The organism is Kitasatospora sp. NEAU-69 (assembly GCF_057158765.1).
Genome location: NZ_JBWXUE010000013.1, coordinates 1 through 115343 on the forward strand (window position 1 = coordinate 1; position 115343 = coordinate 115343).

The 115343-nt window shown below is 72.0% G+C and carries 108 protein-coding genes and 1 riboswitch (1 of these 109 running past the window's edge); of the genes, 72 read left to right on the top strand and 36 right to left on the bottom strand.

From position 1 onward, the window contains the following. Window positions 1-247 precede the first annotated feature (247 nt). From AC060L_RS16685 to thiO, 3 genes are all read right to left on the bottom strand, one after another. Window positions 248-1057: a thiazole synthase gene (locus AC060L_RS16685; protein ID WP_483799537.1), complete on the bottom strand. Its 810-nt coding sequence runs from the start codon at window positions 1055-1057 to the stop codon at window positions 248-250. Window positions 1058-1064: 7 nt separating this feature from the next. Continuing rightward, complete coding sequence (gene thiS / locus AC060L_RS16690) at window positions 1065-1274, bottom strand: sulfur carrier protein ThiS (protein WP_483799538.1); 210 nt, start codon at window positions 1272-1274, stop codon at window positions 1065-1067. Beyond that, window positions 1271-2494, bottom strand: a complete 1224-nt coding sequence (gene thiO / locus AC060L_RS16695; RefSeq protein ID WP_483799539.1) for a glycine oxidase ThiO — start codon at window positions 2492-2494, stop codon at window positions 1271-1273. Before thiO ends, thiS begins: the two co-directional genes overlap by 4 nt. Then, window positions 2489-2601: riboswitch (TPP riboswitch) on the bottom strand. (Overlaps the previous gene by 6 nt.) Before the next feature lie 132 nt (window positions 2602-2733). Between thiO and AC060L_RS16700 the strand changes: the two genes are divergently transcribed. The 3 genes from AC060L_RS16700 (at window position 2734) to thiE (ending at window position 5011) form a co-directional block, all read left to right on the top strand. Further along, the gene (locus tag AC060L_RS16700) at window positions 2734-3876 is read left to right on the top strand and encodes an NAD(P)/FAD-dependent oxidoreductase (protein ID WP_483799736.1); all 1143 of its coding nucleotides are present in this window, start codon (window positions 2734-2736) and stop codon (window positions 3874-3876) included. Between the two features lie 113 nt (window positions 3877-3989). Continuing rightward, window positions 3990-4355: an Rv2175c family DNA-binding protein gene (locus AC060L_RS16705; protein ID WP_483799540.1), complete on the top strand. Its 366-nt coding sequence runs from the start codon at window positions 3990-3992 to the stop codon at window positions 4353-4355. Then, the gene (gene thiE / locus AC060L_RS16710) at window positions 4352-5011 is read left to right on the top strand and encodes a thiamine phosphate synthase (RefSeq protein ID WP_483799541.1); all 660 of its coding nucleotides are present in this window, start codon (window positions 4352-4354) and stop codon (window positions 5009-5011) included. The genes AC060L_RS16705 and thiE overlap by 4 nt, the downstream gene beginning before the upstream one ends. A 7-nt stretch (window positions 5012-5018) precedes the next feature. On the opposite strand, the gene AC060L_RS16715 is transcribed toward thiE, so the two are convergent. After that, window positions 5019-6125, bottom strand: a complete 1107-nt coding sequence (locus AC060L_RS16715) for a polyprenyl synthetase family protein (RefSeq protein WP_483799542.1) — start codon at window positions 6123-6125, stop codon at window positions 5019-5021. A gap of 210 nt (window positions 6126-6335) precedes the next feature. On the opposite strand from AC060L_RS16715, the gene metF reads away from it, so the two are divergent. Both metF and AC060L_RS16725 read left to right on the top strand, forming a co-directional pair. Further along, window positions 6336-7250: a methylenetetrahydrofolate reductase [NAD(P)H] gene (gene metF / locus AC060L_RS16720; protein WP_483799543.1), complete on the top strand. Its 915-nt coding sequence runs from the start codon at window positions 6336-6338 to the stop codon at window positions 7248-7250. A 128-nt stretch (window positions 7251-7378) separates the two neighbouring features. Continuing rightward, entirely contained in the window at window positions 7379-8221 is an 843-nt protein-coding gene (locus AC060L_RS16725; RefSeq protein ID WP_483799544.1) for a hypothetical protein, read from the top strand. A gap of 32 nt (window positions 8222-8253) precedes the next feature. Here the strand turns inward: AC060L_RS16725 and AC060L_RS16730 are convergent, their stop codons facing one another. Beyond that, complete coding sequence (locus tag AC060L_RS16730) at window positions 8254-9648, bottom strand: phytoene desaturase family protein (RefSeq protein ID WP_483799545.1); 1395 nt, start codon at window positions 9646-9648, stop codon at window positions 8254-8256. Window positions 9649-9685: 37 nt separating this feature from the next. Further along, on the bottom strand, window positions 9686-10438 hold the full coding sequence (locus AC060L_RS16735; protein WP_483799546.1) for an alpha/beta fold hydrolase: 753 nt from the start codon (window positions 10436-10438) through the stop codon (window positions 9686-9688). Window positions 10439-10542: 104 nt separating this feature from the next. Here AC060L_RS16735 and AC060L_RS16740 point away from each other — a divergent pair, with 104 nt between their 5' ends. From AC060L_RS16740 to AC060L_RS16755, 4 genes are all read left to right on the top strand, one after another. Next, a complete protein-coding gene (locus AC060L_RS16740) occupies window positions 10543-11079 on the top strand; it encodes a PadR family transcriptional regulator (protein WP_483799547.1) in 537 nt (178 codons plus the stop codon). Window positions 11080-11198: 119 nt separating this feature from the next. Beyond that, on the top strand, window positions 11199-11669 hold the full coding sequence (locus tag AC060L_RS16745) for an SAV_6107 family HEPN domain-containing protein (protein ID WP_483799548.1): 471 nt from the start codon (window positions 11199-11201) through the stop codon (window positions 11667-11669). 326 nt (window positions 11670-11995) lie between these two features. Next, window positions 11996-12748: a methyltransferase domain-containing protein gene (locus AC060L_RS16750; protein WP_483799549.1), complete on the top strand. Its 753-nt coding sequence runs from the start codon at window positions 11996-11998 to the stop codon at window positions 12746-12748. 264 nt (window positions 12749-13012) lie between these two features. Then, window positions 13013-13399 (top strand): DUF3040 domain-containing protein, encoded by a 387-nt coding sequence (locus AC060L_RS16755; RefSeq protein ID WP_483799550.1) that lies wholly within the window; start codon window positions 13013-13015, stop codon window positions 13397-13399. 163 nt (window positions 13400-13562) lie between these two features. On the opposite strand, the gene AC060L_RS16760 is transcribed toward AC060L_RS16755, so the two are convergent. From AC060L_RS16760 to AC060L_RS16775, 4 genes are all read right to left on the bottom strand, one after another. Continuing rightward, entirely contained in the window at window positions 13563-16016 is a 2454-nt protein-coding gene (locus tag AC060L_RS16760; protein ID WP_483799551.1) for a transglutaminase TgpA family protein, read from the bottom strand. Further along, window positions 16013-17404, bottom strand: coding sequence for a DUF58 domain-containing protein (locus AC060L_RS16765; protein WP_483799552.1), 1392 nt, complete (start codon window positions 17402-17404; stop codon window positions 16013-16015). Before AC060L_RS16765 ends, AC060L_RS16760 begins: the two co-directional genes overlap by 4 nt. A 1-nt stretch (window position 17405) precedes the next feature. Further along, a complete protein-coding gene (locus tag AC060L_RS16770; RefSeq protein ID WP_483799737.1) occupies window positions 17406-18395 on the bottom strand; it encodes an AAA family ATPase in 990 nt (329 codons plus the stop codon). A 292-nt stretch (window positions 18396-18687) separates the two neighbouring features. Further along, window positions 18688-19230 (bottom strand): beta-class carbonic anhydrase, encoded by a 543-nt coding sequence (locus tag AC060L_RS16775; protein ID WP_483799553.1) that lies wholly within the window; start codon window positions 19228-19230, stop codon window positions 18688-18690. Window positions 19231-19602: 372 nt separating this feature from the next. On the opposite strand from AC060L_RS16775, the gene rsmH reads away from it, so the two are divergent. The 15 genes from rsmH to AC060L_RS16850 all read left to right on the top strand — a co-directional run bounded on the left by rsmH (window position 19603) and on the right by AC060L_RS16850 (window position 37423). Beyond that, window positions 19603-20571: a 16S rRNA (cytosine(1402)-N(4))-methyltransferase RsmH gene (gene rsmH / locus AC060L_RS16780; protein WP_483799554.1), complete on the top strand. Its 969-nt coding sequence runs from the start codon at window positions 19603-19605 to the stop codon at window positions 20569-20571. Between the two features lie 25 nt (window positions 20572-20596). Next, on the top strand, window positions 20597-21235 hold the full coding sequence (gene ftsL / locus AC060L_RS16785; RefSeq protein ID WP_483799555.1) for a cell division protein FtsL: 639 nt from the start codon (window positions 20597-20599) through the stop codon (window positions 21233-21235). After that, window positions 21232-23397, top strand: coding sequence for a peptidoglycan D,D-transpeptidase FtsI family protein (locus AC060L_RS16790; protein ID WP_483799556.1), 2166 nt, complete (start codon window positions 21232-21234; stop codon window positions 23395-23397). Before ftsL ends, AC060L_RS16790 begins: the two co-directional genes overlap by 4 nt. Window positions 23398-23502: 105 nt before the next feature. Further along, window positions 23503-25062, top strand: coding sequence for a UDP-N-acetylmuramoyl-L-alanyl-D-glutamate--2,6-diaminopimelate ligase (locus AC060L_RS16795; protein ID WP_483799557.1), 1560 nt, complete (start codon window positions 23503-23505; stop codon window positions 25060-25062). Beyond that, window positions 25059-26477, top strand: a complete 1419-nt coding sequence (locus AC060L_RS16800) for a UDP-N-acetylmuramoyl-tripeptide--D-alanyl-D-alanine ligase (RefSeq protein WP_483799558.1) — start codon at window positions 25059-25061, stop codon at window positions 26475-26477. The genes AC060L_RS16795 and AC060L_RS16800 overlap by 4 nt, the downstream gene beginning before the upstream one ends. After that, window positions 26474-27535 (top strand): phospho-N-acetylmuramoyl-pentapeptide-transferase, encoded by a 1062-nt coding sequence (mraY, locus tag AC060L_RS16805; RefSeq protein ID WP_483799559.1) that lies wholly within the window; start codon window positions 26474-26476, stop codon window positions 27533-27535. Before AC060L_RS16800 ends, mraY begins: the two co-directional genes overlap by 4 nt. An 11-nt stretch (window positions 27536-27546) precedes the next feature. Further along, the gene (gene murD, locus AC060L_RS16810; protein ID WP_483799738.1) at window positions 27547-29025 is read left to right on the top strand and encodes a UDP-N-acetylmuramoyl-L-alanine--D-glutamate ligase; all 1479 of its coding nucleotides are present in this window, start codon (window positions 27547-27549) and stop codon (window positions 29023-29025) included. 175 nt (window positions 29026-29200) lie between these two features. Beyond that, window positions 29201-30565, top strand: a complete 1365-nt coding sequence (gene ftsW, locus AC060L_RS16815) for a putative lipid II flippase FtsW (RefSeq protein ID WP_483799560.1) — start codon at window positions 29201-29203, stop codon at window positions 30563-30565. A 6-nt stretch (window positions 30566-30571) separates the two neighbouring features. After that, window positions 30572-31678, top strand: coding sequence for an undecaprenyldiphospho-muramoylpentapeptide beta-N-acetylglucosaminyltransferase (murG, locus tag AC060L_RS16820; protein ID WP_483799561.1), 1107 nt, complete (start codon window positions 30572-30574; stop codon window positions 31676-31678). After that, a complete protein-coding gene (locus tag AC060L_RS16825) occupies window positions 31671-32444 on the top strand; it encodes a cell division protein FtsQ/DivIB (protein WP_483799562.1) in 774 nt (257 codons plus the stop codon). The genes murG and AC060L_RS16825 overlap by 8 nt, the downstream gene beginning before the upstream one ends. Window positions 32445-32819: 375 nt before the next feature. Further along, the gene (gene ftsZ / locus AC060L_RS16830) at window positions 32820-34010 is read left to right on the top strand and encodes a cell division protein FtsZ (protein WP_483799563.1); all 1191 of its coding nucleotides are present in this window, start codon (window positions 32820-32822) and stop codon (window positions 34008-34010) included. A gap of 126 nt (window positions 34011-34136) precedes the next feature. Then, entirely contained in the window at window positions 34137-34886 is a 750-nt protein-coding gene (locus AC060L_RS16835) for a YggS family pyridoxal phosphate-dependent enzyme (protein ID WP_483799564.1), read from the top strand. Window positions 34887-35084: 198 nt separating this feature from the next. After that, window positions 35085-35687 (top strand): cell division protein SepF, encoded by a 603-nt coding sequence (locus tag AC060L_RS16840; RefSeq protein WP_483799565.1) that lies wholly within the window; start codon window positions 35085-35087, stop codon window positions 35685-35687. Between the two features lie 85 nt (window positions 35688-35772). Continuing rightward, on the top strand, window positions 35773-36063 hold the full coding sequence (locus AC060L_RS16845; RefSeq protein ID WP_483799566.1) for a YggT family protein: 291 nt from the start codon (window positions 35773-35775) through the stop codon (window positions 36061-36063). A 49-nt stretch (window positions 36064-36112) separates the two neighbouring features. Then, entirely contained in the window at window positions 36113-37423 is a 1311-nt protein-coding gene (locus AC060L_RS16850; protein WP_483799567.1) for a DivIVA domain-containing protein, read from the top strand. Between the two features lie 290 nt (window positions 37424-37713). Here the strand turns inward: AC060L_RS16850 and ileS are convergent, their stop codons facing one another. Then, window positions 37714-40842, bottom strand: coding sequence for an isoleucine--tRNA ligase (ileS, locus tag AC060L_RS16855; protein WP_483799568.1), 3129 nt, complete (start codon window positions 40840-40842; stop codon window positions 37714-37716). 595 nt (window positions 40843-41437) lie between these two features. On the opposite strand from ileS, the gene AC060L_RS16860 reads away from it, so the two are divergent. The 5 genes from AC060L_RS16860 (at window position 41438) to AC060L_RS16880 (ending at window position 44786) form a co-directional block, all read left to right on the top strand. Further along, on the top strand, window positions 41438-41947 hold the full coding sequence (locus tag AC060L_RS16860) for a TraR/DksA family transcriptional regulator (protein ID WP_483799569.1): 510 nt from the start codon (window positions 41438-41440) through the stop codon (window positions 41945-41947). A 112-nt stretch (window positions 41948-42059) separates the two neighbouring features. Next, on the top strand, window positions 42060-42704 hold the full coding sequence (gene lspA, locus AC060L_RS16865) for a signal peptidase II (RefSeq protein ID WP_483799739.1): 645 nt from the start codon (window positions 42060-42062) through the stop codon (window positions 42702-42704). Window positions 42705-42739: 35 nt separating this feature from the next. Beyond that, window positions 42740-43681 (top strand): RluA family pseudouridine synthase, encoded by a 942-nt coding sequence (locus tag AC060L_RS16870; protein WP_483799570.1) that lies wholly within the window; start codon window positions 42740-42742, stop codon window positions 43679-43681. Window positions 43682-43692: 11 nt separating this feature from the next. After that, complete coding sequence (locus tag AC060L_RS16875) at window positions 43693-44190, top strand: GNAT family N-acetyltransferase (protein ID WP_483799571.1); 498 nt, start codon at window positions 43693-43695, stop codon at window positions 44188-44190. A 92-nt stretch (window positions 44191-44282) separates the two neighbouring features. Then, entirely contained in the window at window positions 44283-44786 is a 504-nt protein-coding gene (locus tag AC060L_RS16880) for an LURP-one-related/scramblase family protein (RefSeq protein WP_483799572.1), read from the top strand. 5 nt (window positions 44787-44791) lie between these two features. Here AC060L_RS16880 and AC060L_RS16885 read toward each other — a convergent pair whose 3' ends face one another. Then, window positions 44792-45781, bottom strand: coding sequence for a mechanosensitive ion channel family protein (locus AC060L_RS16885; RefSeq protein ID WP_483799573.1), 990 nt, complete (start codon window positions 45779-45781; stop codon window positions 44792-44794). Window positions 45782-45882: 101 nt separating this feature from the next. Between AC060L_RS16885 and AC060L_RS16890 the strand changes: the two genes are divergently transcribed. From AC060L_RS16890 to AC060L_RS16900, 3 genes are all read left to right on the top strand, one after another. Continuing rightward, the gene (locus AC060L_RS16890; RefSeq protein WP_483799574.1) at window positions 45883-48651 is read left to right on the top strand and encodes an alpha/beta fold hydrolase; all 2769 of its coding nucleotides are present in this window, start codon (window positions 45883-45885) and stop codon (window positions 48649-48651) included. After that, on the top strand, window positions 48648-49526 hold the full coding sequence (locus AC060L_RS16895; RefSeq protein WP_483799575.1) for an ABC transporter permease: 879 nt from the start codon (window positions 48648-48650) through the stop codon (window positions 49524-49526). The genes AC060L_RS16890 and AC060L_RS16895 overlap by 4 nt, the downstream gene beginning before the upstream one ends. Window positions 49527-49594: 68 nt before the next feature. After that, complete coding sequence (locus tag AC060L_RS16900; RefSeq protein WP_483799576.1) at window positions 49595-50176, top strand: dienelactone hydrolase family protein; 582 nt, start codon at window positions 49595-49597, stop codon at window positions 50174-50176. A gap of 7 nt (window positions 50177-50183) precedes the next feature. Here AC060L_RS16900 and AC060L_RS16905 read toward each other — a convergent pair whose 3' ends face one another. From AC060L_RS16905 to AC060L_RS16920, 4 genes are all read right to left on the bottom strand, one after another. After that, window positions 50184-50819 (bottom strand): hypothetical protein, encoded by a 636-nt coding sequence (locus AC060L_RS16905; protein ID WP_483799577.1) that lies wholly within the window; start codon window positions 50817-50819, stop codon window positions 50184-50186. A gap of 193 nt (window positions 50820-51012) precedes the next feature. Continuing rightward, the gene (gene dnaE, locus AC060L_RS16910; protein WP_483799578.1) at window positions 51013-54561 is read right to left on the bottom strand and encodes a DNA polymerase III subunit alpha; all 3549 of its coding nucleotides are present in this window, start codon (window positions 54559-54561) and stop codon (window positions 51013-51015) included. A gap of 200 nt (window positions 54562-54761) precedes the next feature. Beyond that, a complete protein-coding gene (locus tag AC060L_RS16915) occupies window positions 54762-55514 on the bottom strand; it encodes an RDD family protein (RefSeq protein ID WP_483799579.1) in 753 nt (250 codons plus the stop codon). A 141-nt stretch (window positions 55515-55655) separates the two neighbouring features. After that, window positions 55656-56570 (bottom strand): LysR family transcriptional regulator, encoded by a 915-nt coding sequence (locus AC060L_RS16920; protein WP_483799580.1) that lies wholly within the window; start codon window positions 56568-56570, stop codon window positions 55656-55658. Window positions 56571-56640: 70 nt separating this feature from the next. Between AC060L_RS16920 and AC060L_RS16925 the strand changes: the two genes are divergently transcribed. The 6 genes from AC060L_RS16925 to AC060L_RS16950 all read left to right on the top strand — a co-directional run bounded on the left by AC060L_RS16925 (window position 56641) and on the right by AC060L_RS16950 (window position 63132). Then, entirely contained in the window at window positions 56641-57549 is a 909-nt protein-coding gene (locus tag AC060L_RS16925; protein ID WP_483799581.1) for a dihydrodipicolinate synthase family protein, read from the top strand. 92 nt (window positions 57550-57641) lie between these two features. Then, entirely contained in the window at window positions 57642-58679 is a 1038-nt protein-coding gene (locus AC060L_RS16930; protein WP_483799582.1) for an aspartate-semialdehyde dehydrogenase, read from the top strand. 489 nt (window positions 58680-59168) lie between these two features. Further along, the gene (locus AC060L_RS16935; protein ID WP_483799583.1) at window positions 59169-60410 is read left to right on the top strand and encodes an NYN domain-containing protein; all 1242 of its coding nucleotides are present in this window, start codon (window positions 59169-59171) and stop codon (window positions 60408-60410) included. Between the two features lie 99 nt (window positions 60411-60509). Next, on the top strand, window positions 60510-61463 hold the full coding sequence (locus tag AC060L_RS16940; protein WP_483799584.1) for an ABC transporter ATP-binding protein: 954 nt from the start codon (window positions 60510-60512) through the stop codon (window positions 61461-61463). Window positions 61464-61555: 92 nt separating this feature from the next. Beyond that, window positions 61556-62308 carry an ABC transporter permease gene (locus AC060L_RS16945; protein WP_483799740.1) on the top strand — a complete coding sequence of 251 codons (753 nt, stop codon included), beginning with the start codon at window positions 61556-61558 and terminating at the stop codon, window positions 62306-62308. Window positions 62309-62343: 35 nt separating this feature from the next. After that, the gene (locus AC060L_RS16950) at window positions 62344-63132 is read left to right on the top strand and encodes a hypothetical protein (protein WP_483799585.1); all 789 of its coding nucleotides are present in this window, start codon (window positions 62344-62346) and stop codon (window positions 63130-63132) included. Window positions 63133-63156: 24 nt separating this feature from the next. On the opposite strand, the gene ybaK is transcribed toward AC060L_RS16950, so the two are convergent. Together ybaK and AC060L_RS16960 are read right to left on the bottom strand one after the other, a co-directional pair. Continuing rightward, entirely contained in the window at window positions 63157-63654 is a 498-nt protein-coding gene (gene ybaK / locus AC060L_RS16955) for a Cys-tRNA(Pro) deacylase (protein ID WP_483799586.1), read from the bottom strand. A 47-nt stretch (window positions 63655-63701) separates the two neighbouring features. Further along, window positions 63702-64430: an LON peptidase substrate-binding domain-containing protein gene (locus AC060L_RS16960; protein WP_483799587.1), complete on the bottom strand. Its 729-nt coding sequence runs from the start codon at window positions 64428-64430 to the stop codon at window positions 63702-63704. 425 nt (window positions 64431-64855) lie between these two features. Between AC060L_RS16960 and AC060L_RS16965 the strand changes: the two genes are divergently transcribed. Next, window positions 64856-65857, top strand: coding sequence for an RICIN domain-containing protein (locus tag AC060L_RS16965; protein ID WP_483799588.1), 1002 nt, complete (start codon window positions 64856-64858; stop codon window positions 65855-65857). A 67-nt stretch (window positions 65858-65924) separates the two neighbouring features. Here the strand turns inward: AC060L_RS16965 and AC060L_RS16970 are convergent, their stop codons facing one another. Further along, window positions 65925-69590, bottom strand: coding sequence for an NEW3 domain-containing protein (locus AC060L_RS16970; protein WP_483799589.1), 3666 nt, complete (start codon window positions 69588-69590; stop codon window positions 65925-65927). Between the two features lie 234 nt (window positions 69591-69824). Between AC060L_RS16970 and AC060L_RS16975 the strand changes: the two genes are divergently transcribed. Beyond that, window positions 69825-71288, top strand: coding sequence for an MFS transporter (locus AC060L_RS16975; protein ID WP_483799590.1), 1464 nt, complete (start codon window positions 69825-69827; stop codon window positions 71286-71288). A gap of 47 nt (window positions 71289-71335) precedes the next feature. Here the strand turns inward: AC060L_RS16975 and AC060L_RS16980 are convergent, their stop codons facing one another. Then, a complete protein-coding gene (locus AC060L_RS16980) occupies window positions 71336-72775 on the bottom strand; it encodes an MFS transporter (protein WP_483799591.1) in 1440 nt (479 codons plus the stop codon). A gap of 247 nt (window positions 72776-73022) precedes the next feature. Here AC060L_RS16980 and AC060L_RS16985 point away from each other — a divergent pair, with 247 nt between their 5' ends. The 3 genes from AC060L_RS16985 (at window position 73023) to AC060L_RS16995 (ending at window position 75804) form a co-directional block, all read left to right on the top strand. Further along, window positions 73023-73949, top strand: a complete 927-nt coding sequence (locus tag AC060L_RS16985) for a helix-turn-helix domain-containing protein (RefSeq protein WP_483799592.1) — start codon at window positions 73023-73025, stop codon at window positions 73947-73949. A 112-nt stretch (window positions 73950-74061) separates the two neighbouring features. Beyond that, window positions 74062-75102: a helix-turn-helix domain-containing protein gene (locus AC060L_RS16990; protein WP_483799593.1), complete on the top strand. Its 1041-nt coding sequence runs from the start codon at window positions 74062-74064 to the stop codon at window positions 75100-75102. 111 nt (window positions 75103-75213) lie between these two features. Continuing rightward, window positions 75214-75804: an RICIN domain-containing protein gene (locus AC060L_RS16995; protein ID WP_483799594.1), complete on the top strand. Its 591-nt coding sequence runs from the start codon at window positions 75214-75216 to the stop codon at window positions 75802-75804. A 133-nt stretch (window positions 75805-75937) separates the two neighbouring features. Here AC060L_RS16995 and AC060L_RS17000 read toward each other — a convergent pair whose 3' ends face one another. Then, window positions 75938-76636 (bottom strand): nuclear transport factor 2 family protein, encoded by a 699-nt coding sequence (locus tag AC060L_RS17000; protein ID WP_483799595.1) that lies wholly within the window; start codon window positions 76634-76636, stop codon window positions 75938-75940. 172 nt (window positions 76637-76808) lie between these two features. Here AC060L_RS17000 and AC060L_RS17005 point away from each other — a divergent pair, with 172 nt between their 5' ends. Then, window positions 76809-77441, top strand: a complete 633-nt coding sequence (locus tag AC060L_RS17005) for a TetR/AcrR family transcriptional regulator (RefSeq protein ID WP_483799596.1) — start codon at window positions 76809-76811, stop codon at window positions 77439-77441. A gap of 331 nt (window positions 77442-77772) precedes the next feature. Here the strand turns inward: AC060L_RS17005 and tgmC are convergent, their stop codons facing one another. The 13 genes from tgmC to AC060L_RS17070 all read right to left on the bottom strand — a co-directional run bounded on the left by tgmC (window position 77773) and on the right by AC060L_RS17070 (window position 87252). After that, on the bottom strand, window positions 77773-78945 hold the full coding sequence (tgmC, locus tag AC060L_RS17010; protein WP_483799597.1) for an ATP-grasp peptide maturase system methyltransferase: 1173 nt from the start codon (window positions 78943-78945) through the stop codon (window positions 77773-77775). Further along, window positions 78942-79121 (bottom strand): hypothetical protein, encoded by a 180-nt coding sequence (locus tag AC060L_RS17015; protein WP_483799598.1) that lies wholly within the window; start codon window positions 79119-79121, stop codon window positions 78942-78944. Before AC060L_RS17015 ends, tgmC begins: the two co-directional genes overlap by 4 nt. A 94-nt stretch (window positions 79122-79215) precedes the next feature. Next, a complete protein-coding gene (locus tag AC060L_RS17020; RefSeq protein WP_483799599.1) occupies window positions 79216-79401 on the bottom strand; it encodes a hypothetical protein in 186 nt (61 codons plus the stop codon). Beyond that, window positions 79401-79943, bottom strand: coding sequence for an HAD domain-containing protein (locus AC060L_RS17025; protein ID WP_483799600.1), 543 nt, complete (start codon window positions 79941-79943; stop codon window positions 79401-79403). Before AC060L_RS17025 ends, AC060L_RS17020 begins: the two co-directional genes overlap by 1 nt. 20 nt (window positions 79944-79963) lie before the next feature. After that, a complete protein-coding gene (locus AC060L_RS17030) occupies window positions 79964-80557 on the bottom strand; it encodes a class I SAM-dependent methyltransferase (RefSeq protein ID WP_483799601.1) in 594 nt (197 codons plus the stop codon). A 77-nt stretch (window positions 80558-80634) separates the two neighbouring features. Next, window positions 80635-81549 carry a phosphotransferase family protein gene (locus AC060L_RS17035; RefSeq protein WP_483799602.1) on the bottom strand — a complete coding sequence of 305 codons (915 nt, stop codon included), beginning with the start codon at window positions 81547-81549 and terminating at the stop codon, window positions 80635-80637. A gap of 98 nt (window positions 81550-81647) precedes the next feature. Then, on the bottom strand, window positions 81648-82397 hold the full coding sequence (locus AC060L_RS17040) for a hypothetical protein (RefSeq protein WP_483799603.1): 750 nt from the start codon (window positions 82395-82397) through the stop codon (window positions 81648-81650). Window positions 82398-82602: 205 nt separating this feature from the next. Further along, on the bottom strand, window positions 82603-84045 hold the full coding sequence (locus tag AC060L_RS17045; RefSeq protein ID WP_483799604.1) for a protein kinase domain-containing protein: 1443 nt from the start codon (window positions 84043-84045) through the stop codon (window positions 82603-82605). Window positions 84046-84173: 128 nt separating this feature from the next. Further along, the gene (locus AC060L_RS17050) at window positions 84174-84794 is read right to left on the bottom strand and encodes an HAD-IA family hydrolase (protein WP_483799605.1); all 621 of its coding nucleotides are present in this window, start codon (window positions 84792-84794) and stop codon (window positions 84174-84176) included. Next, window positions 84791-86329 (bottom strand): helix-turn-helix domain-containing protein, encoded by a 1539-nt coding sequence (locus AC060L_RS17055; protein ID WP_483799606.1) that lies wholly within the window; start codon window positions 86327-86329, stop codon window positions 84791-84793. The genes AC060L_RS17050 and AC060L_RS17055 overlap by 4 nt, the downstream gene beginning before the upstream one ends. A 188-nt stretch (window positions 86330-86517) precedes the next feature. Continuing rightward, entirely contained in the window at window positions 86518-86721 is a 204-nt protein-coding gene (locus tag AC060L_RS17060; RefSeq protein ID WP_483799607.1) for a hypothetical protein, read from the bottom strand. Next, window positions 86718-87041, bottom strand: a complete 324-nt coding sequence (locus tag AC060L_RS17065) for a hypothetical protein (RefSeq protein WP_483799608.1) — start codon at window positions 87039-87041, stop codon at window positions 86718-86720. The genes AC060L_RS17060 and AC060L_RS17065 overlap by 4 nt, the downstream gene beginning before the upstream one ends. Then, a complete protein-coding gene (locus AC060L_RS17070; protein WP_483799609.1) occupies window positions 87022-87252 on the bottom strand; it encodes a hypothetical protein in 231 nt (76 codons plus the stop codon). The genes AC060L_RS17065 and AC060L_RS17070 overlap by 20 nt, the downstream gene beginning before the upstream one ends. A gap of 291 nt (window positions 87253-87543) precedes the next feature. Here AC060L_RS17070 and AC060L_RS17075 point away from each other — a divergent pair, with 291 nt between their 5' ends. Genes AC060L_RS17075 through AC060L_RS17085 form a run of 3 tightly spaced genes read left to right on the top strand, consistent with a single transcriptional unit; the run spans window position 87544 to window position 89212 of the window. Further along, window positions 87544-88398: a helix-turn-helix domain-containing protein gene (locus AC060L_RS17075; RefSeq protein ID WP_483799610.1), complete on the top strand. Its 855-nt coding sequence runs from the start codon at window positions 87544-87546 to the stop codon at window positions 88396-88398. Window positions 88399-88427: 29 nt separating this feature from the next. Next, the gene (locus tag AC060L_RS17080) at window positions 88428-88607 is read left to right on the top strand and encodes a DUF397 domain-containing protein (RefSeq protein ID WP_483799741.1); all 180 of its coding nucleotides are present in this window, start codon (window positions 88428-88430) and stop codon (window positions 88605-88607) included. Next, window positions 88559-89212, top strand: coding sequence for a CYTH domain-containing protein (locus AC060L_RS17085; RefSeq protein ID WP_483799611.1), 654 nt, complete (start codon window positions 88559-88561; stop codon window positions 89210-89212). Before AC060L_RS17080 ends, AC060L_RS17085 begins: the two co-directional genes overlap by 49 nt. Here the strand turns inward: AC060L_RS17085 and AC060L_RS17090 are convergent. Further along, a complete protein-coding gene (locus AC060L_RS17090; protein WP_483799612.1) occupies window positions 89130-90929 on the bottom strand; it encodes an oxidoreductase in 1800 nt (599 codons plus the stop codon). The genes AC060L_RS17085 and AC060L_RS17090 overlap by 83 nt on opposite strands. Window positions 90930-91074: 145 nt before the next feature. Between AC060L_RS17090 and hisD the strand changes: the two genes are divergently transcribed. Genes hisD through hisF form a run of 8 tightly spaced genes read left to right on the top strand, consistent with a single transcriptional unit; the run spans window position 91075 to window position 96840 of the window. Next, window positions 91075-92382: a histidinol dehydrogenase gene (gene hisD, locus AC060L_RS17095; protein ID WP_483799613.1), complete on the top strand. Its 1308-nt coding sequence runs from the start codon at window positions 91075-91077 to the stop codon at window positions 92380-92382. Next, entirely contained in the window at window positions 92379-93476 is a 1098-nt protein-coding gene (locus tag AC060L_RS17100; RefSeq protein WP_483799614.1) for a histidinol-phosphate transaminase, read from the top strand. Before hisD ends, AC060L_RS17100 begins: the two co-directional genes overlap by 4 nt. Before the next feature lie 7 nt (window positions 93477-93483). Beyond that, window positions 93484-94077: an imidazoleglycerol-phosphate dehydratase HisB gene (gene hisB / locus AC060L_RS17105; RefSeq protein WP_483799615.1), complete on the top strand. Its 594-nt coding sequence runs from the start codon at window positions 93484-93486 to the stop codon at window positions 94075-94077. Continuing rightward, window positions 94074-94223, top strand: a complete 150-nt coding sequence (locus tag AC060L_RS17110; protein ID WP_483799616.1) for a hypothetical protein — start codon at window positions 94074-94076, stop codon at window positions 94221-94223. The genes hisB and AC060L_RS17110 overlap by 4 nt, the downstream gene beginning before the upstream one ends. Before the next feature lie 16 nt (window positions 94224-94239). Further along, window positions 94240-94875 carry an imidazole glycerol phosphate synthase subunit HisH gene (gene hisH, locus AC060L_RS17115; protein WP_483799617.1) on the top strand — a complete coding sequence of 212 codons (636 nt, stop codon included), beginning with the start codon at window positions 94240-94242 and terminating at the stop codon, window positions 94873-94875. Between the two features lie 29 nt (window positions 94876-94904). Further along, on the top strand, window positions 94905-95630 hold the full coding sequence (gene priA / locus AC060L_RS17120) for a bifunctional 1-(5-phosphoribosyl)-5-((5-phosphoribosylamino)methylideneamino)imidazole-4-carboxamide isomerase/phosphoribosylanthranilate isomerase PriA (protein ID WP_483799618.1): 726 nt from the start codon (window positions 94905-94907) through the stop codon (window positions 95628-95630). Between the two features lie 14 nt (window positions 95631-95644). Then, the gene (locus tag AC060L_RS17125; RefSeq protein ID WP_483799619.1) at window positions 95645-96073 is read left to right on the top strand and encodes a RidA family protein; all 429 of its coding nucleotides are present in this window, start codon (window positions 95645-95647) and stop codon (window positions 96071-96073) included. After that, window positions 96070-96840, top strand: a complete 771-nt coding sequence (hisF, locus tag AC060L_RS17130; protein WP_483799620.1) for an imidazole glycerol phosphate synthase subunit HisF — start codon at window positions 96070-96072, stop codon at window positions 96838-96840. Before AC060L_RS17125 ends, hisF begins: the two co-directional genes overlap by 4 nt. Before the next feature lie 31 nt (window positions 96841-96871). Here the strand turns inward: hisF and AC060L_RS17135 are convergent, their stop codons facing one another. Further along, window positions 96872-97435, bottom strand: coding sequence for a hypothetical protein (locus AC060L_RS17135; RefSeq protein ID WP_483799621.1), 564 nt, complete (start codon window positions 97433-97435; stop codon window positions 96872-96874). A gap of 59 nt (window positions 97436-97494) precedes the next feature. Between AC060L_RS17135 and hisI the strand changes: the two genes are divergently transcribed. The 17 genes from hisI to AC060L_RS17220 form a co-directional block, all read left to right on the top strand. Next, the gene (gene hisI / locus AC060L_RS17140) at window positions 97495-97887 is read left to right on the top strand and encodes a phosphoribosyl-AMP cyclohydrolase (RefSeq protein ID WP_483799622.1); all 393 of its coding nucleotides are present in this window, start codon (window positions 97495-97497) and stop codon (window positions 97885-97887) included. 85 nt (window positions 97888-97972) lie between these two features. Then, complete coding sequence (locus AC060L_RS17145; protein WP_483799623.1) at window positions 97973-99487, top strand: anthranilate synthase component I; 1515 nt, start codon at window positions 97973-97975, stop codon at window positions 99485-99487. A 38-nt stretch (window positions 99488-99525) separates the two neighbouring features. After that, the gene (locus tag AC060L_RS17150) at window positions 99526-100083 is read left to right on the top strand and encodes a Uma2 family endonuclease (protein ID WP_483799624.1); all 558 of its coding nucleotides are present in this window, start codon (window positions 99526-99528) and stop codon (window positions 100081-100083) included. A gap of 34 nt (window positions 100084-100117) precedes the next feature. Beyond that, window positions 100118-100756, top strand: coding sequence for a TIGR02234 family membrane protein (locus AC060L_RS17155; protein WP_483799625.1), 639 nt, complete (start codon window positions 100118-100120; stop codon window positions 100754-100756). Between the two features lie 235 nt (window positions 100757-100991). After that, entirely contained in the window at window positions 100992-101270 is a 279-nt protein-coding gene (locus AC060L_RS17160) for an HGxxPAAW family protein (RefSeq protein WP_483799626.1), read from the top strand. A 193-nt stretch (window positions 101271-101463) separates the two neighbouring features. Further along, a complete protein-coding gene (locus AC060L_RS17165) occupies window positions 101464-101904 on the top strand; it encodes a DUF2752 domain-containing protein (protein WP_483799627.1) in 441 nt (146 codons plus the stop codon). Between the two features lie 398 nt (window positions 101905-102302). Then, window positions 102303-103109, top strand: coding sequence for an indole-3-glycerol phosphate synthase TrpC (gene trpC / locus AC060L_RS17170; RefSeq protein ID WP_483799628.1), 807 nt, complete (start codon window positions 102303-102305; stop codon window positions 103107-103109). A gap of 7 nt (window positions 103110-103116) precedes the next feature. Then, window positions 103117-103266, top strand: coding sequence for a tryptophan biosynthesis modulator TrpM (gene trpM, locus AC060L_RS17175; RefSeq protein WP_483799629.1), 150 nt, complete (start codon window positions 103117-103119; stop codon window positions 103264-103266). A 39-nt stretch (window positions 103267-103305) separates the two neighbouring features. Continuing rightward, window positions 103306-104559 carry a tryptophan synthase subunit beta gene (trpB, locus tag AC060L_RS17180; protein WP_483799630.1) on the top strand — a complete coding sequence of 418 codons (1254 nt, stop codon included), beginning with the start codon at window positions 103306-103308 and terminating at the stop codon, window positions 104557-104559. Further along, entirely contained in the window at window positions 104556-105365 is an 810-nt protein-coding gene (gene trpA, locus AC060L_RS17185) for a tryptophan synthase subunit alpha (RefSeq protein ID WP_483799631.1), read from the top strand. The genes trpB and trpA overlap by 4 nt, the downstream gene beginning before the upstream one ends. A 218-nt stretch (window positions 105366-105583) precedes the next feature. Further along, window positions 105584-105784, top strand: coding sequence for a hypothetical protein (locus AC060L_RS17190; RefSeq protein ID WP_483799632.1), 201 nt, complete (start codon window positions 105584-105586; stop codon window positions 105782-105784). A gap of 120 nt (window positions 105785-105904) precedes the next feature. Continuing rightward, the gene (locus AC060L_RS17195) at window positions 105905-106396 is read left to right on the top strand and encodes a MauE/DoxX family redox-associated membrane protein (RefSeq protein WP_483799633.1); all 492 of its coding nucleotides are present in this window, start codon (window positions 105905-105907) and stop codon (window positions 106394-106396) included. A 108-nt stretch (window positions 106397-106504) separates the two neighbouring features. Continuing rightward, window positions 106505-107401 (top strand): DsbA family protein, encoded by an 897-nt coding sequence (locus AC060L_RS17200; RefSeq protein ID WP_483799634.1) that lies wholly within the window; start codon window positions 106505-106507, stop codon window positions 107399-107401. 114 nt (window positions 107402-107515) lie between these two features. Continuing rightward, window positions 107516-108535 (top strand): prolipoprotein diacylglyceryl transferase, encoded by a 1020-nt coding sequence (lgt, locus tag AC060L_RS17205; protein ID WP_483799635.1) that lies wholly within the window; start codon window positions 107516-107518, stop codon window positions 108533-108535. A gap of 237 nt (window positions 108536-108772) precedes the next feature. Further along, the gene (locus tag AC060L_RS17210) at window positions 108773-109474 is read left to right on the top strand and encodes a VIT1/CCC1 transporter family protein (RefSeq protein WP_483799742.1); all 702 of its coding nucleotides are present in this window, start codon (window positions 108773-108775) and stop codon (window positions 109472-109474) included. Between the two features lie 468 nt (window positions 109475-109942). Next, window positions 109943-114541 (top strand): glutamate synthase large subunit, encoded by a 4599-nt coding sequence (gene gltB, locus AC060L_RS17215; RefSeq protein ID WP_483799743.1) that lies wholly within the window; start codon window positions 109943-109945, stop codon window positions 114539-114541. Beyond that, window positions 114534-115343, top strand: the 5' portion of a protein-coding gene (locus AC060L_RS17220; RefSeq protein WP_483799636.1) for a glutamate synthase subunit beta. The gene runs 651 nt beyond the window's last position; 810 of the gene's 1461 nt are visible here — the first part of the coding sequence; the start codon lies at window positions 114534-114536; its stop codon lies off the right edge, out of view. The genes gltB and AC060L_RS17220 overlap by 8 nt, the downstream gene beginning before the upstream one ends.

The window sequence follows — 115343 nt, forward strand, 5'->3', positions numbered from 1 at the left end:
CGAACCCCCTTCTGCTCGGCGACGCCATGCACGCACTCTCGCCGCGCCGGGCACAGGCCCAAGTACGTCCAGTACGAGGGCCTGCGCCCGGCACGCCGAGAGCCCGCACCTGACGCCGCCAAGCCGCCCTTCGGGCGACGAAGGGGGTTCGACGACAGGCCCGGCGGGCAGAGCACGGTTGGGTGACGCCGCCGTCATCGTTCAGCACGGACCGTACGGCCGGGCACGCGCCCGGCCGTACGGTCCGTCAGAACGCCGGCCGCTCCCGGTGGTCCGGGTGCGGGTCCAGCTCGGCGCGCCCGGCCATCGCCGAGGAGGCCTCGGCGTGGAAGCGGCGCGGGATCCGGCCCGCCCGGTAGGCGAGCCGGCCGGCCTCGGTGGCCCTGCGCATCGCGTCCGCCATCAGCACCGGCTCCTGCGCCCGGGTGACCGCGGAGGCGAGCATGACGGCGGAGCAGCCCAGCTCCATCGCGAGAGCGACGTCGGAGGCGGTGCCCGCGCCGGCGTCCAGGATCACCGGCACGCCCGCGCTCTCCACGATCAGCTGGAAGTTGTGCGGGTTGCGGATGCCCAGGCCCGAGCCGATCGGCGAGCCGAGCGGCATGATCGCCGCGCAGCCGACGTCCTCCAGCTTGCGGGCCAGCACCGGGTCGTCGTTCGTGTAGGGGAGCACGGTGAAGCCGTCGTCCACCAGCGTCTCGGCGGCGTCCAGCAGCTCGATCGGGTCGGGCAGCAGGGTCCGCTCGTCGGCGATCACCTCCAGCTTCACCCAGCTGGTGCCGAGCGCCTCGCGGGCGAGCCGGGCGGTCAGCACCGCCTCGCCGGCGGTGAAGCAGCCGGCCGTGTTCGGCAGCACCCGAATGCCGTTGCGGGCCAGCACGTCGAGCACCGAGCCCTGGGTGTCGGCCTTCACCCGGCGCATCGCGACCGTGGTCAGCTCCGTCCCGGAGACCCGCAGGGCCTGCTCCAGCACCTCCAGGCTCGGCGCGCCGCCGGTGCCCATGATCAGGCGGGAGGTGAAGGTGGTGTCGGCGATGGTGAAAAGGTCGTCAGCCATCGTGGCGTCAGCCTCCCTGCACGGCGGTGAGGATCTCGACCCGGTCGCCGGCGGTCAGCCGGGTCCGCGGCCAGGAGCCGCGCGGCACCACGGCCTCGTTGAGCGCGGCCGCGACGCCGGTGTTCGCGTTGCTCAGCTCGGCGACCAGCTCGGCGAGGGTGGCGGTGTCCGGCACCTGGCGCGGCTCGCCGTTGACGGTCAGGGGGATCGGGCTCATGACTGGCTCCTGGCGGCCGCGGCCGTGGCGGTGTGATTGGCGGTATCGGCGGTATCGGCGGTATCGGCGGTGAAGCGGGCGGGGGAGAACGGGGTCGCGAGCTCCGGGACGCTCCCGGTGGCCAGGTACTCGGCGACCAGGTCGCCGGTGACCGGGGTGAGCAGCACGCCGTTGCGGTAGTGCCCGGTCGCGGCGACCAGGCCGGGCAGCGCGGTCGGGCCGAGCAGCGGGGCGTTGTCCGGCGAGCCGGGGCGCAGGCCCGCGCCGGTCTCGACCAGCGGCAGCTCGGTGATCCCGGGGACCAACTCGTGTGCGTCGCGCAGCAGTTCGTAGACGCCGCCGGCGGTGACGGTGGTGTCGTACCCCTGCTCCTCGCTGGTCGCGCCGATCACCAGCTCGCCGTCGGCGCGCGGCACCATGTAGAGGTGCTGCCCGCGGACCACGGCCCGGACGTTGCGCGAGAGGAACGGCGCGTACGCGGACGGGATCCGCAGCCGCAGGATCTGGCCCTTGACCGGGCGGATCGCCGGCAGCACGCCGGGCGGCAGGCCGGGCAGCCGGTGGCTGTGGCAGCCGGCCGCGAGCACGACCTGCCCGGCCGTGACCCGCTCGCCGGTGGACAGCCGGGCACCGACCGCGCGGTCCTGCTCGACGAGCAGTTCGGCCGCCTCGGCGCGGTGCAGCCGCACGCCCGCCCGCTCGCAGGCGAGGACCAGCGCTGCGGCCAGCCGGCGGCCGTCCACCTGGTGGTCGTCGGCGACGTGCAGGCCGGCCCGGATGCCCGGGGCCAGCATCGGCTCCAGCCGACGCGCCTCGCGGCCGGTCAGCCACTGCGAGTCCAGCCCGAGCCGCTGGTGGAAGGCGTGCAGTTCGCTCAGCTCGGCCTTGTCGTCGGCGTCGAGCGCGACGGCCAGCGTGCCGGTCGCGCGGTAGCCGGTGGGTGCGCCGGTGGCCTGCTCCAGCTCGGCGGCGAACGCGGCGTAGCGGGCGTTCGAGGCCATGCCCAGGCGCAGCAGGGGCTCCTCGCCGTACTGCAGCTCGGTGACCGGGGCCAGCATGCCGGCCGCGACCTGGGCCGCGCCGCCGCCGGGCACCGGATCGGCCACGGCGACCGAGAGCCCGCGCTGCGCGGCGCGCCAGGCCACCGCGAGGCCGATGATGCCGCCGCCGATCACCAGCACGTCGGTCGGCTGTGGTTCGGGGTGGGATGCGCGTGACAAGAGAACGGTTCTCCCTTCGCCGGAATGACCCGGATCAGGTTCGGACGGTCGCAGGCCGCCGCAGCCCGCCTCTCAGCCCGGTGCACCGGGCTCCCGTGAGGATGCCCCCACCATAACGCCGGGTGACGGTGGCGCTGAAGGTCGGTCTGAGCCATGGACACCCCCAGGGAGGCAACCCCTAGGCTGGCCCGGTGACTGAGGTGAATCGGGCGGGGCGAGTGGTCGTGGTGGGCGCCGGTATGGCGGGGGCGCAGTGCGCGGTGGCGTTGCGGGACGGGGGGTGGCAGGGCGAGCTCTGCCTGGTCGGCGCCGAGCCGCACCTGCCGTACGACCGGCCGCCGCTCTCCAAGGACGTGCTGCTCGGCAAGGCGGACCGGACGGCGTTCGAGCTGGACTGGGCGCGGCTCGACGTCAAGCTGCTGCCCGGCCGCCGGGCCACCGGCCTGGAGCCCGGCCTGCTGCACACCGACGCCGGTGAGCTGGCGTACGACCAGCTGGTGATCGCCACCGGCGCGGGCGCGATCCGGCTGCCGGGCGCCGCCGACGAGAGGGTGCTGCGCACCGTCGACGATTCGCTCGCACTGCGTTCGGTGCTGACCCCCGGGACCAGGCTGGTGCTGGTCGGCGCCGGGTGGATCGGGGCCGAGACCGCGACCGCCGCGCGCCGGCTGGGCTGCGAGGTGACGGTGCTGGAGGCCGCGTCCGCGCCGCTCGCGGGAGCACTGCCGGCCGAGCTGACCGACCCGATGCGGCGCTGGTACGCCGAGGCCGGCGTCGAGCTGCGGCTCGGCGCCCGGGTGGCCGCGGTGGAGCCGGGCGCGGTGCTGCTCGCCGACGGTGAGCGGGTGCCCGCCGACCAGGTGGTGGTCGGTGTCGGGGCCCGCCCGGACACCGGCTGGCTGGCCGGCTCCGGCATCGAGCTGGACGCGGCCGGTGCCGTGGTCGCCGACCGGCTGCTGCGCACCTCGCTGCCCGGGGTCTGGGCGGCCGGCGACTGCGTCAGCTACCCGTCGAGCCGGTTCGGCGAGCGGGTCAACGTCCAGCACTGGGACCACGCGCTGCACTCGGGGCGGGCGGTGGCCGCAGCGCTGCTCGGCGGGCAGGAGCCGTACGACCCGGTGCCGTACTTCTGGTCCGAGCAGTTCGGGCGGATGGTGCAGTACGCCGGCCGGCACGCGCCCGGCGATCAGCTGCTCCTGCGCGGCTCGACCGAGGAGTCGGCCTGGACCGCGCTCTGGCTGCGCGAAGGCGCACTGGTCGCTCTGCTGACCGTGGACGTGCCGCGCGACATGGCGCAGGCCCGCCGGCTGATCGACCGCGCCGCGGTGCTCGACCCGGTGCGCGCCGCGGACCCCGCCGTACCGCTGAAGTCGGCCGTCTGACGGCTGTCGCGACGCCTCGCCGGCGGTCGTCCGACGCCTGTTCGAGGGCCGGCGGGCGACCGATCGGCGGGCCTTTGGTGCGCGGCGGCCCCGCGAGGTGGCAGGCTGGTGTCGTGAGCGAGACGGAATCGAAGATCGAAAACCTGGTCCAGGACTGGGTGTACCTGCCCGACATCTCCGAGCGCTGGAGGGTCCCGGTCACCGTGGTCCGCCAGATGGTGAAGGACCGCGAGTTGATCGCGGTGCGCCGCGGGCCCAACAAGTCGCTGCAGGTCCCGGCGGCCTTCATCGAGGACGACGGCCTGGTGAAGCACCTGCCCGGCACCCTGAACCTGCTGCGCGACGGCCACTTCACGGACGAGGAGGCCCTGGAGTGGCTCTTCACCGAGGACCCGTCGCTGCCGGGCAGCCCGATCCAGGCGCTGCGGGAGAACCGCGGCACCGAGGTGAAGCGGCGCGCCCAGGCCGAGCTGCTGTGACGTCCGTCGCGGACGGCGCCCGCCGGCAGCTCGACGACGCCCGGCTCTACCTGTGCACCGACGCCCGGCGCGAGCAGGGCGACCTGCCCGAGTTCCTGGACGCGGTGCTGGCGGGCGGTGTGGACATCGTCCAGCTGAGGGACAAGGGGCTGGAGGCCAAGCAGGAGCTGGAGTACCTGGAGGTCTTCGCCGACGCCGCCCGCCGGCACGGCAAGCTCTTCGCCGTGAACGACCGGGCCGACGTCGCGCACGCCGCCCGTCCCCAGGTGCTGCACCTGGGCCAGGACGACCTTCCGGTCCCGGCGGCCCGGGCGATCCTCGGCGCGGACGTGCTGATCGGCCGCTCCTGCCACGCCGAGGCCGAGGTGGCCGCGGCGGTCGCCGAGCCGGGCGTGGACTACTTCTGCACTGGGCCGGTCTGGCCGACCCCGACCAAGCCCGGCCGGCACGCGCCGGGCCTGGGCCTGGTGGAGTACGCGGCGAAGCAGCCGACCGACCGCCCGTGGTTCGCGATCGGCGGCATCGACCTCGGCAACCTGGACCAGGTGCTGGCGGCCGGTGCCCGGCGGGTCGTGGTGGTCCGGGCGATCACGGCGGCCGAGGACCCGGGCGCGGCGGCCGCGGAGCTGGCCCGTCGCGTGCGCGAGTCCCTCTGAACAGCTGTCAGTAACGACGGACCGTGGCGGCCCGGGCAAGCGCGAGCAGCGTTTCCCGGGCCGCTTCGTCCGCGAGCGGCGCGGCCTCCAGCGCGGCCAGCGAGCGGGCCATCAGCTCGTCGATCCGCTGCTCGACCAGCTCGGCCGCACCGCTGCGGGCGACCAGCGCGCTCAGCTCGGCGATCTCCTCCGGGGTGAGCCCCGGTGCGCCGAGCCGCTCGTCCAGCCGGCGCGCCTCGGCGGCCGGCAGCGCCCGCAGCGCGAGCGCGACCAGCAGCGTGCGCTTGCCCTCGCGCAGGTCGTCGCCGGCCGGCTTTCCGGTGACCGCCGGGTCGCCGAAGACGCCGAGCAGGTCGTCGCGGAGCTGGAACGCCTCGCCGAGCGGCAGCCCGAACTCGCCGTACGCCTCGACCAGCTTGTCGTCGGCGCCGGCCAGCCGGGCGCCGACCTGGAGCGGGCGCTCGATCGTGTACTTCGCCGACTTGTAGTGCAGCACGGTCTGCGCGCGCTCCAGCGCCAGCTCGTCGGTGGAGTCGCCGGCCACCGGCTCCAGCACGTCCAGGTACTGGCCGGCCATCACCTCGGTGCGCATCAGGTCGAAGACCGGCTTCGCGGCCAGCACCGCAGCGGGCGCAAGACCGCAGCGGACGAAGAGCTCGTCGCACCAGATCAGCAGCATGTCGCCGAGCAGCACCGCCGCCGCCGCGCCGTACTGCTCGCGGTCGCCGCGCCAGCCGCTGTCGCGGTGCAGCGCCTCGAACCGGCGGTGGATCGAGGGCAGGCCGCGGCGGGTGTCGCTGCGGTCCATCAGGTCGTCGTGCACCAGCGCGCTGGCCTGCAGCAGCTCGAGTGCGGCGGCCGCGTGGACCACGCCGGTGCTGTCCGCCGCGCCGCCCGCGCCGCGCCAGCCCCAGTAGCAGAACGCCGGGCGCAGCCGCTTGCCGCCGTCCAGCAGGAAGTCCCGCAGCGCGTCGGCGGCCGGCACCAGCCCGGGGGAGATGGCGCCCAGCCGCTGCTGCTGCTCCGCCATGAACTCGGCGAGCGCGGCGTCGACGCGTGCGCGGACCGCCTCGACGTCGAGGGGAAGCACGGGCGCGGGGCTGGACGAGGTCACGTGGCTCTCCGGGATGGTTGGTGTTGTGATCAGATTATCTGGGTAGCTGAGCGACGGTCGGTTGTGCTGCTCCCGGGCGTACGCCGACGGCCGCCCGGCCGTGCGACCGCTGGACGGCGGCCGGCGCGATTGAGCCAGCTAGCGGACATTTTGTCTCAATAGCTGGACTTCGTTTGTCCGGCCCGCTGCCCTGACGGCTAACCTGCCAGCATGGCACTCGGGACCCCCTCCACCAGAACCGACCGCGCGCTCACGGTCCGCGAACTCCTGGCGGCCGGGAAGCGCTCCTACTCCTTCGAGTTCATGCCGCCCCGCAGCGAGACCGCCGAGCAGAAGCTCTGGGACGCGATCCGCCGGCTGGAGCCGCTGAACCCGAACTTCGTCTGCATGACGTACGGCGCCGGTGGCTCGACCCGCGGCCGCACCGTCAACCTGGTCGGCCGGATCGCGGCCGAGACCACCCTGACCCCGGTCGCCCACCTCACCGCCGTGGACCACTCGGTGGCCGAGCTGCGCAACATCATCGGCCAGTACGCGGACCAGGGCGTGCGCAACGTGCTGGCGGTGCGCGGCGACCCGCCCGGCGACCCGAGCGGCGAGTGGGTGCGCCACCCGCAGGGCGTCACGTACGCGTACGAGCTGGTCGAGCTGATCAAGGGGATCGGCGACTTCTGCGTGGGCGTCGCCGCCTCGCCGAACATGCACCCGCGGTCGACGAACTGGGACGACGACATCCGGCACTTCGTCGGCAAGGTCCGGGCCGGCGCCGACTACGCGATCACCCAGATGTTCTTCGAGGTCGAGGACTACCTGCGGCTGCGCGACCGGGTGGTGGCGGCCGGCTGCGACGTCCCGATCATCCCGGAGATCATGCCGGTCACCGTCGCCAAGCAGCTGGAGCGCTTCCCGCAGCTCTGCGGGGCGCCGTTCCCGCCCGCGCTGGAGGCCCGGCTGCGCGCCGTCGTCGACGACCCGGCGGCGCTGCGCGAGGTCGGCATGGAGCACGCCACCGCGATGTCCGAGCAACTCCTCGCGGAGGGCGCCCCGGGGCTGCACTTCATCACGCTGAACGGCTCGACGGCGACGCTGCAGATCTACCAGAACCTCGGACTGCACCGGGGCTGACACAGCCCGTGCACAGCGCCTGTCGCACCTCTTGTCACACCTTGTACGCGGATGTGGGGCACCGGCCGGACAACCGGTACAGTCGCCGCACAAGCGCGCCGCGCGCCGGGCTGTGGAAGAGGTCGCAGATGGGCATCGGGATGCTGCTGTTGTATGCGGCGCTCGCCGTGGTCGCGCTCTGGCTGCTCGCGGAGCTGCTGCTGCAGAGCCGTGCGCCGCTGCACTGGCGCGGTGTCGCGCTCGGCGGCTTCGTGCTGGTGGTGGCCGGGATGGCGATCCGCTCGGTGCCGGTGATCGGCGTGGGCGCGGCGGCCTTCGCGGCCGGCCAGGTGCTGGTGACGCTCTCGGTCAAGCGCGGATTCAGCGACGGCTGGTCGCTGCGCGCGGCCGACGGTTCGCTGCCCGGGCCGCTGGCCAAGGTGCCGCTGCTCGCCGCGATCACCGGCGGCGCGGCGGTCGCGGTGGCGGCCGGGGCCGGGCCGACGGTGGGCGAGGTCGGGCCGGTCGAGGAGGCCGACGAGGAGCAGCTGCCGACGCCGGTCGAGGCGGAGCTCGCCGAGGGCGACTACGGGATCTACGAGACCGTGGGCTACCAGGAACAGCAGCAGGCCCAGCACCAGCAGGCCCAGCAGCTGCCGCACGGCGTCCCGATGGAGCAGCAGCCCGCCGGCTACCCCTACGCCGACCAGTGGCAGCCGCAGGAGCCGGGCCACATGCCGGTGCCGCCGCAGCCCGACTACGGCTACCAGCAGGCGTACCAGGACGGCTACCAGGAGTACCAGCAGCAGCAGTACGTGCCCTACGCCGATCCGCAGCTGGTGCAGCAGCAGTACCAGCAGCAGGCGTACGACCCGGCCATGTACCAGCCGGACTACGGCTACGGCGTGGTGCCGCAGCAGCAGGGCTACGAGCAGTACCAGCAGCAGTACCAGCCGCAGCCGCAGCCGGAGGCCTGGCAGCACGGGATCTGAGCCGGGGCCGAAGGATCCCGGTCGGTCCAGACCTAGGCCGGACCGATCAGCCCCGCCGTCACACAGGCCGACATCCCGGCCCGGGCCAGCCCGCCGCCCGGGTGGGCGGCGCCGCCGGTGAGGTAGTGGCCGGGGGTGCCGGTCGCGTTGGGCGGCTGGAGGAACGCGCCGCCGGCGCCGGCCAGCGCCGGGCGCGGCACCGCGCCGCCGGCCGCGCCGGTCTCCCGCTCGGTGTCCGCGGGCGTCCGCACGACCCGCCAGAGCAGCCGCTCGCGCAGGCCCAGCCCGGCCGCGTCCACGTGGGCCAGCAGCTGGTCGGCGAACCGGTCGGCGACGCCGGGCACCGTCCAGTCGAACCGGGCCTGCGAGGGCACGGTCACGGTCAGCGTGACCGTCTCGTGCGCGTCGTCCGGGCGCAGTGACGGATCGTCCGGGCGGAGCACCTGGACGGTCGGGCGGGCGCAGAGACCGGCGCTCCGCCCGAACAGCGCGTCCAGCTCGGCGGCCCGGTCGGCGGCGTGCACCACGGTCCGGTGCGCGGTGCCGGGCGGCGGGGTGCCGCGCAGCGCGAGCAGCACGCTGACCCGCCCCGGCACGTTCGGGTCGCCAGGCGCGGGGCGCAGCACCACGTCGGCGTCGGCCGGGTCCTCGCCGACCCGGGTGTCGAACCGGAACTCCACCCCGCGCTGCTCGCAGCGCCGGTACACCGCCTCCGCCAGCGCCCGCATCCCGCCGCGCACGTACCAGACGCCGAAGCTCTGCTCCATGTACGGGATCACGGTCGCCCCGGCCGGCGCGGTGCGCGGGTCGAAGCCGAAGCGCAGCGCGTACTCGGTGAGCAGTGCGGTCAGTGCGGGGTGGCCGCCGAGCTCGCGTTCGGCGACCTGGTCGAGGGTCGGGGCGCCGCCACCGCCGAGCAGCCGGGCCAGGCCGCGGCGCGGCGGCGCGGGGTACGGGTCGGTGCCGAGCGGGGTCGGGTCGGCGGGCAGCGGCTCCTCGAGCAGCGGGCGGCGGGTAGCCTCCCAGACGGTGCGGCCGCGGTTCATCACCGCGCCCCAGCGCTCGCCGGCGCCCGCGCCGAAGGTGGTGTCGAGCGCCTGGGCGACGCCGCCGCGGGAGGCGTTGGGCAGCGTGAGCGCCGAGCCGTCGGCGAACAGGTGCCTGCTCTCCGGCTCGACCGGGGCGAGCTCGACGAGCTGCTCCAGCGGCTCCCGGCCGCTCTTCAGCGCGAGGTCCCGGTAGACGGCGGGCAGCGTGAGCAGCGTCGGGCCGGTGTCGAACGCGAAGCCGTCGCGGTCGTACCGGCCGAGCATCCCGCCGTACGTCCCTGCCGCCTCGCAGACCGTCACCCGGTGGCCGATGGTGGCCAGCCGCGCCGCGGCGGCCAGTCCGCTGATGCCTGCTCCGATGATGACGATCCGTGCCATAGCGGCTGATCCTAGACCGGCCGGGACCCGCCCGGTCTCAGTCGGCCAGCGCCGCCGCGAGGGCCGCCGCGAAGCCGTCGGGGTTGTCCAGCATCAGGTTGTGCCCGCTGTCCGGCACCGGGAGCAGCCGCACGCCCGGGCCCGGCAGCTGCGTCCCGTCCTCGTCGGCCGGGTACACGAACGCCCGCGGCAGGTCGAGCGCCAGCAGCTGTTCGCGCATGGTCGGCGAGCTGCCGCGGGCCAGCCCGACGGCGCTGCGGTGCAGCGCCACCCGGCCGGCCAGCCGCATGGTGGACCACCAGTGCGGGCCGACCCGGTCGCGCACCGCGCGCCAGCCGCCGGCCAGGAAGTCCGCTTCGCTCCAGGTCGCGATCCCGCTGCTGGTGGCGCCGGCGCCGGGCGGGGCCGGGTCCAGGTTGGCGTCGGCCAGCACCAGCTTGCCGACCAGCTCCGGGTGCCGGGCCGCGAGCAGGATCGCGACCGCGCCGCCCATGCTGTGCCCGATCACCTCCGCCTGCGCCACCCCGGCCGCGCGCAGGGCCGCGGCCACCGCGTCGGCGTGGGCCTCCAGCGTGTACGGAAAGTCCGCGGGCCGGTCGCTCAGCCCGAAGCCGAGCAGGTCCAGCAGCAGCGAGCGGCGGCCGGCGAGCAGCGGGTGGACGGCGGTGGCGGCGAAGTACGCGGGCGAACTCGCGCCGAGGCCGTGCAGGTAGACACGGGCCGGGGCGGCGCCGGGCAGCTCGACCCAGCGGATCAGATCGCCCTGTTCGGTGACGGGGGCTGCGCGCATGACTGACTGCTCCTCAGTTCGTCGGATCGGCTGGGATCGATACATCGTCATCGATACATCGTCGCCAAGATACCTCGTGATCGAGGTATGGCACAGTGGCCCCCATGCTGAAGCTCGCGATCCTCGGATTCCTGCACGAACGCCCGATGCACGGCTACGAGCTGCGGCGCCACCTGGCCGCGCTGACCGGGCACATCCGCCCGATCAGCGACGGCACGCTCTACCCCGCGATCAAGCGGCTGGAGAGCGCCGGTCTGCTGCGCCGGGAGACCGAGCCCGGCAGCGCCGCCGCGCCCCGGCACACGCTGCACCTCACCGCCCGTGGCCGCTCCGAGCTGCTGGCCGCGCTGCGCGAGCCCGACGAGCTGGACATCAGCGATGAGAACCGCTGGTTCACGCTGCTCGCGTTCCTGAGCCGGCTGGCCGACCCGGCCGCGCAGCGGGCGGTGCTGGCCCGCCGGCTGGCGTTCCTGCAGACCCCGGCGAGCTTCTTCTACGACGGGGACCGGCCGATCGCCGCCGAGGAGCTGGACGACCCGTTCCGCCGCGGTGTGCTGCTGGTCGCCCGGGCCACCACCCGGGCCGAGCTGGCCTGGCTGCACGAGACCATCGACGCCCTCGGCGCCTCCACCCAGCCTTGAGCCCCGCCCGCTCCAGCGCGCCTTGAGCCGAACGGGGGACGGACTGTCAGTGCCGCGCGCAAGCATGGAGGCACGCGGACCAGCCGGCCCGCGCAGTCCGCCTCGGCCCGGGGGAGACCATGACCGTTACCGACCTCCCGAACCTCCCGAACCAGATCCCGCTGCGCTCCGTCGACGTCCACCCGGTCCTGCTGAAGGCCGGAGCCCCGCCCGCCGCCCGTGACCTGCTGGCCCAAGCCGCCCGCACGCTGGCCGAGGCCCGCACCGCCGAGGACCCGCTGGTGCGGTACGCGACCGCGCACCTGGCCGCACTGCGCTGCACCGCCGCCGTCCTCGCCGTGCGCGGCCGCCCGGAGCGCGATCCGCGCAAGCGGCGGGCGATCCGCAGCGCCTGGGAGGTGCTGCCCGAGATCGCCCCCGAGTTCGCCGAGTGGGCCCAGTACTTCGCGGCCGGCGCCCGAAAACGCGCGGCCGCCGAGGCGGGCCTGCACGGCGCGGCCTCGGCGCGGGACGCCGACGACCTGATCCGCAACACCGCGCTCTTCCTGCGGCTGGTCCAGCGCGTGCTGGGGATCGACGGTGACGACTGATCCCAGTCGATCCGTGCTGACCCACGCCGATCCATGCCGATCGGTGCTGATCCGCAGCTGATCGACAACGCACCCCTAGGGCCTGTCGTCGAACCCCCTTCGTCGCCCGGAGGGCGGCTTGGCGGCGTCAGGTGCGTGCTCTCGGCGTGCCGGGCGCAGGCCCTCGTACTGGACGTACTTGGGCCTGTGCCCGGCGCGGCGAGAGTGCGTGCATGGCGTTGCCGAGCAGAAGGGGGTTCGACGACAGGCCTTGGTGGAGGGCGGTGGCGCCGAGCCGAGGCAATAGGGTGGTGGCATCTGGTCCGCCGCCCGCCCGAGGAGCCCCCTTGTACCCGACGCGTCCCCGCAGCGCCCTGCGTACCGCCGTGGTCTGGGAGGTGGTCCGCAGCGCGCTGGAGCGCCGGGCCGCCGAGCTGGACCAGCCGGTGCTGGACGTGCTGGACACCGGTGGCGGCACCGGCAACTTCGCCGTCCCGGTGGCCCGGCTCGGCCACCGGGTGACCGTGGTCGACCCCAGCCCCGACGCGCTCTTCGCACTGGAGCGCCGGGCCGCCGAGGCCGGTGTCACCGACCTGGTCCGCGCCGTCCAGGGCGACACCCAGACGCTGCCCGCGCTGGTCGCGCCCGCCTCGGTGGACGCGGTGCTCTGCCACGGCGTGCTGGAGATGGTGGACGATCCGGCCGAGGCGCTGAGCAACCTCACCGGCACGCTGCACAAGGGCGGCCTGGTCAGCCTGCTGGCCGCGAACCGCAACGGCGCCGTGCTGGCCCGTGCGCTGGCCGGCCACTTCGACGAGGCCCGCGCCGTGCTCGCCGCGCCGGACGGCCGCTGGGGCACCGGCGACCCGATGCCGCGCCGGTTCACCGCCGAGGAGCTGGACGGGCTGGCGGCCGGTGCCGGCCTGCGGGTGGAGTCGGTGCACGGCGTGCGGGTCTTCGCCGACCTGGTGCCCGGTGTCCTGGTGGACACCGAGCCGGGTGCGATGGAGGCGCTGCTCAGGCTCGAGGAGGTGGCCGCCCGGCAGCCCGCGTTCCACGCCGTGGCCACCCAGTTGCACCTGCTCGGTGCACTGGTCTGAGCCGCTCGCGCTCCGTTCGTGAGCCGTTTGTGAGCCCACTGTGAGAAACCGGGCACTCGGCGGCGGTCGGGCGCGTTGACACCGTGCGGGGTGGCCGTCGATGTGGCGGACACGACGGATCGTCGCCCATCCCGGAACCTGCCGATGGACCGTATGATCTGGGTAAAGCCAGAACGCATGACGGCCAGACGCATGGGGCATATGGACCACGACAAGGCCAGGTGGCAGACCGGTCGCCCAGCGACCGACGAGTAGGAGGACTCCGTGCCGCTCTCGGAGCACGAGCAGCGACTGCTCGACCAGATGGAGCGAGCGCTGTACGCCGAAGATCCCAAGTTCGCGTCGGCGCTTGAGGGAACCGGGCTGCGCACCTACACGCGCCGGCGGGTCTACCTGGCCGCGCTCGGCTTCGTGGTCGGGGTGGGCGTGCTGATGGGAGGCATGGTCGTGCCCTCGATCCCGTTGGGCGTCGTGGGCTTCCTGGTCATGCTGGTCTGCGCGGTGATCGCGGTCGCCGGCTGGCGACGGCACCCGGACGCGGGCCCCGCGACAGGTCTGCGGACGGCTCCGCCGGTCCGCAGGGCCGGCGTGATGGACCGGATGGAACAGCGCTGGCAGCGCCGCCGGGACGAGCACGACGGCCGCCTGTAAGGCTCACAGTCGCAGATGGGCGGGTGATCCCCTCGGGGACCACCCGCCCATCCGTCGTTTTCCGCCCGGCCCGACCGCCTGGCCCGAGCTCCCCGCCCGACCGCCTGGTCCGACCGCTCCGCCCGACCGGGGAGCCCGGCCGGGCGGAGCGCTGTCCGTGCGGTTACGGCTCCTGCCGCTCCTGCCCGCCCCGGCGCGGCCGCCGTGCGAGCCGTCCGCCCGCGCGGCGCACCGGCCCGGTCAGCCGTGCACCGGCCCGGCCGAACGCCGCCCGGGTGCCCAGCCGCACCGCGAGCAGCCGGTCCGCCGCCCGCCAGACCAGCCGTGCGGCCGAGGGCGGCAGCAGCAGCGCCCGCACCCGCCGCCGCCGGCCGGCCGAGGCCCGCAGGCCGTCGCGCACCGTCCGCACGTCGCTGCCCAGCGGCGCCGCGACTCCGGGGTCGCGGGCGTACAGCACCCGCTCGGTGGCCAGCGCCACCCGCCCGACCGCGGCCCGGGCCGGCTCGTCCAGCTCGCCGGCCTCGCTGATCCGCCGCACGGTGTACCGCGGGCTGCGCGCCTCGTCCGGCGGGATGCCGAGGTCCCAGGCGGTGTCGATCAGCTCGGCCCAGGCGGCCAGCACCTGCCCCTCGGTCAGTCCGCCACCGGGCCCGCCGGCCCGCCGCCGCCCCTCGCCGAGCCGGCGCCGGCGCAGCCGGGACCGCCAGACCATCGGCGCCAGCAGCAGGGCCAGCACCAGCCCGGCCCCCGCCAGCAGCGCCAGCACCTGCGGGGTGAGCCACGGGTCGGCCTTCTTGACCGCCACGGTCGCGGTCGGCTTCTCCGCCGGGCACTCGCCCAGCTTGCGCAGCTGCACCGGGCAGCCGCTCTGCGGCTTGGGCGCCGCGCTGCCCGGGTCGGACGGCGCGGCCGAACTCTCCGCCGCGCTGGGCGAGGCGGTCGGCGCGGTAGCGGCACCGGAGTAGTCCGGCGCGACGCCGCGGCTCGGGGTCGGCTCGAACCGCAGCCAGCCGGCGCCGTCGAAGTACAGCTCGGGCCACGCGTGGTAGTCCTTGGTGCCGACCTCGTAGTCGCCGTTGCCCAGCGACTGGCCGGGGGCGAAGCCGACCGCCACCCGGGCCGGGATGCCGAGCGAGCGGGCCATCGCCGCCATGGTGGCGGCGAAGTGCACGCAGAAGCCCCGCTTGTCCTGGAGGAACTTCAGGATCGCGGTCGAGCCGCCGGTGCCCGGGTCCACCGAGGCGTCGTAGGTGAAGCCGCCGGAGACCGCGAACCAGTCCTGCAGCGCGACCGCCTTGTCGTACTCGCTGCCCTTGCCCTCGGTGATGGTGACCGCGGTGTCGTGCACCGCCGCCGGCAGGTCGGCCGGCAGCTTGAGGTAGCGGTCGGTGATCGCGGCGGGTGCGGGGGCCGCCGACCGCAGCTGGTCAGCGGTCGGCTTGGTGATCAGCGAGCTGACCGAGTACTGCAGCCCGGTGGCCTTCTGGCCGTGGTCGCCGATGATCGAGCGGACGTCCGGCTCGTAGCGCCAGCTGCCCGGCACGGTGGCCCGCTGCAGCGCGTACGGCGCCGGCAGCCACTCGGTGCTCAGCGAGCTGGAGACGTTGATCTGGGTCTCCATCGTGTGCTGGGCGATGTTCTCCGACAGGCCGTCGGGGTAGGGCAGCGAGGAGGGCACCGCCTCGACGTTCTGCACGCCGGGCTTCCAGGACGTGCCGTCGAAGTCGTCCAGCGCGGTGATCCGCAGGTACGCCGTGCGCAGGTCCGGGTCGTCGCCGTGGTAGCGGATCAGCTCCTGGTTGTTCGGGCGGCGCAGGCCGTCGGCCAGCGAGACGACCGGGTTGAGCGCGTTGATGCTGCCGCCCTTCCCGTCGCCGCTGCCCGAGCCGAACCGCCCGTTGACCAGGTCGAGGTTCCAGTTCGGCGCCACGGCCGGCAGCAGCATCGCGATCGCCAGGGCGATCAGGCCGATCCGGTGGCCGCCGGCGGAGAGCGTGCCGCTGCGGTTGTCCGGGGCGGCGCCCCGGAACACCCGTCCCCAGCGGGAGAGCCGGTCGCGGCCCTCGGCGAAGAGCAGCCCGAGGAAGCCTGCGGAGGTCAGCAGGAACCAGAGCCAGTCCGGTCCGCTGTCGGCGGCCAGCCCGGTGCCGACGGAGTAGAGCGCCAGCAGCGGCAGGCCGGCGAGCGCGGCCCGCCGGTAGCTGACCGCCAGCGTGTCCACCACGACGGCGACCGCGGCGACCGAGGCGATCAGCAGCAGCCGCAGGCCGGGGGTGGCGGGCGCCGGGATCGCGTAGGCGCGGATGTCGTTGCCGGCGCTGACCAGCAGGTCGTTCGCCGCGCTCATCGCGTTCGGTCCGGGCAGCACGCCGAGCGTGAAACTGGAGCCGACCGCGTCGAAGAGCAGCAGGTAGCAGACCACCACCAGCTCGCCGAGCGCGATCAGCGGCCGGGCCACCGAGAGCCGGCGCAGCCCGGCGCCGACCAGTGCCACCACGGCGACCAGCAGCCCCGCCCCGAGCAGCCAGCCGGCCGGCCGGAGCAGCGGGCTCAGCGCGAACATGGCGAGCCCGGTGGCCAGCGCCGCGTACACCGTCAGTCTCGCGCGCGTCGTCATGCGCCCGCCCCGTTCCTGGTCGATCGACGGCCGGTCGATCCGCCGTCGGCGGCGGACTGGGCCGGTGGCTGGGCCTGGGCCTGGGACTGCGCCTGGACCTCGGCCTGGCGGTCCGCCAGCCGCCACAGTTCGGGCAGCGAATCGCCGGCCCGTGCGGTCAGCACGGTCCAGCCGGCCTCGCGCAGCAACCGCACCGAGCGCTCCACCGCCGGCTCGGAGCCGTCGGGGAACGACTTGCGCAGGCCGGCCCAGCTCGCGGTGTCCAGCACGATCGCGACCGCGGCCCCGGTCCGCCGGCGCAGCCGGCCGAGCGCGGCCACCTGCTCGTCGTCGAGCGTGCCGAGCAGCGCCACCACCAGGCCCTCACCGCCGAGCCGCAGCACCTCGTCGGCGCGGTTCAGCCCGCCTCCGGAGGAGTGCTGGACGACCGCGAGCGAATCCAGCAGCAGGCCGATCGACTCGCTCACCGAGACGCCGCCGGCCGAGCTGGTCGCCGGCGTCTGGGCGCCGGTGTCGGTGAGCAGCCTGGTCTGGTAGCCGCGCTCCAGCAGGTGGACGCCGATCGAGGCCGCCGAGCCGACCGCCCATTCGAACGAGGAAGCCGGGCCGCTGCCGCGGTGCCCGATCTCCCGGGTGTCCAGCAGCACCGTGGCGCGGGCGCGCTGCGGCTGCTCCTCGCGGCGGACCATCAGTTCGCCGTACTTCGCGGTGGACTTCCAGTGCACCCGGCGCAGGTCGTCGCCGTGCCGGTACTCGCGCGGCACGGTGTCGTCGTCGCCGGCCAGCGCGACCGCGCGCGAGGTGCTCTCGCCGTAGCCGCTCCACTCGCCGGCCAGCTTCACCGCCGGCAGCGCCTGCACCTGCGGGACCACCGTGAGCATGTCCGCGGAGCTGAACGAGCGGGTCAGCTCGCACATCCCGAACGGGTCGGTGAGCCGCAGTTGCAGCGGCCCGAGCGGATAGCGCCCGCGCAGGTCGGAGCGGACCCGGTAGGAGACCTCGCGGTAGCCCTGCGGCTCGACCCGGTCCAGCACGAACCGCGGCCGCGGCCCGAGCACGTACGGGACCTTGTCCTCCAGCATCAGCAGTCCGCTCGGCACCCGGGAGATGTTGTCCACCCGCAGGTGGACCCGGGCCTCCTGGCCCGCCTGCGCGCGGTGCGGGGCGAGCCGGCGGCCGCTGGCCACCCGGTAGCGGGTGCGCAACAGCAGCAGCGCGGCGACCAGCGGCAGCACCGCCAGCAGCGCGCCGACCCGCAACAGGGCGCCCTGGCCCAGCGCGTAGGAACAGAGCACCGCGGTCACGCCGGCGGCGAGGAAGGAGCGGCCCCGAGTGGTCAGGCCGCGCAGTCCGGTACGGATCCCGGACTGCTCACCGCTTGACGACACGTCAGGCCCTCCGGCCGGGGCCGGTGCCGTGCGGGCCCTGCGGGCGGGGGAGCGGCAGCCGGGCGACCAGCTCCTGGACGATCTGCTCGGCGCCGCGGCGGCTCAGCTGGGCCTCCGCGGTCGGCAGCAGCCGGTGCGCGAGCACGGGGACGGCGAGCGCCTGGACGTCGTCCGGCAGCACGTAGTCGCGGCCGGCCAGCGCGGCCGCGGCGCGGGCCGCCCGGACCAGGTGCAGGGTGGCCCGGGGCGAGGCGCCGAGCCGCAGCTCGGGCGAGGTCCGGGTGGCGGCGACCAGGTCCACGGCGTAGCGGCGGACGCTGTCGGCCATGTGCACGCTGCGCACCACGTCGATCAGCTTGAGGATGTCGTGCGCGTGCGCGACCGGCTGGAGGTCGCTCAGCGGGTCCGCGCCGCCGTGCACGTCGAGCATCGCCAGCTCGGCCTCGGGGCTCGGGTAGCCGATCGAGATCCGGGCCATGAAGCGGTCGCGCTGGGCCTCCGGGAGGGGGTAGGTGCCCTCCATCTCGATCGGGTTCTGGGTCGCCACCACCATGAACGGCGAGGGCAGCTCGTACGTGGTGCCGTCGATCGTCACCTGGCGCTCGGCCATCGACTCCAGCAGCGCCGACTGGGTCTTCGGCGAGGCCCGGTTGATCTCGTCGCCGACCACGATCTGCGCGAAGATCGCGCCGGGCCGGAACTCGAAGTCCATCCGCTGCTGGTCGAAGACGTTGGTACCGGTCACGTCCGAGGGCAGCAGGTCGGGGGTGAACTGGATCCGGCGCACCGTGCAGTCCACCGACTTGGCCAGCGCCTTGGCGAGCATGGTCTTGCCCACGCCGGGGACGTCCTCCAGCAGCAGGTGACCCTCGGCCAGCATCACGGTCAGCGCGAGGCGCACCGCCTCCGGCTTGCCCTCGATCACGCTCTCGACCGAGGCCCGCACCCGCTCGACCACCGCGCTCAGCTCGGGCAGACCCGCCGGTCCCATCGGGACCGTCCCCGGCCGCGGATCCGGCCCGCGCCCATCGAGACCGGTCTGCTCGTTGTAGGTCGTCACGCGTCCGCTCCTCGCCCCTGCTCCATTGGTCTGCGGCGCATTCTTCCCTGAGCGGTGGCCAGAAGTCACCCGACGGGGTGACACGGGGGGCGCCTGAGCAGTGCGGGACCGTCCGTGTCAGTACGGACGGTCCCGGAATCGGTGCCCGCGGGGGAACGGGCGGACTGCCCGATCGGGCAGCCAGTGGCCGGAAGGCTGGGCGGACGGCCGGTCGGACGGCCGGTCAGACGATCTCGCGGAGCAGGCCGGTGTGCACGTCGAAGACGAAGCCGCGCACGTCGTCGGTGTGCAGCAGGAACGGCGAGGTGCGCACCCGCTGCATGGACTGCCGGACGTCGCCGTCCAGGTCCACGAAGGACTCGACCGCCCACTGCGGCCGCTGGCCGACCTCCAGCTCCAGCTCGCGGCGGAAGTCCTCGGTGAGCCCGAGCAGGCCGCAGCCGGTGTGGTGGATCAGCGCGATCGAGCGGGTGCCGAGTGCCCGCTGGCTGATGGTGAGCGAGCGGATCGTGTCGTCGGTCACCACGCCGCCGGCGTTGCGGATCACGTGGGCGTCGCCCAGCTCCAGCCCGAGCGCGGCGAACAGGTCGAGCCGCGCGTCCATGCACGCCACCACGGTGACCTTCTGCACCGGACGGGCGTCCATGCCGCCGTCCAGGAAGCCCACGGCGTACTCGCGGTTGGCGGCTACGAAGCGATCGATGATCGTCTCAGTAACCGGGGCGGTGGGGTCGCTGGGGGACGACCGGTCGGGGGTCACTGTCATAACTCCGACGGTAGTAGGAATTGGCTGCTCGTGGTGAGGTCAGGGGCGATCCGGTGGGCCGGTGTGACGCAGCACATAGGAGCGCAGATAGCGCGTGCGCGGCGCGCGTGGCGCCCCCGGGCGGTGCGGGCGCCCGCTGTAGTCTGACGGTCCGTACGCAGCCTGCGGCCTCCTCCCGCTCCGTGCCACCTGGCGCACCTTCCCCGGCGCCGGGCGGTATCGCCTTCCCCCGGTGAGCGGGTGGGGACCATGGGCGGCGTCCGGCGTGCTGCCCGCCGTGGGCGAGAATGGTCCGAGCTCCAGCTCCAGCTCCCCGGCGCCGTCACGCGATTCTCGGGCGGCTCCGCACCCGAGGAAAGGCGCCCGCGCGCAATGGCCACCGGCAGTCCCGCCCCGAAGCACGTCCCCGTCATGCTGCAGCGCTGCATGGACGCCCTGGCCCCGGCGATCGCCGAGCCCGGCGCGGTGGTGGTGGACGCGACGCTCGGTCTCGGCGGCCACAGTGAGGCGCTGCTCACCCAGTTCCCCGAGGTCCGGCTCGTCGCGGTGGACCGCGACCCGGCCGCGCTGCGCCTCGCCGGCGAGCGGCTGGCGCCGTTCGGCGAGCGGGCCACCCTGGTGCACGCGGTCTACGACGAGATCCCGGATGTGCTCGCCGAGCTCGGCATCGCGAAGGTGCAGGGCCTGCTCTTCGACCTCGGCGTTTCCTCGATGCAGCTGGACGAGGCCGAGCGCGGCTTCGCCTACGCGCAGGACGCACCGCTCGACATGCGGATGGACCAGACCCGCGGTCTGAGCGCCGCCGAGGTGCTCAACACCTACAGCCACGGCGACCTGGCCCGGATCCTCAAGGTCTACGGCGAGGAGCGGTTCGCCGGCAAGATCGCCTCGGTGATCCTGCGGGAGCGCGAGAAGGAACCGTTCACCAACAGCGCGCGTCTTGTCGACCTGGTACGCAATGCCATCCCGGCGGCCACCCGGCGCACCGGCGGCAACCCGGCCAAGCGGACCTTCCAGGCGCTGCGGATCGAGGTCAACGGCGAGCTGGAGGTGCTGGACCGGGCGATCCCGAACGCGCTGGGCGTCCTCGCGCTCGGCGGGCGGATCGCGGTGATGTCCTACCAGTCGCTGGAGGACCGCCTGGTCAAGGGCTACCTCGCGGCCGGTGCAACCAGCACCGCGCCGCCCGGGCTGCCGTTCATCCCCGAGGAGCACCAGCCCTGGCTCAAGCTGGTCACCCGCGGTGCCGAACTGGCCACGGAGGCGGAGATCGAGGAGAACCGGCGCGCCGCGCCCGTCCGGCTGCGGGTGGCGGAGAGGATCAGGAACACCCGGGGCTGAGGCCCGGTCGGGGGAGGGTGAGGGCGTGAGGGAGAACGTGGTGCAGGCGGCCGGCGAGGGCATCCATCGGGGCAGGCTGCTGCCGGGGCAACTGGGGCGGGCGCGGATCACCGTGCGGCCCGGGCGTTCGCCACGCGGCAACGGGCGCGGGCGGACCCCGTTCGCGGTGCTCGTCGTGGTGCTGCTCACGCTCGGTCTGCTCGGCCTGCTGATGCTCAACACCGCGCTCAACGAGGGCTCCTTCGAGCTGACGAAGCTGCAGAAGCAGACCACCCAGCTGACGGACCAGCAGCAGAGCCTGCAGCAGCAGATCGCCCAGCAGGCGGCGCCGGACGCGCTGGACCGCTCGGCCCGCCAGCTCGGCATGGTCCCCGGCGGTGACCCGGCGTTCCTGCAGGACGACGGCAAGGTGCTCGGCACGCCCAGCGCGGCCAAGGACAGCCCGCCGGTGAAGAGCACCGGCGCCGCGCTCTGGCCCGGCCAGAACGCGCCCACCCAGAACGCACCCGCACCGGCCGCCTCGCCGACGCCGTCCGCGTCGTCCGCCGCGCCCGCGCCGTCCGGCTCCGTCGCACCGCCGCCCCCGGCCGCCGATCCGGCGGCCACCGGTGAGGGCTCGCTGCGGGTGGACCCGGTCACGCCCTCCGCGGAGGCGAGCCGATGACCACGCCGCGCCGTCCCCGTGACCCCGGCGAGCGCCGCGAGCGCCCCGCCGCCCCCCAGCAGCGCCGGTCCGGCGAGAGGTCCGGCGAGCGCGCCGACCGGTCCGCGGCCGAGCGCCCGCGCCGGTCCGCGCCGGCCGGCGCCGCGCGGCCCAGGCCCGATGCCGGTGCCAGGCCCGCGGCGGCCAGGTCGGGGGCGAAGCCCGGTGCGCGCCCGGCCGCGCAGCCAGGCGCCCGCCCGGCCGTCAAGCGCCGCCCGCCGGCCCGTCCGCAGCCGCGCCGGCTCAAGCTCGCCGACCCCAGGCGCCGGCTGCGCGTGGTGCTGGTCGCGCTGGCCGTGGTCTTCTCGATCTTCGCGGCCCGGCTGGCGCAGATCCAGCTGTTCGACGCCGGCACGCTCTCCGCCGCCGCGAGCCAGTACCGCTACGCCGACATCCCGCTGCCCGCCACCCGCGGCTCGATAACGTCAGCCGACGGAGTGGCGCTGGCCACCACCGTGGACGCCTACGACATCGCCGTCGACCCGACCATGTTCACCCCCGAGGCACTGCACATCCCGGACGGTCCGGAACGGGCCGCCGACCTGCTCGCGCCGATCCTGAGCATGCCCAGGGACAAGGTGATCGCCAAGCTGCGCACGCCGAAGACCCGCGGCGTCACGCTCGCCCCGCGGCAGAGCCCGGACGTCCGTAACCAGATCATCGACCTGCGCGCCTCGCTCATCAAGAAGGTCGACACCAAGAGCTGCCGGGCGCAGAAGGCGCTGGCCGCCAAGCCCGCCGCCCAGGGCGGCGGCGGCACCATCGACGAGGCGTGCGTCAACCCGCTGGAGGGCGTCGTCTCGCAGGCCACCACCGCCCGGGTCTACCCGGCGGACGGCCTGGCCTCGAACCTGGTCGGCTTCGTCAACGGCAAGGGCGCCGGGGCCGGCGGCCTGGAACTCCAGTTCCAGCAGCAGCTGGCGGGCCAGGACGGTCACCGGATCTCCGCGGTCTCCGGCGGCCAGCCGATCCCGACCGGCGGCGGCACCAGCCAGCAGGACGCGGTGCCCGGCAGCGACGTCCGGCTGACCATCAACCGGGACATCCAGTGGGCCGCGCAGCGCGCCATCACCGACCAGGTCAGCGCGTCCGGGGCGGAGAAGGGCTATGTGATCGTCCAGGACGTGCAGAGCGGCCAGATCCTGGCGATGGCCACCTCGCCCGGCTTCAACCCGAACGACCTCAGCACCGCCAGCGCCGACCAGCTCGGCAACCCGGCGCTCCAGGACGCCTACGAGCCCGGCAGCACCGCGAAGCTGATGACGATGGCCGCTGTGCTGGACACCGGTTCGGCGAACTGGGACACCCACGTGACCGTGCCCGGCACGCTGCAGCGCTCCACCCAGGTCTTCCACGACGACGTGGACCACGGCACCTGGTACCTGACGCTGAACGGCGTGCTCGCGAAGTCCTCCAACATCGGCACCATCGAGGCGGCCGAGCACCTGGGCCAGAGCCAGCAGCAGTCCAACCAGATCCTGGACGGCTACCTGGACAAGTTCGGCATCGGCAAGCCGTCCGGTCTGGACTTCCCCGGCGAGACCCGCGGCCTGCTCGCGAAGCCGGAGGACTGGTCGGGCACCCAGCAGTACACGATCCCGTTCGGCCAGGGCCTGTCCGTCAACGCGCTGCAGGCCACCTCGGTCTACTCGACGATCGCGAACGGCGGCGTGCGGGTCGCGCCGAGCCTGGTGGCCGGGATCACCGGTCCGGACGGCCGGTTCACCCCGAGCGCGCCGGGTGCGCAGACCCGGGTGGTCAAGCCGGAGACCGCCAAGACGCTGGAGCAGATGCTGGAGTCGGTCGTCACCGACGACCAGGGCACCGGCAACACCGCGCAGATTCCTGGCTACCGGGTGGCCGGCAAGACCGGCACGGCCAACCGGGTGGACCCGAAGACCGGCAAGTACTCGGGCTACACCGCCTCGTTCATCGGCTTCGCGCCGGCCGAGGCGCCTCGGCTCACCGTCTCCTGCGTGATCCAGAACCCGGTCAACGGCCACTTCGGTGGCCCGCTCTGCGGACCGGTCTTCAAGCAGGTGATGGAGTTCGCACTGAAGACCCTCCAGGTGCCGCCGAGCAGCAGCCAACCCCCCAATCTGCCCGTCGACTGGAAGCCCTGAAGCATGCGCAGCGATGTGAACCCCGTCACAGTATCCCGGGTGTCCCAGGAGTCCGACGGGGCCTCACTTGGCCTCGACCGCCCCTTGGCCGATAGCCTGCCCGCCGTGCCGAAATCAGACCAAACCAGTGTGAGCCCCCCGCGCCCGACCACGGCGGTGCCGCTGCCGCTCGCCGAGATCTCCCGGATCCTGGGCGTGCCGGCGGTCGAGGGCGACCCGGCCCGCGGCATCACCCACGACTCCCGCGCGGTGCGTCCGGGCGATGTGTACGTGGCCTTCGCCGGGGCCAACCACCACGGCGCCGCCTTCGCGGCGCAGGCGGCGGCGAGCGGAGCCGTCGCGGTCCTCACCGACCCGGCGGGCGCCGAGCAGGCGGCCGGCCTGGCGGTTCCGCTGCTGGTCGTCGACCAGCCACGGGCCTGGATGGGCGCCCTGGCGGCCCGGATCTACGGCGAGCCCGCGCAGGCGCTGCTGACCATCGGCATCACCGGCACCAACGGCAAGACCACCACCGCGTACCTGGTCGAGGGCGGCCTGCTCGGCGCCGGCAAGGTCCCCGGTGTGATCGGCACCGTGGAGATGCGGGTCGGCGCCGAGCGGATCAAGAGCGAGCGCACCACGCCCGAGGCCACCGACCTGCACGCGATCCTCGCGGTGATGCGCGAGCGCGGGGCCGACGCGGTGGTGATGGAGGTCTCCAGCCACGCGCTGGTCTACGGCCGGGCCGACGGCGTCTCGTACGACGTCGCCGTCTTCAACAACCTGACGCCGGAGCACCTCGACTTCCACCCGGACATGGAGGACTACTACCTGGCCAAGGCGCGCCTGTTCGAGGCGGGCCGCAGCCGGGCCGGGGTGGTCAACCTGGACGACCCCTTCGGGCGCCGCCTCGCGGGTGAGGCCGCGATCCCGGTGACCTCGTTCTCCGCCAAGGGTGCGCCGGAGGCCGACTGGCGGGCCGTGGACGTGCAGCTCGGGCCGGTCAGCTCGACCTTCCGGGTGCTCGGCCCCGACGGCGCGACGGCCGACGCCGTGGTCCCGCTGCCCGGCCCGTTCAACGTGGCCAACGCGCTCGGCGCGATCACCGCGCTGGTGACCGCCGGCCTGCCGCTGGCCGACGCGGTCGCCGGCATCGCCGCGGTGCCCGGCGTGCCGGGCCGGCTGGAGCGGGTGGACGCGGGGCAGCCCTTCGTCGCGGTGGTGGACTACGCGCACAAGCCGGACGCGCTGCAGGCGGTGCTGGAGTCGCTGCGCGAGGTCACCAAGGGCCGACTGCACGTGGTGATCGGCTGCGGCGGCGACCGCGACCCGCACAAGCGCGCCCCGATGGGCGCGATCGCCGCACGCCTGGCCGACACCGCCGTGCTGACCAGTGACAACCCGCGCTCGGAGGACGCGCTGGCGATCCTGGCCAGCATGCTGTCCGGCGCGGTCGCGGTCCCCGAGGCGGAGCGCGGCGAGCTGCTGGTGCTGCCGGACCGCGCCGAGGCGATCGCGGGCGCGGTGGCCCGCGCGCACGCCGGGGACACCGTGCTGGTGGCCGGCAAGGGCCATGAGCTGGGCCAGTACGTCAAGGGCGAGGTCCGCCCGTTCGACGATCGCGAGGTGTTGCGCGAGGCCATCGCGCACGCCCACCGCGGCGACCGAGGAGTGGAGCAGCTGTGATCGCACTGACCCTGGCCGAGGTGGCCGCCGCGACCGGCGGCCGGCTCGTCGACGTGACCGACCCGCAGGCGCTGGTGACCGGCCCGCTGGCGGTGGACTCCCGCAAGGTGCAGCCGGGCGGCCTGTTCGCGGCCTTCCGGGGCGAGCACGTGGACGGGCACGACTACGCCGAGCGGGCGGTGGCGGCCGGTGCCGCGCTGGTGCTCGCCGAGCGCGCGGTCGGCGTGCCGTCCGTGCTGGTGGCGAACGTGCAGGACGCGATGGGCCGGCTGGCCCAGGCGGTCGTCGACCGGGCCAAGGGCGCCCGGGTGGTCGCGCTGACCGGCTCGGCCGGTAAAACCAGTACCAAGGACCTGATCGCCCAGCTGCTGGCCGGGCTCGGCCCGACCGTCTACACCGAGGGCTCGCTCAACAACGAGCTCGGCTTCCCGATCACGGCCACCCGGGTCGAGGAGGACACCCGGCACCTGGTGCTGGAGATGGGCGCCCGGCACAAGGGCGACATCGCCTACCTCTGCTCGCTGGCCCGCCCCTCGGTCGCGCTGGTGCTCAACGTCGGCAGTGCGCACCTGGGCGAGTTCGGCTCCAAGGAGGGCATCGCCGAGGCCAAGGGCGAGCTGGTCGAGTCGCTGGCCGAGGACGGCACCGCGGTGCTGAACGCCGACGATCCGCTGGTCCGTGCGATGGCCTCGCGTACCCGTGCGAAGGTCGTCCTCTTCGGCGAGAGCCGGGATGCCCACGTTCGCGCACAGGATGTTCGCCTGGACTCCACCGGTCGTCCATCGTTCACGCTGACCACCCCGGCCGGTTCCGCTCCGGTCCAGCTGCGCCTGTACGGTGAGCACCACGTCTCGAACGCCCTCGCCGCCGCTGCGGTGGCGATGGAGCTCGGGCTGTCCGTCGACGACACCGCCGCCGCCCTCGGCGCGGCGGGTGCGCTGTCCCGCTGGCGCATGGAGGTCGTCGACCGGGCCGATGGAGTCACCGTCGTGAACGACGCGTACAACGCGAACCCGGAGTCGATGCGGGCCGCGCTGCGCGCGCTCGCCACGATGGGCGGCCGCGGCCCGGAGCGCCGCCGTACCTGGGCGGTGCTCGGCGAGATGCGGGAACTCGGCGAGGAGAGCCTCGACGAGCATGACGCCATCGGGCGGCTCGCGGTCCGGCTCGACGTCACCAAGCTGGTGGCGGTCGGCGGGCGCGACGCGGCCTGCATGGAACTGGGCGCGAGGAACGAAGGTTCGTGGGGTGAGGAGTCGGTGCTGGTGTCCGACGCGAACGCGGCGGTCGAGCTGCTGCGTGGTCAACTGCGGCCAGGGGACGTGGTGCTGGTGAAGGCCAGCCGGTCGGTCGGCCTGGAGCGGGTCGCCGAGGCGTTGCTGGCGGACGGTACGGCCGGCGGTGCTGCCAGGTGAGGCAGATCCTCTTCTCCGGCATGATCGGCCTGGTGCTGTCGCTCTTCGGCACCCCGGCGCTGATCAAGCTGCTGGCCAAGAACGGCTACGGCCAGTACATCCGCGACGACGGCCCCAAGGCGCACCACAGCAAGCGCGGTACGCCGACCATGGGTGGTATCGCCTTCATCCTGGCCACGCTGATCGCGTACGCGCTGAGCAAGGTGATAACGGGCGAGCAGCCGCGGGCCTCTGGCCTGCTGGTGCTCTTCCTGATGACCGGACTCGGCGTGGTCGGCTTCCTGGACGACTACATCAAGGTGGTCAAGCGCCGCTCGCTCGGCCTGCGGGCCAAGGCGAAGCTGCTCGGGCAGTCCTTCGTCGGCCTGGCCTTCGCGATCCTGTCGCTCCAGTTCAGCGACAACCGCGGGATCAGCCCGGCCTCGACCCACCTGTCCTTCGTGCACGACTTCGGCTGGGCGATCGGCCCGGTGCTGTTCGTCATGTGGGCGTATTTCATGATCGCCGGCATGTCCAACGGCGTGAACCTCACCGACGGTCTGGACGGCCTGGCCACCGGCGCCTCGGTGATGGTCTTCGGCGCCTACACGTTCATCGGCGTCTGGCAGTACAACCAGAGCTGCGCCCGGATGATCACCGCGACCGCCAACTGCTTCGAGGTCCGCGACCCGCTGGACCTGGCCGTCGTCGCGTCCGCGCTGATGGGCTCCTGCTTCGGCTTCCTGTGGTGGAACACCTCGCCGGCCAAGATCTTCATGGGCGACACCGGTTCGCTGGCCCTCGGCGGCGCGCTCGCCGGCCTGGCGATCTGCTCGCGCACCGAGCTGCTGCTGCCGCTGCTCGGCGGCCTCTTCGTGATCATCACGCTCTCGGTGATCATCCAGGTCGGCTCGTTCCGGATGACCGGCAAGCGGGTGTTCAAGATGGCGCCGCTCCAGCACCACTTCGAGCTCAAGGGCTGGAGCGAAGTGCTGATCGTGGTCCGGTTCTGGATCATCCAGGGCCTCTGCGTGGCCGTCGGTCTCGGGATCTTCTACGCGGGATGGGTGACGAGTTGAGCACTGCCGACCTGACCACGCCCGACTTCAAGGGCCTGCCGGTCACCGTGGCCGGGCTCGGCCTCTCCGGCGTCAGTGCGGCGCGGGTGCTGCGCGACCTGGGCGCGGTCGTCACCGTCGTGGACGGCGGCGACAGCCCGGCGCTGCGCAGCAAGGCCGCCGAGCTGACGGCCGGCGAACTGTCCGGCGTGCAGGTCCGGCTCGGCGACGGCGCGACGCTGCCCGAGGGCACCCGACTGGTCGTCACCTCGCCCGGCTGGCCGCCGAGCAGCCCGCTCTTCGCGGCCGCCGCCGAGGCCGGCCTGGAGATCTGGGGCGACGTCGAGCTCGCCTGGCGGCTGCGCAAGCCGCTGCCCGCGACCGGCGAGCCGGCCCCCTGGCTGGCCGTCACCGGTACCAACGGCAAGACCACCACGGTGCAGATGCTCGCCTCGATCCTCACCGCGGCGGGCAAGCACACCGCGGCCGTCGGCAACGTCGGCGTCTCGGTGCTCGACGCGGTGCTGGCCGGCTTCGAGGCCGATACCGACGCCGACGGCCCGGCCGACCGACAGCCGTACGACGTGCTCGCCGTCGAGCTCTCCAGCTACCAGCTGCACTGGGCGCCCTCGCTGCGCCCGCACTCGGCGGCGGTGCTCAACCTGGCCCAGGACCACCTGGACTGGCACGGCTCGATGGAGGCGTACGCCGCCGACAAGGGCCGGATCTACCAGGGCAACCAGGTCGCCTGCGTCTACAACCTGGCCGACCCGGCCACCGAGGAGCTGGTCCGCGAGGCCGACGTCGAGGAGGGCTGCCGGGCGATCGGCTTCGGCCTCGGCGCCCCCGGGCTCTCCCAGTTCGGCGTGGTGGACGGCCTGCTGGTGGACCGCGCCTTCGTGCCGGACCGGGCCAAGAACGCGGCCGAGATCGGCTCGGTCGCCGACGTGGAGCCGCCCGCCCCGCACAACATCGCGAACGCGCTGGCCGCGGCCGCCCTCGCGCGCGCCTACGGCGTGGACGCCAAGGCGATCCGGGACGGGCTGCGCTCCTTTCGCCCGGACGCGCACCGGATCGCCCGGGTGGCCGAGGTGGCCGGGGTCACGTACGTCGATGACTCCAAGGCGACCAACACGCACGCCGCGGCGGCCTCACTGGCGGCCTACCAGCCGATCGTGTGGATCGCCGGCGGCCTGGCCAAGGGCGCGGTCTTCGACGAGCTGGTGCAGGGCGCGGCGGCGCGGCTCCGGGCCGTGGTGCTGATCGGTGCGGACCGCGCGCTGATCCGCGAGGCGCTGGCGCGACACGCCCCGGATGTACCAGTGATCGAAGCGGCCGCGGGCCAGACTGGCGCGGTGGCGATGACCGAGGTGGTCCGGGCCGCCGCGAAGCTCGCCCGTTCGGGCGATACCGTGCTGCTTGCCCCGGCCTGCGCCTCGATGGACATGTTCACCAACTACGGCGAGCGGGGCGACCTCTTCGCCGAGGCGGTGCGGGGTCTGACGGACTGACGGAAACGGCGCCCTCGCCATCCGGAGGCTCCGCCCCGAGCCGAAGGGCCCGCCGGTGCCGAAAGCGACGAGCGACAAGTGACCGAGGTACGAGGGAACGCCGGAGCGAGGAGCGTCGGCGCCGGGTCAAAGGGCCCGGAGGCGAGCGGGCGACAAGCACAGAGGGGCGGCGATTGTGGCGGGGCAGAGCAAGGCGGAGACGGCCGCACCGCCGGAGGGCGGCCCCTCGCCGGCCCTGATCTCGGCCACCAGCACGGTCTTCAAGGCCGAGGGACTGACCGGCCGGGTGAAGGCGCTGCGTGAGCGGCTGCGCTGGACGCTGAACCGTCCGCTGACGCCGTACTACCTGATCCTGGGCTCCGCCTCGCTGCTCGTGGTGCTCGGCCTGGTGATGGTCTTCTCGTCCTCCAACATCACCGCGATCCACCAGGGCCTGCCCGGCCTCTTCTACTTCCGCAAGCAGCTGGTCGCCGTGGTGCTCGGCTCGGTGCTGCTGATCGCGGCCGCCCGGGTGCCGGTGGCGGTGCACCGGGTGCTGGCGTACCCGGTGCTGCTCGGTTCGATCGGCGCGATGGCGCTGGTCGCGATCCCCGGCATCGGCATGACGGTCAACGGCAACCGGAACTGGCTGAATTTCGGCTTCTTCCAGGTGCAGCCCTCGGAGTTCGCCAAGCTCGCGCTGCTGCTCTGGGCCGCGGACCTGCTGGCCCGCAAGCAGAAGGCCGGCACGCTGACCCAGTGGAAGCACCTGCTGGTCCCGCTGGTGCCCGGCGCGCTGCTCCTGCTGCTGCTGATCATGCTCGGCGGCGACATGGGCACCTCGATGATCCTGGTCGCCATGGTCTTCGCGCTGCTCTGGATGGTCGGCGCCCCGCTGCGGCTCTTCGTCGCGACGCTCGGCATCGCGGTGGTCGCGTGCACCGCGCTGATCATCACGGTGCCGCACCGGCTGGACCGGCTCGCCTGCATCGGCATCACCAGGCAGGTGCCCGGACACGACTGCTTCCAGGCGCTGCACGGGCTCTACGCCTTCGGCCTGGGCGGACCGTTCGGGACCGGACTGGGCGCCGGCTACGAGAAGTGGGGCCTGCTGCCGGAGGCGCACACCGACTTCATCTTCGCCGCGACCGGCGAAGAACTGGGGCTGGTGGGGACGCTGTCGGTTATCGGTCTCTTCGCGGCACTAGGGTATGCGGGTATCCGTGTGGCGATCGGCACGAAGGACTCCTTCGTCAGGTACGCCGCGGGAGCCGCCACCACGTGGATCATGGCGCAGGCCATGATCAACCTGGGGTCGGCGCTGGGACTGCTGCCCATCGCGGGCGTACCCCTCCCGCTGTTCTCCTACGGGGGATCCGCCATGCTGTCGGCCATGTGCGCGCTCGGGATGCTGCTCTGCTTCGCACGCAGCGTCCCGGGGGCGAAGGCGGCTCTTGCCGCCCGGAGCTCGAAGTCCCGGTTCAGGACAGGTCTGCGCCGGGTGCTGCCACGACGAACCACAGCGCGCCCGGCCGCTCGGCCCGCGCGCAGGGAGCGGTGAATTTCGGTGCATGTCGTACTCGCCGGCGGAGGCACCGCCGGTCACATCGAGCCGGCGATGGCGCTGGCGGACGCGCTTCGCAGGCACGACCCCAGCATCGGCATCACCGCGCTGGGCACCGAGCGCGGCCTGGAGACCCGCCTGGTACCCGAGCGTGGGTACCAGCTGGAGCTGATCCCGGCCGTCCCGCTGCCGCGCAAGCCCACCCCCGAGCTGATCACCGTGCCGGGCCGGCTGCGCGGCACCGTGCGCGCCGCCCAGGAGATCATCGAGCGGGTCCAGGCGGACGCCGTGGTCGGCTTCGGCGGCTACGTCGCGATGCCCGCCTACCTGGCCGCCAAGCGGGCCGGTGTGCCGATCGTGGTGCACGAGGCGAACGCCCGTCCCGGCCTGGCCAACAAGATCGGCGCCCGGTACAGCGACTTCGTCGCGGTCTCCACCCCGGACAGCAAGCTGCGCGACTCGCGCTACATCGGCATCCCGCTGCGCCGCACCATCGCGACGCTGGACCGCAACGCGGTCCGCCCCGAGGCGCGGCACTACTTCGGCCTCGACCAGCGGCTGCCCACGCTGCTGGTCTCCGGCGGTTCGCAGGGCGCCCGCCGGCTGAACGAGACGGTCCAGGCGATCGCGCCTCGGCTCCAGCAGTACGGCGTGCAGATCCTGCACGCGGTGGGCCCGAAGAACGAGCTGCCGCAGATCGACGACATCCCCGGCATGCCGCCGTACCGCGCGCTGCCGTACGTGGACCGGATGGACCTCGCCTACGCCGCCGCCGACCTGATGCTCTGCCGGGCCGGCGCCATGACGGTCGCCGAGCTGGCCGCGGTCGGCCTGCCGGCCGCCTTCGTGCCGCTGCCGATCGGCAACGGCGAGCAGCGGTTGAACGCGCAGCCGATGGTCAAGGCGGGCGGCGGCCTGCTGGTGGACGACGCCGAGCTGACCCCGGACTGGGTGCTGCAGAACGTGCTGCCGGTCCTCACCGACCCGCAGAAGCTGTGGGACATGAGCCGGGCGGCGGCCGAGTTCGGCCGCCGCGACGCAGACGATCTGCTGGTCGGGATGGTGTACGAGGCGATCGCGGCAGCCAGGGGCGGCCGTCGTCGTGGCTGACGGTCTTGACGATCCGCTGGATGAGGGCGAGGACGAGGAGGAGCACCTGCCGCGACTGAAGCTGTCGCGGCGGGGCGTCGTCGTGCTCGCCGGTCTGGGGGCGGGGCTGCTCGGACTGGTCGGCTGGCTGGTCTTCTTCTCCTCGGCCCTGGACGTGCAGAATGTCGCCGTCCAGGGGCTGCGGGACGACAAGCTGACAGTCGACCAGGTGCGCGGCGCCATAGGGCAGATCCAGCACGGTCCGCTGGCCCGGGTGGACCTGGACGCGGTGCGCCGCCGGGTCCAGGCGATCCCCCGGGTGCAGAAGGTCGAGGTCTGGCGCGGCTGGCCGCACACCCTTCGAGTGAAGGTGATAGAGCGTCAGGCTGTCGCCGCTGTCAAGGGCAGTAATGGACAATTCACCCAGATGGATGCGCAAGGCGTGAGTTTCGCCACCGAGGCGACACCTCCGCCGGGCGTTCCGGTGGTGGATCTGCAGCTCAGCCAGCCCGCCCAGGACGCGGCGGCGGTCTTCTCGTCGGCCGAACTGGTCCAGGGCGCGGTCCGGGTGGCGGCCGCGCTGCCGCCCGAAGTGGCCCGGCAGGCCGGTTCCCTGCAGGTCCGTTCGTATGACGACATCGAACTCGGGTTGACCAGTGGCGCGACCGTTCGATGGGGGAGTCCCGAGCGCACCGAGCGCAAGGCGACGGTGCTGCTGGCCCTGCTGCACCAGCGGGCGACGACGTACGACGTGAGCGCCCCGGACGCCCCGGCGATCTCGGGCTGACGCGGTATCGGGTAGGTTCTCCTGGACTCGTCAGTGCATTGTTGACGACTCGTCGGTGATTGGCCGACCCTTGGTGGTTACCCCCGGTCCACAGGGCCGGTCAATGATCACATAGGCTCAAAAGAAAAAAGGGAAGCTCGGCGTGTTCGTTGAACACGGGCCGCCCGGCACTTAGTGTCCTGTGTCACCAGGCTGTGTCGCGTGACTATCTGACACACGCACAGCATGAACCCTCAACGTCAAGTTTAGGGTTCGGGTCGGCGGTCTCCATTTCGGACATTCAGTCAGGAACCGGGCTCCCCACCCATCGACATCCGTCGGTTTTCACGACCCCGAGAACCGACCCGGAAATATCGAGGCGAGAGGGCCTTCGACGTGGCAGCACCGCAGAACTACCTCGCAGTCATCAAGGTCGTCGGCATCGGCGGCGGTGGTGTGAACGCCATCAACCGGATGATCGAGGTCGGTCTCAAGGGCGTCGAGTTCATCGCGATCAACACCGACGCGCAGGCCCTCCTGATGAGCGACGCCGACGTCAAGCTCGACGTGGGCCGCGAACTCACCCGTGGCCTCGGCGCCGGCGCCAACCCCGAGGTCGGCCGCAAGGCCGCCGAGGACCACCGCGAGGAGATCGAGGAGGTCCTCAAGGGGGCCGACATGGTCTTCGTGACGGCCGGCGAGGGCGGCGGCACCGGCACCGGTGGCGCGCCCGTGGTCGCCAACATCGCCCGTTCGCTCGGCGCGCTCACCATCGGCGTGGTCACCCGCCCGTTCACCTTCGAGGGCCGTCGCCGGGCCAACCAGGCCGAGGACGGCATCGCCGGGCTGCGCGAGGAGGTCGACACCCTCATCGTGATCCCGAACGACCGACTGCTGTCGATCTCCGACCGCCAGGTCAGCGTGCTGGACGCGTTCCGCTCCGCCGACCAGGTGCTGCTCTCCGGCGTCCAGGGCATCACCGACCTGATCACCACCCCGGGCCTGATCAACCTCGACTTCGCCGACGTGAAGTCGGTCATGTCGGACGCCGGCTCGGCGCTGATGGGGATCGGCTCGGCCCGCGGCGAGGACCGGGCCAAGGCGGCCGCCGTGATGGCGATCTCCTCCCCGCTCCTGGAGGCCTCGATCGACGGTGCGCGCGGCGTGCTGCTCTCCATCTCCGGCGGCTCCGACCTCGGTCTCTTCGAGATCAACGAGTCGGCCCAGCTGGTCAGCGAGGCCGCGCACCCCGAGGCGAACATCATCTTCGGTGCCGTCATCGACGACGCGCTCGGCGACGAGGTGCGGGTGACCGTGATCGCGGCCGGTTTCGACGGCGGCCAGCCGCCGGCGATCGTGCGCGACCCGGTGGTGAAGTCCACCCCGTCCTCGGCCGCCGCGCCGGAGCGTCCGAGCAGCCGCCCGTACGGCGGCATGGGCTCGGTGACGGGCCGTTCGGAGGAGGCCGCCGCCGCGAAGACCGAGACCGCGGTCGCCCCGCCGGTGCCGCCGCAGGTCCAGCCGGCCCGGCTGCCGTACGTGGAGAGCCCGGCCGAGGAGCTCGACGTGCCGGACTTCCTCAAGTAGTCAAGACAGGCGCTGCGTACAGACAGGCGCTGCGGGCCGGTCGGCCGACCGGCTTCGGGCAGCGCTCGATGCCCACCTCGCCCCTCGGGGGCTGAGGTGGGCATCGTCGCGTGATAGGCAGGAGATATGACGAACCAGCAGGAGACCGAGTTCCCGGCCGACCGCCTGGCGCAGCTGCGCGGCGGGCTGGCCGCCGTGGAGCACCGGATCGCGGCGGCCTGCGCGGCGGCCGGCCGACCGCGTGCCGAGGTGACCCTGGTCGTGGTCACCAAGACCTATCCGGCCTCGGACACCCGCCTGCTGGCCTCGCTCGGCGTGCGCGAGGTCGCGGAGAACCGCGACCAGGACGCCGCGCCCAAGGCGGCCGAATGCGCCGACCTGCCGCTGACCTGGCACTTCGTCGGCCAGCTGCAGACCAACAAGGTGCGCTCGGTGGTGCGCTACGCACACCATGTTCACTCGGTCGATCGGGAGCGGCTGGTCACGGCGCTGTCCGAGGCCGTGCTGAAGGCCGAACGTCCGGAACTGGGCTGCCTGGTGCAGGTCGCGCTCGACAAGGAGTCGGGCGCGGGGGAGGGCCGCGCCGGGGTGGCCCCTGAGGACGTGTCGGTACTGGCTGACAAGATCGCCGACACGCCCGGGCTGCGCCTGGACGGTGTGATGACGGTCGCTCCGCTGGCCGGACCGCTGGCCGGTGACCCGGCCGCCGCGTTCGCACGGCTGGCGGAAATCGCAACCGCCGTACGCGGAAGCCATCCTGCTGCCACGATGGTTTCCGCAGGAATGAGTGGGGACCTCGAAGAGGCCATCGCAGCCGGAGCGACACATGTTCGCGTCGGTACGGCGGTGCTCGGCGCGCGGTCGCCGCTCGGGTAACGTCACCGGGTAGTAGATCAGACTGCAGGACAAATCAGGACAATTCGACGATTCGTCCTGGAACGGCCAGCGAGAAGCTTGGCATCAATCGTGGATCGTATGTCCACGGCCCCGGGGACCCACCGTACTCGACAGAGGCGGGTTTCGCGGGCCCGGCCGGTGACGGAGCCGATCCACCACAGAGCGGAGGACAGGAGCATGGCCGGCGCAATGCGCAAAATGGCGGTCTACCTCGGCCTCGTGGAGGACGAGACGTACGACGGCCAGGGTTACGACCCGGACGACGACTACGACACGGACCCCGAGCCGATCCGGACCGGGCGGACCGAGGACATCCCGCGACCCGCCGCCGTACCACCGGCGCAGGTCGCCTCTATCGCGCCCCAGCCGGTGCCGGCCGCCGTGCCGATCCGGCAGGAGCCGCCGCGGATGGCACCAGTGTCATCCATCACACCCGAACGCCGTCAGAATCTGGAGAAGAGCGCGCCGGTGATCATGCCCAAGGTCGTGAACGAGCGAGAGCCTTACCGCATCACCACGCTGCACCCGCGGACCTACAACGAGGCCCGTACCATCGGGGAACAGTTCCGCGGCGGCACCCCTGTGATCATGAATTTGACCGAGATGGACGACACCGACGCGAAGCGCCTCGTAGACTTCGCGGCTGGACTCGTCTTCGGTCTGCACGGCAGTATCGAGCGCGTGACGCAGAAGGTGTTCCTGCTGTCTCCTGCTAACGTCGATGTCACGGCGGAGGACAAGGCCAGGATCGCCGAGGGTGGGTTCTTCAACCAGAGCTGACCCGGCCACGACGTCATGTGTGGAGCCGAAGCACGGTGAGTGACCGGTGCGGACACGATGAGGGAACTGGGAGGGACCTGCCCCGATGGGGATCGTCAAGGCAGTGCTGGACTACGCGCTGACCGTCTTCCTGGTGATCTTGCTGTTCCGGCTGGTCATGGACTGGGTATTCCAATTCGCCCGTCAGTGGCGCCCCGGCAGGGTCATGGTGGTGGTCCTGGAGGCCACGTACACTGTCACGGATCCGCCACTCAAGCTTCTTCGGCGGTTCATTCCGCCGTTGCGTCTCGGGGGCGTGGCGCTCGACCTGTCCTTCTTCGTACTGATGATCATTGTGTATGCCCTGATCTCGCTCGTGCAGCGTCTGCCGTGGTGAGCGAAGCGGCAGTATGCCAGTGTGCCGACGATCACGTTGAGGTGAAGAGATGCCGTTGACCCCCGAGGACGTTCGGAACAAGCAGTTCACGACCGTCCGCCTGCGTGAAGGCTACGACGAGGACGAGGTCGATGCCTTCCTCGACGAGGTCGAAGCCGAGCTGACCCGACTGCTCCGCGAGAACGAGGACCTGCGCGCCAAGCTGGCCGCGGCGACCCGGGCCGCGGCGCAGAACCAGGCCAACATGCGCAAGGAGCAGCCGCAGGACGCCCAGCGCCCCGGCGCACCGGTGCCCGCCGCCATATCCGGCCCGCCGGTCCCCGGCCAGCAGGGCCCGGGCCAGCAGCAGCAGCAGATGCCGCCGCAGCAGCAGCAGATGGGCCAGCAGCAGCAGCCGCTGGGCCTGCCCTCGGGCGCTCCGCAGCTGCCGCCCGGCCAGGGTGGCCCGATGCAGGGTCAGATCCCCGGCCAGCAGCAGCAGATGCAGCCGCAGATGCAGCAGCAGCAGATGGGCCAGACCATGGGCGGCCAGCAGCAGCTGGTGCAGCCGATGGGCGGCCAGATGCTGCAGCCGATGGGCAACCCGATGCAGCAGCAGATGGGTCAGCAGCCGATGGGTCAGACCATGGGCGGCCAGCAGCAGCTCGCGCCGATGGGCGCCCCGATGGGTCAGCCGATGGGTGGCCCGCTCGGTGGTCCGATGCAGCAGCAGGGTCCCGGTGGCGACAGTGCCGCCCGCGTCCTGGCGCTCGCCCAGCAGACCGCCGACCAGGCGATCTCCGAGGCCCGGTCCGAGGCCAACAAGATCGTCGGCGAGGCCCGCAGCCGCGCCGAGGGTCTGGAGCGCGACGCCCGTGCCAAGGCCGACGCGCTGGAGCGGGACGCGCAGGAGAAGCACCGCGTCGCGATGGGCTCGCTGGAGTCCGCTCGCGCGACCCTGGAGCGCAAGGTCGAGGACCTGCGTGCCTTCGAGCGCGAGTACCGCACCCGCCTGAAGTCGTACCTGGAGACCCAGCTGCGCCAGCTGGAGTCGCAGGCCGACGACTCGCTCGCCCCGCCGCGGATCCCGGCCACCGCTTCGCTGCCGCCGGCCGCGTCGTCGGTCGCGCCGTCCTTCGGTGGTGGCCAGCCGTCCTTCGGTGGGAACCAGTCGTTCGGTGGCGGCCAGCCGTCCTTCGGTGGTAACCAGTCCTTCGGTGGCAACCCGCCGGCCGGCAACGGTGCCCCGCAGATGGCCCCGGCCGGGATGACCCAGCCGATGGCCGCGGTCCGCCCGCAGCCGCCGCAGCCCATGCAGCCGATGCAGCAGGCTCCGGCCCCGATGCGTGGCTTCCTGATCGACGAGGACGGCGACAACTAGTCCCGCCCGCCCACGAGGCGCGCACCCCTGGCTCCTGCGCTGAGCCGGGTGTGCGCGCTTTGTGGTGTTCGGGGGAGGAGCGTGCCGGGGCGGTCCGAGCCTTGGCGAGCCCGCTGCACTGGCACGGAGGCGCACCCCCTGGCTACACGAGAGGCGCCCACCCGCAGAGCGGGGGGGGGGATCTCTTTTGGCCCAGGGAAGGGGTGTCGCCGAGTGGGTGCACCGGGGGTGCAATCACCGTTGCTGGTTGGTCCCTGCGTAGGGTGCGGGGGCCAACCAGCAGGGGGTGGTTAGGCCTTGCGGAGCTGGAAGGTCAGGCCCAGGCCCTCGTCCTCGAAGGTCTGCGACTCCCAGTCGGCGGTGCCCGCCGCGAAGTCCACGGCCAGCACCTCGTCGGCGACCAGCGGGCCGTGCTCCGTGACGGCGGCGGCCGTCTCCTCCTGGGCCGACTGCCAGCGCAGCACGATCCGGTCGGCGACGTCCAGGCCGGAGTTCTTGCGGGCCTCCTGGATCTGGCGGATCGCGTCACGGGCGATGCCGAGGCGCTTGAGCTCCGGGGTGATCGCCAGGTCGAGCGCGACGGTGGCGCCGGACTCGTTGGCGACCGCCCAGCCCTCGCGCGGGGTCTCGGTGATGATCACCTCTTCCGGCGAGAGCGCGATCGGCTCACCGTCGAGCAGGACCGAGGTGCTGCCCGAGGCGCGCAGCTCGGCGGCGAGCACGGCGGCGTCGGCGGCCGCGACGGCCTTCGCCACGTCCTGCACGCCCTTGCCGAAGCGCTTGCCGAGCGCGCGGAAGTTCGCCTTGGCGGTGGTGTCCACCAGCGAGCCGCCGACCTGCGCCAGCGACTCCAGGGTGGCGACGTTCAGCTCCTCGGCGATCTGCGCGCGCAGGTCCGCCGGCAGCTCCTCCCAGCCCTGGGCCGCGATCAGCGCGCGGGACAGCGGCTGACGGGTCTTCACGCCGGACTCGGCGCGGGTCGCGCGGCCGAGCTCGACCAGGCGGCGGACCAGTGCCATGTGCCGCGAGAGGTCGGTGTCGATCAGCGACTCGTCGGCGACCGGCCAGATCGCCAGGTGCACCGAGACGGGTGCGTCCGGCGCGACCGGGACGACCAGGTCCTGCCAGACCCGCTCGGTGATGAACGGGGTCAGCGGCGCCATCAGCCGGGTCACCGTCTCCAGCGCCTCGTGCAGCGTGGCGAGCGCGGCGGCGTCGCCCTGCCAGAAGCGGCGGCGACCGCGGCGGACGTACCAGTTGGACAGGTCGTCCACGAAGCCGGAGAGCAGCTTGCCGGCCCGCTGGGTGTCGTAGGACTCCAGCGCCGCGTCGGTCTCCCGGACCAGCGTGTTGAGCTCGGAGAGCACCCAGCGGTCCAGCTGCGGCCGGTCGGCCGGGGCCGGGTCGCTGGCGGACGGCGCCCAGTCGGCGGTGCGCGCGTACAGCGCCTGGAACGCGACGGTGTTCCAGTAGGTGAGCAGCGTCTTGCGCACCACCTCCTGGATCGTGCCGTGGCCGACCCGGCGGGCCGACCAGGGCGAACCGCCGGCCGCCATGAACCAGCGCACCGCGTCGGCGCCGTGCTGGTCCATCAGCGGGATCGGCTGCAGGATGTTGCCCAGGTGCTTGGACATCTTGCGGCCGTCCTCGGCGAGGATGTGGCCCAGGCAGACCACGTTCTCGTAGGACGACTTGTCGAAGACGAGCGTCCCGACCGCCATCAGCGTGTAGAACCAGCCACGGGTCTGGTCGATCGCCTCGGAGATGAACTGGGCCGGGTAGCGGCTCTCGAACAGCTCCTTGTTCTGGTACGGGTAGCCGTACTGCGCGAACGGCATCGAGCCCGAGTCGTACCAGGCGTCGATCACCTCGGGCACCCGGACGGCCGTGCCGGAGCACTCGCGGCAGTCGAACGTCACGTCGTCGATGAACGGGCGGTGCGGGTCGAGCGCACTCTGGTCGGTGCCGGTCAGCTCGCTCAGCTCGGCGAGCGAGCCGACGCAGGTCAGGTGGTTCTCCGCGCAGCGCCAGATCGGCAGCGGGGTGCCCCAGTAGCGGTTGCGGGAGAGCGCCCAGTCGATGTTGTTGTTCAGCCAGTCGCCGAAGCGGCCGTGCTTGACCGTCTCCGGGAACCAGTTGGTCGCCTCGTTCTCGCGGATCATCGCGTCCTTGACGGCGGTGGTCCGGATGTACCAGGACGGCTGCGCGTAGTAGAGCAGCGCGGTGTGGCAGCGCCAGCAGTGCGGGTAGCTGTGCTCGTACGGGAGGTGGCGGAAGAGCAGGCCACGGTCCTTGAGGTCGGCGACCAGCGCCTCGTCGGCCTTCTTGAAGAAGACGCCGCCGACCAGCGGCACGTCGGTGGCGAAGGTGCCGTCCGCCTCGACCGGGTTGACGACCGGGAGGCCGTACTTGCGGCAGGTCGCGAGGTCGTCGGCGCCGAAGGCCGGGGCCTGGTGGACGATGCCGGTGCCGTCCTCGGTGGTGACGTAGTCGGCGTTCAGGACGTAGTGCGCGTCCTCGATCTCGACCAGGTCGAACGGGCGGCGGTAGGCCCAGCGCTCCATCTCGGCGCCGGTGAAGGTCTCCCTGGTGGTCTCCCAGCCCTCGCCGAGCGCCTTGCCGACCAGTGCCTCGGCGACCACCAGCTGCTCGGTGCCGTCGGTGGCCACCACGTAGGTGACGTCCGGGTGCACGGCGGCGGCGGTGTTGGAGACCAGGGTCCACGGCGTGGTCGTCCAGACCAGCAGCGCGGCCCGGCCGGCCAGCGGGCCGCTGGTCAGCGGGAAGCGGACGAAGACCGAGGGGTCCACGACGGTCTCGTAGCCCTGGGCCAGCTCGTGGTCGGACAGGCCGGTGCCGCAGCGCGGGCACCAGGGGGCGACCCGGTGGTCCTGGACCAGCAGGCCCTTGTCGAAGATCTGCTTGAGCGACCACCAGACCGACTGGATGTAGGACGGGTCCATGGTCCGGTAGGCGTCGTCGAGGTCGACCCAGTAGCCCATCCGCTCGGTGAGCTTGGCGAACTCGTCGGTGTGCCGGGTGACCGACTCGCGGCACTTGGCGTTGAACTCGGCGATCCCGTAGTTCTCGATCTCCGGCTTGCCGGAGAAGCCCAGCTCCTTCTCGACGGCGAGCTCGACCGGCAGGCCGTGGCAGTCCCAGCCGGCCTTGCGGGCGACGTGGTAGCCCTTCATGGTCCGGTAGCGCGGGAAGACGTCCTTGAAGACGCGGGCCTCGATGTGGTGCGCGCCGGGCATGCCGTTGGCGGTCGGCGGGCCCTCGTAGAAGACCCACTCGGGACGGCCGGCGGACTGCTCCAGGCTGCGCTGGAAGACCTTCTGGTCCTGCCAGAAGCTGAGGATTCCGTGTTCCAGGGTGGGCAGGTCTACCTGCGCGGGAACGGGGTTGTACGTGCTCACTGGCGCCTCCGGCGGATGCGTGGACGGGCATTCCGACGGAGGGACGAGACGGCGAGCCGCCCCGCGGTACCACCCTCCTTGACCGCCGCGTGGTGCTGGTGGCGGCCCACTCCTTGGGCTTTGCGACCGGGTCTAGTAGGCCTGCGGACAGGCCGTTCTTCCGGCGGCTCCGGGGTGATCTTCCCGCCGCGCACACCCCCGGGCTCGCACCGTCCCCGGGTCGCTCATGGCTGCGTACGTCGGTACTCGTCCCATCTGCGCCTTGCCGGCCCAGTCTATAGCGCGGCCGCAACCGCATTCCGACACCGCGCGTCACCGACACGGTTAGCTGGTGACGATCTGGGCACAACTTTGTCAATGCCCGAGTACGGGCAGCTTCGGACCGCTGCGCGAGTGGGATCACTCAGGGCACCGGTATGTCCCGTTGTGACCGGATTCGATCAGGATTATCGTTCCGGCACCAGAGGCCGACGGGAACCGTCGGCCGGAGTCATTCGTAGATGGGGTCGAAGCCATGGCTGAGAAAGCAACGGGCGCGGGTACCGCCACCAGGCGGGCTCGGAAGGCCGTGGCAGGCGACCAAGGGGAGGGTTCCGTGACCACGACACGGCGGAAGACCAGTACCACCACCGGACGCGGCGCGGCCACCAGCCGTAACCACATCCCCGCGGGCTCCGGCGCGCGGGCGGGCGGCGCCGAGTCGGTGGACCCGGCCGAGCTGCCGGTCCGCGCGGGGGAGGAGCCCTGGACCTCGGCCGAGGTCGCCGAGCTGCACGCCGAGCTGAACGGCGAGCTGCTCCGGCTGCGGGCCGAGATCGAGACCGCCGAGGCCGCGATCACCGGCCTGATGCGCGACTCGAACGACGGCGCCGGTGACGACCAGGTGGACGCGGGCACCAAGAACATCAACCGGGAGAGCGAGCTGGCGCTGGCCAACAACGCCCGCGACATGCTCGACCAGACCGAGCGCGCGCTGGCCCGGCTGGAGGGCGTCGGCTTCGGCGTCTGCGAGTCCTGCGGCCAGCCGATCGGCAAGGCCCGGGTACAGGCGTTCCCGCGGGCCACGCTGTGCGTCTCGTGCAAGTCCAAGCAGGAACGTCGCTGAGCCGTACCGCTCGGTAACTCCAGGGCCGCAGACACGGGGTCGAGCGGGTGCGCGCAGCGCGTGCCGTACGCTCGACCCCGTAACGTCGGCCCCTTTTTCGGCAGCGGAGCGGATCATCACTACGCCAGGTTCCCCCCAGACCCAGGACGAGCCCACCGGGGCCGCCGACGTCCCGGCCGCTGCTCCTGAGGCTGCGGGCGGCGGCGGTGCGACCGCCGCGGACGGCGGGCGGGCGGCACTGCGCCGCCGCCGGATCGGTGTGCTCTTCTCGGTCGCGCTGTTCGCCTACCTGATCGACCTGTGCAGCAAGCTGCTGGTGGTGGCGAAGCTGGAGGGCCGCGCCCCGATCCGGGTGATCGGCGACGTGATGACCTTCCAGGTGATCCGCAACCCCGGCGCGGCGTTCGGCATGGGGCAGACCATGACCGTGGTCTTCACCGCGATCGCCGCCGCCGTGATCGTGGTGATCTGGCGGATCTCCCGCCGGCTGTACAGCCTGCCCTGGGCGATCGCGCTCGGCCTGCTGCTCGGCGGCGCGCTCGGCAACCTGACCGACCGGCTCTTCCGGGCCCCCGGCGTCTTCCGCGGCCACGTGGTGGACTTCATCTCGGTCCAGCACTTCGCGGTCTTCAACCTCGCCGACTCGGCGATCGTCTGCGGCGGCATCCTGGTCGTGCTGCTCTCGTTCCGCGGCAGCAACCCGGACGGCTCGACGCACCTGAGCCACAAGGCCGCCAAGGGCGACCGGAGCGAATAGCGGGAGCGGGAGCCGGTTGCGGCATACTCGTACGGGTGAGTACCGCAGCGCAGACCCGCACCCTTCCCGTACCGGACGGCCTGGAGGGCGAACGTCTCGACGCAGCCCTGGCCCGGATGTTCGGCTTCTCCCGAACGAAGGCCGCCGAGCTGGCCGCCGAGGGCAAGGTCCGGATCGACGGGACCGCCGCCGGCAAGTCCGACCGCGTGGTCGCAGGCTCCTGGCTGGAGGTCGAGATGCCGGCCCCCGCCGCGCCGGTGCAGATCGTGCCGATGCACGTGGACGGCATGCGGATCGTCCACGACGACCAGGACATCGTGCTCGTCGACAAGCCGGTCGGCGTAGCCGCGCACCCCAGCCCCGGCTGGACCGGCCCGACCGTGATCGGCCACCTGGCCGCCGCCGGCTACCGGATCTCCACCTCCGGCGCCGCCGAGCGCCAGGGCATCGTGCACCGCCTCGACGTCGGCACCTCGGGCCTGATGGTGGTCGCCAAGTCCGAGCGCGCGTACACCGACCTCAAGCGGCAGTTCCACGACCGGGTGGTCGAGAAGAAGTACAACACCCTGGTCCAGGGCCACCCCGACCCGATGAGCGGCACGGTGGACGCCCCGATCGGCCGGCACCCCAGCAGCGACTGGAAGTGGGCGGTGACCCGGGACGGCAAGCACTCGATCACCCACTACGACCTGATCGAGGCCTACCGCTCCGCCTCGCTGCTGGACATCAAGCTGGAGACCGGCCGCACCCACCAGATCCGGGTGCACATGTCCGCGCTGCGCCACCCGTGCGTCGGCGACCTCACCTACGGCGCCGACCCGACGCTGGCCAAGCGGCTGGGCCTGAGCCGGCAGTGGCTGCACGCGGTCCAGCTCGGCTTCGAGCACCCGGCGGACGGCGAGTGGGTGCAGTTCGCCAGCGAGTACCCGGCGGACCTGCAGAAGGCGCTGGACATCATCTCCGCCGAGAGCCAGTGAGCCGCAGCGACATGACGGACGTTGACGTGACGGACGCCGAGCCGGTGAACCCGGTCGCCGACATCCGGATCGCGCAGGGCGAGGCCGAGCTCGCGCTCGCCCTCGACGTGCGCCACGCGGTCTTCGTGGTCGAGCAGAACGTGCCGGTCGAGCTGGAGTACGACGAGCTCGACGCGACCTCGCTGCACCTGCTGGCGTTCGCCGCCGACGGCACCGCGGTCGGCACCGCCCGGCTGATCAGCGGCGCCGAGGCGCTCGCCCTCACCGGCGTGCCGGACCGGGTGCTGCTCGGCCGGCTCGCGGTGCTGGAGCAGGCCCGCGGCACCGGGCTCGGCATCGCGCTGGTGCGGGCCGTCGAGCAGGCCGGCCGCGAGCGCGGCGCGCGGGAGCTGGAGCTGCACGCGCAGGTGTCGGCGCTCGGTTTCTACGAGCGGCTCGGCTATGCGGCCGAGGGCCCGGTCTACGACGACGCCGGGATCCCGCACCGCACCATGCTCAAGGTCTTCTGAGCCCAAGGTCTTCTGAGCTCGGGGTCTTCTGATCCCGGGCATTGTGACCCCGGTGCTCTAACCTGGCGGAATCGTCTGCCTGGGGGTGTCCCTTGCGCTATCTGGTGCGCGACCGCATGTTCGCCTTCCACGAGGAAGCCTGGATCGAGACCGAGCACCGGGAGAGGGTGCTGCGGGTCGACAAGAAGCTGTTCCGGCTGCGGAACACCTTCCACTTCGTCGACTCGCAGGGCACGGTGGTGGCGACCATCGTCAAGAAGGCCTTCACCATCCACCACACGATCCTGGTCAAGCACGACGGCGAGCTGGTGGCCAAGTTCAGCAAGCGGTTCTTCAAGCTCTTCGGCGACCGCTTCAAGGTCAGGCTGCGGGACGGGCGCCGGTTGCGGATAGTCGGCAACATCTGGGACCGCGAGTTCGACATCCGCCACGAGGGCAGCACGCTGGCGCACATCTCGCGGCGCTGGTTCAGCTTCCGGGACACCTACGCCGTCGACGTGCTGAGCCAGCTGGACGCGACGGTGCTGCTGATCCTCGCGGTCTGCGTGGACCACACGATGCAGGACCTCAAGGGCGAGCAGCTCACCAACCTGTAGAGCCGTCAGCTCGTCCGCACCCGGGGCAGTGCCCCCGGGTGCTCGTCGCGCAGGTAGGCCAGCAGGTCCTCACGCACCGCGCAGCGCAGGGCGAAGGTCTCGTCGGGGCTGCGGGCGGTCATCGCGGCCCGCAGCACGATGGTGCTCGGCGTGCTGTCCACCACCCAGAGTCCCCACTGCTCGCCGTCCCAGTGGGTGGAGCCGGCCAGCGTCGTGCGCAGCCGCTCGCGCAGCGCCGGCACCGGCGTCGAGTGGTCCAGGTGCAGCAGCACGACCGCGAGCAGGCCGGGATCCCTGCGGGTCCAGTTCTCGAACGGCTTGCTGACGAAGTACGACACCGGGACGATCAGCCGCCGGTAGTCCCAGAGCCGGATCACCAGGTAGGAGAGGGTGATCTCCTCCACCACCCCCTGCTGGCCCTCCACCACGACGGTGTCGTCGATCCGCACGGTGTCGCTGAACGCGATCTGCAGCCCGGCGAAGAAGTTGCCGAGCACGTGCTGGGCGGCGATGCCGCCGACGATGCCGATGATCCCGGCCGAGGCGAGCAGGCTGGTGCCGAGGGTGCGCGCGGCCGGGAAGGTCAGCAGCATCACGGCGATGGTCAGCACCACGATCAGCGCGCTGACCACCCGGCGCAGCACGCCGACCTGGGTCCGCACCCGCTGGAGTCGCGAGGGGTCCCCGACACTGGTCTCGTAGCGGCCGAGCAGTGCCTCCAGGGCGGCGCCGGTGATCCTGACGACGAGCCAGCCGGTGCTGGCGATCAGCACCAGCAGCAGCGCGTGCCTGATGTCCCGTTCGAGCGAGCGGACGGTCAGCAGCAGACCGGCCGCCACGACCAGCTGCAGCGGGATCCGGCAGCGCCGCAGCAGCGTCCAGAGCGGCGTCTCGGTGTGCCGGGCGCTGGTCCGCTGCAGGAGCTGGTCCACCACCCAGCCGATCGCCAGCGTGACGACGACGGTGGCGAGCAGGGAGAGGATCGGCCACAGCACGCGCCCACGATACGCGGACGATCCGGACATATCCCGCCGGACGGGCGCTTGGCGAGGACCCTTCGGTCGATCCTCAGATCAGACGGATACGATCGCTCATCATGAACCCTCCCGGCCCTTGGCGGCGTTGGCGTGAGCGGAGCAGGCTGAGCCGGCGTCGGCTGCTGGCGGGCGGCCTGGCGCTGGTCGCGGCCGTCGGGCTCGCCGCCGTGTCGGTGGCCTCGGGCGCACCGGCCACCGTGCGCGAGCAGGACCAGTTCATCACCGTGCCGCAGGCGCCCGGCAGCAGCGCGCAGGTCTCGATCGACACCTCGTTCTTCACCACCGGCAGCAGCCCGCGGCCGGCCGTGCTGCTCGCGCACGGCTTCGGCGGCAGCAAGGCCGACGAGGCCGGCGAGGCGCGCAACCTGGCGCGCTCCGGATACGCCGTGCTCACCTGGTCGGCCCGCGGTTTCGGGCACTCGACCGGGCAGATCGACCTGAACGGGCCGGACGGCAGCGTGCAGGACGTCAAGCACCTGGTGGACTGGCTGGCGCAGCGCCCCGAGGTGCAGCTGGACGCGCCCGGGGACCCGCGGGTCGGGATCACCGGAGCCTCGTACGGCGGCGCGATCGCGCTGCTGGCCGCGGCCGCCGATCCGCGGATCGACGCCGCCGCGCCGCGGATCACCTGGTGGGACCTGGCGCAGGCCTTGTTCCCGCAGGGCGTGCAGGGAGCGCCCGTCACCGATGGCGTGTTCAAGAAGCTCTGGGCCGGCATCTTCTTCACCTCCGGCTCCGCCGGTGATCTGACCGCCTCCACGACCGGCACCCCCGCGCCGCCGACCGGTACCGACGGCCCGCCGGGCTGCGGCCGGTTCACCGCCGAGCTCTGCGCGATGTACGACCGGGTCGCCACCGCGGGCCGTCCGGATGCCGCAGCGGTCGCGCTGCTCGAGAAGTCGAGCCCATCGACCGTGGCGTCCAGGATCAAGGTGCCGACCCTGGTCGTGCAGGGGGAGCAGGACTCGCTCTTCCCGCTCGACCAGGGCGACGCGATGGCCAGGGCGATCGCCGCCAACGGCGCGCCGGTCTCGGTGGACTGGTTCGCCGGCGGGCATGACGGCGGCACCGAGACCAGCGACCGGGTGGACGGCCGGGTGACCGCCTGGTTCGACCACTACCTGAAGAAGGACGGCGCCGACACCGGCCCGAACTTCCGGGTCACCAGGACCGGGGGCGTGGACTCCACCGGCTTCCAGGCCGTGCTGCGCGGCGCCGACGCCGACCGCTACCCCGGGCTCGGCGGGACGGCCTCCCGGCAGGTCGGGCTGAACGGCGGCGAGCAGACCGTCGCCAACCCGCCCGGTGGCGCGCCGCCGGCGATCTCCACCGTGCCCGGGCTCGGCGCGCTCGCCCAGGCGAGCAGCCTCGGGCTCAGCCTCTCGCTCGACTTCCCCGGCCAGCACGCGACCTTCGACTCCGCGCCGCTCGACTCCGGGCTCCAGCTGACCGGCAGCCCGACCGTGCAGGTGCACGTCGAGTCCGACCAGCCGGACGCCGTGCTCTTCGCGAAGCTCTACGACCTCGGCCCGGACGGCAAGCAGACGCTGCCGCAGCAGCTCGCCGCGCCGCTGCGGGTCGTCGGCGCGAACGCGCCCGGCGGGCGGACCGTCGGCATCGCGCTGCCCGCCGTCGACTACAGCTTCCCGGCCGGTCACCGGCTGAGCCTGGTGCTCGCCACCACCGACCTCGCGTACGCGTCACCGGCGCCGCCCGCCACCTACCGGATCTCGCTCGCCGGTCAGCTGTCCGCGCCGACCGACTCCGGGCTGCACACCGAGGCGGCGCCGCTGCCCGCCCGGACCTGGCTGCTGCCGCTCTTCGCGCTGGCGATCGGCGCGCTGCTGCTGCTGACCGCCCGCCGCCGCCGCGCGCTGCCGGCGCCCGACCCGGCGCTGGCCGGCGTCCCGGTGCAGATCACCGGGCTGAGCAAGCGCTACAAGGGCGCGAGCGACCGGTACGCCGTCCGGGAGCTCGGCTTCACCGTCGGGCAGGGCCAGGTGCTCGGCCTGCTCGGCCCGAACGGCGCCGGCAAGACCACCACGCTGCGGATGCTGATGGGCCTGATCCGCCCCGACGAGGGCGAGATCCGGCTCTTCGGACACGCGGTGCGGCCCGGCTCGCCGGTGCTCTCGCGGGTCGGCGCGTTCGTCGAGGGCGCGGGGTTCCTGCCGCACCTGAGCGGGCGGGCCAACCTGGAGCTGTACTGGCGCAGCACCGGCCGCCCGGCCGCCGACGCCCACCTGGACGAGGCCCTCGCGATCGCCGACCTCGGCGAGGCGCTGGAGCGGGCCGTGCGCACGTACTCGCAGGGCATGCGGCAGCGGCTGGCGATCGCGCAGGCGATGCTCGGCCTGCCGGACCTGCTGATCCTGGACGAGCCGACGAACGGTCTCGACCCGCCGCAGATCCGCGAGATGCGCGAGGTGATGATCCGCTACGCGGCGGCCGGACGCACCGTCATCGTCTCCAGCCACCTGCTCGCCGAGGTCGAGCAGACCTGCACCCACCTGGTCGTGATGGACCGCGGCCGGCTCGTCACGGCGGGCGAGGTGGCCGAGATCGTCGGCGCCGGGGAGCTGCTGCTGATCGGCACGCCCGCCGGCTACGGACCCGACGAGCTGGCGGCGGCCGCCGGGAAGACGGCCGCGCTGGTCGGCGTCGGCGAGGTCGAGGTGGTCGGGCACGGGCTGCTGGTCCGCCTCGACGGGCTGACGGCCGGTGAGCTGATCGCCGAGCTGGTCCGGCTCGGCGTACCGGTGGAGCGGGCCGGACCGCACCGCCGCCTGGAGGACGCGTTCCTCTCCCTGATCGGAGGCCCGGCATGAGCGGCGTACGCATGAGTCCGGAGAGCCCGGTGCTCGTCGACCGGGCGGCCGGTTACCGCCCGCAGCACACGCTGCCGCTGCGGATCGAGGCGCTGCGGCAACTGCGCCGGCGCCGCACGATGGTGATCGCGGCGGTGCTCTTCGCGATGCCGTTCATCGTGCTGGCGGCGTTCCAGATCGGCGGCACGCCGAGCCGGCCCGACCGCACCACCTTCATCGAGCTGGCCACCGCCTCGGGGCCCAACTTCGCGGCCACCATGCTCTTCATGGGCACCGGCTTCGTGCTGGTGATCCCGATCGCGCTGTTCTGCGGCGACACGGTGGCCGCCGAGGCGGGCTGGTCCTCGCTGCGCTACCTGCTCGCGGCGCCGGTGCCGCGCGCCAGGCTGCTGCTGCGCAAGCTGACCATCGGTCTGCTCTTCTCGGCCGCCGCGATCGTGCTGCTGCCGCTGACCGGCCTCGCGGTCGGCACCGCCGCGTACGGCTGGGGAGATCTGCGGCTGCCCGGGGGCGGCTCGCTCAGCGCGGCCGAGGCGCTGCCGCGGCTGGGGATCGCGGTGGCCTTCGTCTTCCTCGGCGAGGTGGTGGTGGGGGCGCTGGCGTTCTACCTCTCCACGGTCACCGACGCGCCGCTCGGCGCGGTCGGCGGCGCGGTCTTCATCGCGATCATCACCGGCGTGCTGGACGCGATCACCGCGCTCGGGGACTTGCGCGAGTGGCTGCCGGCGCACTGGCAGTACTCCTGGGCGGACGCGCTCCAGCCGCAGCTGGAGTGGGGCGGGATGATCCAGGGAGTCTCGGTCTCGCTCTCCTACGCGGTGATCCTGCTCGCGCTCGCGTTCCGCGGCTTCGCCCGCAAGGACATCGTGTCCTGAGTGTCCTGAGCTGCAGTGCGAAGTGAGGGATCATGAGACGTACACCCACGTCTGCCGATGGAGTTTCCGTGGCCCAGATCATCCTCTTCCACTCCGTGCAGGGCCTGCGTCCGGCCGTGCGGGCCGCCGCCGACCGGCTGCGGGCGGCCGGGCACCAGGTGACGGTGCCTGACCTGTACGACGGGAAGACCTTCGAGACCGCCGAGCAGGGCATGGCGCACAGCGAGGAGATCGGCAACGACGAGCTGCTGCGCCGGGCCGTCGGTGCGACCGCGCCGCTGCTCACCGGGGGCACCCGGCTGGTCTACGCGGGCCTGTCGCTCGGCGCCGGGCTGGCGCAGAACCTGGCGCTGGCCGACGAGCACGCGCTCGGGCTGCTGCTCCTGCACGGCACCTCGGACCTGCGCGACGAGACGGCCACCGAGCTGGCGGTGCAGCTGCACGTCGCCGAGCCCGACCCGTTCGAGACCGAGGACTGGCTGAACGCCTGGTACCTGCGGATGCGGCGGGCCGGCGCGGACGTCGAGGTGCACCGCTACCGGGGCGCCGGCCACCTCTACACCGACGCCGACCTGCCGGACTACGACGCCGAGGCGGCGGAGCGGACCTGGGCGGTCGCGCTCGCCTTCCTCGACTCGCTGGAGGGCTGAACCGCCGTCAGGCGTGCGGGCCGTAGCCCGGCTGCTGCGGTGCGGCGTAGCCGGGCTGCGGCGCGACCGGGCCCGCGCCGGCGGGCGCGAAGCCCGGGGCGGGCACCGCGAACGGGGCGACCGGGGCGCCCGGCGCGTCGGTCCGGGGCCGCTTGGTGGCGAGCACCACCAGCGCGAAGACCAGCGAGACGAGGACCTCGGCGATCTGACCCAGGTTCAGCAGCAGGTTCGGCGCGACCGGCGAGTGGAAGGCCAGCCGGGAGGCGTCCGACTGGGTCAGCTCGTTGATCAGGGCGGTCACGGTGATGTAGGAGTTCGACAGCAGCAGCATCGTGCCGCCGGCGCGCACCCAGCGGCCGCCCGCGAAGGCGCCGATGATCATGGCGACCAGCGCGATCACGTTCGCGGTGCCGCCGGCCCCGAAGCCGATCGGGACGTCGGCGATCCAGTGGTCGTAGGTGAAGCCGAGCGCGGTCGGCAGGTACGCCGCGCCCTGCCGGCTCAGGTCGAAGACCAGGGTCGCCAGCTCGATCACCAGGTAGACGATCAGCAGCAGCGCGAGGCCGGGCTGGGCGCCTCCGGGTGGTCGGACGGGTGCGGGCTGTGCCGGCGGGAACCCTGCGACGGGCGGTCCGTAACTCATCGTCATCCCCCTTGAGATCGTTTGGGCAGCGCCGAGAGTAGCGCGCCTGTTCGATCACAGGGAAAACGGGTGCGGGAGGGGAAGGCCGAAAGCTCGCCCCCCAAACGACCCCCATTCCCCCCTCCCCGTGGCCCGCTCCCCTTTTTCCCCCCCCGCACCCAGAGCGCCCGCTGTGCCCGCTGCGCCGGCAGGCTCAGGCGTTCCAGGCGGACGGCCCGAGCAGCGTCTTCACCTCGCTGGCGAACGCGGTGTCCGGGTTGACCAGGAAGCCGAGCTCGTACAGCACGTCCTTCTGCCGGCTCGTCGTCAGCAGTCGCACCGGCACGTCGCCGGGGTGCGCCCGGAGCGCGCTCTTCAGCTCCTTGACCACGTGCGGGTTGATCTTCGGGTACGGCACGGTGATCTGCACCGGCGGCTTGCCGCCGTGCTCGGCGGAGGAGATGTCGAGCGTGGTGATCTCCTGGCCGAAGATGCTCAGCGAGCCGTCCCGCTCGTTGAGCCGGCCGCGCGCCGAGACGACGTTGTCCTCGACCATCTGGTCGGCCATCAGGTTGTAGCTGGCCGGGAAGAAGAGCACCTCGACCGAGCCGTCGCGGTCGGCCAGCGTGATGATCGCCCAGGCGTTGCCGGCCTTGTTGATCCGCCGGTCCACGGCCGTGATCAGGCCGGAGAGCCGGACCTCGCCCTCGGTGCGGCCCGAGCCCATCAGTTCGGCGATCGAGACGTCCCGGTTGCGGGCCAGGATGTGCTCGGCGCCGTCCAGCGGGTGGCTGGAGACGTAGAGGCCGAGCATCTCGCGCTCCAGGCTGAGCAACTGCTTGCGCGGCCACTCGCGCTCGGTGAGCTCGAAGTCCAGGCCGATGGTGGGCGTGTCGGCGCCGGTGTCCATCGCGCCGAACAGGTCGTCCTGACCGATCGCCTGCTGCTTCTTGACGCCGGTGACCGCGTCGATCGCGTTCTCGTGCACGGTGGTCAGCGAGAGCCGGGTGTGGCCGAGCGAGTCGAAGGCGCCGGCCTTGATCAGCGAGTCGACGGTGCGCTTGTTGCAGGCGACCAGCTCGACCTTGTCCAGGAAGTCCGCGAAGGAGGTGTACTTGCCCTTCTCCTTGCGGGTCTTGATCAGCGACTCGATCACCGGCACGCCGACGTTGCGCACGGCCTTGAGGCCGAACCGGACGTCGGAGCCGACGGCGGTGAAGTCGACGACCGACTCGTTGACGTCCGGCGAGAGGATCTTGATGCCCATCTGGCGGCACTCCGCCAGGTAGACGGCCATCTTGTCCTTGTCGTCCGCGACCGAGGTGAGCAGCGCGGCCATGTACTCGGCCGGGTAGTTCGCCTTCAGGTAGGCGGTCTGGTAGGAGACCAGGCCGTACGCGGCGGAGTGCGATTTGTTGAACGCGTAGCCGGCGAACGGGACGAGGACGTCCCAGACCGCCTGGATGGCCTCGTCGGAGTAGCCGCGTTCCTTGCAGCCGGCGTGGAAGGGGACGAACTCCTTTTCGAGGACCTCCTTCTTCTTCTTGCCCATCGCGCGGCGGAGCAGGTCGGCTTGGCCGAGGCTGTAGCCGGCCAGCACCTGGGCGGCTCGCTGCACCTGCTCCTGGTAGACGATCAGACCGTAGGTGGGGCCGAGGACCTCCTTGAGCGGCTCCTCCAGCTCCGGGTGGATCGGGATGATCTCCTGCTGGGCGTTCTTGCGCAGCGCGTAGTTGGTGTGCGAGTTCATGCCCATCGGGCCGGGCCGGTACAGCGCCGAGACGGCGGAGATGTCGGCGAACTCGGTCGGCTTCATCAGCTTGAGCAGGGCGCGCATCGGACCGCCATCGAGCTGGAAGACGCCGAGCGTGTCGCCGCGGGCCAGCAGCTCGTAGGTGGTCGGGTCATCGATCTTGATCTTCTCGATGTCGACGTCGATGCCGCGGTTGGCCTTCACGATCTTGATGCAGTGATCGATGATGCCCAGGTTGCGCAGACCCAGGAAGTCCATCTTGATCAGGCCCATGGCTTCGCACGACGGGTAGTCGAAGCCGGTGATGATCACGCCGTCCTTGTCCCGCTTGTGCAGCGGGATCAGTTCGAGCAGCGGGGTCGAGGAGAGGATGACCGCGGCGGCGTGCACGCCGGTGCCGCGGATCAGGCCCTCGATGCCCAGGCCGGTGTCGATGATCTTCTTGACGTCCGGCTCGTTCTGGTACAGCGAGCGGATCTCGGTGCCCTCGTTGTACCGCGGGTGCTTCTCGTTGAAGAGGTCGGCCAGCGGCACGCCCTTGCCCATCACGTCCGGCGGCATCGCCTTGGTGATCCGGTCGCCCATCGCGAACGGGTAGCCGAGGATCCGGTTGGCGTCCTTGACGGCGGCCTTGGCCTTGATGGTGCCGAAGGTGTTCACCTGCGCGGTGTACGCCTCGCCGTACTTGTCGGTGACGTAGCGCACCATCTGGTCGCGCTGGCGGTCGTCGAAGTCGATGTCGACGTCCGGGGGGTTGATGCGCTCGGGGTTCAGGAACCGCTCGAACAGCAGATCGTGCTCCAGCGGGTCCAGCTCGGTGATCCGGGTCAGGTAGGAGACCATCGAGCCGGCCGCCGAACCACGGCCGGGGCCGACCGGGATGCCGTTGTCCCGGGCGTACTGGCAGATGTCGGCGACCACGAGGAAGTAGGCGTCGAACCCCATCGGGGTGATCACGCCCATCTCCAGCTCGATCCGGTCCAGCACCTCCTGGCTCGGGTTGTCGCCGTAGCGGTGCTGGAGGCCGGCCGCGATCTTCTGGCGCAGGAAGGAGGCCTGGGTCTCGCCCTCGGGCACGTCGAACTGCGGCATCCGGTCGACGTAGTCGAAGACCTCGTTGTACGGCTGGATCCGCTCGCCGATCGCCAGCGTGTTGGCGCAGGCCTCGGGCAGCTCGCTGAAGAGCGCCTGCATCTCCGCGGCGGTCTTGACGTAGTAGCCGCTGCCGTTGAACTTGAACCGGTTCGGGTCGTCCTTGTTCTTGCCCACGCCGACGCAGAGCAGGCTGTCGTGCGCGTCCGCCTGGTCGGCGGTGACGTAGTGCGAGTCGTTGGTGGCCAGCAGCGGGATGTTCAGCTGCTTGGCCAGGCGGAGCAGGTCCTCCCGGACGTCGCGCTCGATGGACAGGTCGTGGTCCATCAGCTCCAGGAAGTAGTTCTCCTTGCCGAAGATGTCCTGGTACGCGGCGGCGGCCTTGACCGCCTCCTCGTACTGCCCGAGCCGCAGCCGGGTCTGCACCTCGCCGGACGGGCAGCCGGTGGTCGCGATGATCCCGGTGGCGTTCGCGGCGATCAGCTCGCGGTCCATCCGGGGCTTCATGTAGTAGCCCTCCATCGACGCGAGCGAGGAGAGCTTGAAGAGGTTGCGCAGGCCGGTCGCGTTCTCCGCCCACATGGTCATGTGGGTGTAGCGGCCACCGCCGGAGACGTCCTTGCCGCCCTCGCCGTCCGCGCTCGGCTGGCGCTGGCCGCCGGGCGCCCAGAAGGTCTGCTTCTTGTGGAACCGCGAGCCCGGTGCGACGTACGCCTCGATGCCGATGATCGGCTTGACCGAGCTGCCCTTGGCCTTCTGGAAGAACTCGTAGGCGCCGAACATGTTGCCGTGGTCGCTCATCGCGATCGCGGGCATCTCCTGGCGCTCCGCCTCGGCGATCAACTTCCCGTTCTTGGCCGCCCCGTCGAGCATCGAGTACTCGGTGTGGACATGCAGGTGAACGAAGCTGTCGGCCACGGGCGCGGGCTCCTCGGCGTAGGTCTGCGGCTGGGGGCCTTCCACCCTAGCGCGACCGGAGGGGCTCCCCGGGCGCGCCGGGGTGGTGGTCCGCAGCGGGCCTCGCGGAGCTTCTGTGAGACCGGTCACGCGACCCGCGCGGCGGGTCGGCAGGGCCGCCGCGCGGGTCGCGTGAGGGGGTTGCGTGAAGTGGTCGGGGCTCAGGCCTCCTTGATCACCACGGTCTTTCCGGCCTTGTCGTGCAGGCACTGCTGGGACGGCTTGTCCCAGAGCAGCCAGAGCGAGTCGGCCAGGTTGAACAGCGTGCCGAGGCAGAAGATGCCGCCGGGCAGGCCGAAGACGGCGGCGCGGGTCCACAGCTCGGCGTCGGTCGGGCGGCCGCCGTGCGCGAGCGAGACCACCCGCAGCTTCATCGCCTTCTTGCCGAGCGTCTGGCCGTTCTGGGTGAGCAGCAGGGCGATCTCGTAGGCGAAGACCACGACGGCGCCGAAGAGGGCCGCGATGTACTGGCCGAGGCCGAAGCCGATCAGGGCCTCGACCACCAGCACCGGGACGGCCACGACCAGCATGTCGATCAGCCGGGCCACGAAGCGGTCGCCGGCGCTCGCGAGCTGGCGGGTGCCGGGGACGGGCGGGCCGTACGGGTTCGGCGCGCCGAGCCAGGGGGCGGACGGCTGCCCCTGCGGCTGGCCGTAGGGGTTCTGGCCGTAGGGCTGCTGCGGCTGCTGGGGCTGGCCGTACGGAGGCTGCTGCGGGTAGCCGTACGGCTGCTGCTGGGGCGGCGGCTGCTGGCCGTAGCCGGGGGGCGCCTGGTCGTACGGCGACTGGGGCTGTTGGGGCTGCTGCGGCTGGCCGTAGGGGTTCTGGCCGTACGGGTTCGGCTGCTGCGGTTGCCCGTACGGGGGCTGCTGCGGCTGCCCGTACGGGTTCTGCGGGTCGGGCGGGTAGCTCATGTCGGAGCGCTCATCTCGTGCCGGCAATGCCTCAGGTGTGTCGTCACCGAGTTCTATACGTGTAGCTGCTGAGCACGAAAGGGCGTTGCGTCAACTGTTACCTGAACAGCACACGGTGTCGGCACATCAGAGGAAGGCGCATCAGAAGTCGGCCGGGCCGACTTCCGGCGCGAGCAGCCGAGGCGGCAGTGCGGCGCGGACGGCGCTGTCGAACGCCGCCAGCGCCGGATGGCCGGCCGAGCCGCGGCGGAACGCGACGGCTGTCCGGCGCGACATCTCCAGCCGGTGCAGCGCCACGCCGGCCGGGCGGTCCAGCGCGCCGAGCTCGGGGACCAGCGCGACCCCCTGGCCGGCGGCCACCAGCGCGAGCACGGTGGCGAAGTCGTCCACCCGGTGCCTGATCCGCGGCGCGAAGCCGGCCGCCTGGCAGGCCCGGACGGCCATCGCGTGGCAGAGCGTGCCGGGGGTGGCCATGATCCACGGCTCGGCCGCGCACTGCGCCAGGAGCACCGGTGCCGACTCGGCGGCCGGTGTCGCCAGGTACATCGCCTCGGTGAAGAGCGGTTCGCGCTGGATCCCCGGCTCCTCGGGGCAGGGCACGAAGTCGTAGTCGTGCACCAGCGCCACGTCCAGCTCGCCGCCCCGCAGCAGGTCCGCGACGCCTGCCGAGTCCACCTCGGCGACCATCGGCTCCAGCTCCGGGTACCGCGCCGCCAGCGCGGCCAGTGCCGGCGGGATCACCACCCCGGCGGCGGACGGGAAGGTGCCGATCCGCAGTGGCCCGGCCGGCCCGCGCCGGGCCTGCGCGAGCTCGGCCGAGGCCTGCTCCAGCCGGTCCAGCACCACCTCGGCGTGCGCGACCAGCCGCTGCGCCGCGGGCGTCAGCGCGACCCGCCGGCCGGTGCGCTCCAGCAGCGCGACCCCGGCCTCCCGCTCCAGCGCGGTCAGCTGCTGGGAGACGGCGGACGGGCTGAACGAGAGCGCCTCGGCGACGGCGGCGATGGTGCCCCGCAGGGCCAGCTCCCGCAGGAGCCGCAGGCGGCGGACATCAAGCATCAGCCCAGCTTACGAGTTTCGGTGGAAAAGCGAACTGGACCTGAACGGACGGCTCGGTCAGGCTCGATCCATGGACCTTCTGCACGGCATTCACGTCCCGCTGATCACCCCCTTCACCGCCGACGGCGAGCTGGCCGCCGACGCCCTGGAGGGGCTCGCCCACGCGGTGCTCGACGAAGGAGCCGCCGGCCTGGTCGCGCTCGGCAGCACCGGCGAGCCGAGCGCGCTGGACCGGGAGGAGAAGGCGCAGGTGCTGCGGATCTGCGCCCGGGTCTGCCGCGAGCGCGGCGCGCCGCTGACGGTCGGCGCCGGCGGCAGCGGCACCCGGGAGAGCGCGGCGGCGCTCGCCGAGCTGCGGCAGCACCCGGAGGCGGTCGCCGCGCTCACGCCGGTGCCGCCGTTCGTCCGCCCGTCGGCGGCCGGGGTGCTGGCGCACTTCGCGGAGCTGACGGCGCACAGCCCGGTGCCGCTGATCGTCTACCACATCCCCTACCGCACCGGCCGGGAGCTGGACGCCGAGACGCTGCGGGCGCTCGGCCGGCTGCCCGGGATCGCCGGGGTGAAGTACGCGACCGGGCGGATCGACGAGCAGACGGTCGCGCTGCTCGGCGACCTGCCGGCCGACTTCGCGGTGCTGGCCGGTGACGACGTCTTCCTCGGGCCGCTGCTCGCGCTCGGGGCGGCCGGCGGCATCCTCGCCTCGGCCCACCTGGCGACCGGCCGGTTTGTCGAGCTGGTGGCGGCCTGGCGGGCGGGTGAGGCCGACCGGGCCCGGACGCTGGGACACCGGCTCGCGGAGCTGTCGGCAGCCGCGTTCGCCGAGCCGAACCCGACGGTGATCAAGGGCGTGCTGCACGCCCAGGGCCGGATCCCGAGCCCGGCGGTCCGGCTGCCGCTGCTGCCGGCGGGCGAGGAATCGGTGGCCGCGTGCGTGGCGGCGCTGGCGCGGCTCGCCACGAGTGACCGGAACCACAGCTGATCGGTGTGCTGTCCACCAGGTGAAACCGAATACCGGCCGACCCCGGGGGAGCAGGCAAGATGAAGCAGAGCAGGTCCATCGGAGGAGGAAGTATGAAGATCGGCATCGTCGGCGCCACGGGCCAGGTCGGCGCCGTGGTCCGCCGGATCCTGGCGGAGCGGGCGTTCCCCGTCGAGCAGCTGCGGCTCTTCGCCTCGGCGCGCTCGGCCGGCAAGACGCTGCCCTGGCAGGGCGGCGAGGTCACCGTCGAGGACGCGGCCACGGCCGACTACAGCGGCCTGGACATCGTGATCTTCTCGGCCGGCGGCTCGACCTCCAAGGAGCTGGCGCCCAAGGTGGCGGCGGCCGGCGCGGTCGTGATCGACAACTCCTCCGCCTGGCGGCGCGACCCCGAGGTCCCGCTGGTGGTCTCCGAGGTCAACCCGCACGCGATCGCGGACCGCCCCAAGGGCATCATCGCGAACCCGAACTGCACCACGATGGCCGCGATGCCGGTGCTGCGCCCGCTGCACGAGGAGGCGCAGCTGACCGCGCTCGTCGTCGCCACCTACCAGGCGGTCTCCGGCAGCGGCCTGGCCGGCGCCGCCGAGCTCCAGGGCCAGGCCGCGAAGGTGGTGGACGACGCCGCGGCGCTGGTCCACGACGGCGCGGCGGTGGACTTCCCCGAGCCGCAGATCTACAAGCGGCCGATCGCCTTCAACGTGATCCCGCTGGCCGGCTCGATCGTGGACGACGGCCTGAACGAGACCGACGAGGAGCAGAAGCTGCGCCACGAGAGCCGCAAGATCCTGGAGATCCCGGACCTCAAGGTCTCCGGCACCTGCGTGCGGGTGCCGGTCTTCACCGGCCACTCGCTCCAGGTGAACGCGCGCTTTGCCGGCCCGATCAGCCCGGAGCGGGTGGTGGAGCTGCTGGACGGCGCGCCCGGCGTGGTGCTGACCGACATCCCGAACCCGCTCCAGGCGGCCGGGCAGGACCCGAGCTTCGTCGGGCGGATCCGGCGCGACGAGACGGTCGAACACGGCATCTCGCTCTTCCTCTCCAACGACAACCTGCGCAAGGGCGCGGCACTGAACGCGGTGCAGATCGCGGAGCTGGTCGCCGCGGAGCTGACGGCCGCCCGGGGCTGACGGCGGCCCGGGGCTGATCGAGGTGCGGGGCTGACCCGCGAGGGGTGCTGAACGCGCCCCGGTCATGGCGACGTCCACCACCCAGGGGGAACACGGGGGTGGGGGGAGGGATGACAAGGGGCTGTGAAGGGATGATAATGGTGTTAGAAAAAGGGAAAGTAGTGGAGGGCGGGCAGCGGCATGACCGGGGGCCGGGCAGGTGGGTGAGCGGGTGAGGGTGGGCGTGCGGGCGGGCGGCGACTGGGCCGAACGGCACCGCGCAGCGACCCACGACGCCCGTCAGGCGTACGACAGCGCACGTACAGCCGGGTGATTCACCGCGCCGTCGGGGGGTAAAGGAGACCGCAACGGTCCGGCAGGGTGCCCTCGGCGCCTCAGCTCGGGCACACTGCTCGGTACGCCGCACGCCAGGCCAGGGGTGAGGGGACAAGGGGCAACACAAGGGTGGGGTCCGGCCGCCACCGGGCCGACCGGGAGAGAGGTGCGGAAGTGGACCGCTGCGTCGTCCTCGTGGACGCGGGATACCTGCTGGGTGCCGCTGCCAGCCTGCTCGCCGGAGAGCCGTCCCGCTCCCGGGTGACGGTTGATCACACCGCCTTGATCGCCTCGCTGCGCGAGCGCGCCGAGGAGGAGACCGGTCTGCCGCTGTTGCGGATCTACTGGTTCGACGCGGCGCCCGAGCGCCGCCCGATGCCCGAGCACCGCCGGCTGCGGGTGCTCCCCCGGGTGACGGTGCGGCTCGGCGCGCTGACCCGGGCCGAGGGCCGCTGGGTGCAGAAGGGCGTGGACGCCGCGATGCACGCCGAGCTCTCCGAGCTGGCCCGCAACCGGGCCTGCGCCGACGTGGTGCTGGTCACCGGCGACGGCGATCTGCTGCCCGGCATGATGTCCGCCAAGGAGCACGGCGTCGCCGTCCACCTGTGGGCGCTGCAGGCCGCGGACGGCGACTTCAACCAGTCCGAGGACCTGGTCGGCGAGGCCGACGAGCGCCGGGTGCTGGACCGCGAGTGGATCACCCGGTCGGTCACCCGGCGCGAGCCCGCCGTGGCCTTCCCGCCGGCCGGCCCGCGTCCGGAGATCGCCAAGATCCTGGCCGCGCCGCCGGCCGTCCGACCGGCCGCCGCCGAGGTGCCGCCCGAACCGGTCGAACAGCCGGCGCTGCAACCGACCGCGCTCAAGGTCGTGCCGACCCCTAAGGACCTGGCCGGACGGGCCGTCCAGCCGCCCGCGCCGCCCGCCGCCTCGGGCGCGGCGGCCGGCAACGGCTCGGCGGCCAACGGCTCCGCGGGCAACGGCTCGGTCGGCAACGGCCCGGTGCTGCGCTGGTCCTCCGACCGCGGCTGGGTGGACCGCCCGCCCGCCGACCAGGCCACCGCCGCCGACGCGCTGCCCACGCTCGCCCAGCTCACCACGGCCGAACAGCGCTGGGCCGACCGTGAGGAGGACATCACGGCGATCGGCGGTGACCCGCACGAGGTCGGTCAGGTCTTCGCCCGGCGCTGGACCGACCGGCTCGGCGAGCGGGACCGGCTCGGCGCGATCTGGCAGGACTACCCGCGGATCCCGCACCGGGTGGACGGCGAGCTGCTCCGCTACGCGGCGCGCTTCGGCCTGCTCGCCCACAAGGACGACCAGATCGACGAGCACGACCGCTACGCGATCCGGGCCGGCTTCTGGAAGGAGCTCGCCACCCGGGTGCCCGGCGGCGAGCTGATCGTGGTGGACGACTGAGAGTGTCAGGGCCCGTCGGCCGGGCTGATGCGCGAGAGTGTGTTCCGCTTTGCCACCCTGGTCCGGTTTCCTCATGCTCGCCGCGTAGAGTCTCCGATCGTGAGTGACGCCCCACTGCCCTGCTGCTCCGTCCGGGGCCTCACCAAGAGCCACGGCGAGATCAGGGCCAACGACGGGATCGCCCTGGAGATTCGCCAGGGTGAGATCTTCGGCCTGCTCGGCCCGAACGGCGCCGGCAAGTCCACGCTGGTCCGCCAGCTCACCGGGCTGCTGCGCCCGGACGAGGGCTCGATCGAGATCCTCGGCCACGACATCGTCCGGCACCCCGAGCGGGCCGCGCGGTTGCTCGGCTACCTCGGCCAGGAGTCCACCGCGCTGGACGAGCTCACGGTCGCGCTGGCCGCCGAGACCACCGGCCGGCTGCGCGGGCTGTCCCGCGCCGCGGCCAGGGCCGCGGCCGGCGAGGTGCTGACCGAGCTCGGCCTGGAGCCGCTGGCCGGCCGTCCGCTGGCCAAGCTCTCCGGCGGGCAGCGCCGGCTGGCCTGCTTCGCCGCCACGCTGGTCGGCGAGCGTCCGCTGCTCGTGCTGGACGAGCCGACCACCGGCATGGACCCGGTCGCCCGGCGGGCCGTGTGGGCCGCCGTGGACCGGCGCCGGGCCGAGAACGGCACCACCGTGCTGCTGGTCACCCACAACGTGATCGAGGCCGAGACCGTGCTCGACCGGGTCGCCGTGCTCGACGAGGGCCGGGTGATCGCCTGCGACACGCCGGGCGGTCTGAAGGCGCTGGTGGACGGCGACGTCCGGCTCGACCTGGTCTGGCGCTCGGAGGCCCCGCTGGACGTCCCGGCCGTCGCCGAGCTGGCCGAACGGGCCGAGCGGACCGGCCGCCGCTGGACGCTGCGCACCACCCCGGAGGAGGCCAGGGAGCTGGTCGCCGCCGTCACCACCGGGCCGGCCTTCGCCGCCCTGGACGACTTCACGCTGGCCACCCCGAGCCTGGAGGACGCCTACCTCCGGCTCGGCGGCCGCCACGGAGGACTGGCGAAGTGACCGTGCTCACCCCTGGCGGAGCGACTCCCGGCAGACTCACCCCCGGCGCAGCGGCCGCCGCACTCGGCGCCCCGGTCGGCGCGCCCGCGCCGCTGGCCCCGGCGGCCCGGCTGCTGCCCGCGCTGGCCGCCGTCTACCGCGCCCAGCTGGCCAGGGCCAAGGTGGCCCGGATCCCGCTGATGTTCGTCGCCACGTTCCAGTCGGTCGGCATCCTGGTGATGATGCGCGGCGTGGTGGACAGCGGTGACAACCCGTCCGCCCGCGCGGTGGTGGCCGGCTCCAGCGTGCTGGTCGTCGCGTTCGTGGCGCTCAACCTGCTGGCCCAGTACTTCGGCAAGCTGCGCGCGACCGGCGGCCTGGACCACTACGCGACGCTGCCGGTGCCGGCGGCCTCGGTGGTGCTCGGCGCGGCGGCGGCGTACGCCTCCTTCACGCTGCCGGGCGCGCTGGTCACTGCCGGGTTCGGGGCCTGGCTCTTCGGGCTCTCCTGGGCACACCTGTGGGTGCTGCTCGCGGTGGTGCCGCTGGCCGGTGCGGCGCTGTCCGGGCTCGGCGCGGCCTGCGGGCTGCTCGCGCCGAAGCAGGAGATCGCCACCATGCTGGGGCAGCTGGGCATGTCGGCGGCGCTGCTGCTCGGCGTGCTGCCGGCCTCGCACCTGCCCGGCGCGATCCAGGCGCTGCGCGACCTGCTGCCGTCCACCTACGGCGTGGAGGCCTTCGCGCGGACCTTCGCGGCGCGGCCCGACTGGGCGGCGGTCCTCGGCGACCTCGGGGTCTGTGCGGCCGTCGGAGTGGTTTCGCTCGGCGTGGCGACCTGGTCGTACCGCCGCGCCACGACCCGTTAGCCGGTTCCGCAGCGCGGGCGTGAAACGATGGTGGCGTGACCGTACCGAACATCTCTCCGGACGCCGACCTCGCCCCTTCGGCCCCCCGGCAGCCAACCGTCACCGAACGGGTGCTCGGCGAACTTCGGGTGGCCTGGCCGATCGTGCTGGTCTGCCTGCTGCTCGGGCTGGTCATGGGCCTGCTCTGGGTCTGGCTGGCGCCCGAGGTACCGCTGGTGGTGCACGGCCAGCAGGTGCTCTACGTGGACCCGGAAGGCGAGCAGCGGGCCGGCGCGGACGGCACGTTCGTGCTGATCGGGCTCGCCTTCGGCCTGATCACCGCGCTCGGTGCGTTCCTTGGCACCCGGCGGCGCGGCGGCGGCATCACGGTCGTCGTGGCGCTCACGGTCGGCGGCCTGCTCGGCTCGCTGATCGCCTGGAAGCTCGGCACCACGCTCGGCCCGACCTCCGACCTGGTGGCGCACGCCAAGGCGGTCGGCGACGGCCACACGTTCAACGAGGCGCTCGAACTGGAGGCCAAGGGCGCGCTGGTCGCCTGGCCGATGAGCGCGCTGGTGCTGCTGCTCGCCCTCACCGCGACCTTCGGCAGGCGTGAGCAGGACCCGCCGCCGTACTGGGCGGGGCCGGCCGGTGTCACGCCGGGCGAGGGCCTGAACCACCCGCCGGCCCAGGGCTCGCTGGACGGCGCGCCGGAGGGCCCGGCGGACGGCGGCGGCGAGCAGAAGCCGGCGCAGTCGGGACAGCAGGGCGATGTGGCGCAGCAGGTGGACGCGGCCGGCGAACAGCCGTCGGGGTCGGGGTCGGGGGAGCGCAACGCGGGCTGACCGCGGGACCGTGCGAACGTACGGTCAGCTGCGGCCGATCGGCGCGCTGACCGCGCCGGTCAGCCGGAGCAGGTCGGCCGGGGCGAGTTCGACCTCCAGGCCGCGGCGGCCGGCCGACACGTAGACCGTCTCGTGCCGCAGGGCGCTCGCGTCCACCACGGTGCGCAGCGCGCGCCGCTGGCCGAGCGGCGAGATGCCGCCGCGCACGTAGCCGCTGCTGCGCTCGGCCGCCGCCGGGTCCGCCATCGCCGCCCGCTTGCCGCCGACGGCCGCCGCCAGCGCCTTCAGGTCGAGCTGCCCGGCGACCGGCACCACGCCGACCGTGAGCGTGCCGTCCACCTCGGCGACCAGCGTCTTGAAGACCCGGTCCGCCGTGACGCCGAGCGCCTGCGCCGCCTCGCCGCCGTAGGAGGCGGCCGCCGGGTCGTGTTCGTAGGCGTGGACCGTGAACGGCACACCGGCCGCCTCCAGCGCCACCGTGGCGGGCGTGCCCTTGCCGCCGCCGGCCGTCTTCTTCGCCATCTGGTCCCCCTCCGGGTCCGTTGTGGGGTCGGGCCTCGGTCCGGGCCTCAGTTCGCGCTGAACGGCTGCCGGGTCAGCTCGACGGCGGGCACCGATGGCAGCCAGGCCAGCAGCGCGGTCTCCCGGCGGAGCAGCTCCAGCTCGGTGCTCAGCCGGGAGGCGGTGTCGGGGCAGGCCAGCAGCTGCTGCTTGACCGGGACCTCCAGCACCGAGGCGGCGGCCACCAGGTAGGAGAGCACCTGCGGGTCGTCCGGCAGCTCCTGCTCCCCGCTGAGCGAGGCCTCCCGGGCGCCGGCCAGGCGCTTCTGGTAGGCCCGGAACGCGCGCTCGACGCCGCCGGCCAGCGCGCCCGCGGCGTTGCCCTGCTCCTCCTCGATGGTCTCGATCTCGCCGACCAGGTACGCCCCGCCGGTCTCCACCGAGCGCAGCCGGAACCGGGTGGTGCCGGTGATCAGCAGCTCGTACCGCCCGTCCGCCTGCGGGGTCACCGAGGCGATGTCGGCCACACAGCCGACGTGGTACATCGCCTCCAGCGGATCACCGCTCGCCGTGCCCAGGCCGTCCAGCGGCCCGGCCGGCCGTTCGCTCGCGGTCACCGGCGCGACCTCGCGGCCGTCCTTGATCGCCAGCACCCCGAACCGCCGCGGCTGGTCCTCGGGCAGCGCCACCAGGTCGGCGACCAGCCGCCGGTAGCGCTCCTCGAAGACGTGCAGCGGGAGCACGAGACCGGGGTAGAGCACCGCGTTGAGCGGGAAGATCGGCAGCCGTTCTGTCACGGCGCAAAGCGTAGCCGCAGGCGGTGTCACGCCGGTGACCCCGGGCGTCAGGAGCGGCGGTACGGCCGTTGGCACGCCGGGCCGGGACGGCCGCTGCTCGGTGGTGGCGGGATGTCCGGGGGCGGATGTCAGAAGCGGCGCGAGGGCGGTACGGCGGAAGTGTCAGGGAATGCTCGGAATATCGTCAACAGAGCCGCATGAATGCAGATTCCCAATAGTCGGGAATGGCAAGCTGATTGGTCCCGTGGCGTCGATCTTCCGGTGCTAGCCTGGAGTGGGCGTAGCCGCCGGGAGGTGGCGGCTGGAATCGCGCCCGTGCGATGGGAGCGCGTCGGGCGGTGGTATTCCGCGTTCTCGTGGGGTACGGCGGGTCGGCGCAGGATTTCCGTTTCTGTATTCCGACTGTCTGGAGTGGAGGGATTTTCATGGCTCCACAGGTGGTCCGCATCGTTGCCAACTTTGCGACACCGGCTTTCAGCGGTCCGATGTGTCTCGCCGCCCCCGAATATCCGGGCGGGTTTCTGACGGCCGAGTTCTGGGAGGACAAGCCCACACAGCGCTGGGGGATGATCGACACCGGTGGGGGATTCTTCAAGATCATGTGCATTGGGAGCGGCCAGGTGCTGGATGTGCCCTCCGGTAACCAGGCCACCCGAACGCCGCTTCAGACGTTCGACGACCACGACTCCGACAATCAGCGTTGGCAGCTGGGGGAGCAGGTGGACCACGCCTCGTCGGTCAGCTGTCAGATCCGGTCGAAAGGTGGGCTCAACCTCGCGAACGGCCCGACGGCGTTGACGATGAGCCCGACCTTTCCGACGAGTCTCATCCATCCGGTGACGCTGAACTACCAGAAGGATCCGGGACTGGACGGCGATGGGGTGCAGGATCTGGTGCTGGACTCCATGCCCGAGCTGCTGTTCGGTTCTGTCGCGTTGCCGTTGGGTGAGGGGCCGGTCGAGATCGTGTCCGGGCTGCCACCGGAGCCCTCACGGGTCTTCAACGTCCCGTCGGCGACTCGGAACACCGACGCCCAGATCCAGCTCTTCGACGACCAGCACACCCCGAACGAGGCGTGGTGGCTGATTCCGACCAAGGGATCGGACGGGCGCGGCGCGGACGACTTCCTGATCATCTCCCAGGTCAGCGGACTCGCGCTGCAGGCGGGAGTCGCGCCGAGCCCGGGCGGCCCGAGCCCGGGTGATCACGTGGTGCAGGTCGCGCCGCCGATCTCGGGACTGGAGGGGCCGCTGATGAACAGTGGACTCGTGTGGACCCGCTCGGAGTCTGACGGCTTCACCACGTTCGCCGCCTCGAACGGGATGGTGCTGGACGCCACCGGCGGGGTGAACGCGAACCACACGCCGATCCAGGTGTGGCCGCCGAACGGCACCGACTCGCAGAAGTGGGCGCTCACGCCTGCGTGAGGACAGGTGAGGGCGTCCGTCGGTTCGGGGCCGGCGCAGTGCGTGCCGGCCCCGAACTCGCGCGGGGTCAGCCGGTGGCGATGGCGAAGATGTGCAGGGAGATCTTGTCGAACTTGATGTCCGGGCTGACGGTGGGCAGGGTCAGGTAGGCGACGGTCTTGCCCGGCTGGAGCGGGGCGGTGGCCGTGTACAGCGACAGTGGGAGCGTCACCTTTCCGCTGTGATCGTTGAAGTACGGCATCGAGGCCGCCGCGGTGCACCCCGTGTGGGAGGTGTCGTAGCCCTCGTTGCAGAAGGTGGCCGTGTACTTCTGCGTGGTCCCGTCGGTGTAGTGGATGGTGCCGCCGGTGACCAGCCCGCTCTCCTGCGTGTCGTCGGCGACGGCGATGAAGCCCAGCTTGCTCCCCGAACCGGTCAGCGGGACGGTCTGGCCGTCGGCGTTGATGTTGTCCGGAGTGCCGGCGGCGACGCCCGGCCAGGTGTAGTTCAGCCCGCCGACCTGGACCGTGCCGCCCGGGGTGATGCCTGCCGCCGCCAGCGCCTGGGCGGAGTAGCTGGTTCCCTCGCTGTTCAGGTCGCCGGGCTTGGTGTTGGCGTCATCGGTGATCCCGACGTTGTCGTACGCGGCGGCCAGCGACGAGTACGGCAGCACGACATTGGCGAAGGCCTCAGTGGGGTGCACCACGCTGTGGTGGGTGGCGCGGGCGATCAGCTGGTGGTCGCCGGGCTGGACGGTGGCGCCCGGGGTGACCGTCCAGCTGGTGCTGACCGTCTGGCCGGCCTTGATCACCGGGAAGGCGGTCGGTGAAGTCGCCTTCACCGTCCAGCCGGTGGGGGCCGACAGGCTCAGCGCGGCGTCGTGCAGATCGCCGACCCCGAGGTTGGCGTAGCTGGTGGTCACCGTGTCCGCCTTGCCCGTAGCGGCGAACCCGGCCACCGTGACGGACAGCGGGTCCGGCACGCGGACCTGGGCGATGGCCTCCGAACTGGTCTGCTCATCCGTGTAGTTGGCCTGGGTGATCAGCTGGTTGACGCCGATCAGCGCGCCGGGGGCGGCGGTGACGGTCCAGTTCACGCTGACCGTCTGACCGGGGGCGACCGCGCCGAAGGTGGCCGCGCCGTCGGCCTTGGCGCTCCAGCCGGTCGGCAGTGCCAGCGAGAGTGCCAGATCGTGCAGCGGGCTCGCGGTGGTGTCGGTGTAGCTGCTGGTCACCGTGGCGGTGGCGTCGCGGGCGATGGTGGCGGGTGCGGTCATGGTGACCGGGGCCGTGACCGTCTGCGGGGCGCCGTCGGTGATGAACCGGATGCCGGAGGCCAGGCCGCCGGTGGCGTGGTAGTCGATGGCCTGGGCGCCGGCGGTGTAGGAGGCGTGGCCCCGCGCCTGGAGGGTGCCGATCTGGTGCCAGCCGTAGTCGTAGATCCTCGCGGTCGCGGAGCCGTCGTCCACCAGGTAGCTGTCCTGGGGGATGGTGCCGGGGAAGCTCACGGTCTGCCCGCCCACCGTGAAGGTGGCGCCGGTCACGGCGGCTTGGGCGTACAACTCGAAGCGCAGCGGCTGGGGGCCGTTGGTGTTGGTGTAGTTCACGGCCTGCGCCGTGCCGTCGTTGTTCACCTGCGCCGGCTGCGCCGGGTACTGGACGTTCGTCAGCTGCCACTGCTTGCCCGGCACCACGTCGGTCAGGTGCCAGTCGTTGCCGTCCTGCCGCAGGGCGGTGAGTTGCGCCGCGCTGAAGGCGTGGGCGTTGCGGGCGCTCTCCCACTGCTTCCAGGCGTTCAGCACGTCGGTGGAGTCGCCGGATCCGGTGAGCTGGGACAGGGCCGTGGTGAGCGTGCCACCCGCGTTGAAGCCCGCCATCTTCGCCAGCACGTACTCCTGACCGGCCAGCGTGTCGCCGATCTGGAACCGGACCGGGCCGAAGTCGGCGGGCATGTCGTTCTGCGCCGCGTACTGCGCGGCCGCCTCGCCGGGTGGGAGCGCGTCGGGGACGGTCTTGGCGACGTTGCCCTGGTCCAGCCGGGCCAGCGCGTCCCAGCTGCCGGCGGGCAGCTCGTCCGCCTCGGTGAGCACGCCGGTGGGGGCGGTGAGCTTGGCGTACGTGTCGTTGACCAGCGCGTCGCCGGTGAACAGGCCGTAGCCGGTATCGCCGGTGCTGGACAGGTCGTCGAAGGAGAGCGTCGCCAGACCGGCGTTGTTGGTGGCGTGGGCGAGGCGGTCGGAGATGGCGCCCACCAGCGGCATGCCCGCCACCAGCGAGGCGGTGCCCTGGCTGTTGACCGTCTGCATCGGGATGGCCGCGGCGGCGGCCGGGTGGGCGGCTGCCTTGGTGCCCATGAAGCCGCGGACCACGCCCAGCGTGAACACGTTGCCGGGTTGCGAATAGGAGGGACCGGTGGCCAGCAGGTACTCGCCGTCGATCCGTAGCACCATCACACCCTCGTTGGCGATGGTGAACGGGAGTGGCCCGTTGACGAAAGCGACGGTCGAGGTGGCGTCCAGCGGCTGGGCCAGCTTGACCGGGCCCAGCACGGCCAGGCTCGGGTCGGGCGTCGGGGTGGCGTACGGGTCGCTGGGGCCCACCAGCAGCGAGCCGTTGTGGGCACCCACCTTGACGCCGACCTCGGCGGCGTGTGCGGCCAACTGGGCCGCGGCGGTGTCAGACCCGCCGAACGCGGCGTTGAACGGGTAGTGACCCGGCGACGCGAAGGTGCCCGTGGGGTCGGGAGCCGCCTCGACGGTGCGCAGGCCCGCCTGCGCCGCGTAGGCGTCGGCGGTGGCCGCGTTGTTGGCGGTGAGGTCGCCCAGCGCGAGGACGGACTGCGAGGCGCCCTGGGAGGTCTTGGCCCACTGGCCGTCCACCGTCGGGTGCGGCAGGCCCTCGCCGGTCTCGATGCCGGACAGGGTGGTGAGCACCTGGTCCGGCGTGCTGCCGAAGAGCGCGATCCCGGAGCCCTTGATCAGCGCGTCGGTGCCGGTCAGCGGCGGCACCGGGGCGTTGGTCTCCAGCGCGCCGTTCCAGCCCTCGGTGCGCGAGCGGGTCGTGGTGTAGTCGTAGGTGTACGCCTGGAGGATGCTGCCGAAGCCGGTCTGCGCGGCCGGGAACCAGCCGTACGGCGCGTCGCTGAAGGGGGTGGCGTTCGCGGGGGAGTTGACGGCCGGGTAGCTCAGGTTCGCGAACTCGTCCGGCCAGCCGCCCACGGTCTTGTCGTTGAGCTCGTGGATGCCGATCGCGAAGTCGTTGTCGTTGACCACGCCGACGCTGCGGCCCACGGACTGGCTGATGGTGGTGGTGATCGGCCCCCACAACAGGGTCTGCACGTCCACGCCGGCGGGTGCGCTGACGCCGGTCACCTCCAGGGTCGCGTAGCCCTGCTTGCTGACGGCCTGGACGGCCACCTGGACGGTGTTGAAGGTGAAGGTGTAGGTGCTGGACGGGCTGTCGTAGGAGAGCGCGGTCGGTGACTGCGGTGCGCCGTCCACGACCAGCCGGATCAGCGGGGTCTCGTTCGCCGGGCTGGCGTAGTCGTGCTGGTCGGCCCGGTCCAGCAGTTTGGTGACCGTGCCCGTCGCGTTGAGGGTGAGCTGCAGCGAGCCCGCGTCGATGGTGAACGGGGCTCCGGGGTCGGCCGGGGCTTTCGGCGCCGCCGCGGCCGCCGGGGCCAGGCCGGCTGCGGCGAGTGCGAGGGTGAGCGTGGCTAAGAAGACGCCTTTTCTTGCCTTTCCGGGGGTGGTCAAGGAGTTCTCCTGAAGTCGGCGAAGCTCGGGTGTGCTACTCGTGAAGAACTGAAGCAGCACCAAGAATGCCGTAGGGCAGGGGAGTTGGGCGCCTGAACGGCTGATGTCAGCTCCGGGGCGATGAGTCGAGGAGCCCGGGATGATCTTGGGTCGCTGAGCCGTTGGCTACGAACGAACCGGGAATCAACTCCCCTCTCCGCTCTTCAGATCCACTCGAAACCAAGGGGGCCAGGCGTGATCGACACATGGCAGCGCAACACCGCACTTCTCGTTGCCGGGTGCTTCTTCATGGAGAACCTCGACGGCACCATCGTCACCACCGCAGCCCCGGAGATCGGCAAGTCGCTGGGCGCGTCCTCAACTGCGACAGGGCTACTCGTCACCAGCTACCTACTGACCCTCGCGGTCCTGATACCGCTCAGTGGCTGGCTCACCCGCCGCTTCGGCAACCGCAAGGTGTTCCTGTCCGCGATCACGATCTTCACCCTCGCCTCACTAGGCTGCGCTGCCGGCAGCAGCCTCGGCGAACTCGTCGCGCTGCGGGTCCTGCAAGGCGTCGGCGGCGCGATGATGGTCCCGGTCGGCCGGCTCATCGTGGTGGCCAGGACCGAGAAGCAGGACCTGATGAGGATCACGTCCTACATCGTCTGGCCCGGCCTGCTCGCCCCCGTCATCGCCCCGCTGGCCGGCGGCCTGATCACCACCTACGTCTCCTGGCACTGGCTGTTCCTGATGAACATCCCGCTCGGAATCGTGGCGTTCGCGGTCGCCTGGCGGCTGGTCGAGAACAGCGACACCACCGCCCCGCCGCCACTGGACTGGGCCGGCGTACTGCTGACCTGCACCGGACTGGGCGGGCTCACCTACACCGCCCACCTCATCTCCGAGACCACTGCCTCCTGGACGCTGGCCGCCGCATCCGGTGCCGTCTCCCTGGCGCTGCTCGTCGCAGCCGTGCTGCACCTGCTGCGCACCCCACACCCGCTGGTCACCCTGCGGGTCCTGCGGATCCCGACCTACCGGGCCACGGAAATCGGCGGCTTCCTGTTCTGGCTCGTGGTCGGTGCCGCTCCTTTCCTGCTGCCGCTGCTGTTCCAGACCCAGTTCGGCTGGAGTCCGATCAAATCGGGCTCCGTCGTGCTGTGCGTCTTCGTCGGCAACATCGCGATCAAGCCCGTGACCATTCCGCTGATCAACCGCTTCGGCTTCAAGCCCCTCCTCGTCGCGGCCACTCTTGGCGTCGCTGCCACGATGGCCTGCCTGGGACTGACCAGCGCCACCACCCCGTTGCCGGTCATTGCCGTGCTGACCCTGCTCAGCGGTGTCGCCCGCTCGGTCGCCCTCACCGCGTACGGCACCATCTCACTCAGCGACATCGCCCCGGAGCAGATGCGCGACGCCACCACCCTCGGCGCCACCACGCAGCAACTCGCGAGCGGCCTCGCCATCGCGGGCGCGACACTCGCCCTGCGACTCGGAGACCGACTCGGCGGTCCGTCCGACACGCCCACCCACACGACCCCCTACACGGTGGCCTTCGGACTGCTCGCACTGGTGGCACTCGGCGCCACGGTCTCGGCGCTGCGCCTGCACCCCCAGGCCGGCGACTCCGTACGCCACCACCGCCCGCCCCACGACAGCGAGCCGCCCAAGCCCGGTGCACCGACGACGACGGACCAGAACGTGACCAGCCAATGAAGCGTTGCCGCAGACCGGAAGCGCAGTGTCTGCGCTCGTGCTGACAGCTACCCTCTCCCGTCACCAAGGAGGCGGGAGAGGGCTGCCGTGGCGAGCAGGAGGGCGGCGACCGCCAGCAGGCCCAGGCGCATGCCCGAGAGGGAGAACTCACCGCCCGGACCGGCGAGCAGGCCGCCGAAGAGGGCGACGGCGAGCGCCCCACCGGTCTGGCGGAAGGAGTTGAGCAGCCCCGACGCCGTCCCGGCGCGCTCCCCGGGCACGGCGTCCATCAGCAGCGCGGTCAGCGCGGGCACCGCGAGCGCCCCGCCGGTGCTCAGCGGCAGCAGCAGGAGCAGCACCAGCCACACGGGGGTGTGCGCGGCCAGCGGCAGCATGGCCAGCATCGCCGCGGTGAAGACCAGTTGCCCGATGACGATCACCCGCCGCCGGCCGATCCGCTCCGCCAGGCGGGGCGAGACCAGGTTGGTCGCCGTCACCACCGCGGACACGGGGACGAACATCAGCCCGGCCTCGATCCCCGACATGCCGCGCAACTGCTGGTAGTACAGCCCGAGGAGGAAGATCCCGCCGTAGAAGGCGGCGTTGACGGCGAAGCCGACCGCGAGCGGGACGGTCACCCGACGGTCCCGCAGGATGTCCAGCGGAACCATGGGCTGACGGTGCCGGGCCTCGATCGCGCGGAACGCGAAGCCGGCGGCGATGGCGAGCGCGGCCGCGGCCAGCACGGGGAGGCTCGTCCAGCCCAGGTGACCGCCCTCGATCACCGCGAAGGCCAGCCCGGCCAGCGCCAGCAGCGCGGTGAGCTGGCCGCCGCCGTCCAGCGGGGCGGGCCGGCGCGGGGAGCGCGGCACCCGGAGCAACAGCGCCAGGACCACCGCACCCACCGGGAGGTTGAGCAGGAAGACGGCCCGCCAGCCGACCGAGTCGGTGAGCAGCCCGCCCAGCACCGGCCCCGCCGACATCGCCACCGAGCCGCCGACCGTCCACAGTGCGATGGCGCGGGCGCGGGCCCGGGCATCGTCGTAGGCCTGCCGGATCAGCGCGAGCGAGGCCGGGAGCACGACCGCGGCGGCGCCGCCCTGGGCCACCCGCGCGGCGACCAGCACGCCGATGCCGGGCGCGAGCGCGCAGCCGAGGGAGGCGAGGGTGAACAGGGCGACACCCCAGGCGTAGGCGCGGCGGGCGCCGGCGCGGTCGGCGAGGGCGCCGGCGGAGAGCATCAGGGCCGCGAGCATCAGGGTGTACGCGTCCACCACCCACTGCAGTCCGGCCATCCCGCTGTGGAGGGAGTCGCGGATCGCGGGCAGCGCGATGTTCACCGCCGTGACGTCGATGGTGATCACGGTGAACCCGAGCAGCGCGGCGACCAGCGTGACCGCGTTGCGGCGCTGGGCGGCGGCGGGTGACGCGGTGTCGTGGGTTCTGTCCGGCTGTGGCTGTGGCTGTGGCTGGCGGAGCGTGGGCGTGGGCGTGGGCCTGGGCGGCATGGTGAACTCCTTGGAGGGGACTGTGGTTGACGGACCGTCGTCTTCGCGATCCGGCGGGCGGCTCAGGCTGCCGGGGCCGCGGTCCGGTGCCGTGCACCCCCTGGGCCCCGGCGGCCCGGCCGCCCGCTCTGGGATCAACTCTGCGCCGCCGGGCGGTGATGCGGCAGACCGCGCTGCCCCCGGGGTGCCGCGTGCCAGGCCCTGACACGGCCCCCCACGTTCCCCGCCCGCCTGAGATGATGATCGGATGACAGTAGGAGCGGATGCACGGGGTACGGAGCTCGGCAGGTATCTGAAGGCCCGCAGGGCCCAGGTCCGCCCGGAGGACGTCGGCCTCCCGGCCGGCGCGGGCGTGCGCCGAACTCCGGGTCTGCGCCGGGAGGAACTGGCCGTGCTGGCCGGGGTGAGCGTCGACTACTACATCCGCCTGGAGCGCGGCCGGGAGACGAACCCGTCCCCGGCCGTCGTCGATGCCCTCGGCCGCGCACTGCGACTGCGCGGCGACGGTTACGAACGCCTGCACGAGCTCGCGGAGCTGGCTGCCGGCCGGGTCGGCGAGCTGCCGTCCTGCTCGGACCACACCGTCCGCGACTCGGTGCTGCGGATGCTGGAATCGCTGCGCCCACTGCCCGCCTACGTGGTGAGCCGCTACAACCGTGTGCTGGCCGCGAACCCGCCCGGCCGCCGGCTGTGGCCCGGCCTCTGGGACTGGCCGCAGGAACAGCGCAACCTGACCCGCTACGTCTTCCTCCACCCGCTCGGCCGGACGCTCTACGAGCCGTGGCACGACACGGTCGCGCTCTCGGTGGCGCATCTGCGGGCGGTCGCGGGGGCCGACCCGGACGACCCCGAGCTGACCGCGCTCGTTGGTGAACTGCTGCTGAAATCACCGGACTTCGCCCGGTTGTGGGAGCGGTACGACGTCTGCGAGCGGGGCGGTGGGCAGAAGTCCTTTCGGCATCCGAAGGTCGGGCTGATGACGCTGACCTACGAGCTCATGCAACTCGCCCGAACCGGCGGCCAGCGCCTGGTGGTCTACCAGGCGGCCCCCGGCAGCCCGGACGAGGCGGCGATGCTGCGGCTGGACGGCGCGGACGTCCGGGTCGAGCCGACGCCTGCGGGCCACCCGGAGCCGGCCCTCGTGCACGCCGGCGCGGGTGCTCACGCGGGCTGAGCCTCGCGGTGCGTGGCCCTGGCTGGCGATCCGCTTCGGGCCTGCCGTGGCGGCCGTGGCGGCTGGTTCCGTGGTGTTCACAAGTACTTTGCGTCCACCTAGTGTTGGCTCAATGATTGTCCATCTCCTGGGCGTCGACGACCTCGCCGCCACTCGGTGCGGATACTCCCAACTCCACGAGACGGTACGCAGCCTTCGATTACGCGGCCGGCTCGGCGGGTTCCCCGAGCAGCGAGGCTGGGCGGCCTCCTGGGCGCGTGACTACGCCGGTCTGGACACCGAACTGCTGGACGCCCTGGTGACCCCCAGGGGGTTCGCGCCCGACACGCTGACCCCGCGCCCACGCAGCTGCCGACCGTGCATCCACGAGGAGTTGCCGCTGCTGGCCGCCACCCCGCCGGACCGGCTGCCCGCCGACTTCCGGACGGCCTACGCACGCGACGGGAGCCCGCTGCCGCCGGTGCTCGACCGGCTGCTCGACGATCCGCACGCGCTGCGCGGCCGGGTGGTCGTCGCGCTCGGCGAGTACTGGACGCGCTGCCTGGAGCCCGCCTGGTGGCCGCGCGCCCGCACCGTGCTGGAGGCCGACCTCGTCTACCGAGGGCGGCGGCTCGCCGAGTCCGGCGCGGCCGGGCTCTTCGCCGATCTGGACCCGAGGGTCTCCTGGGCCGACGGTGCGCTGCGGATCCACGACGACGCGCCGGGGGCGCGCGCCCCTGCCCCTGCCCCCACCCCTGCCCGGCCGGAGCCGGTGGCCGGACGCGGCTTGGTGCTGATGCCCACCCTCTTCGCCGACCGGGCACTCAGCCGGATCTCGCCGCCCGGCGCTCCAGTGGTGGTCTACCCGGCCCGTGGCCGCGGCACGATGGCCGAAGGCGCGGTCACCAGCGCGGCGGCGGCGTCGGCCGCGCTCGCGGAGCTCATCGGCGCGCCCCGAGCCCGTGTGCTCTGCCTGCTCGACACGCCGGCGACCACCACCGCCCTGGCACAGCGGCTCGGTGTCACGCCGGGCGCGGTCAGCCGCCACCTCGGAGCGCTCGCGGCGGCCGGGCTGCTGGAGCGCACCCGCAGCGGCCGGGCCGTGCTCTACCGGCGCTCCTCACTGGGTGAGTCGCTGGCCACCGGCCCGGGCGGATCCTTCGCCGCCGATTGACCCCTGCGGTCAAAGGATTCCGGTGACGCGAACGCCCGCCTACGTTGGGTGCCGCTCGCCCGCGCCACCGGGCAACCGGCCCGATCGCGGTCACCTGCATCAGGGGGAACCATGCGTATTCGCACCACTGTCGCGGCGCTCGTCACCGCCGCGGCGATCGCCGGGCCGCTGCTGCCCACCGCCGCCCAGGCGGCCGCGCCCGCCGGGGGGACGGGCCGGCTGACGCTCGGTCGGAACGTCGCACACACCGCCGGCATGACGCCCGCGCGCACCGGCAGCTACGTCCGCGTCCACAGCCTCTACCAGACCACCCCGAACCAGTGCCTGGACGCGGACGCCACCGCCGGCGGCAACGGCACCAAGGTGCAGGTCTGGGCCTGCAACGGCTCCACCCAGCAGGAGTGGATCTCCTGGGACGACTACAGCATCGAGAACGTGCGCTTCCCGGGGATGTGCCTGGACGCGGACACCAACGGCGGCGGCAACAACGGCACCCGGCTGCAGCTGTGGCAGTGCAACGGCAGCACCCAGCAGCAGTGGTTCATGCGTGCCAACGACCTGGCGATCTACAACGAGCGGTTCAACAACAACCTGAACACGGTGGTGGACCGCGACGCCACCGTGCCCGGCAACGGTGCCCGGGCGCAGCTGTGGGCGAAGAACTTCCAGTCCCAGCAGTGGTGGCAGATCACCGGCGCCTGATCCTGGAGTCCGATGAACGAGCGGCGGGGCACCGGACGGGTGCTCTGCCGCCCACATCACCCGATTGCTCCGAATGCGGTACCTCACAGGCACGCGGGCCCTGACGGATCCTCCGCAGCTGCCGGGCGGTGGTTCACCCCTTGGTGACCGCCCCGGCCCAGTCGAGGTTCACGCCCATCTGGGCGTACATGACGGTGTATCCGACGAAGCAGTCGAACTTCTTGACCTTGCCGTCCTGCAGGTACCAGAAGTCGGCGGTCGGCACGTCGATCTTCGCGCCGGTCGGCTTGAGGGTGCCCGCCGGCGTCGGAACCGGGCCCTCGAAGGTGCCCTGGATGGACAGTTCGAGGCTGATCACGTCGCCGTTCACGGTGATGCTCTTCAGGTCACGGTGGACGTCGGGGAAGATGCCGGCCATCCGGGTCAGCACGTCGCCGAGCGCCTGGCCCTGGTAGCTCTGGCCGGCGACCTTGTCGTTGAAGACGCCGTCCGCGGTGAAGCTGTTGATGAACGCGTCGACGTCCAGGCTGTGGCCCTCCGCCACGTGGTACGCGTTCAGCACGACCGCCAGGTTGGCTATCTCGTGCCGGGTCAGGTGACGATTTGTCAGCGGCAGTGCCGCCAACTGGCCGGGGGTCAGGGCCGCGTGGTCCGACGCACCGCCGACGGGCCGCACCTGCGCGCTGCCGCCGGCGGGGCTGGCGGCCTGGGACGGTGCGGCGGCGAGGGCGAGGCTGCCCAGGCTCACGGCCGTGGTGGTGGCGATGATCGTCTTCCAGGTGAGCGACTTCATGTCCTGCTCCTCCAGGTCGGCCTTCGGGATCCGAGGCACGCCGAATCGGTCGGCGCCGGGCGGCGCCTAACAAATCAATCGATCGCTTGAAATGTAGGAGCGAGCCATGGGCTTTGTCAATCGAATGCTTGATTGAGTTGCTGGATGAGTGCTGCGCCCCAGGCAGGGCGGCTGCTTGACAGCAAAATCAAGCAGCTGTTTGACTTCTTCCATGGTGAGGGAACGGACAGATCAACGCCGCGAGGCCGGTCAGCGGACGCGAGACCGCCTGCTGTCCGCAGTGGTGGAGGTGCTCGCGCAGCGCGGCCAGGAGGGCGTGACCCTGCGTGAGGTCACCGACCGTGCCGAGGCCAACGTGGCCGCGGTGAGCTACCACTTCGGCTCGCTGAAGACGCTGTGCGACACGGCGATAGAGGACGCGCTGGAGCAGTACCTGGACGCGCAGATGGCGGCGGTCGACGCGCTCGACGCCGATTCGGACATCGAGGAGCTGGCCGCAGCCTTCGCCGGGCCGATGATGCACGCACTGGCGGCCGGTGGGCGGGAGCTGGCGGTCATGCGCACGGTGGCGCGGGTCGGGATCGACCCGCCCAAGGGCTGGGACCGGCTGACGGCGAAGTTCCAGCAGTCGCGGCGGGACATCGTTGGGGAGCTCTCGCCGATGCTCCCCGGCGTCGGTGATCAGGAGCTGAACTTCCGGATCCGGTGCGCGGCCGGCCTGCTGAACTGGCTCGCGCTGGCGCCGGTCGGTGCCGAACTGGCCGCCGAGCCCCCGGGGCAGATAGAGCGCTGGCTGGTCCCGGTGCTGGCCGGGGCCTTCCGGGGCTCGCCGGCCACCGGCTGACCCGAGCGTCGGCTGGCCGGCGGCGGAGCAGGCGAGTCGGCCCGCCGGGAAGGGGCGGCAGGGCCGGCCCCGGAAGGCCGCGATGTCGGAGTACGAGCGGAGTGGGCACAGGGGCTTGTTCCTCCATCGCGTCGGCCGCTTTCGTAGTCATGGTGCCACGCTTGGTGATGCAGTGGGTCGACGGACTGCGGGTACGCGTTGTCCAGTCGGACGAGGCGGCGAGGCAGCGGAGTTGGTAGGTGCTTGGCGGTTGGCGGTAATCGGCTGGGGGTGACGGCCCGTCGGCGGCGGTCTGTGGCGGACCGCCCCTTGGTTGTGAGGCGATGGCGCATCAGGCGATGCGGTGCTCCCAGCGCAGAGCCGGACCCTTGCCGATCCAATAGGTGTGCGCATTCTCGGTGACCTGGAGGCGGACGGAGCTGATGCCGGGCCGTCCGGCCTCCTGCCAGGCCGTCAGCGCGCTTTCGATGGCGTCCCACAGCGCGACGGGCCCGCCTTGGCGGACGGTCCAGCCCTCGCCGTCGCCGTCGAACTGCGCGAAGGACTCCCGCTCGGGGTCGAACAGGTACACCGTCTGCTCGCCGCCGTCGGCGACCGCGGTGACCATATGGGCTCCCGGGGCGGCGAGTTGGGCCAGGAAGGCGGGCGTCCACTCCTGAAGCAGCTGCGGTGCGATGGGCGTGTGCCGTTCGGTGTCGGCGTACGCGGTGCGGGCTGACAGGTCGCCGGACGGCGGCGTCGCGGCCTGGGAGCGGGCCGGCATGAAGGAGGAGCGGCCGATGATCCGGCCCTCGGCCGTGCCGTCCTCGTTCACCGTGACCTTGGCCAGCCCGGTGCCGTATGCCCAGGAGCCGACCGTGGCCAGCACGGTGCCGCCTGGCTTGGTCTGCCGGATCCAGGCGTAGGGGATACGACGGACCGCGCAGGTGGCGATCACCTTGTCGTACGGCGCCCGGTGGGGGTGGCCGAGCAGGCCGTCCCCGGTGACGGTCCAGGTCGAGTACCCGGCGGTCTCCAGTGCGGCGTCCGCGCGGGCGGCGACCTGGGGGTCCACCTCGATGCTGGTGACCTGGTCTTCGCCGAGCCGGCGGCAGAGCAGGGCGGTCGAGTATCCCGTGCCCGTGCCGATCTCCAGCACCGACTGGCCGTCCTCCACCTTCAGGGCCTCGATCATGCCGACCACGGTGGCCGGAATGGTGGAGGAGGAGGTCGGGAAGCCTCGGACCGGCTCGGCGACCTGGTCGGCCGTCAGGTGACCGTCGAGCTGGGTGACGAGCGACTGGTCGCTGTAGGCAATCTCCACCCACTCTTTCCGGTCGGCGCCGAGCGCGGTCACCGGCCGCCAGCGCCCGTCCTCGGTGGGCAGGAACACCCCGGGCTGCAGGAACAGTTCGCGAGGCACGGCCTCGACGGCCGCTCGCAACGTCGGGCTGGTCAGGTCGCCGCTCGCCTCCAGGCGGTCGGCGAGCGCGCGGCGCTCGGCCGCCGTGTCGGGCAGGGTCATGATCCTCCTTTTTCGAGCAGGTCGGCGAAGGCGGTGGTCAGCGGCAGGTCGGTCTCGTCCTCCAACCAACCCCATTGGCCGTTCGGATTCAGCTCAAGCCAGTGCGGCTCACCCTGACGGTCGATGGCGAGGTCGAAGCTGCCCGAGGCGGAGGCGGATCTGGGAGCCGCGCGCACCAGCCTGCGGCAGATGATCCGTGCCGAGAACTCGGCCGGTCAGCCGCCGGTCAGCGCATGCGGCTCGCGCGGACCGGCGGGCCACCAGGCCAGGTCACACGGTGCTGGAGGCCTGCACGTCCGGGGCGGAAACGCCGAGCACTGGATTGCAGGTCTCGACCGCGTGCTGGTCGACTGCCAGGCCCAGGGCGCTAAGACCGAGCACGTTGGCGGAAGCCCAGCCTGCCGCAAGGACGGCGCCTAGCCGGTCGCGCTCCGGTGCCACGCGGCGGGCCGCCATCAGGCCGCCTCCTTCGCGGCGGTGGGGCCGGCGGCCCACTCCAGCGCGGCCATGACGTGCTCGGGCTGAAGACCTATGTTCGGGTCGGGCTGGATCAGCAGGGTCGGGTTGCCGAAGGCGGTGCGGTCGGCGGCCCACTGGTGGTCGAGTGGGGTGAAGTCATCGTCGATCCACACTGCCGGGGCGGTGGCGAGCCAGTCGGCGACGTGGTTGCGCTTCCAGAGGTAGCCGTCGGGGTGGCTGGTGGTGATTGGCAGGTTGGGCAGCTCGATGTGGTTGAAGTCGGGCAGTCCCAGCAGCGGGGCGATGATGCGGCGGGCGTCGAAGCGCCAGCTGGTGCACCAGATGGGGCGGATCAGGTCGGTGCGGATCGCGTCGGTGATCAGCTGGCCGTGGTCGGGGTTGAGCCAGACCTCGAAGGGATCTGGCACGTCGGTGGGGCGGACCAGGTGACGGGTGTGGGTGGGTGGGGTGCTGCCCCCGTCGGCGGGGAACGGGATGAGTACGCCGTCGATGTCCAGCAGAAGGTACGGGTGGTGCATCGGTGCCTCCCGGGTCGGGGTCAGGGCTTCCGAGCGGTGATCAGCAAGGTGGTGGGCCAGACGGCATCGGCCGGCGCGAAGTGGTGCTGAAGGTCGGTGACCTGCAGACCCGCGCGGTTGAGCGTCCGGGCCCAGGTTGCCGGGTCGAGTTCCCAGCGTTCGACGACGGCGGTGCTGCCGTCGGGCAGGGCCATCTCGTCGCGGGTTCGAGGGGTGCTGGGGATGGCACCGGTCCGCTGCGGGTGTGGGACGGAGAAGGCCAGGACACCGCCCGGTGCGAGCCGGCGGGCGGCGGCGTTCAGCAGCGGGGCGGGCTCGGCCAGGCCGATGGCGCCGAAGATCGACACGATCGCGTTCAGCGGGACGCTGCCCCGGGTGAGGTGGCCGAGCGCGGTGCCGCGGTGGAACAGGGCCCCGGTGTGGCCGTAGTGGCTCAGTGCCCGGTGGATCTGTCCGGCCGAGCTGTCCACTCCGATCACGCGGGCGCCTGCCTGGGCGAGGTGGGCGGCGTTGTGCCCCGGGCCGCAGCCCAGCTCGATGATCCGGCGCCCGGCGAGGTCGGCGCCGAGGATCTCGGCGCCGGGGCCGATGCCGGGCCTCTGGGTCCACTCCATCCGCGCGGGTGGCGCCAGAGGCCCCAGTGGGGCCTTTGCGAGGCGGGCGGTGGCATGGGCGTCCCAGAAGCTGCCGGTCACGCTTCTAGCAGCCTGACGGCCGCCTCCAGATGCCGTTGCACCACCTTGATGTAGACGGGGTCGTCGGCGGGGTTGTTGATCCAGCGGTGAGCCTGTTCCATGAACCACTCGCCGGCCCAGACGCGGTGCCAGCCGAGCGCCCATGCCTCAGGGGCCAGGCCACCGCGTTCGGCGAGCGCGTCGTGGTGGCCACCGGCGGCGACGTACGCCTCGATGAAGGCGCGGAGCCGGACCGGGTTCGGGTCGTCGATGGTGCCGTGCCAGGAAGCCAGGTCGAGCAGGCCGGGACCGGTGAACGCACGGGCGAAGTCCAGCAGGTACCAGGCGCCCTTGGCCAGGTGGAGGCTGGTGGGGTGGAACTCGGAGTGCACCCAGCCGAACGGCGCGAGCTCGGCGCCGGTGGCGAGCTCGGCGCCGACGGCGGCCAGCGCGGCGAGCGACTGGGCGATCTCCTCGGTGCCCTCGGTCCAACGGCCCGCCTCGCGCAGGCGCTGCAAGTGGCCAAGTGCGAGCGCGGGCAATGCGGCCAGTGCGTCCTCGTCCATCACCGGCAGCCAGTCGATCGGCTCGGCCTCGTGCAAGGCGACAGCCGCAACGATGCCGTCGGTGTCGCCGGCCTCGCGGGCCTCGTCGCCCAGGTCCTCGATGACCATGCCGAGGGTGCCGTCGCGGCTGATCGCGCCGTGGACCGCAGGCACCGGGATCCCCACGCGGCGGGCGGCGCGAAGGATGCGGTCCTCCGACGCGAACGGCTCGGCGGCGTACTTGTAGATGGCAGTGTCGCCGGAGGGGAAGGTCAGGCGCTCGACGCCGGACATGTCCCAGACCCGAATCTCCTGGCGGGTGGGCTGGGGGCGGTTCGTGCTGTCGCAGATGTCGGCGAGGATGGCCGAGACGAGGGTGCTGTCCACGGTGAGACTCCAGTGCGTCCAAGGTGGTGGGGGCAGTGCTGCCCGGGTCCGGGACGGCGGCGCCTGCCGCCGTCCCGGACCTGTGGTCAACTCATCTGTCAGGCCGGCGTAACGCGGTGGGAGTACACGCTGGCGATCCAGTCGTCGCCGAAGGCGGCCAGGTCCTCGCCGAAGGCGGCCATCGTGGTGCCGTAGGGGACCACGGCGCCCCCGCGCTGGTCGGGCTTGGACTGGCAGCCGTGCACCAGCCGGCCGCCGAGCGCGGTGTGGGCCTTGATGCCCTCGATCCGGCGGTGCTCGTTGAACCAGCCGCCGTGGTAGATCTCGTCCAGCAGCTGGCCCTGCTCGTCGCTCAGGTCGAACACGACGGAGGTGGCGGCGGGGAAGAACCAGCAAGGGCCGACGTTGGAGATCCGGCCGTCCAGCTCGACCTTGTTGAGGACGCCCAGGATCGACGCCTCGCGGAGCATCTTCAGGTGCTCGGCGGTGACATCGGGCAGGCCCAGGCTGGCCAGGTGCTCTTCGCGGAAGAGGTAGGTGTACACCTCGTAGGCGATCGTGAGGATCTTCGCCGCGTCGGTGGTGCTGGTCGCGTTGGCCTTCACGAAGTCCAGGGCCATCTGCTCCAGCGCGGCTTCCTGGGACTCGTCCGCGTTCAGAATGCCGTTCTTGACGGTCTCCCAGTCGATGAAGAGCCAGCTGTTGTTCTCGAAGCGGAAGAAGTAGTCCGCGGGGTTGAGGGTGATGCGCTTGCCGTCCACGGTGATGCCGGGCAGGCGGTTCCAGCGCGGGTCGAACGCCTCCGGCAGCTCGACCGTGATCGTCGAGGTATCGACGGTGGTGGTCACCTGTGTCTCCGTTCCGGGTCGGGCACCCCGGCGAGCGGGGCGCCGGTTCGGCTTGGTCAGCCGCCCCGGGGCCTTGGGGTTCTTCCCCGGGGCGGCTCGGAGACCACAGTGCCGCCCGGCAACGGACCGTATCCGCAAGCGCATTGCGGACCCGCAGCCACGTTGCGGGTCGGTCTAGTCCTCTAGAGAGCGAGTCGCTGCTGACCTAGTCGTTGGGTCGGGCCCGCGTGTACCAGTCGGGAGTGTCATCTGCGGGACGGCTCAAGATCGCGTTGACTGCCTGGAGGAATTCCGACTCACTGTTCTGCACGGATGTTTTGATCTCGGAGAGCGCTTGGGCGAATGCGGCCGACCTGAGCAACACGCTCCAGGTGCCGGACCAGACGAACTCGGCGCTCTCCAAGCCCTGATGGCGGTCGATCACTTGGAGCAAGGCAGCGATCTCAGTCTTGGCGCTTCCCCCTACCGCCCGGATGAAGATCGAAAAGCGAACGCAGGCCCGGCCGGTGTGGTCCGGCGAGAGCAACAGGGTGGCGAACTGGCGGAACCATGGCGAGTCGGGTGCGTAAGGCAGCAGCTTCCTGGCCTCGTCGGCGCCATTGGTCGGATGATGATCGAAAGTCTGACCAAGCATGGTGTCGATGTGCCCATACACGGCGCTGTGCGTGAGGTTGACCTGGTGTTCTGCGTCCTCATGCCGCTGGCGGACTTGTTCCTGCTCGTGCCGGACTTGCCAGGACGGTCGAGTCAGGGCGATCAGCCGCTGACGCAGCTCTGCCACGGAGGTGTCGCCGCGAATCTCGGGCGGGGCTACAAGGCAGGCCCGGAGTTCCTTGGCTACGTCCTCCATCGCCGGGCGGCGGGCTGGCTCCAGTTGCGTGCAGTGAATGATCAGCGCGTCAAGCTCTGACGTCCTTGTGTGGGCAAGCCATGAGCCCAAGCTGTAGTTGCCGCCAGCTTGGTGGGACCCGGGAAGTGGGAACGTCTGACCGGACAGCAGTACCCAAAGCGTCTTGGCCAGTGACCACACATCCGCTGGCCCGTATGCGGCGCTATCAGCTTCGTCGATCATCTCAGGGGCCAGGTAGTGCATCGGCCCGAGCTTGCGGGCGGGCACGGTGATGCTGTCCTTGCCAGGGTAGGTCACCAGGCCGAAATCGCCGATCTCCCACTTTCCATCGCGTTGAAACAGGTTGGCCGGCTTGATGTCACGGTGGCTGACCCCGTTCTCGGCCAACCGTGCGAGCGTCTCAGCGTAGGTCGCGACGGCCTCGATGACCGTCTCCGGCTTTGAGTCCGCGCCGAGAGCCGCGGCCAGGGGGGTCGCAACGGGCATGACGTACCAGCTCGGCTCGGCCGCATCGGGGGCTATCCAGCTGTCGATAAGCGGCAGGACGCCCGGCTCGTCAGAGTAGGCCGTCAGGAACTCCACCTCGTCTGCGAACCGGGCGAGCCGGTCAGGGGCAGGAAGCCTTCCGTTGCGGGCGAAGAAAACCTTGATGGCGTACTGGGTCACATCGCCGTCAGCATGCGCTTTCCACACCACGCCGTTGCCGCCGCTACCGAGCTCCTTGGCCCCAACGAGGTTCCACTTCCCCAGCTTTGATCCCTGGCGCGGTTCCCACGAATCTTCCTTGGTGCTGCCCATGCCTGAAGTCCTCCCCACGGCCCGGTATTTCGCGCCATTGTGCTCCGATCTGGCACCTACCGGCGAGTTCGGAATGGCCACCGGGCGAATGCTGACCAGCGCAGGACAGGGCAGGATGGGCAGCCTTGTCAGGCCAGCTTCAGGCCGAACAGTTCCTCCAGGTGGGACACCGTCGTAGCAGGGTCACTCGCCAGAACCGTGGTGATGCCGAGTTCCTCGGCCGGGGGAAGATTGCGGGCGGTGTCGTCGACGAACACGCACGCCTCGCCGGGCAGGTCCATCAGGTCGAGCATGGTGCGGTAGAGGACCGGATCGGGCTTGCGGGCCTTGTAGTGCTCGGAGATCAGGACGGCGTCGTAGTGTGCGGCCAGCTCGTGGCCCAGGTAGGGATCGCAGGGCTCGGATCCGAGGCTGTTGGAGAAGATCCCGACCTTGATCCCGGCAGCGCGGGCAGCTTGGGCGGCGCCGATCATCGACGGCTCCAGGTGCAGGTCTTCCAGGACACGGCCGAGCAGGTTGGTGCCGTCGATGCCCAGCAGGGCCGCCGTACGCTCGTTCCACTCGGCCTGGGATATCGCCCCGCGCTCCAGGTCCGCGTAGAGGGCGACGCCTTCGGGGTTCTTCGCGATCACCGACAGGAACGTGCCCTCGGGCAGGCCGGCCCGGCGGTCGAACCCCACCGCGCAGGCTGGGACGCTGGTGGTCAGCACCCCGCCGAAGTCGAGGATCAGGCCTGTAAAGCGGGTCATGCGGCACTCCCGGCGGTCTTGAGGAGGGTTCGGGTGTCGATCAGGTGCTCGCCCAACGATCGGACAGCGGCCGTGCGGTGCGGGCGCAGACTGCGGTGCAGCTCGGATACCCGTCGCAGGGTCTCGCGGTGCTGGACCTTCTCCACCAGGGCCAGTGCGGCCTGGCCATCCGCGCACGCGGCCTCGATATTGTTGGCGCCGGCGTAGGCCTCGGCCCGGGAGATGAAGGCGGTGCAGCGGTGGCGCATCATCTCCTCCGGCAGCCGGTCGATCGCCTGGTCAAGGGACGGCAGGGCCTCACGGTATCGGCCCAGGCGGACGAGGTCGCTGCCCTCGTAGGCGTCGGCCTTGGACAGGTCGAACCAGGCGATCCCGCCCCAGCGCTCATCGTCCATCGGGCCGGACAGCACGGTGCGGGCCTCCTGGAGTGAGGCCCCGAAGCCGTGCTCGTCGCCGGTCGAGGCGTACATCTCGGAGGCGACCGCGTGCGTCCAGGCCAGCATCCGCCGTGAGGCCCCGCGTTCGGCGTGGTCCACCGCGGCGAGCGCGTAGTCCAACCCGCTGTCCGGGTCTCCGCCATAGGAGGCGCTGAAGGCCCGGCCGCCCAGGACGAGCGCCAGGAGTTCGAGACTGTCGATCTCCTTGCCGATCTCATAGCCGAGGTCCATGTAGGAGTCGGCCTTCTGGCGGTCGGCCAGGTCCAGCGAGAGCAGGCAGGCCGCCAGGCAGGCCATCTCGGCCATGTGCGTGAGCAGGGAGGCCCGCAGCTCGGCTGGCTGGTCCTTGGGCCGCAGGGACAGCACCAGGTCGATCTGGCTGTGCGCCACCGGCACCAGGGTTGCTGCGGGGAAGCTCTTGTAGGAGCGGCGGTAGAAGGCGCCGTTGGACCGCAGCTCGTCCACGGTCTGGCGGTCCAGCGTGCCCCGGGTCGGCTGTGTCGTCTGGGCCTGGGCATCCGGGGACAGGCCGGCGAGGGCGGTGGTCACGCCAGCGAGGGCGCCGAGGTTGAACGTTCGTCGCAGCACAGCATCTGAGCCTTCCGCATCGGGCCTTGCCGTACGTGCCGAAGCCGGAGAAGGCCGGTGTGATCTGGATGACGGCGCGTCAACTCCCGTCGCCGGGTAACGCACGTCGAACGCTAGTAGATACGGCGTGGCTTCTTCCAATAGCCCGGCCAACTTCTCAGCCGTCACCACGCTGTCGAGCGCGATGGCCCCCCGCTCCACCTGCGACACCCACGACTCCGAGCGTTCGATCAGATCCCCAAGGAAAGCCTGTGGCCACCCCTTCCGCTTGCGAGACTTCGCGATGCGCGCGCCGATCAGCTTGTCGATCTCTGCCACAGGACGACCCCAAGTCCGTGTTCGAGAAACTACCGACGGCAACCGTACGGCTGGATCCGTTCTGTTGACAGGGGAACGCCCCGGGATACCTCGACCGGGCGACCCGATCCGGCGGGGGCTGGCGCCGGAGAAGCCCCCGCTGGGACTTCCGCGCGGCTGGAAGCCCAGCACGCCAGGTGGAAGCGCATTCACACCGCCGGCCGGTCAGACGCAGCGAAGCGGGCGCGGCGCCGCCGGATCGGCCGAAGGTCGATGTCAAAGCGTCCACGTACCTCACGTGACAGAGAAGTCAGGATCACTCTGACCTCGGTGTTGATTGCGTACGGCGGGTCGGGCGGCTCGCCGGGCGGGCGATCCGCCCGTGAGGGCGGGGCCGGGTGTTATGCCGGGGGCTGCCGGTGGCGGCGGAGGGGGTCGCAGCGGGGGCAGGTGCAGGGCGGCCAGAGGTCGGTGATCGGGCGGGAGTAGGGCTCGCCGACCCTGATCCGGGAGGTGGAGACCCGGATCCGCTTGCCGGTGGGGGTGATCCGGTAGACGCGCAGGGTCATGGCGCTGGTGTTGGTGTTCTGTCGGCGGTTGCTCACGGCTCGGTCAGGTCCTCTCGCACAGTGGGCAGTTTGGCCAGCCAAGTGCGCACGGCCGGGTCCCGGGCGACGCGGCCCAGGCAGCGCGCGTGAGCGGCGATGTGGTCGGCGATCGCCTGGAGGGTGCGGGCACTGCACCCGCCGATCTCGACGTGGACCCCGGTGGGGGTGACGGTGATGCGGCCGGCGGCGAGGGAAGCCAGCGGCGGAAGCTCGGACAGCGCCAGGGCGTCCACCATCGAGGTGAAGGCGCGCTCGGCGGCCTGGCGCTGCTCTTGGGTCTCGCGGTCCTCGGGTGGTTCAACGCTGCTGCTGGGCACGGGCGTTCAGTCCCTCGCGGAGGAGTTCGGCCAGGGCGAGCACGACGTCGGGGCGGGCCCGGCCGAGCGTGACGAGGACTTCGCCGGTGATGGTCGGCCAGTCCACCCCGAGGGAGGGGAGGGTGATGCCGGCCTCGCGGAGCACGGCGAGGAGGACGGCGACGGCGGCGGTGGCTTCGCCGTCGGGGGTGGGGGAGGGGGCTGCGGGCATAGTGATCCGACTCCTGGGTGGAAGTGGGTGATTGCTGGGCCCTGCGAGCAGTTGGCAGCTCGCGTTGACATGAAGGGGCGACAGGCAGCCAAGGATGCTGATCACTCATGGCAACCCCTTCGTCACTTTCAGCATGATGGCCTGGCGTGCTAATTTGCAAGTCATTCTGGAAAAAATGAAAACATTCATGTCGAACATGAATTCGCTTTCTTTTGGGTGGGGTTGGCGGTGGCGCGGGCCCTAGCACTGCGGGCAGACTGATCCCCTGACGGTTCAGGAGGGGTGCGCGGCATGGCTGCCAACGATGTGCCGACGGTTCGTCATCGACGCCTTGCGGCCGAGCTTCGCCGCTTGCGCGAGGTCAAGGGATTCTCGGCTGAGGAGGTTGTGAGCCAGATCCCCGGCATGAACCTTCCGAAGCTGAGCCGCTACGAGAACGCGCGTGTTGCCCACCCGAAGGCAGAGGTGGTCAGCGCGCTGCTCGACATCTACGGCTGCGACGACGATCTCAAGAGTGTGCTTCTGCAGATCGTCGAGGAGAAGCCCCGGCGTGGCTGGTGGCAGGGCTACAGCGATGCGCTCAATGTTCTCCATACCGACTTGATCCCGCTGGAGGCAAGTGCTGTCGGCATCAAGACGTACGAGGCATCGTTCATCCCGGGGCTGTTCCAGACGCGGGCGTACACGCAGGCGATCTTGTCCAAGCTGGGGCGCAACCCGGCTGCTATTCCGGCCATGACCGATGTTCGGATCGCGAGGCAGGCCATCCTGACTCGGACGGAGAACCCTGTCGCGATGTGGGCGGTCATCCACGAGTCGGCGCTCTCCACCAGTCTCGGCGGCGGGGTGATGGCTGATCAGCTAGACAAGCTCATCAGCCTGTATGACACCCCGAACGTCAAAATCCAGATCATGGAGTCGTCTGCGCCCCCTCACCCAGGGATGAACGGTGCCTACACTCTCCTGGAGTTCCCGGCACGTGCTCTTGACGTCGTCCTGGCCACTCTGTACGTGGCCAGTCAGTGGGTTGACGATCCGGAGCGCGTAGATCTCTATCGGTCGGGCTTCAACGAGATCATGGCAGCGGCTCTGAACCTCAACGACTCGCTCGCGCTCATCACCGAGAAGAGGAACACGATCAAGTGAGCTACTTTCCCGATGCCTCTACGCTGCCAGTGGCCTGGCAGAAGTCGAGCCGGAGCAACGAGGAGGATGCCTGCGTCGAGTGCGCTGCTCTCTCCGGCCGCATCGCGGTTCGGGACAGCAAGGACCCCGCCGGCCCGGCTCTCCGCTTCTCTCGGCAGGCGTGGGCCGCGTTCGCCGGGGCGGCAGGCAGTGGTGGGCTCTGCGCATGACGGCGGAGCATGTCCGGGCCCGGAAGTACGCGCGGGTTGAGCGGGAGCGGCGGTTTCTGCTGGCTGAGGTGCCAGCCGGGGCCGTCGTCGCCGTGCGGAGGGTGGCCGATCGCTACATCACGGGGACTCGACTGCGGCTGCGGCGGGTTGAGCTTCAGGGTGACGGCAGTTGCGAGTTCAAGCTGACGCAGAAGGTGCCCGCCGAGCGGCCGGGTCCCGTCCAGGGGTTGATCACGAACACGTACCTCTCCAGCGCGGAGTACGACGTCTTCGCCGCGCTCCCCGCCGCCACGCTCACGAAGACGCGGCTGAGCATTCCACCCCTCGGCATCGACGTGTTCGATGCGCCGCTGCACGGGCTGGTGCTGGCCGAGGCCGAGTTCGAGACGGACGAAGAAGCCCGCGCGTTCCAGCCGCCGCCGGGGAGCGTCGCCGAGGTCACCGACGACGTGCGCTTCACCGGCGGCAGGCTCGTCCGCACCGAGCGCAGCGAGCTGCTGCGTTGGCTCGCCGAGTACGGGGTCACCCCCGTTGAAGTACCCGGGTCGCTCCCGTCACCGCCGTGGTTGCCAGCACCCAGCCCGATATCACCAGGACCGCGCTGAACCACTGCCCGAACCCCGCCGGGGCCCAGCCGTCCTGGCCGAGGTTGACGATCGGGAGGACCAGGCTCAGCGAGTACAGGGCGGGGTTCCAGTGTGGGTGTTCGTCGGCCTTCATCGGGGCGGGCTGGTGGCCGGCGAACCACACGGTGCCCAGGATCCAGGCGGCGAGCAGCCAGAGGGCGGCTCGGCCCGGGCGGTAGCCGTAGCCGACGGTGATGTCCTGGAGGCGGTACCAGAGGCGGCCCGGCAGGGGGAGGGTGCGGGCGCGGCGCTGCTGTTTGGCGTAGAGGACGTGGCGGGCGTCGTCGTCGGAGCCGTCCCGGCGCAGGGCGGTGGCGAGTTGCTCGTACGGCTCGGGGTGGAACTTGTCGAGGGCGCCGTCCAGCCAGGCGACGCGCTGCTGGACGCTGTAGTAGACGCCCTCCGGGGGGCGCAGCGAATCGTAGGAGAAGCCGGTGAGGCGGACCTTGTGGTTGCGCGGCCAGGCGTCGGGGGAGTCCACCAGGTTGCCGATCCGGGCGCGGGAGAGTGCGACGGTGCCGGTCGGCGGGGCGCAGGTGAAGCGCAGCTCGGGGGCTTGCAGCCGGCGCATCGAGAGCTCCTGGCCCGGGCCCAGGTGGAACTCGGCGTCGGCGATCAGGCAGGTGGTCTCGAAGCGGGAGTCCTCCAGGTGGACCGAGCCGTAGGCGCGGAACGGGATGCTGCGGGCGCCCATCGGCCGGGCCTCGCCGAAGGCGTGGCCGTACATGCCGCCCGGCTCGCTGCCGAGAGGGGAACGGACCTCAGGGGTGTCACCGCTCTCGCGCTGGACGGGCACGTTCGGGATCGGGGCGGGGCCGATCAGCAGGCCGGAGTCGTTGTTCTGCGGGACGTAGCCTTCGGCCGTCACCCGGGCGTAGCGCGGCCCCGGGTCACTGTGCGGGAGGCTGTACGGCACGCCCTGCCCCGCGCCGTGCACGGTGGTGGGCGGTGTCACCCGGACGGCGGTGGACCAGCCGCTCAGGTAGAACGTGTTCCCGACGCTGATCCGGGCCGCGTTGAAGCAGCTGCTCTGCTTCGGCCGGGCCCGCAGCTCGGCGCCGCGCAGCGAGAGCCGGCCGCCGATCCGGGCGGTGCGCAGGCTCAGGTCGCCGTACGTGGTCAGCCGGTCGGCCTCGAAATCCTGGTGCACGGTGAGGCCGTCGGCGGAGAACGCGCGGTTGAACTGGTCACAGCCGACGATCAGGTAATTCACGATCAGGTCGGTGCCGATCTGCGCGTCGGTCAGCCGCACTCCGGAGGCCACCGCCGAGCGGGCCAGCACCAGGTCACCGGCGCAGGTCAGCCGGGATGCGTCGATCCGGGGGAACCAGCAGCCGTCGAAACGCATGGTGCCGGCCTTGGCCTCGGAGAGCAGCACGCCGGTGTCGAAGCGGCAGCCGCGGAACTCGACGAAGTCGCCGATCTGCCCGCCGGCCAGGTCGAGCCGGCCGGTGACCAGGGCGCCGTTGAGTTTCAGGCCGCGCACGTTGCCGGGGACGGCGCTCGGGCCGGCCAGCAGCAGCCGGGCCAGCACCTGGGCGCGGACCGTGCGTTCGGGCCCCCAGTCGATGGTGCGGGCCGGATCGTCCTGGTCCGGATCGCCCGTGCCGAGGTCGAGCACGTCGCCGCGCCGGAAGTACTCCCAGAGCCGGCGCTCCACCTCGGTCCAGTCCTCCGGCGCCTCGTCCAGGTCCACCCGTGCTCCCCCTCGGTAAATGTTCATTAGTATTCAGAAATGCTCACCGCTGTTCGACGATATGCAGCATTCCTGTGTCTCAGGTTTCGTATCACGGACTGAAATGCGGGACCAGTGATTCCGCGCCTTCCTTACACTTGCCCTTGTGATCTCTCGAATCGACCTCCGCGGCTCCCTCGACGACCCGCGTGACCTGCTGCCCCGTGCCGAGTTCGACGTGGAGGCCGCCCTGGAGAAGGTGCGGCCGATCTGCGAGGACGTACGCCATCGCGGGGTGCCGGCGTTGATCGAGATCACCGAGCGCTTCGACGGCGTCCAGCTGACCACCACCCGGGTGCCGGAGGCGGAGATCACCGCCGCGCTGGAGACCCTGGACCCGGCGGTCCGGGCCGCGCTGGAGGAGTCGATCCGCCGCGCCCGCCTGGTGCACCGCGAGCAGCGCCGCACCGACCACACCACCCAGGTGGTGCCGGGCGGCACGGTCACCGAGCGCTGGGTGCCGGTGGACCGGGTCGGCCTGTACGTGCCGGGTGGCCTGGCGGTCTACCCGTCCTCCGTTGTGATGAACGTGGTGCCGGCGCAGGAGGCCGGCGTCCAGGGCATCGCGGTCACCTCGCCGCCGCAGCGCGACTTCGACGGCAAGGTGCACCCGACGATCCTGGCCGCCTGCGCGCTGCTCGGCGTCACCGAGGTGTACTCGGTCGGCGGCGCCCAGGCGATCGCGATGTTCGCGTACGGCACCGCCGAGTGCGCGCCGGTCAACCTGGTCACCGGCCCCGGCAACATCTACGTCGCCGCCGCCAAGCGGCTGCTCAAGGGCCGGATCGGGATCGACGCCGAGGCGGGCCCGACCGAGATCGCGATCCTGGCCGACGACAGCGCGGTGCCGGCCGAGGTGGCCGCCGACCTGATCAGCCAGGCCGAGCACGACCCGATGGCCGCATCCGTGCTGGTCACCGACTCGCTCGCGCTGGCCGACGCGGTCGATGTCGAGCTGGCCAAGCAGGTGGCCGAGACCAAGCACCGCGAGCGGGTCACCGAGGCGCTGACCGGCCGGCAGTCCGGCACGGTGCTGGTACGTGACATCGAGCAGGGCCTGGCCGTGGTCAACGCGTACGCGGCCGAGCACCTGGAGATCCAGACCCGGGACGCGGCCGCCGTCGCCGCCCGGGTGCGCAACGCGGGCGCCATCTTCGTCGGCCGGTTCGCGCCGGTCTCGCTCGGCGACTACGCGGCCGGCTCCAACCACGTGCTGCCGACCGGGGGCTGCGCCTGCCACTCCTCGGGCCTGTCCGTACAGTCCTTCCTGCGGGGCATCCACGTGATCGACTACGACCGCGAGGCGCTGGCCGACGTCGCCGCGCACGTGGTCAACCTCGCCAACGCCGAGGACCTGCCCGGTCACGGTGATGCCATTCGCGCTCGGTTCGATTGGACGGTCCCCAACTCTTGAAGATCGACGACCTCCCCGTCCGTGACGAGCTGCGCGGACAGTCGCCCTACGGCGCCCCGCAGCTGGACGTCCCGGTCCAGCTGAACACGAACGAGAACCCCTACCAGCTGCCCGAGCCGCTGGTCGCCCGGATCGCCGAGCGGGTCGCCGTCGCGGCCCGCGACCTCAACCGCTACCCGGACCGCGACGCCGTCGAGCTGCGCACCGAGCTGGCCCGCTACCTGACCCGGACCACCGGGCACCCGGTGGCGACCTCCCAGGTCTGGGCCGCGAACGGCTCCAACGAGGTCATCCAGCAGCTGCTGCAGACCTTCGGCGGCCCCGGCCGCAGCGCGTTCGGCTTCGAGCCCTCGTACCAGATGCACGAGCTGATCTCCCGCGGCACCGGCACCCGCTGGATCGCCGGCCCGCGCAACGCCGACTTCACCATCGACGTCGAGCGCGCCGTCGCGGAGCTCGCCGAGCACCGCCCGGACGTGCTCTTCATCTGCTCGCCGAACAACCCGACCGGCACCGCCGTCGAGCGCGACACCGTGCTCGCGCTGTACGACGCCGCGCAGGCGGTCAAGCCGACCGTGGTGATCGTGGACGAGGCGTACGTCGAGTTCTCGCACCGCGCCTCGCTGCTGCCGCTGCTGGACGGGCGCCCGCTGATGGTGGTCACCCGCACCATGTCCAAGGCCTTCGGCGCGGCCGGCCTGCGGCTCGGCTACCTGGCGGCGGACTCCGCCGTGGTGGACGCGGTGCAGCTGGTCCGGCTGCCGTACCACCTCTCGGCCGTCACCCAGGCGACCGCGCTGGCCTGCCTGGAGCACACCGACACGCTGCTCGGCTACGTCCAGCGGCTGAAGGCCGAGCGCGACCGGCTGGTCACCGCGCTGCGCGCGCTGGGCCTGGACGTGACCGACTCGGACTCGAACTTCATCCAGTTCGGGACCTTCGCGGACCCGCACGCCGTCTGGCAGGCGATCCTGGACCGCGGCGTGCTGGTCCGTGACAACGGCGTCCCCGGGCGCCTGCGCGTCACCGCCGGCACCCCCGCCGAGAACGACGCGTTCCTGGACGCCGTCGCCACCGTGATCAAGGAGCTGTAACCCCGTTATGACCCGCATCGGGCGCGTGGAGCGCGCCACCAAGGAGACCACGGTCCTGGTCGAGATCGATCTCGACGGCACCGGGCGGACCGACATCTCCACGGGCGTCGGCTTCTACGACCACATGCTCGACCAGCTCGGCCGCCACGGCCTCTTCGACCTCACCGTGAAGACCGAGGGCGACCTGCACATCGACACCCACCACACGATCGAGGACACCGCGCTCGCGCTCGGCGCCGCCTTCAAGCAGGCGCTGGGCGACAAGGTCGGCATCTACCGGTTCGGCAACTGCACCGTCCCGCTGGACGAGTCGCTGGCCCAGGTGACGGTCGACCTCTCCGGCCGCCCGTACCTGGTGCACACCGAGCCCGAGAACATGGCGCCGATGATCGGCAGCTACGACGTGACGATGACCCGGCACATCCTGGAGTCCTTCGTCGCGCAGGCACAGATAGCCCTGCACGTGCACGTGCCCTACGGACGCAACGCGCACCACATCGTGGAGTGCCAGTTCAAGGCGCTGGCCCGGGCGCTGCGCTACGCCGCGGAGTTCGACCCGCGCGCGGCCGGCATCCTCCCCTCCACGAAGGGCGCACTGTGAGCAAGGCGACGCTGTTGATCGTGGCCGGCCTCTTCCTCGGCGGCGGGGTGTACTCGTTCTGGAAGCAGAAGCTGCCCAAGGGCGTCATCGCCGTGCTCGCCATCGGTTCGGTGCTGTGCCTGGCGGCCGGCATCATGCGCCTCTAACCCCAGGAGAAGCCCGATGGGCAAGAACGTCGTGGTCTTCGACTACGGATCAGGCAACCTCCGCTCCGCGCAGCGGGCGGTGGAGCGCACCGGCGCGAACGTGACGGTGACCTCGAACTTCCAGCAGGCGATGGACGCGGACGGCCTGCTGGTCCCGGGTGTCGGCGCCTTCGAGGCGTGCATGCGCGGGCTGAAGGCGGTGCGCGGCGAGCAGATCATCGGCCGCCGCCTCGCCGGCGGCCGTCCGGTGCTGGGGATCTGCGTCGGCATGCAGATCCTCTTCGAGCGCGGGGTCGAGCACGGGGTGGAGACCGCGGGCTGCGACGAGTGGCCCGGCACGGTCGAGCCGCTGGACGCGCCGGTGGTCCCGCACATGGGCTGGAACACCGTCGAGGCGCCGGCCGGCAGCCGGCTGTTCGCGGGTCTGGACCCGGAGACGCGCTTCTACTTCGTGCACTCCTACGGCGTGCGCCGCTGGGAGCTGGAGGTCACCAACGAGCGGATCAACGCGCCGCTGGTGACCTGGGCCACCCACGGGCAGCCGTTCGTCGCGGCCGTGGAGAACGGCCCGCTCTGGGCCACCCAGTTCCACCCCGAGAAGTCCGGCGACGCCGGCGCCGCCCTGCTGACCAACTGGGTCAACACCCTCTAGTCCTGCTAGCCCTGCGAAGGTTGTAAGCGATGACCCGCCTCGAACTCCTCCCCGCCGTCGACGTCCGCGACGGTCAGGCCGTCCGCCTGGTCAAGGGCGCCTCCGGCACCGAGACCTCCTTCGGTGAGCCGCTCGCCGCCGCGCTGGCCTGGCAGAACGCCGGCGCCGAGTGGCTGCACCTGGTCGACCTGGACGCGGCCTTCGGCACCGGCTCCAACCGCGAGCTGCTGCGCGAGGTCACCGGCCGGCTCGACATCAAGGTCGAGCTGTCCGGCGGCATCCGCGACGACGAGTCGCTCGCCGCCGCGCTCGCCACCGGCTGCACCCGGGTCAACCTGGGCACCGCCGCCCTGGAGGCCCCGGAGTGGGTCGCCAAGGTGATCGCCGAGCACGGCGACAAGATCGCGGTCGGCCTGGACGTGGTCGGCACCACGCTGCGCGGCCGCGGCTGGACCAAGGACGGCGGCGACCTGTACGAGGTGCTGACCCGGCTCGACGCCGAGGGCTGCGCCCGCTACGTGGTCACCGACGTCAACCGGGACGGCACCCTGACCGGCCCCAACCTGCAGCTGCTGCGCGACGTCTGCGCGCGCACCGACAAGCCCGTGGTCGCCTCCGGCGGGGTCTCCTCGCTCGACGACCTGCGCGCGATCGCCACCCTGGTGCCGGAAGGTGTCGAGGGCTCGATTGTGGGCAAGGCCCTCTACGAGCAGAAGTTCACCCTCGAAGAGGCCCTGGAGGCTGTGTCCAAGTGACGGACCGTCGGATCGTGCGGGGCCGAGTTGCCGGATTCTCCCCCTGGGAGGACGAGTTCGGCTACTCGCGGGCGGTGGCGGCCGGCGACTACGTCCATGTCGCGGGCTCCACCGCATGGGTGGGCGGGCGGATCGAGGGGGAGGGCGACCCGTACCGGCAGACCCTGGCCGCCTTCACCGTCGGCCTGGACGCCCTTGCCGTGTACGGTCTGACGGCTGCGGACGTGATCCGCACCCGGATGTACATCACCCACGTCCGGGACGCCGACGAGGTCGGACGCGCGCACAAGGAGCTCTTCGGCGCCGTCCGCCCGGTCGCCACCATGGTCGTGGTGGACGGCCTGATCGACTCCCGGATGATGGTCGAGATCGAGCTCGACGCGCACCGCGTCGGCCTCGCGAACTCCCTCGACTCGAACTCCCCGGAAGGCACCAGTACATGACCCTCGCGGTCCGAGTAATCCCCTGCCTGGACGTCGACGCGGGCCGGGTGGTCAAGGGCGTCAACTTCCAGAACCTGCGCGACGCCGGCGACCCGGTCGAGCTCGCCAAGCTCTACGACGCCCAGGGCGCCGACGAGTTGACGTTCCTGGACATCACCGCCTCGTCCGGCGACCGGGAGACCACCTACGACGTGGTGCGCCGCACCGCCGAGCAGGTCTTCATCCCGCTGACGGTGGGCGGCGGCGTGCGGGCGGTCGAGGACGTCGACCGGCTGCTGCGGGCCGGCGCCGACAAGGTCGGCGTGAACACCGCCGCGATCGCCCGCCCGGAGCTGATCCGGGAGATCGCCGAGCGGTTCGGCCGCCAGGTGCTGGTGCTCTCGGTGGACGCCCGGCGCTGCCCGCCCGGCACCGAGACCGCCTCCGGCTGGGAGGTCACCACGCACGGCGGGCGGCGCGGCACCGGCCTGGACGCCGTCGAGTGGGCCGCCCGGGCCGCCGAGTCGGGCGCGGGTGAGATCCTGCTCAACTCGATGGACGCGGACGGCACCAAGGACGGCTACGACCTGGCGATGATCCGCGCGGTGCGCGAGCGGGTCGGCGTGCCGGTGATCGCCTCCGGCGGGGCCGGCAAGCTCGCCGACTTCGCGCCGGCCGTCGAGGCCGGCGCGGACGCAGTGCTGGCCGCCTCGGTGTTCCACTTCGGCGACCTGCTGATCGGCGACGTCAAGGACGCGCTGCGCGAGGCCGGCCACCCGGTCCGCTGAGCCTCGGCCGGTAGCTTGCCGTGACGGCGCGTCAGTACTGCAGCGGGCCGGTCAGTTTCGGCCCGCCCTTGGTCTGCGTGGCGGCCACCACGCAGGTGACGTCCCGCAGGCCCTGCTGGTACTGCTGGGCCGGCGGGCCGGTCGGCAGGCTGTAGTACACCTGGCCGCCCTGCTTCGCCTCGACACCGGCCAGCGCCGGCGCGCAGGCCTTCAGCATCGCCACGCCGATCTGCGTGTCCCGGGTCAGCCCGTCCGGCAGCGTGGGGTTGGCGACCGCCTCGGCGTCGTGCGGCTGGGTGCACGGGACGGCCTGCTGCTGGGTGACGGCCGCGTCCAACTGCGGGTGGTCCAGGCAGGTCCCGGCCGGGAAGTACGGGTACGGCAGCACCTTCGTCGGGCTGGGCGAGGGTGACGGGGGCGGTGTCGGGGACGCGGACGGCGTGGGTGTGGGCGAGGCGCTGGGCACGGGCGGCGGCGCGGCGACCGGCTTCTTGGAGCCGGGCAGCAGCAGCGCCGCCACGAGCGCGACGGCGGCCACCAGCAGCACGACGAGGAACGCGATCAACCGGCCGGTCCGGCGCGGGGGCTGGGTCATGGGCACCAGAATCGCGCAGCTCGACCCGGCATGTAGCCGCTTTCCGCGATAATGTCCGCATGTCCTCCGCAACGCCGTCCGTGCCCGCCGTGCCCGCAGCCGCCGGCAGTACCGCCCTCGATCCCGCGATCGCCGCCCGCCTCAAGCGCACCCCCGACGGCCTGGTGCCGGCGATCGCGCAGCAGTACGACACCGGCGAGGTGCTGATGCTCGGCTGGATGGACGACGAGGCGCTGCACCGCACGCTGACCACCGGCCGCTGCACGTACTGGAGCCGCAGCCGCAACGAGTACTGGGTGAAGGGCGACACCTCGGGTCACGTGCAGCACGTCAAGTCGGTCGCGCTGGACTGCGACGGCGACACGCTGCTGGTCCGGGTGGACCAGACCGGCGCGGCCTGCCACACCGGCGCCCGCACCTGCTTCGACGAAGACGTCCTGCTGGCCGGCTGAACGGCCACGTCGGCTGAACGGCCGCGCCCGGCAACACAAAGCTGCAGTCCTCCAACGCCCTGACTGAGAGATCGGTGCCCGTTTCATGGACCTCGAGGCCTTCCGCAAGCTCGCCGTAGACACCCGGGTCATCCCGGTCACCCGCCGGCTCCTGGCGGACGGCCTGACGCCGGTCGGCCTCTACCGCTCCCTCGCGGCCGAGCGTCCGGGGACCTTCCTGCTGGAGTCGGCCGAGCAGGGCCGCAGCTGGTCCCGCTACTCCTTCGTCGGCGTGCGCAGCGCCGCCACGCTGACCGCCGACCCGGACGGCTCGGCCCGCTGGCACGGCACCCCGCCGGTCGGCCTGCCGCGCACCGGCGACCCGCTGGAGGTGCTGCGGGCGAGCGTCCAGGCGCTGCACACCCCGCGCTCGGACGAGGACCTGCCGCCGCTGACCGGTGGTCTGGTCGGCTACCTGGGCTACGACATCGTCCGCCGGCTGGAGAAGCTGCCGAACCGCACGCCGGACGACCTGAAGCTGCCCGAGCTCACCATGATGCTGGCCACCGACCTGGCCGTGCTCGACCACGTGGACGGCACCGTGCTGCTGATCGCCAACGCGGTCAACCACAACGACCGGGCCAGCGGCGTCGACGAGGCCTACGCGGACGCGGTGGCCCGGCTCGACGCGATGCAGGCCGAGCTGCTCAAGCCGGTCGATCCGGGGCTGGCCACCTTCACGCCGACCGCCGCCGAGGCGCGTTCGGCCTTCGGCGGCGCGCCCTACCGGGCCGCGGTCGAGGAGGTCAAGGAGCGGATCCGGGCGGGCGAGGCGTTCCAGGTGGTCCCCTCGCAGCGGTTCGAGGCGCCGTGCCCGGCCTCCGCGCTCGACGTCTACCGCGTGCTGCGCGCCACCAACCCGAGCCCGTACATGTACCTCTTCCGGTTCCCCGGCCCCGACGGCGAGGCGGACGGCGGCTTCGACGTGGTCGGCTCCAGCCCGGAGGCGCTGGTCAAGGTGACGGAGGGTCAGGCGATGGTGCACCCGATCGCCGGCACCCGGCACCGCGGCGCGACCCCGCAGGAGGACGCCGAGCTGGCCGCCGAACTGCTCGCCGATCCCAAGGAGCGGGCCGAGCACCTGATGCTGGTCGACCTCGGCCGCAACGACCTGGGCCGGGTCTGCACGCCGGGCAGCGTCGAGGTGGTCGACTTCATGTCGGTCGAGCGCTACAGCCACGTGATGCACATCGTCTCCACGGTCACCGGCGCGGTCGCCGCCGGGCGCACCGCGTTCGACGTGCTGACCGCCTGTTTCCCGGCCGGCACGCTGTCGGGCGCCCCGAAGCCGCGCGCGATGCAGATCATCGAGGAGCTGGAGCCCACCCGCCGCGGCCTCTACGGCGGCTGCGTCGGCTACCTGGACTTCGCCGGCGACGCCGACACCGCCATCGCGATCCGCACCGCCGTCCTGCGCGACGGCACCGCCTACGTCCAGGCCGGCGCGGGCGTGGTCGCCGACTCCGACCCGGCGAGCGAGGACCAGGAGTGCCGCAACAAGGCGGCCGCGGTGCTGCGCGCGGTCGCCACGGCGAACACGCTCCGCGCGCCGGTATCGTGATGAGTAGTGGGGTCGCAACTCTCAGGGAGGCGTCGGTCATGACCGCGATGAGCACGGAGAGCGCCTGGGACGTGTTGGAGGGCGTCAACCTCCCGCGCGGCTATCGGGTGGAAATCACGGACGGGAAGATCACTATGACCCCTCAGGGGTTGGCTCAGATGAGGGTCATCTTCAGGCTCGCTCGCCAGATCGAGGACCAGCTGGCAGAAGAGGACTACATCTCGGACGTCATGGTGGACTTTCCATCCACGCGTTTCGGCTATGCACCCGACATGGCGATCCTGACCCAGGGTGCTGCGCCCAACAGCCGTGGTCACTACGAGTGGCACGACCTCGAAGCCGTCCTGGAGGTCGTGTCCAAGTCCAGCCAGGACAATGACTTCATCAAGAAGCTCCGCCTCTACGCGGAGTGCGACATCTCGCGCTACGTCGTCATCGACCCCTCGACCGGGCTCTGCACCGTCCACAGCTCGCCGCAGCACAGCGGCGTCTACGCGGAGACCGAGCAGGTCCCGTTCGGCGAGAACCTGGTGCTGCCGCTGGACGGCCGGGAGATCGTGATCGACACCAAGGGGTTCCCGCGGGAGACCCGGTGACCGGCGCCTGGGGGTGTCGGGGGATAGTGGACGGGTGACCGCTATCCCCGCTCCCCGTCCCTCGTCCGGCCCCTCACCCGAGCAGCGTGCCGCCTCCCGGCGCAGCCTGGTGCTGATGCTGCTGCTCACCGTGCTCGGCGCCACGCTGGTGCTGTTGTCGGTCGGGCGGACCTGGGCGCAGGGGCAGGTCGGGGGCCAGATGGGGGTGACCGCGACCGGGAGCGAGATCTCGGGGGCGCCGAGTGCGCTGGCGCTGGTCGGCCTCGCTTCGGCGGTGGCGATCTTCGCGGTGCGCGGGGCCGGGCGGTACGCGGTCGGTGCGCTGGTGCTGGCGGCCGGGCTGGGGGCGGCCACGGCGGCCGGGCTCGGCGCGATGGACACCGTGGCGCTGGATGCGGCGGCGGCCAAGAAGCTCGCGCTGGTCGGCACCACCGCCTCGCAGGTCTCGCACACGGTGTGGCCCTGGCTGGCGTTGCTCGGCGGCCTGCTGGTGGCCGGTGGCGGGCTGCTGACGCTGATGCACGGGCGGTCCTGGCCGACCATGGGCACCCGCTACGACGCACCGGCCGGCGGCGCCGAGTCCGGGCGTCGTAAGAGTGCCGAGCCGGCCCGGGAGACCCCGGCGGACCTGTGGAAGGCGCTGGACCGCGGCGAGGACCCGACGGCCGGCTGAGCCTGGTGGGGCCATCGAGCCTGTTGAGGCCCGCTGAGGCCGTTCGAGGCCCTCGGTCGCACGTCCCGTCCGGCCGAACGTCAAACAGTGACCGTCCTCACCCGGACCCGCCTTTGGGGCGTCCGGTGGCGTCCGCAACAATGGACGGTGACTATCCGCCGAGGCCGGCCGGGACGAGCTCCCGAAGGGCCTGGCCGGATCCCCGGTAGGACCGCAGAACCAAGGAGTACCCCAGATGTCGTCTCAGGCACACGGACACACGCCCGCGGCGTGGACCGGCACGGTCATCGCGTTCGTCGGCTTCTGCATCGCCGGTGTGGCCATGATCATGGCCTCGCCGATCCTCGTGATCGCCGGTCTGGTCGTCGTCGTGGCCGCCGGCGTGGTCGGCAAGGCCATGCAGATGGCCGGTATGGGCAAGAAGGCCGACCCGGCCGTCGCCGCGTACCGCGCCGAGGCCGCCGCCAACGCGGCCGCCGCCCGTGAGACCGTGACGGCCGGCGCGACGGTCTGACCCCGCCGCCGCCCGCCAGCTTGCCCCGCGGACCGGGGCGCCCGACTCCGGCAGTCGGGCGCCCCGGTCCGCGCGCGTTTCCGCGCGTGTTTCCGCGCCCGGACCCGTGCAGGAGCGCACCGGAGCCGACGCGCGCCGTACACCCACCCGGCCCAGCGCACGCGCGGCCCGCAGGAGCGGCAGAATCAGCGGCGTGACCGCCTCCAGTACCCCGGTCGGCCCGCCCGGCCCGGCGCGCCGCCTCGCCCGCCCGTTCGCCGCGCTGGCCGCCGTCGCGCTGCCGACCGGCTACGTCGCCACCGTGGACCCGAACGCCCCGGGGCACTATCCGACCTGCCCGTTCCTGCAGGCCACCGGCTGGTGGTGCCCGGGCTGCGGGGGCTTGCGCTGCGTGCACGCGCTGACCCGCGGCGACCTCACTGCCGCCTGCCACGACAACCTGCTCGCGGTGCTGCTCTTCGGCGTGCTCGGCGTGCTCTGGCTGCGCTGGACCTGGGCCGCGCTCACCGCGAGCCGTCCGCCGGTGCTCACCCTGACCCGCGGCCGGACGGCTGTGCTGCTCCTCGTGGTGCTCGCCTTCACGGTGCTGCGCAACCTGCCGGCGGGGGCCGGGCTGGCACCGCCGCTCGTCTAGGGCCCGTCCGGGTCGGCTAGGGCCTGTCCGGGCCGGCGCCTGCCCGGCCGCTCCTCCGATCGCGCTCGTCCGACACTCGTCCGGGCCTTGATCGTCGCGGCACTTCGCCGCAGGTCCACGAACCGGCCGGGCGCAGGTCAGGCGCCCGGCGCGAAGTCCGCTCCGCGAGACGCGCGCCGAGCGGATGCGCCCCGTGCGCCCCGGTGCCGATACCATCGAGAAGCCGAACGAGGGCGCGCCGAATCGATCGGCACCGCCCCGCTGATCGGCTCATCCGGCTGGTAGATCGACTGGGGGAACCGCGTGAGCGAGCAGACAGCCGGGGGCTGCGCGTTGCGCGACGAGCCGGCCGGGCGCTCGGGGCTGCCCCGGGCGACGGCCGTGGAAGAGGTAAGCGCATGAGTGTGCTCGACGACATCATCGACGGGGTCAAGGCGGACCTCGCGGAGCGGCAGGCCCGGGTCTCGCTGGACGAGCTCAAGGACCTGGCCGCCAAGGCCCCCGACGCGAAGGACGGCGTGGCCGCGCTGCGCGGTGAGGGCGTGCGGGTGATCTGCGAGGTCAAGCGCTCCAGCCCGTCCAAGGGCGCGCTGGCCGCGATCGCCGACCCGGCCGCACTCGCGGTGGACTACGCGGCCGGCGGCGCCGCCGCGATCAGCGTGCTGACCGAACAGCGCCGGTTCGGCGGCTCGCTCGCCGACCTGGACGCCGTCCGGGCCGCCGTCGACACGCCGCTGCTGCGCAAGGACTTCATCGTCACCGCCTACCAGCTCTGGGAGGCACGTGCGCACGGCGCCGACCTCGCGCTGCTGATCGTCGCGGCGCTGGAGCAGCCGGCCCTCGTCTCGCTGATCGAGCGGGCCGAGTCGATCGGGCTGACCCCGCTCGTCGAGGTGCACGACGAGGAGGAGATCCGTCGCGCGGTGGACGCCGGCGCCCGGATCATCGGCGTCAATGCGCGCAACCTGAAGACGCTGGAGGTGGACCGCAACACCTTCGGCAACGTGGTGGACACGATCCCGGACGGCGTCGTCAAGGTCGCCGAGTCCGGCGTGCGCGGCCCGCACGACCTGATCGCCTACGCCAACCTGGGCGCGGACGCCGTGCTGGTCGGCGAGTCGCTGGTGACCGGCAAGGACCCGAAGGCGGCCGTCGCCGACCTGGTCGCCGCCGGCGCCCACCCGGCCCTGCGCAACAAGGGCTGACCCCGACATGGCCCTCGCACCCCGCCTCGCGCCCGGCTGCCGCCCGCGCGGCTGCCGCGCGCCCGCGCGCCGGGTGCTGGGCCGTCGGGTGCGGTACGTGATCGGCTGCGAGCCCGGTCAGGTCCCCGGACGTCGATGGCGCCGGACGCACGGCTGAAGCCCGTTCCCGTCCGTTCACCATGACTCAAGGATTCCTGTGTCCGACAATCTGACCGACCCTCAGGTCACCGTCCCCGATGCCCGCGGCTATTTCGGTGCCTACGGCGGCCGCTTCATCCCCGAGGCGCTGGTCGCCGCCGTCGAGCAGGTGGCCGAGGAGTACGAGAAGGCCAAGCACGACCCGGCCTTCGCGGCCGAGCTCGACCTGCTGCTCAAGGACTACACCGGCCGGCCGAGCCCGCTGACCGACGTGCACCGGTTCTCCGCCGAGGCCGGCGGGGCCCGGGTGCTGCTCAAGCGCGAGGACCTCAACCACACCGGCTCGCACAAGATCAACAACGTCCTGGGCCAGGCACTGCTGACCCGCCGGATGGGCAAGACCCGGATCATCGCCGAGACCGGCGCCGGCCAGCACGGCGTGGCGACGGCGACCGCCTGCGCGCTCTTCGGCTTCGACTGCACGATCTACATGGGCGAGGTCGACACCGAGCGCCAGGCGCTCAACGTGGCCCGGATGCGGATGCTCGGCGCCGAGGTGATCGCCGTCAAATCCGGCAGCCGCACGCTCAAGGACGCGATCAACGAGGCGTTCCGCGACTGGGTCGCCAACGTCGACAACACGCACTACCTGTTCGGCACGGTGGCCGGACCCCACCCGTTCCCGGCGATGGTCCGCGACTTCCACCGGGTGATCGGGGTCGAAGCACGCAAGCAGGTCCAGGAGCGGACCGGCCGGCTGCCGGACGCCGTGGTCGCCTGTGTCGGCGGCGGGTCGAACGCGATCGGCATCTTCCACGAGTTCATCCCGGACGCCGGGGTGCGCCTGATCGGCTGCGAGGCCGCCGGCGAGGGCGTCGAGACGCCGCGCCACGCGGCCACCCTGACCAAGGGCGAGCCCGGCGTGCTGCACGGCGCGCGCAGCTACGTGCTGCAGGACGAGGACGGCCAGACCATCGAGAGCCACTCGATCTCGGCCGGTCTGGACTACCCCGGCATCGGGCCCGAGCACGCGTGGCTGAAGGACACCGGCCGGGCCGAGTACCGCCCGGTCACCGACGACGAGGCGATGCAGGCGCTGCGGCTGCTCTCGCGCACCGAGGGCATCATCCCGGCGATCGAGAGCGCGCACGCGCTGGCCGGCGCGCTGGTGCTCGGCCGCGAGCTGGGCCCGGACGCGGTCCTGCTGGTCAACCTGTCCGGCCGCGGCGACAAGGACATGCACACCGCCGCGCAGTACTTCGGCCTCTACGACGACGCCGCGCAGCGCACCACCCAGGGGGAGAACCGATGAACGCCAAGCTCAACGGGATCCTCGCCGCCGCCAAGGCGGAGAACCGCGCCGCACTGGTCGGCTACCTGCCGGCCGGCTTCCCGAGCGTCGAGGGCGGGATCAAGGCGGTGAACGCCCTGATCGAGGGCGGCTGCGACATCGTCGAGGTCGGCCTGCCGCACTCCGACCCGGTGCTGGACGGCCCGACCATCCAGACCGCCGACGACATCGCGCTGCGCGGCGGCGTGAAGATCAAGGACGTGCTGCGCACCGTCCAGGAGGTGGCCGCCGCGCACCCGGCCGCGGCCGTCCTGGTGATGACGTACTGGAACCCGGTGGACCGCTACGGCACCGCACGGTTCGCCGCCGACCTGGCCGCGGCCGGTGGCGCGGGCGTGATCCTGCCGGACCTGCCGGTCGAGGAGTCCGGCGCCTGGCGCGCGGCCGCCGCCGAGCACGGTCTGGACACCGTCTTCGTGGTCGCGCCGAGCAGCCGGGACAAGCGCCTGGCCGAGGTGACCGCGGCCGGCAGCGGCTTCGTCTACGCGGCCGCCGTGATGGGCGTGACCGGCAGCCGCGAGCAGGTCGGCGAGCTCGCCGAGGACCTGGTGGCGCGCACCCGGGCCACCACCGAGCTGCCGGTCTGCGTCGGCCTCGGGGTCTCCACGGCGGCGCAGGCGGCCCAGGTGGCCGGCTTCGCGGACGGCGTGATCGTCGGCTCCGCGTTCGTCCAGCGGATCCTGGACGCGGACGGCGACGAGGCCGCCGCGCTGTCGGCCGTGCGCTCACTCGCGGGCGAGCTCGCGCAGGGCGTCCGCAAGCGCTGACCCGCTCGATCGCCGCATCGCAGCTTCTTCGAACGGCCCGTCACCCCTTCCCGGGTGACGGGCCGTTCTGCTGCGCTGCCCCCGTGCGGGTGAACTCGCGGGGCCCTACGTGTCGTCGGCAGGCCGGGGGCGTTGCAACGGGTGCGGCCCGGGGAACGGATCCGGCGGCCGTGCGCGCCGCTCGACCGTCGCCGTAGCCCTACCGGGAGGAGCCCGCCGTGGCCTGCCTGCACCGCGCCGTACTGCTTCGGGCCGCTGCCGCCGCGCTGGTCCTGGGCGCGGCCTTCGGTGGTGAGCACGCGGTGGGGCACGCGCTCGCGAAGCGGGGCGCCGAGCTGGCGGCCCGTCAGGCCGCTTATCCGGGTGCCGCGGCGGTGCACGGCGGCCGCCCCGGAAAAACAGGACAGATGACCCGCTGATCACTCATTAGGGTGAATCGGGCAATGTTGGAGTAAGCGGCTCATTTCCCTTACGGTTCGTCAGTAGCTCCGGCCGTCAGTAGCGCCGGCGGGAGCGCTGTCTCCGAGGGGGTAAGCAGCATGGCCAGCAGCGAGCACGCCGCCAAGTCGCGGGCCGTACCGGTCGTCGAGTGGATCACGCTGGCGGCCCGACTCGGTCTGGCCGTGGTCTGGGCCTGGGCCGGGCTGGCCAAGATCTCCGACCCGGCGGTCGCCGCGCAGGCGGTGCGGGCCTACCGGATCCTGCCCGAGGGCCTGGTCAAGCCGGTCGGCTACGGCCTGCCGTTCCTGGAGCTGTCGCTGTCGCTGCTGCTGGTGATCGGTCTCGGGGTGCGGGTGGTCGGGGTGATCTCGGCACTGCTGCTGCTGACCTTCATCGCCGGGATCAGCTCCGCCTGGGCGCGCGGCATCTCGATCGACTGCGGCTGCTTCGGCGGCGGCGGCGCGGTGGACAAGTCGCAGACCGCGTACCTGCAGGAGATCCTGCGCGACATCGGATTCCTGCTGCTGGCGCTCTGGCTGGTCTACCGGCCGCGCTCGCGGCCCTCGGTCGACGCGTGGCTCGCGCTCTGAGCACGCCGCTGCGAGCAGTGCCGCCGGTCTCCGGTCCCCGCCTGCTCGCTTCTCGGCCCCTCGGCCCCCCGGCCCTCCCCGAACGAACACCTCCTGGAAGCAAAAGGCATGAGTGAGAAGAACCGAGAAGGCAAGCGCACGGCTCGCGAGAAGATGCAGCACGAGCGGGCCGCCCAGGAGGCCAGGGACGCGCGCAGGAAGAAGCTGATCGTGATCGGCTCGGTGCTCGCCGTCCTGGCAGCCGGTGCGATCATCGGCGTCGCCGTCCAGAGCAACCGGTCGACCTCGGCCACCCCGAAGATCGCGCCGGCCGGCACGATCGGCGACAAGAACCTGATCATCCCGGACGGCCCGGCCAACGCGCCGTCCGTGATGACCGTCTACGAGGACCCGCGCTGCCCGGCCTGTGGCGCCTTCGAGCACGAGTTCTCGGCCACCGTGGACCAGCTGCAGGACGAGGGCAAGCTCTACGGGAACTACCACATCGTCTCGTTCATCGACCGGCACGACAGCGGCAAGGGCTCCAAGAACGGCGCCAACGCGCTGGCCTGCGCGCAGGACGCCGGGTACTTCCGGGCCTACCACGACGTGCTGTACAAGAACCAGCCGGACGAGACGGTGGACACCTGGAAGGACAAGTCCCAGCTCATCGCGCTGGCCAAGCAGGTACCGGGCCTGGACACGCCGACCTTCGAGAGCTGCGTCAACAGCAACAAGTTCGGCGGCTGGGTCTCGGCGGTCGAGCAGGACTTCGACAAGTCCGGCTACACCTCCACGCCGACCGTGCTGCTCAACGGCAAGCCGATCTACCCGAAGAACGGCAACGAGGACATCACCCCGGCGAACCTGGTGAAGTGGGTGGACGAGGCGAACCAGGGCAAGACGCTCGGCACCACCGGCAGCGCCTCCGCGAGCCCGGCGCCGTCCGGCACGCCCGGCGCGAGCGCGCCCGCCTCGGCGGGCGCGAGCCAGTCCGCCGGGGCCTCCACGAGCCCGACGAGCTGACCGGGGAGCTCGTGTGCGGACCGGTTCGGGCACCGCGGCGGCGATGCTGTGTCCGAACCGGTACTCCGGCCGATGCCGGGCTCAAGGTCACGACGCGGTAGCGTCGGACCTGCCATGGATATCGCTTACATTCCGAGCCCGTCGCGGGGCGTCCTGTACCTGGGACCGATCCCGCTGCGCGCGTACGCCTTCTGCATCATCATCGGTGTCGCCGTCGCCGTCTGGCTCGGCAGCAAGCGCTGGGTCGCCCGCGGTGGCGCCAAGCACACGGTCGGGGACATCGCCGTCTGGGCGGTGCCGTTCGGCCTGGTGGGTGGCCGGCTCTACCACGTGATCACCGACCACCAGCTCTACTTCGATCCCGGGCAGAACCCGTGGAACGCCTTCAAGATCTGGGAGGGCGGCCTGGGCATCTGGGGCGCGATCGCGCTCGGCGCGGTCGGCGCCTGGATCGGCTGCCGTCGCCGGGGCGTGCCGCTGCCGGCGTACGCGGACGCCATCGCGCCGGGCATCGCGCTCGCCCAGGCCTGCGGCCGCTGGGGCAACTGGTTCAACCAGGAGCTGTACGGCAAGGCGACCACGCTGCCCTGGGGCCTGCACATCCACAAGGTCAACCCGGACGGCACGGTCACCGACGGGATCTTCCAGCCGACCTTCCTGTACGAGTCGATCTGGTGCGTCGGGGTCGCGTTCCTGGTGCTCTGGGCCGACCGCAAGTGGAAGCTCGGCCACGGCCGGGCCTTCGCGCTCTACGTGGGGGCCTACACGGTCGGCCGGGCCTGGATCGAGTACCTGCGGATCGACGAGGCGCACCACATCCTGGGCCTGCGGCTGAACGACTGGACCTCGATCGTGGTCTTCATCGGCGCGGTGACGTACTTCGTGATCGTGGGCCGCAAGCGCCCCGGCCGGGAGGCGCCGGACTCGATCGACCCGGACGCCCGGCTGGAGCTCGCGGACGGCGCGGCGACGTCCGGCGAGGCGACCGGCGGGACGGCCGGCGAGGAGGCGAAGGGCGGCGAGGCGACCGACGGTGAGGCGACCGGCGAGGAGAAGCTGAAGCCCGTCGAGCCCTCGAAGCCCGCCGAGCCCGCCAAGGCCACGACGCCCGACAAGGGCGAACCCAGCTCCTGACGCCCCTCGGCTCTCACCGAGCCCCAGCAAGCCCAGCAGGTCCTGCGAGCCCCGGAGTACACATACTCCGGGGCTCGCTCCGTGTCCGCTTCGGTAAAGCCGCAGGTCAGCGAGGTAAGCCAGGGCTTGCTTGCTGGAAACTGTCAGATCATCAGGCTAGCTTCGAAGCGAGAACCGAGCCGAAGGACCGAAGCCATGAGTATGACCATCACCGAACGCCCGACCGAGGACCAGCCGATGCCGCGGATCCCCGACGCCGGGCACCACCGTGACGTCAACGGTGGCTGGCTGCGGCCCGCGGTCTTCGGGGCGATGGACGGACTGGTCTCGAACTTCGCGCTGATGACCGGTGTGGTCGGCGGCTCGGCCGGGCACGGCACGGTGATCCTGACCGGGCTCGCGGGCCTGGCGGCGGGCGCCTGCTCGATGGCGGCGGGGGAGTACACCTCGGTGGCCTCGCAGCGCGAGCTCGTCCAGGCGGAGATCGAGGCCGAGCGGATCGAGCTGCGCCGCAACCCCGAGGGCGAGCTGGCCGAGCTGGCCCAGCTCTACGTCAGCCGCGGGGTGGACCCGGCGCTCGCGCACGAGGTGGCCCGCCAGCTGACCCGGGACCCGGAGCAGGCGCTCGAGGTGCACGCGCGGGAGGAGCTCGGGGTCGACCCGCACGACCTGCCGAGTCCGCTGGTCGCCGCGGTCTCCTCGTTCGGCTGCTTCGCGGTCGGTGCGCTGCTGCCGCTGCTGCCCTACCTGCTCGGTGCGACCTCGCTGGTGCCGGCGCTGATCCTCGCGGTGCTCGGGCTCTTCCTCTGCGGCGCCGTGGTGGCCCGGGTGACCGCACGCAGCTGGTGGTTCAGCGGGCTGCGCCAGCTGGTGCTCGGTGGCGCGGCGGCCGGGGTCACGTACCTGCTCGGCTGGCTGATCGGCGGCCACGTCGGCTGACCGACCGCCTGACCCCCTCGGCCCTCTCGGTGCGCCGTCCATCTCAGCTGGTGGGCGGCGCACGGCTGTGTGGAACATCACGCAGTGCAGCGCATAGGCATGCACTCTGCGCCCTGGAGCCGCGCTCGACCATCGGTCCAGCGCCCCCGGGCCCCTTTCGGCGACGAAATCGCAGGCGGCCCCTTCCGGACCCTAACCCGGCGTCATTTCGCCCCTGTTTCGGCCGATGAACCGCGGGGCACACTATCGAGAGCGCGAGGATGAGCCTGTGTCTCTCCTCTCCGCCATTACCGGCCGGTAACAGCCTCTGACCTGGGGCTGTGTCCGCCATGTGGACGACAGATTCCACTTTCCGGGATGTGCGGCATCATGTAACCTGCACGAAATCGCAGAGGGCCAACGTCGTCCCTGTTGCAACTGCACCTCTTGCCAAAGACGACGACGGGAGAGCCGATGCTGTCTGCATCCATGCACTCCGCCAACGAGCCCCAGGGCAGCAGCCGCTCCCCGTACGCGCTCGTTCCGGATGCGCGACCTGCTGCTCAGGGCCTGTACGACCCGCGAAACGAGCACGACGCCTGCGGCGTCGGCTTCGTCGCCACGCTGACCGGCATCGCCGACCACACCATCGTCGAGCAGGCGCTGACCGTGCTGCGCAACCTGGAGCACCGCGGTGCGACCGGTGCCGAGCCGGACTCCGGCGACGGTGCCGGCATCCTCACCCAGATCCCGGACGCGTTCCTGCGGGCCCGGGTCTCCTTCGAGCTTCCGGCGGCCGGCTCGTACGCCGTCGGCATCGCCTTCCTGCCGACCGACGGCGACGCCGCCGCGGCCGCCGAGGCCGCGATCGAGCGGATCGCCGCCGAGGAGGACGTGACCGTCCTCGGCTGGCGCGAGGTCCCGACGGCTCCCGACCTGCTGGGCGCGACCGCCCGCTCGGTGATGCCGCGGTTCCGCCAGATCTTCCTGAGCAGCGCGGACAAGGCCGGCGTCGAGCTGGACCGGATCGCGTTCGTGGTCCGCAAGCGCGCCGAGCGCGAGGCCGGCGTCTACTTCCCCTCGCTCTCCGCCCGCACCATCGTCTACAAGGGCATGCTGACCACCGGCCAGCTGGAGCCCTTCTTCCCCGACCTGTCGGACCGGCTGTACGCCTCCGCGATCGGCCTGGTGCACTCGCGCTTCTCCACCAACACGTTCCCGAGCTGGCCACTGGCCCACCCGTACCGGTTCGTCGCGCACAACGGCGAGATCAACACCGTCAAGGGCAACCGGAACTGGATGACGGCGCGCGAGTCGCAGCTGGCCACCGACCTGGTGCCGGACAACAGGAGCGGGCAGGGTCTGAGCCGGATCTTCCCGATCTGCACCCCGGACCACTCCGACTCGGCCTCCTTCGACGAGGTCCTGGAGCTGCTTCACCTCGGCGGGCGCTCGCTGCCGCACTCGGTGCTGATGATGATCCCGGAGGCCTGGGAGAACCACGCCACCATGGAGCCGGCCCGGCGCGCCTTCTACCAGTACCACTCCAACCTGATGGAGCCCTGGGACGGCCCGGCCTGCGTCACCTTCACCGACGGCACCCAGATCGGCGCCGTGCTCGACCGCAACGGCCTGCGCCCGGCCCGGTACTGGATCACCGAGGACGGCCTGGTCGTGCTCTCCTCCGAGGTCGGCGTGCTCGACCTGCCCCAGGAGACGGTGGTCAGGAAGGGCCGGCTGCAGCCCGGCAAGATGTTCCTGATCGACACCGCCGAGCACCGCATCGTCGAGGACGAGGAGCTCAAGTCGGCGCTGGCCGCCGAGCACCCGTACGAGGAGTGGGTGGCCGCCGGCCAGATCGAGCTGGCCAAGCTGCCCGAGCGCGAGCACATCGCGCACACCCACGCCTCGGTGACCCGCCGCCAGCAGACCTTCGGCTACACCGAGGAGGAGCTGCGGGTCATCCTCGCGCCGATGGCCAAGACCGGCGGCGAGGCGCTCGGCTCGATGGGCACCGACTCGCCGATCGCCGCGCTCTCCGAGAAGCCCCGGCTGCTCTTCGACTACTTCGTGCAGCTCTTCGCGCAGGTCACCAACCCGCCGCTGGACGCGATCCGCGAGGAGCTCGTCACCTCGCTGCTGAGCAACCTCGGCCCCGAGGGCAACCTGCTGGCGACCGACGCCGCGCACTGCCGCTCGGTCGGCATCACCTTCCCGGTGATCGACAACGACGAGCTCGCCAAGCTGATCCACATCAACGCCGACGGGGACCAGCCCGGCCTGAAGGCCGTCACGCTCTCCGGCCTCTACCGGGTCTCCGGTGGCGGCGAGGCGCTCGCGGCGAGGCTTGCGGCCATCGCGGCCGAGGCGGACGCGGCGATCGCCGACGGCGCGCGGATCATCGTGCTCTCCGATCGCCACTCGGACGCCGAGCACGCGCCGATCCCCTCGCTGCTGCTCACCTCCGCCGTGCACCACCACCTGATCCGCACCAAGCAGCGCACCAAGATCTCGTTGCTGGTCGAGGCCGGTGACGTCCGCGAGGTGCACCACGTCGCGCTGCTGATCGGCTACGGCGCCGGCGCCGTCAACCCGTACCTGGCGATGGAGACGGTCGAGGACCTGGTCGCCCAGGGCACCTTCCTGACCGGCATCGAGCCCGAGCGGGCGATCCGGAACCTGATCAAGGCGCTCGGCAAGGGCGTGCTGAAGGTGATGTCCAAGATGGGCATCTCCACCGTCGCCTCCTACCGCGGCGCGCAGGTCTTCGAGGCGATCGGCCTCTCCCAGGACACGGTCGACGCCTACTTCGCCGGCACCACGAGCAAGCTCGGCGGCATCGGCCTGGACGAGATCGCCAGGGAGACCGCCGCCCGGCACGCCAAGGCGTACCCGGCCTCCGGCATCGCCGCCGCGCACCGCGCGCTGGAGATCGGCGGCGAGTACCAGTGGCGCCGCGAGGGCGAGCCGCACCTGTTCGACCCGGACACCGTCTTCCGCCTGCAGCACTCCACCCGCTCGCGGCGCTACGACATCTTCAAGCAGTACACCGAGCGGGTGAACGAGCAGTCCGAGCGGCTGATGACGCTGCGCGGCCTGTTCCAGCTCAACGGCCTCGGCCGGGCGCCGATCTCGATCGACGAGGTCGAGCCGGTCACGGAGATCGTCAAGCGGTTCTCGACCGGTGCGATGTCGTACGGCTCGATCTCGATGGAGGCGCACGAGACGCTCGCCATCGCGATGAACCGGCTCGGCGGCAAGTCCAACACCGGTGAGGGCGGCGAGGACCCGGAGCGCCTGTACGACCCGCAGCGCCGCTCGGCGATCAAGCAGGTCGCCTCCGGCCGGTTCGGCGTCACCAGCGAGTACCTGGTCAACGCGGACGACATCCAGATCAAGATGGCCCAGGGCGCCAAGCCCGGCGAGGGCGGCCAGCTGCCCGGCCACAAGGTCTACCCGTGGGTGGCCAAGACCCGGCACTCCACCCCGGGCGTCGGCCTGATCTCGCCGCCGCCGCACCACGACATCTACTCGATCGAGGATCTGGCCCAGCTGATCCACGACCTGAAGAACGCCAACCCGGCGGCCCGGATCCACGTCAAGCTGGTCTCCGAGGTCGGCGTCGGCACGGTCGCGGCGGGCGTCTCCAAGGCGCACGCGGACGTCGTGCTGGTCTCCGGCCACGACGGCGGCACCGGCGCCTCGCCGCTCACCTCGCTCAAGCACGCCGGTGGCCCCTGGGAGCTCGGCCTGGCCGAGACCCAGCAGACGCTGCTGCTCAACGGGCTGCGCGACCGGATCGTGGTGCAGACCGACGGCCAGCTGAAGACCGGGCGCGACGTGGTGATCGCGGCGCTGCTCGGCGCCGAGGAGTTCGGCTTCGCGACCGCGCCGCTGGTCGTCTCCGGCTGCATCATGATGCGGGTCTGCCACCTGGACACCTGTCCGGTCGGCGTCGCCACGCAGAACCCGGTGCTGCGCGAGCGGTTCTCCGGCAAGCCCGAATTCGTGGTCAACTTCTTCGAGTTCATCGCCGAGGAGGTCCGCGAGATCCTCGCCGAGCTGGGGTTCCGCTCGATCGAGGAGGCCGTCGGCCACGCCGAGCACATCGACGCGAGCGCGGCCATCGACCACTGGAAGGCCGCCGGTCTCGACCTGGCGCCGCTCTTCCACGTCCCCGAGCTGCCCGAGGGCGCGGCCCTGCACTGCACGACCACGCAGGACCACGGGCTCGACAAGGCGCTCGACAACCAGCTGATCGAGCTGAGCGCGGACGCGCTGGAGCGCGGCGAGGCGGTCCGGATCCAGCTGCCGGTCCGCAACGTCAACCGCACGGTCGGCACCATGCTCGGCCACGAGGTGACCAAGCGCTACCGCGGCGAGGGCCTGCCCGAGGGCACCATCGACGTGACGCTGACCGGCAGCGCCGGGCAGTCCTTCGGCGCCTTCGTGCCCAGCGGCATCACGCTGCGGCTGGAGGGCGACGCGAACGACTACGTCGGCAAGGGCCTCTCCGGCGGCGTGCTGGTGGTCCGCCCGTCCCGTGACGCCGCCGCGATCGGCGCCGACGCCGGCGCGCACGTGATCGCCGGCAACACGATCGGCTACGGCGCCACCCGCGGCCGGATCCACCTGCGCGGCAAGGCCGGTGAGCGCTTCGCCGTCCGCAACTCCGGCGCCACGCTGGTCGTCGAGGGCGTCGGCGACCACGGCCTGGAGTACATGACCGGTGGCCGGGTGGTGATCCTCGGCGAGACCGGCCGCAACCTGGCCGCGGGCATGTCCGGCGGCGTCGCGTACGTCCTGGACCTGCGTCCGGCCAATGTCAACGGCGGCATGGTCGGCATCGAGGCCCCGGACGCGAAGGACCGCGACTGGCTGCGCGAGACCGTGCAGCAGCACTACGAGGAGACCGGCTCGACGGTTGCCGCCGAGCTGCTCGCCGACTGGGGCGGCGGGGTCTCCCGCTTCTCCAAGATCATGCCGACCGACTACAAGGCTGTGCTCGCCGCCAAGGACGCCGCTGAGCGCGATGGACTCTCCGAGTCCGAGACCACTCGCAAGATGATGGAGGCGGCACATGGCTGACCCCAAGGGCTTCCTGACCACCCCGAAGCAGCTCGCCGAGCGCCGCCCGGTGGACGTGCGGCTGCGGGACTGGAACGAGGTCTACGTCGAGCGCAGCCTGCTGCCGATCATCAGCAAGCAGGCCGGCCGCTGCATGGACTGCGGTATCCCGTTCTGCCACAACGGCTGCCCGCTCGGGAACCTGATCCCCGAGTGGAACGACCTCGCCTACCGGGACGACTGGACCGGCGCGATCGAGCGGCTGCACGCGACCAACAACTTCCCGGAGTTCACCGGGCGGCTGTGCCCGGCGCCGTGCGAGTCGGCCTGCGTGCTCGGGATCAACCAGGACGCGGTGACCATCAAGAACGTCGAGGTCACCATCATCGACAAGGCCTGGGACCGCGGCGGCGTCGCGGCCCAGGTGCCCGAGCGGCTCTCCGGCAAGACCGTCGCGGTGGTCGGCTCCGGCCCGGCCGGGCTCGCCGCCGCCCAGCAGCTCACCCGGGCCGGCCACACGGTCGTCGTGTACGAGCGCGCCGACCGGATCGGCGGCCTGCTGCGCTACGGCATCCCCGAGTTCAAGATGGAGAAGCGCCACATCAACCGCCGCATCGAGCAGATGCGCGCGGAGGGCACCCGGTTCCGCACCGGGGTCAGCGTCGGCGAGGACATCACCGGGCAGCAGCTGCGCGAGCGTTTCGACGCCGTCGTGGTCGCCGCCGGTGCCACCACCGCGCGCGACCTGCCCGTCCCCGGGCGCGAGCTCGGTGGCATCCACCAGGCGATGGAGTACCTGCCGCTGGCCAACAAGGTCCAGGAG

Coding starts and splice junctions, on each gene's coding strand:
- AC060L_RS16685 (WP_483799537.1), bottom strand. CDS start 1,057: ATGGCTGACGACCTTTTCACCATCGCCGACACCACCTTCACCTCCCGC.
- thiS (WP_483799538.1), bottom strand. CDS start 1,274: ATGAGCCCGATCCCCCTGACCGTCAACGGCGAGCCGCGCCAGGTGCCG.
- AC060L_RS16700 (WP_483799736.1), top strand. CDS start 2,734: ATGGCGGGGGCGCAGTGCGCGGTGGCGTTGCGGGACGGGGGGTGGCAG.
- metF (WP_483799543.1), top strand. CDS start 6,336: ATGGCACTCGGGACCCCCTCCACCAGAACCGACCGCGCGCTCACGGTC.
- AC060L_RS16725 (WP_483799544.1), top strand. CDS start 7,379: ATGGGCATCGGGATGCTGCTGTTGTATGCGGCGCTCGCCGTGGTCGCG.
- AC060L_RS16730 (WP_483799545.1), bottom strand. CDS start 9,648: ATGGCACGGATCGTCATCATCGGAGCAGGCATCAGCGGACTGGCCGCC.
- AC060L_RS16735 (WP_483799546.1), bottom strand. CDS start 10,438: ATGCGCGCAGCCCCCGTCACCGAACAGGGCGATCTGATCCGCTGGGTC.
- AC060L_RS16740 (WP_483799547.1), top strand. CDS start 10,543: ATGCTGAAGCTCGCGATCCTCGGATTCCTGCACGAACGCCCGATGCAC.
- AC060L_RS16745 (WP_483799548.1), top strand. CDS start 11,199: ATGACCGTTACCGACCTCCCGAACCTCCCGAACCAGATCCCGCTGCGC.
- AC060L_RS16760 (WP_483799551.1), bottom strand. CDS start 16,016: ATGACGACGCGCGCGAGACTGACGGTGTACGCGGCGCTGGCCACCGGG.
- AC060L_RS16770 (WP_483799737.1), bottom strand. CDS start 18,395: ATGGGACCGGCGGGTCTGCCCGAGCTGAGCGCGGTGGTCGAGCGGGTG.
- AC060L_RS16775 (WP_483799553.1), bottom strand. CDS start 19,230: ATGACAGTGACCCCCGACCGGTCGTCCCCCAGCGACCCCACCGCCCCG.
- rsmH (WP_483799554.1), top strand. CDS start 19,603: ATGGCCACCGGCAGTCCCGCCCCGAAGCACGTCCCCGTCATGCTGCAG.
- AC060L_RS16790 (WP_483799556.1), top strand. CDS start 21,232: ATGACCACGCCGCGCCGTCCCCGTGACCCCGGCGAGCGCCGCGAGCGC.
- AC060L_RS16835 (WP_483799564.1), top strand. CDS start 34,137: ATGACGAACCAGCAGGAGACCGAGTTCCCGGCCGACCGCCTGGCGCAG.
- AC060L_RS16840 (WP_483799565.1), top strand. CDS start 35,085: ATGGCCGGCGCAATGCGCAAAATGGCGGTCTACCTCGGCCTCGTGGAG.
- AC060L_RS16845 (WP_483799566.1), top strand. CDS start 35,773: ATGGGGATCGTCAAGGCAGTGCTGGACTACGCGCTGACCGTCTTCCTG.
- AC060L_RS16850 (WP_483799567.1), top strand. CDS start 36,113: ATGCCGTTGACCCCCGAGGACGTTCGGAACAAGCAGTTCACGACCGTC.
- AC060L_RS16875 (WP_483799571.1), top strand. CDS start 43,693: ATGACGGACGTTGACGTGACGGACGCCGAGCCGGTGAACCCGGTCGCC.
- AC060L_RS16890 (WP_483799574.1), top strand. CDS start 45,883: ATGAACCCTCCCGGCCCTTGGCGGCGTTGGCGTGAGCGGAGCAGGCTG.
- AC060L_RS16895 (WP_483799575.1), top strand. CDS start 48,648: ATGAGCGGCGTACGCATGAGTCCGGAGAGCCCGGTGCTCGTCGACCGG.
- AC060L_RS16905 (WP_483799577.1), bottom strand. CDS start 50,819: ATGAGTTACGGACCGCCCGTCGCAGGGTTCCCGCCGGCACAGCCCGCA.
- AC060L_RS16915 (WP_483799579.1), bottom strand. CDS start 55,514: ATGAGCTACCCGCCCGACCCGCAGAACCCGTACGGGCAGCCGCAGCAG.
- AC060L_RS16920 (WP_483799580.1), bottom strand. CDS start 56,570: ATGCTTGATGTCCGCCGCCTGCGGCTCCTGCGGGAGCTGGCCCTGCGG.
- AC060L_RS16925 (WP_483799581.1), top strand. CDS start 56,641: ATGGACCTTCTGCACGGCATTCACGTCCCGCTGATCACCCCCTTCACC.
- AC060L_RS16930 (WP_483799582.1), top strand. CDS start 57,642: ATGAAGATCGGCATCGTCGGCGCCACGGGCCAGGTCGGCGCCGTGGTC.
- ybaK (WP_483799586.1), bottom strand. CDS start 63,654: ATGGCGAAGAAGACGGCCGGCGGCGGCAAGGGCACGCCCGCCACGGTG.
- AC060L_RS16965 (WP_483799588.1), top strand. CDS start 64,856: ATGGCTCCACAGGTGGTCCGCATCGTTGCCAACTTTGCGACACCGGCT.
- AC060L_RS16980 (WP_483799591.1), bottom strand. CDS start 72,775: ATGCCGCCCAGGCCCACGCCCACGCCCACGCTCCGCCAGCCACAGCCA.
- AC060L_RS16985 (WP_483799592.1), top strand. CDS start 73,023: ATGACAGTAGGAGCGGATGCACGGGGTACGGAGCTCGGCAGGTATCTG.
- AC060L_RS16990 (WP_483799593.1), top strand. CDS start 74,062: ATGATTGTCCATCTCCTGGGCGTCGACGACCTCGCCGCCACTCGGTGC.
- AC060L_RS16995 (WP_483799594.1), top strand. CDS start 75,214: ATGCGTATTCGCACCACTGTCGCGGCGCTCGTCACCGCCGCGGCGATC.
- AC060L_RS17005 (WP_483799596.1), top strand. CDS start 76,809: ATGGTGAGGGAACGGACAGATCAACGCCGCGAGGCCGGTCAGCGGACG.
- tgmC (WP_483799597.1), bottom strand. CDS start 78,945: ATGACCCTGCCCGACACGGCGGCCGAGCGCCGCGCGCTCGCCGACCGC.
- AC060L_RS17020 (WP_483799599.1), bottom strand. CDS start 79,401: ATGGCGGCCCGCCGCGTGGCACCGGAGCGCGACCGGCTAGGCGCCGTC.
- AC060L_RS17025 (WP_483799600.1), bottom strand. CDS start 79,943: ATGCACCACCCGTACCTTCTGCTGGACATCGACGGCGTACTCATCCCG.
- AC060L_RS17030 (WP_483799601.1), bottom strand. CDS start 80,557: ATGGAGTGGACCCAGAGGCCCGGCATCGGCCCCGGCGCCGAGATCCTC.
- AC060L_RS17045 (WP_483799604.1), bottom strand. CDS start 84,045: ATGGGCAGCACCAAGGAAGATTCGTGGGAACCGCGCCAGGGATCAAAG.
- AC060L_RS17050 (WP_483799605.1), bottom strand. CDS start 84,794: ATGACCCGCTTTACAGGCCTGATCCTCGACTTCGGCGGGGTGCTGACC.
- AC060L_RS17070 (WP_483799609.1), bottom strand. CDS start 87,252: ATGCCCGCAGCCCCCTCCCCCACCCCCGACGGCGAAGCCACCGCCGCC.
- AC060L_RS17075 (WP_483799610.1), top strand. CDS start 87,544: ATGGCTGCCAACGATGTGCCGACGGTTCGTCATCGACGCCTTGCGGCC.
- hisB (WP_483799615.1), top strand. CDS start 93,484: ATGACCCGCATCGGGCGCGTGGAGCGCGCCACCAAGGAGACCACGGTC.
- hisH (WP_483799617.1), top strand. CDS start 94,240: ATGGGCAAGAACGTCGTGGTCTTCGACTACGGATCAGGCAACCTCCGC.
- priA (WP_483799618.1), top strand. CDS start 94,905: ATGACCCGCCTCGAACTCCTCCCCGCCGTCGACGTCCGCGACGGTCAG.
- hisF (WP_483799620.1), top strand. CDS start 96,070: ATGACCCTCGCGGTCCGAGTAATCCCCTGCCTGGACGTCGACGCGGGC.
- AC060L_RS17135 (WP_483799621.1), bottom strand. CDS start 97,435: ATGACCCAGCCCCCGCGCCGGACCGGCCGGTTGATCGCGTTCCTCGTC.
- hisI (WP_483799622.1), top strand. CDS start 97,495: ATGTCCTCCGCAACGCCGTCCGTGCCCGCCGTGCCCGCAGCCGCCGGC.
- AC060L_RS17145 (WP_483799623.1), top strand. CDS start 97,973: ATGGACCTCGAGGCCTTCCGCAAGCTCGCCGTAGACACCCGGGTCATC.
- AC060L_RS17150 (WP_483799624.1), top strand. CDS start 99,526: ATGACCGCGATGAGCACGGAGAGCGCCTGGGACGTGTTGGAGGGCGTC.
- AC060L_RS17160 (WP_483799626.1), top strand. CDS start 100,992: ATGTCGTCTCAGGCACACGGACACACGCCCGCGGCGTGGACCGGCACG.
- trpC (WP_483799628.1), top strand. CDS start 102,303: ATGAGTGTGCTCGACGACATCATCGACGGGGTCAAGGCGGACCTCGCG.
- trpM (WP_483799629.1), top strand. CDS start 103,117: ATGGCCCTCGCACCCCGCCTCGCGCCCGGCTGCCGCCCGCGCGGCTGC.
- trpA (WP_483799631.1), top strand. CDS start 104,556: ATGAACGCCAAGCTCAACGGGATCCTCGCCGCCGCCAAGGCGGAGAAC.
- AC060L_RS17195 (WP_483799633.1), top strand. CDS start 105,905: ATGGCCAGCAGCGAGCACGCCGCCAAGTCGCGGGCCGTACCGGTCGTC.
- AC060L_RS17200 (WP_483799634.1), top strand. CDS start 106,505: ATGAGTGAGAAGAACCGAGAAGGCAAGCGCACGGCTCGCGAGAAGATG.
- lgt (WP_483799635.1), top strand. CDS start 107,516: ATGGATATCGCTTACATTCCGAGCCCGTCGCGGGGCGTCCTGTACCTG.
- AC060L_RS17210 (WP_483799742.1), top strand. CDS start 108,773: ATGCCGCGGATCCCCGACGCCGGGCACCACCGTGACGTCAACGGTGGC.
- gltB (WP_483799743.1), top strand. CDS start 109,943: ATGCACTCCGCCAACGAGCCCCAGGGCAGCAGCCGCTCCCCGTACGCG.